Source organism: Sphingobium sp. WR1 (assembly GCF_059693745.1).
On sequence record NZ_JCATID010000003.1, the window covers coordinates 167,561 to 278,783 of the forward strand.

At 62.1% G+C, this 111,223-nt stretch carries 121 protein-coding genes, 1 tRNA gene and 1 pseudogene (2 of these 123 cut by a window edge); 59 read left to right on the forward strand and 64 right to left on the reverse strand.

The annotated features are described in order from the left end of the window. From AC58EF_RS05585 to AC58EF_RS05615, 7 genes are all read right to left on the reverse strand, one after another. Positions 1-403: the beginning of an FkbM family methyltransferase gene (locus AC58EF_RS05585; RefSeq protein WP_257554600.1), read on the reverse strand. 755 nt of this gene lie to the left of the window's left edge; only the first 403 of its 1,158 coding nucleotides appear in the window; the start codon lies at positions 401-403; the stop codon falls past the left edge of the window. Further along, complete coding sequence (locus tag AC58EF_RS05590; RefSeq protein WP_489008929.1) at positions 400-2,877, reverse strand: glycosyltransferase; 2,478 nt, start codon at positions 2,875-2,877, stop codon at positions 400-402. The genes AC58EF_RS05585 and AC58EF_RS05590 overlap by 4 nt, the downstream gene beginning before the upstream one ends. A gap of 12 nt (positions 2,878-2,889) precedes the next feature. Beyond that, complete coding sequence (locus AC58EF_RS05595) at positions 2,890-3,957, reverse strand: KpsE/RkpR family capsule polysaccharide export protein (RefSeq protein ID WP_497275190.1); 1,068 nt, start codon at positions 3,955-3,957, stop codon at positions 2,890-2,892. A 215-nt stretch (positions 3,958-4,172) separates the two neighbouring features. Continuing rightward, a complete protein-coding gene (locus AC58EF_RS05600; RefSeq protein ID WP_257554595.1) occupies positions 4,173-4,988 on the reverse strand; it encodes an ABC transporter permease in 816 nt (271 codons plus the stop codon). Further along, positions 4,982-6,253 (reverse strand): glycosyltransferase family 4 protein, encoded by a 1,272-nt coding sequence (locus tag AC58EF_RS05605; RefSeq protein ID WP_489008931.1) that lies wholly within the window; start codon positions 6,251-6,253, stop codon positions 4,982-4,984. Before AC58EF_RS05605 ends, AC58EF_RS05600 begins: the two co-directional genes overlap by 7 nt. After that, the gene (locus AC58EF_RS05610; protein ID WP_497275193.1) at positions 6,250-7,278 is read right to left on the reverse strand and encodes a capsule polysaccharide biogenesis protein; all 1,029 of its coding nucleotides are present in this window, start codon (positions 7,276-7,278) and stop codon (positions 6,250-6,252) included. Before AC58EF_RS05610 ends, AC58EF_RS05605 begins: the two co-directional genes overlap by 4 nt. Positions 7,279-7,484: 206 nt before the next feature. After that, complete coding sequence (locus AC58EF_RS05615; RefSeq protein ID WP_489008933.1) at positions 7,485-8,948, reverse strand: capsular polysaccharide export protein, LipB/KpsS family; 1,464 nt, start codon at positions 8,946-8,948, stop codon at positions 7,485-7,487. Positions 8,949-9,271: 323 nt separating this feature from the next. Between AC58EF_RS05615 and AC58EF_RS05620 the strand changes: the two genes are divergently transcribed. The 4 genes from AC58EF_RS05620 (at position 9,272) to AC58EF_RS05635 (ending at position 12,084) form a co-directional block, all read left to right on the forward strand. Continuing rightward, a complete protein-coding gene (locus AC58EF_RS05620) occupies positions 9,272-10,057 on the forward strand; it encodes a SapC family protein (RefSeq protein WP_257554586.1) in 786 nt (261 codons plus the stop codon). Positions 10,058-10,059: 2 nt separating this feature from the next. After that, entirely contained in the window at positions 10,060-10,641 is a 582-nt protein-coding gene (locus tag AC58EF_RS05625) for an OmpH/Skp family outer membrane protein (RefSeq protein WP_257554584.1), read from the forward strand. 65 nt (positions 10,642-10,706) lie between these two features. Next, the gene (locus AC58EF_RS05630) at positions 10,707-11,147 is read left to right on the forward strand and encodes a hypothetical protein (protein ID WP_489008934.1); all 441 of its coding nucleotides are present in this window, start codon (positions 10,707-10,709) and stop codon (positions 11,145-11,147) included. 79 nt (positions 11,148-11,226) lie between these two features. Further along, a complete protein-coding gene (locus AC58EF_RS05635) occupies positions 11,227-12,084 on the forward strand; it encodes an FkbM family methyltransferase (protein ID WP_489008935.1) in 858 nt (285 codons plus the stop codon). Positions 12,085-12,333: 249 nt separating this feature from the next. On the opposite strand, the gene AC58EF_RS05640 is transcribed toward AC58EF_RS05635, so the two are convergent. The 6 genes from AC58EF_RS05640 to AC58EF_RS05665 all read right to left on the reverse strand — a co-directional run bounded on the left by AC58EF_RS05640 (position 12,334) and on the right by AC58EF_RS05665 (position 17,279). Further along, positions 12,334-13,152: a class I mannose-6-phosphate isomerase gene (locus tag AC58EF_RS05640; protein WP_497275196.1), complete on the reverse strand. Its 819-nt coding sequence runs from the start codon at positions 13,150-13,152 to the stop codon at positions 12,334-12,336. A gap of 32 nt (positions 13,153-13,184) precedes the next feature. Then, positions 13,185-14,255: a mannose-1-phosphate guanylyltransferase/mannose-6-phosphate isomerase gene (locus AC58EF_RS05645; RefSeq protein ID WP_497275198.1), complete on the reverse strand. Its 1,071-nt coding sequence runs from the start codon at positions 14,253-14,255 to the stop codon at positions 13,185-13,187. Between the two features lie 76 nt (positions 14,256-14,331). Beyond that, the gene (kdsA, locus tag AC58EF_RS05650) at positions 14,332-15,186 is read right to left on the reverse strand and encodes a 3-deoxy-8-phosphooctulonate synthase (RefSeq protein WP_489008938.1); all 855 of its coding nucleotides are present in this window, start codon (positions 15,184-15,186) and stop codon (positions 14,332-14,334) included. A 22-nt stretch (positions 15,187-15,208) separates the two neighbouring features. Then, on the reverse strand, positions 15,209-15,997 hold the full coding sequence (kdsB, locus tag AC58EF_RS05655) for a 3-deoxy-manno-octulosonate cytidylyltransferase (protein WP_489008939.1): 789 nt from the start codon (positions 15,995-15,997) through the stop codon (positions 15,209-15,211). Position 15,998: 1 nt separating this feature from the next. Next, positions 15,999-16,976, reverse strand: coding sequence for a KpsF/GutQ family sugar-phosphate isomerase (locus AC58EF_RS05660; protein ID WP_497275201.1), 978 nt, complete (start codon positions 16,974-16,976; stop codon positions 15,999-16,001). Positions 16,977-17,117: 141 nt separating this feature from the next. Continuing rightward, entirely contained in the window at positions 17,118-17,279 is a 162-nt protein-coding gene (locus AC58EF_RS05665; protein WP_497275203.1) for a hypothetical protein, read from the reverse strand. Between the two features lie 319 nt (positions 17,280-17,598). On the opposite strand from AC58EF_RS05665, the gene AC58EF_RS05670 reads away from it, so the two are divergent. Then, complete coding sequence (locus AC58EF_RS05670; RefSeq protein WP_257554578.1) at positions 17,599-18,342, forward strand: LuxR family transcriptional regulator; 744 nt, start codon at positions 17,599-17,601, stop codon at positions 18,340-18,342. A gap of 213 nt (positions 18,343-18,555) precedes the next feature. On the opposite strand, the gene AC58EF_RS05675 is transcribed toward AC58EF_RS05670, so the two are convergent. The 5 genes from AC58EF_RS05675 to AC58EF_RS05695 all read right to left on the reverse strand — a co-directional run bounded on the left by AC58EF_RS05675 (position 18,556) and on the right by AC58EF_RS05695 (position 21,802). Further along, entirely contained in the window at positions 18,556-20,118 is a 1,563-nt protein-coding gene (locus tag AC58EF_RS05675) for a hypothetical protein (RefSeq protein ID WP_497275205.1), read from the reverse strand. Continuing rightward, the gene (locus AC58EF_RS05680; protein ID WP_489008941.1) at positions 20,087-20,383 is read right to left on the reverse strand and encodes a hypothetical protein; all 297 of its coding nucleotides are present in this window, start codon (positions 20,381-20,383) and stop codon (positions 20,087-20,089) included. The genes AC58EF_RS05675 and AC58EF_RS05680 overlap by 32 nt, the downstream gene beginning before the upstream one ends. 58 nt (positions 20,384-20,441) lie before the next feature. Continuing rightward, the gene (locus AC58EF_RS05685) at positions 20,442-20,906 is read right to left on the reverse strand and encodes a type II toxin-antitoxin system VapC family toxin (protein WP_489008942.1); all 465 of its coding nucleotides are present in this window, start codon (positions 20,904-20,906) and stop codon (positions 20,442-20,444) included. Continuing rightward, the gene (locus AC58EF_RS05690) at positions 20,903-21,166 is read right to left on the reverse strand and encodes a hypothetical protein (protein WP_489008943.1); all 264 of its coding nucleotides are present in this window, start codon (positions 21,164-21,166) and stop codon (positions 20,903-20,905) included. The genes AC58EF_RS05685 and AC58EF_RS05690 overlap by 4 nt, the downstream gene beginning before the upstream one ends. A gap of 330 nt (positions 21,167-21,496) precedes the next feature. Continuing rightward, on the reverse strand, positions 21,497-21,802 hold the full coding sequence (locus AC58EF_RS05695) for a hypothetical protein (RefSeq protein ID WP_497275208.1): 306 nt from the start codon (positions 21,800-21,802) through the stop codon (positions 21,497-21,499). A 548-nt stretch (positions 21,803-22,350) separates the two neighbouring features. Between AC58EF_RS05695 and AC58EF_RS05700 the strand changes: the two genes are divergently transcribed. The 3 genes from AC58EF_RS05700 (at position 22,351) to AC58EF_RS05710 (ending at position 23,877) form a co-directional block, all read left to right on the forward strand. After that, positions 22,351-22,830 carry an Xre family toxin-antitoxin system antitoxin gene (locus tag AC58EF_RS05700; protein WP_497275210.1) on the forward strand — a complete coding sequence of 160 codons (480 nt, stop codon included), beginning with the start codon at positions 22,351-22,353 and terminating at the stop codon, positions 22,828-22,830. Further along, positions 22,827-23,300 carry an RES family NAD+ phosphorylase gene (locus AC58EF_RS05705; RefSeq protein ID WP_489008945.1) on the forward strand — a complete coding sequence of 158 codons (474 nt, stop codon included), beginning with the start codon at positions 22,827-22,829 and terminating at the stop codon, positions 23,298-23,300. The genes AC58EF_RS05700 and AC58EF_RS05705 overlap by 4 nt, the downstream gene beginning before the upstream one ends. A gap of 112 nt (positions 23,301-23,412) precedes the next feature. Continuing rightward, complete coding sequence (locus AC58EF_RS05710; protein ID WP_489008946.1) at positions 23,413-23,877, forward strand: hypothetical protein; 465 nt, start codon at positions 23,413-23,415, stop codon at positions 23,875-23,877. Here the strand turns inward: AC58EF_RS05710 and AC58EF_RS05715 are convergent. The 22 genes from AC58EF_RS05715 to AC58EF_RS05820 all read right to left on the reverse strand — a co-directional run bounded on the left by AC58EF_RS05715 (position 23,864) and on the right by AC58EF_RS05820 (position 46,080). Beyond that, positions 23,864-27,652: a conjugal transfer protein TraG N-terminal domain-containing protein gene (locus tag AC58EF_RS05715; RefSeq protein ID WP_489008947.1), complete on the reverse strand. Its 3,789-nt coding sequence runs from the start codon at positions 27,650-27,652 to the stop codon at positions 23,864-23,866. The two genes, AC58EF_RS05710 and AC58EF_RS05715, sit on opposite strands and share 14 nt — an antisense overlap. 14 nt (positions 27,653-27,666) lie before the next feature. After that, entirely contained in the window at positions 27,667-29,091 is a 1,425-nt protein-coding gene (locus tag AC58EF_RS05720; protein ID WP_257554554.1) for a conjugal transfer protein TraH, read from the reverse strand. A gap of 45 nt (positions 29,092-29,136) precedes the next feature. After that, entirely contained in the window at positions 29,137-29,721 is a 585-nt protein-coding gene (locus AC58EF_RS05725; protein ID WP_257554553.1) for a hypothetical protein, read from the reverse strand. After that, positions 29,718-30,566 (reverse strand): conjugal transfer protein TraF, encoded by an 849-nt coding sequence (locus AC58EF_RS05730; protein WP_257557043.1) that lies wholly within the window; start codon positions 30,564-30,566, stop codon positions 29,718-29,720. The genes AC58EF_RS05725 and AC58EF_RS05730 overlap by 4 nt, the downstream gene beginning before the upstream one ends. Positions 30,567-30,589: 23 nt before the next feature. Beyond that, on the reverse strand, positions 30,590-31,186 hold the full coding sequence (locus tag AC58EF_RS05735) for a S26 family signal peptidase (protein WP_257554552.1): 597 nt from the start codon (positions 31,184-31,186) through the stop codon (positions 30,590-30,592). Continuing rightward, complete coding sequence (locus AC58EF_RS05740; protein ID WP_497275213.1) at positions 31,158-31,979, reverse strand: type-F conjugative transfer system pilin assembly protein TrbC; 822 nt, start codon at positions 31,977-31,979, stop codon at positions 31,158-31,160. The genes AC58EF_RS05735 and AC58EF_RS05740 overlap by 29 nt, the downstream gene beginning before the upstream one ends. A 31-nt stretch (positions 31,980-32,010) precedes the next feature. Further along, positions 32,011-33,111, reverse strand: coding sequence for a conjugal transfer protein TraN (gene traN / locus AC58EF_RS05745; RefSeq protein WP_257554550.1), 1,101 nt, complete (start codon positions 33,109-33,111; stop codon positions 32,011-32,013). After that, a complete protein-coding gene (locus AC58EF_RS05750; RefSeq protein WP_257554548.1) occupies positions 33,111-35,057 on the reverse strand; it encodes a hypothetical protein in 1,947 nt (648 codons plus the stop codon). Before AC58EF_RS05750 ends, traN begins: the two co-directional genes overlap by 1 nt. A gap of 322 nt (positions 35,058-35,379) precedes the next feature. Next, positions 35,380-36,396 (reverse strand): TraU family protein, encoded by a 1,017-nt coding sequence (locus tag AC58EF_RS05755; RefSeq protein WP_257554546.1) that lies wholly within the window; start codon positions 36,394-36,396, stop codon positions 35,380-35,382. Further along, positions 36,393-36,986, reverse strand: a complete 594-nt coding sequence (locus AC58EF_RS05760; protein WP_257557041.1) for a conjugal transfer protein TraW — start codon at positions 36,984-36,986, stop codon at positions 36,393-36,395. The genes AC58EF_RS05755 and AC58EF_RS05760 overlap by 4 nt, the downstream gene beginning before the upstream one ends. Positions 36,987-37,041: 55 nt before the next feature. Further along, complete coding sequence (locus tag AC58EF_RS05765) at positions 37,042-37,278, reverse strand: hypothetical protein (protein ID WP_257554545.1); 237 nt, start codon at positions 37,276-37,278, stop codon at positions 37,042-37,044. Beyond that, entirely contained in the window at positions 37,275-38,015 is a 741-nt protein-coding gene (locus AC58EF_RS05770) for a hypothetical protein (protein WP_489008949.1), read from the reverse strand. The genes AC58EF_RS05765 and AC58EF_RS05770 overlap by 4 nt, the downstream gene beginning before the upstream one ends. Next, positions 38,012-38,332 carry a hypothetical protein gene (locus AC58EF_RS05775; protein WP_489008950.1) on the reverse strand — a complete coding sequence of 107 codons (321 nt, stop codon included), beginning with the start codon at positions 38,330-38,332 and terminating at the stop codon, positions 38,012-38,014. Before AC58EF_RS05775 ends, AC58EF_RS05770 begins: the two co-directional genes overlap by 4 nt. Further along, positions 38,326-40,827, reverse strand: coding sequence for a TraC family protein (locus tag AC58EF_RS05780; RefSeq protein ID WP_257554542.1), 2,502 nt, complete (start codon positions 40,825-40,827; stop codon positions 38,326-38,328). The genes AC58EF_RS05775 and AC58EF_RS05780 overlap by 7 nt, the downstream gene beginning before the upstream one ends. After that, complete coding sequence (locus tag AC58EF_RS05785; protein ID WP_489008951.1) at positions 40,824-41,399, reverse strand: TraV family lipoprotein; 576 nt, start codon at positions 41,397-41,399, stop codon at positions 40,824-40,826. The genes AC58EF_RS05780 and AC58EF_RS05785 overlap by 4 nt, the downstream gene beginning before the upstream one ends. A 35-nt stretch (positions 41,400-41,434) precedes the next feature. Then, the gene (locus AC58EF_RS05790; protein ID WP_373886348.1) at positions 41,435-42,664 is read right to left on the reverse strand and encodes a TraB/VirB10 family protein; all 1,230 of its coding nucleotides are present in this window, start codon (positions 42,662-42,664) and stop codon (positions 41,435-41,437) included. A 65-nt stretch (positions 42,665-42,729) separates the two neighbouring features. Beyond that, on the reverse strand, positions 42,730-43,488 hold the full coding sequence (locus AC58EF_RS05795) for a type-F conjugative transfer system secretin TraK (protein WP_257554539.1): 759 nt from the start codon (positions 43,486-43,488) through the stop codon (positions 42,730-42,732). Continuing rightward, positions 43,472-44,110, reverse strand: a complete 639-nt coding sequence (locus AC58EF_RS05800) for a TraE/TraK family type IV conjugative transfer system protein (RefSeq protein WP_257554537.1) — start codon at positions 44,108-44,110, stop codon at positions 43,472-43,474. The genes AC58EF_RS05795 and AC58EF_RS05800 overlap by 17 nt, the downstream gene beginning before the upstream one ends. 9 nt (positions 44,111-44,119) lie before the next feature. Then, positions 44,120-44,386, reverse strand: coding sequence for a type IV conjugative transfer system protein TraL (locus AC58EF_RS05805; RefSeq protein WP_257554535.1), 267 nt, complete (start codon positions 44,384-44,386; stop codon positions 44,120-44,122). Between the two features lie 134 nt (positions 44,387-44,520). Continuing rightward, entirely contained in the window at positions 44,521-44,835 is a 315-nt protein-coding gene (locus AC58EF_RS05810; RefSeq protein WP_257557040.1) for a hypothetical protein, read from the reverse strand. A gap of 194 nt (positions 44,836-45,029) precedes the next feature. Continuing rightward, the gene (locus tag AC58EF_RS05815) at positions 45,030-45,800 is read right to left on the reverse strand and encodes a disulfide isomerase DsbC N-terminal domain-containing protein (protein WP_489008952.1); all 771 of its coding nucleotides are present in this window, start codon (positions 45,798-45,800) and stop codon (positions 45,030-45,032) included. After that, positions 45,787-46,080: a hypothetical protein gene (locus AC58EF_RS05820; protein WP_257554533.1), complete on the reverse strand. Its 294-nt coding sequence runs from the start codon at positions 46,078-46,080 to the stop codon at positions 45,787-45,789. The genes AC58EF_RS05815 and AC58EF_RS05820 overlap by 14 nt, the downstream gene beginning before the upstream one ends. 442 nt (positions 46,081-46,522) lie before the next feature. On the opposite strand from AC58EF_RS05820, the gene AC58EF_RS05825 reads away from it, so the two are divergent. From AC58EF_RS05825 to AC58EF_RS05850, 6 genes and pseudogenes are all read left to right on the forward strand, one after another. Further along, entirely contained in the window at positions 46,523-46,930 is a 408-nt protein-coding gene (locus tag AC58EF_RS05825; protein ID WP_257554532.1) for a helix-turn-helix domain-containing protein, read from the forward strand. A gap of 33 nt (positions 46,931-46,963) precedes the next feature. Then, positions 46,964-47,623, forward strand: coding sequence for a plasmid pRiA4b ORF-3 family protein (locus AC58EF_RS05830; RefSeq protein WP_497275219.1), 660 nt, complete (start codon positions 46,964-46,966; stop codon positions 47,621-47,623). Between the two features lie 372 nt (positions 47,624-47,995). Next, the gene (locus tag AC58EF_RS05835) at positions 47,996-48,262 is read left to right on the forward strand and encodes a hypothetical protein (protein ID WP_489008954.1); all 267 of its coding nucleotides are present in this window, start codon (positions 47,996-47,998) and stop codon (positions 48,260-48,262) included. Positions 48,263-48,307: 45 nt separating this feature from the next. Beyond that, a complete protein-coding gene (locus tag AC58EF_RS05840; protein WP_257554521.1) occupies positions 48,308-48,547 on the forward strand; it encodes a FitA-like ribbon-helix-helix domain-containing protein in 240 nt (79 codons plus the stop codon). Between the two features lie 8 nt (positions 48,548-48,555). Next, the gene (locus AC58EF_RS05845) at positions 48,556-48,990 is read left to right on the forward strand and encodes a type II toxin-antitoxin system VapC family toxin (RefSeq protein WP_497275430.1); all 435 of its coding nucleotides are present in this window, start codon (positions 48,556-48,558) and stop codon (positions 48,988-48,990) included. A gap of 22 nt (positions 48,991-49,012) precedes the next feature. Further along, positions 49,013-50,041 (forward strand): annotated as a pseudogene (locus AC58EF_RS05850) (recombinase family protein); the annotation flags it as partial. A 183-nt stretch (positions 50,042-50,224) separates the two neighbouring features. Here AC58EF_RS05850 and AC58EF_RS05855 read toward each other — a convergent pair. Both AC58EF_RS05855 and AC58EF_RS05860 read right to left on the reverse strand, forming a co-directional pair. Beyond that, a complete protein-coding gene (locus tag AC58EF_RS05855) occupies positions 50,225-50,383 on the reverse strand; it encodes a hypothetical protein (protein WP_489008955.1) in 159 nt (52 codons plus the stop codon). A gap of 189 nt (positions 50,384-50,572) precedes the next feature. Continuing rightward, positions 50,573-50,649 (reverse strand) — tRNA-Pro (locus tag AC58EF_RS05860). Between the two features lie 185 nt (positions 50,650-50,834). Here AC58EF_RS05860 and yajC point away from each other — a divergent pair. The 7 genes from yajC to AC58EF_RS05895 all read left to right on the forward strand — a co-directional run bounded on the left by yajC (position 50,835) and on the right by AC58EF_RS05895 (position 57,681). Further along, entirely contained in the window at positions 50,835-51,170 is a 336-nt protein-coding gene (gene yajC, locus AC58EF_RS05865; RefSeq protein ID WP_179044360.1) for a preprotein translocase subunit YajC, read from the forward strand. 8 nt (positions 51,171-51,178) lie between these two features. After that, positions 51,179-52,777, forward strand: coding sequence for a protein translocase subunit SecD (secD, locus tag AC58EF_RS05870; protein WP_497275221.1), 1,599 nt, complete (start codon positions 51,179-51,181; stop codon positions 52,775-52,777). 19 nt (positions 52,778-52,796) lie between these two features. Next, the gene (gene secF / locus AC58EF_RS05875; protein ID WP_497275222.1) at positions 52,797-53,783 is read left to right on the forward strand and encodes a protein translocase subunit SecF; all 987 of its coding nucleotides are present in this window, start codon (positions 52,797-52,799) and stop codon (positions 53,781-53,783) included. A gap of 47 nt (positions 53,784-53,830) precedes the next feature. Continuing rightward, positions 53,831-54,172, forward strand: a complete 342-nt coding sequence (locus AC58EF_RS05880; RefSeq protein WP_497275432.1) for an Mth938-like domain-containing protein — start codon at positions 53,831-53,833, stop codon at positions 54,170-54,172. Positions 54,173-54,354: 182 nt separating this feature from the next. Next, positions 54,355-55,473, forward strand: coding sequence for a Ppx/GppA phosphatase family protein (locus AC58EF_RS05885; protein WP_497275223.1), 1,119 nt, complete (start codon positions 54,355-54,357; stop codon positions 55,471-55,473). Beyond that, positions 55,470-56,147 carry an RlmE family RNA methyltransferase gene (locus tag AC58EF_RS05890; protein WP_497275225.1) on the forward strand — a complete coding sequence of 226 codons (678 nt, stop codon included), beginning with the start codon at positions 55,470-55,472 and terminating at the stop codon, positions 56,145-56,147. Before AC58EF_RS05885 ends, AC58EF_RS05890 begins: the two co-directional genes overlap by 4 nt. Positions 56,148-56,172: 25 nt before the next feature. Next, positions 56,173-57,681, forward strand: coding sequence for a YifB family Mg chelatase-like AAA ATPase (locus AC58EF_RS05895; RefSeq protein ID WP_497275227.1), 1,509 nt, complete (start codon positions 56,173-56,175; stop codon positions 57,679-57,681). A gap of 797 nt (positions 57,682-58,478) precedes the next feature. Here the strand turns inward: AC58EF_RS05895 and AC58EF_RS05900 are convergent. The 3 genes from AC58EF_RS05900 to AC58EF_RS05910 all read right to left on the reverse strand — a co-directional run bounded on the left by AC58EF_RS05900 (position 58,479) and on the right by AC58EF_RS05910 (position 62,479). Then, complete coding sequence (locus AC58EF_RS05900) at positions 58,479-58,862, reverse strand: bactofilin family protein (protein WP_497275229.1); 384 nt, start codon at positions 58,860-58,862, stop codon at positions 58,479-58,481. After that, complete coding sequence (locus tag AC58EF_RS05905) at positions 58,843-60,024, reverse strand: M23 family metallopeptidase (protein WP_497275230.1); 1,182 nt, start codon at positions 60,022-60,024, stop codon at positions 58,843-58,845. Before AC58EF_RS05905 ends, AC58EF_RS05900 begins: the two co-directional genes overlap by 20 nt. A gap of 151 nt (positions 60,025-60,175) precedes the next feature. After that, positions 60,176-62,479, reverse strand: a complete 2,304-nt coding sequence (locus tag AC58EF_RS05910) for a putative bifunctional diguanylate cyclase/phosphodiesterase (RefSeq protein ID WP_497275232.1) — start codon at positions 62,477-62,479, stop codon at positions 60,176-60,178. A gap of 353 nt (positions 62,480-62,832) precedes the next feature. Between AC58EF_RS05910 and rpsL the strand changes: the two genes are divergently transcribed. The 29 genes from rpsL to AC58EF_RS06055 all read left to right on the forward strand — a co-directional run bounded on the left by rpsL (position 62,833) and on the right by AC58EF_RS06055 (position 81,654). Beyond that, complete coding sequence (rpsL, locus tag AC58EF_RS05915) at positions 62,833-63,204, forward strand: 30S ribosomal protein S12 (RefSeq protein WP_004208728.1); 372 nt, start codon at positions 62,833-62,835, stop codon at positions 63,202-63,204. Positions 63,205-63,222: 18 nt separating this feature from the next. Continuing rightward, positions 63,223-63,693, forward strand: coding sequence for a 30S ribosomal protein S7 (gene rpsG, locus AC58EF_RS05920; protein ID WP_021227559.1), 471 nt, complete (start codon positions 63,223-63,225; stop codon positions 63,691-63,693). A 158-nt stretch (positions 63,694-63,851) separates the two neighbouring features. Beyond that, on the forward strand, positions 63,852-65,924 hold the full coding sequence (gene fusA, locus AC58EF_RS05925) for an elongation factor G (protein WP_497275235.1): 2,073 nt from the start codon (positions 63,852-63,854) through the stop codon (positions 65,922-65,924). Positions 65,925-66,060: 136 nt separating this feature from the next. Next, positions 66,061-67,251 carry an elongation factor Tu gene (gene tuf, locus AC58EF_RS05930; protein ID WP_497275237.1) on the forward strand — a complete coding sequence of 397 codons (1,191 nt, stop codon included), beginning with the start codon at positions 66,061-66,063 and terminating at the stop codon, positions 67,249-67,251. Positions 67,252-67,462: 211 nt separating this feature from the next. Next, the gene (rpsJ, locus tag AC58EF_RS05935) at positions 67,463-67,771 is read left to right on the forward strand and encodes a 30S ribosomal protein S10 (RefSeq protein WP_007686587.1); all 309 of its coding nucleotides are present in this window, start codon (positions 67,463-67,465) and stop codon (positions 67,769-67,771) included. Between the two features lie 286 nt (positions 67,772-68,057). Further along, the gene (gene rplC, locus AC58EF_RS05940; protein WP_497275434.1) at positions 68,058-68,813 is read left to right on the forward strand and encodes a 50S ribosomal protein L3; all 756 of its coding nucleotides are present in this window, start codon (positions 68,058-68,060) and stop codon (positions 68,811-68,813) included. A gap of 3 nt (positions 68,814-68,816) precedes the next feature. Then, positions 68,817-69,440: a 50S ribosomal protein L4 gene (rplD, locus tag AC58EF_RS05945; RefSeq protein WP_497275240.1), complete on the forward strand. Its 624-nt coding sequence runs from the start codon at positions 68,817-68,819 to the stop codon at positions 69,438-69,440. Continuing rightward, entirely contained in the window at positions 69,433-69,750 is a 318-nt protein-coding gene (locus AC58EF_RS05950; protein ID WP_497275242.1) for a 50S ribosomal protein L23, read from the forward strand. Before rplD ends, AC58EF_RS05950 begins: the two co-directional genes overlap by 8 nt. A 10-nt stretch (positions 69,751-69,760) precedes the next feature. Beyond that, on the forward strand, positions 69,761-70,597 hold the full coding sequence (rplB, locus tag AC58EF_RS05955) for a 50S ribosomal protein L2 (protein ID WP_066859655.1): 837 nt from the start codon (positions 69,761-69,763) through the stop codon (positions 70,595-70,597). Between the two features lie 5 nt (positions 70,598-70,602). Beyond that, on the forward strand, positions 70,603-70,881 hold the full coding sequence (rpsS, locus tag AC58EF_RS05960; RefSeq protein WP_497275244.1) for a 30S ribosomal protein S19: 279 nt from the start codon (positions 70,603-70,605) through the stop codon (positions 70,879-70,881). Beyond that, entirely contained in the window at positions 70,881-71,267 is a 387-nt protein-coding gene (gene rplV, locus AC58EF_RS05965) for a 50S ribosomal protein L22 (protein WP_013847761.1), read from the forward strand. The genes rpsS and rplV overlap by 1 nt, the downstream gene beginning before the upstream one ends. Positions 71,268-71,271: 4 nt before the next feature. Then, positions 71,272-71,967: a 30S ribosomal protein S3 gene (gene rpsC, locus AC58EF_RS05970; protein WP_021239758.1), complete on the forward strand. Its 696-nt coding sequence runs from the start codon at positions 71,272-71,274 to the stop codon at positions 71,965-71,967. A 21-nt stretch (positions 71,968-71,988) separates the two neighbouring features. Next, positions 71,989-72,420, forward strand: coding sequence for a 50S ribosomal protein L16 (rplP, locus tag AC58EF_RS05975; RefSeq protein WP_066700949.1), 432 nt, complete (start codon positions 71,989-71,991; stop codon positions 72,418-72,420). A 3-nt stretch (positions 72,421-72,423) separates the two neighbouring features. Next, positions 72,424-72,627 carry a 50S ribosomal protein L29 gene (gene rpmC, locus AC58EF_RS05980; protein WP_013847759.1) on the forward strand — a complete coding sequence of 68 codons (204 nt, stop codon included), beginning with the start codon at positions 72,424-72,426 and terminating at the stop codon, positions 72,625-72,627. A gap of 15 nt (positions 72,628-72,642) precedes the next feature. After that, entirely contained in the window at positions 72,643-72,906 is a 264-nt protein-coding gene (gene rpsQ, locus AC58EF_RS05985) for a 30S ribosomal protein S17 (protein ID WP_009820639.1), read from the forward strand. Positions 72,907-73,084: 178 nt separating this feature from the next. Continuing rightward, complete coding sequence (gene rplN, locus AC58EF_RS05990; RefSeq protein WP_007686569.1) at positions 73,085-73,453, forward strand: 50S ribosomal protein L14; 369 nt, start codon at positions 73,085-73,087, stop codon at positions 73,451-73,453. Beyond that, positions 73,453-73,764 carry a 50S ribosomal protein L24 gene (gene rplX / locus AC58EF_RS05995; protein ID WP_497275248.1) on the forward strand — a complete coding sequence of 104 codons (312 nt, stop codon included), beginning with the start codon at positions 73,453-73,455 and terminating at the stop codon, positions 73,762-73,764. Before rplN ends, rplX begins: the two co-directional genes overlap by 1 nt. Further along, a complete protein-coding gene (gene rplE, locus AC58EF_RS06000; protein WP_497275249.1) occupies positions 73,764-74,336 on the forward strand; it encodes a 50S ribosomal protein L5 in 573 nt (190 codons plus the stop codon). Before rplX ends, rplE begins: the two co-directional genes overlap by 1 nt. Positions 74,337-74,387: 51 nt before the next feature. Then, on the forward strand, positions 74,388-74,693 hold the full coding sequence (gene rpsN / locus AC58EF_RS06005) for a 30S ribosomal protein S14 (RefSeq protein WP_009820643.1): 306 nt from the start codon (positions 74,388-74,390) through the stop codon (positions 74,691-74,693). A gap of 12 nt (positions 74,694-74,705) precedes the next feature. Further along, positions 74,706-75,101 (forward strand): 30S ribosomal protein S8, encoded by a 396-nt coding sequence (gene rpsH / locus AC58EF_RS06010; RefSeq protein WP_007707877.1) that lies wholly within the window; start codon positions 74,706-74,708, stop codon positions 75,099-75,101. Then, positions 75,101-75,634, forward strand: coding sequence for a 50S ribosomal protein L6 (rplF, locus tag AC58EF_RS06015; RefSeq protein ID WP_497275251.1), 534 nt, complete (start codon positions 75,101-75,103; stop codon positions 75,632-75,634). Before rpsH ends, rplF begins: the two co-directional genes overlap by 1 nt. A 1-nt stretch (position 75,635) precedes the next feature. Then, positions 75,636-76,001 carry a 50S ribosomal protein L18 gene (rplR, locus tag AC58EF_RS06020; protein ID WP_497275252.1) on the forward strand — a complete coding sequence of 122 codons (366 nt, stop codon included), beginning with the start codon at positions 75,636-75,638 and terminating at the stop codon, positions 75,999-76,001. 2 nt (positions 76,002-76,003) lie between these two features. After that, entirely contained in the window at positions 76,004-76,717 is a 714-nt protein-coding gene (gene rpsE, locus AC58EF_RS06025) for a 30S ribosomal protein S5 (RefSeq protein ID WP_497275254.1), read from the forward strand. A gap of 5 nt (positions 76,718-76,722) precedes the next feature. Beyond that, a complete protein-coding gene (rpmD, locus tag AC58EF_RS06030) occupies positions 76,723-76,911 on the forward strand; it encodes a 50S ribosomal protein L30 (RefSeq protein ID WP_497275256.1) in 189 nt (62 codons plus the stop codon). A gap of 191 nt (positions 76,912-77,102) precedes the next feature. Then, the gene (gene rplO / locus AC58EF_RS06035) at positions 77,103-77,639 is read left to right on the forward strand and encodes a 50S ribosomal protein L15 (RefSeq protein WP_497275258.1); all 537 of its coding nucleotides are present in this window, start codon (positions 77,103-77,105) and stop codon (positions 77,637-77,639) included. A gap of 191 nt (positions 77,640-77,830) precedes the next feature. Further along, complete coding sequence (gene secY, locus AC58EF_RS06040; RefSeq protein ID WP_497275260.1) at positions 77,831-79,195, forward strand: preprotein translocase subunit SecY; 1,365 nt, start codon at positions 77,831-77,833, stop codon at positions 79,193-79,195. 48 nt (positions 79,196-79,243) lie between these two features. After that, positions 79,244-79,900: an adenylate kinase gene (locus tag AC58EF_RS06045; protein WP_497275261.1), complete on the forward strand. Its 657-nt coding sequence runs from the start codon at positions 79,244-79,246 to the stop codon at positions 79,898-79,900. 35 nt (positions 79,901-79,935) lie between these two features. Further along, positions 79,936-80,475, forward strand: a complete 540-nt coding sequence (locus tag AC58EF_RS06050) for an SRPBCC family protein (RefSeq protein ID WP_497275262.1) — start codon at positions 79,936-79,938, stop codon at positions 80,473-80,475. Between the two features lie 135 nt (positions 80,476-80,610). Then, positions 80,611-81,654 carry an acyltransferase family protein gene (locus AC58EF_RS06055; RefSeq protein ID WP_497275264.1) on the forward strand — a complete coding sequence of 348 codons (1,044 nt, stop codon included), beginning with the start codon at positions 80,611-80,613 and terminating at the stop codon, positions 81,652-81,654. A gap of 51 nt (positions 81,655-81,705) precedes the next feature. Here AC58EF_RS06055 and AC58EF_RS06060 read toward each other — a convergent pair whose 3' ends face one another. Continuing rightward, positions 81,706-82,476, reverse strand: coding sequence for a CsgG/HfaB family protein (locus AC58EF_RS06060; RefSeq protein WP_497275265.1), 771 nt, complete (start codon positions 82,474-82,476; stop codon positions 81,706-81,708). A 182-nt stretch (positions 82,477-82,658) separates the two neighbouring features. Here AC58EF_RS06060 and lepA point away from each other — a divergent pair, with 182 nt between their 5' ends. Next, positions 82,659-84,464, forward strand: coding sequence for a translation elongation factor 4 (lepA, locus tag AC58EF_RS06065; protein ID WP_497275267.1), 1,806 nt, complete (start codon positions 82,659-82,661; stop codon positions 84,462-84,464). Positions 84,465-84,514: 50 nt separating this feature from the next. Here lepA and AC58EF_RS06070 read toward each other — a convergent pair whose 3' ends face one another. Continuing rightward, positions 84,515-88,291, reverse strand: coding sequence for a beta strand repeat-containing protein (locus AC58EF_RS06070; protein WP_497275268.1), 3,777 nt, complete (start codon positions 88,289-88,291; stop codon positions 84,515-84,517). A 272-nt stretch (positions 88,292-88,563) separates the two neighbouring features. Here AC58EF_RS06070 and AC58EF_RS06075 point away from each other — a divergent pair, with 272 nt between their 5' ends. Further along, entirely contained in the window at positions 88,564-88,950 is a 387-nt protein-coding gene (locus AC58EF_RS06075; RefSeq protein WP_497275270.1) for a PH domain-containing protein, read from the forward strand. A gap of 152 nt (positions 88,951-89,102) precedes the next feature. Continuing rightward, a complete protein-coding gene (locus AC58EF_RS06080; protein ID WP_497275272.1) occupies positions 89,103-89,804 on the forward strand; it encodes a hypothetical protein in 702 nt (233 codons plus the stop codon). An 8-nt stretch (positions 89,805-89,812) separates the two neighbouring features. On the opposite strand, the gene AC58EF_RS06085 is transcribed toward AC58EF_RS06080, so the two are convergent. From AC58EF_RS06085 to rnd, 3 genes are read right to left on the reverse strand one after another with little or no spacing between them, the layout of a single operon-like run. Continuing rightward, a complete protein-coding gene (locus AC58EF_RS06085; protein WP_497275274.1) occupies positions 89,813-90,202 on the reverse strand; it encodes a nuclear transport factor 2 family protein in 390 nt (129 codons plus the stop codon). Between the two features lie 14 nt (positions 90,203-90,216). Continuing rightward, positions 90,217-90,528 (reverse strand): I78 family peptidase inhibitor, encoded by a 312-nt coding sequence (locus AC58EF_RS06090; protein WP_497275276.1) that lies wholly within the window; start codon positions 90,526-90,528, stop codon positions 90,217-90,219. Between the two features lie 13 nt (positions 90,529-90,541). Beyond that, positions 90,542-91,708: a ribonuclease D gene (gene rnd, locus AC58EF_RS06095; RefSeq protein WP_497275277.1), complete on the reverse strand. Its 1,167-nt coding sequence runs from the start codon at positions 91,706-91,708 to the stop codon at positions 90,542-90,544. Positions 91,709-91,837: 129 nt separating this feature from the next. On the opposite strand from rnd, the gene aspS reads away from it, so the two are divergent. From aspS to AC58EF_RS06115, 4 genes are all read left to right on the forward strand, one after another. Beyond that, the gene (aspS, locus tag AC58EF_RS06100; RefSeq protein ID WP_497275279.1) at positions 91,838-93,622 is read left to right on the forward strand and encodes an aspartate--tRNA ligase; all 1,785 of its coding nucleotides are present in this window, start codon (positions 91,838-91,840) and stop codon (positions 93,620-93,622) included. 82 nt (positions 93,623-93,704) lie between these two features. After that, positions 93,705-94,505 (forward strand): polyphosphate kinase 2 family protein, encoded by an 801-nt coding sequence (locus tag AC58EF_RS06105; RefSeq protein WP_497275281.1) that lies wholly within the window; start codon positions 93,705-93,707, stop codon positions 94,503-94,505. 73 nt (positions 94,506-94,578) lie between these two features. Continuing rightward, complete coding sequence (locus tag AC58EF_RS06110) at positions 94,579-95,907, forward strand: methyl-accepting chemotaxis protein (RefSeq protein WP_497275283.1); 1,329 nt, start codon at positions 94,579-94,581, stop codon at positions 95,905-95,907. Between the two features lie 71 nt (positions 95,908-95,978). After that, entirely contained in the window at positions 95,979-96,164 is a 186-nt protein-coding gene (locus AC58EF_RS06115) for a hypothetical protein (RefSeq protein ID WP_497275285.1), read from the forward strand. 18 nt (positions 96,165-96,182) lie between these two features. On the opposite strand, the gene AC58EF_RS06120 is transcribed toward AC58EF_RS06115, so the two are convergent. From AC58EF_RS06120 to AC58EF_RS06130, 3 genes are read right to left on the reverse strand one after another with little or no spacing between them, the layout of a single operon-like run. After that, positions 96,183-96,752: an LptA/OstA family protein gene (locus AC58EF_RS06120; protein ID WP_497275287.1), complete on the reverse strand. Its 570-nt coding sequence runs from the start codon at positions 96,750-96,752 to the stop codon at positions 96,183-96,185. Continuing rightward, on the reverse strand, positions 96,752-97,399 hold the full coding sequence (locus AC58EF_RS06125) for an LPS export ABC transporter periplasmic protein LptC (protein ID WP_497275288.1): 648 nt from the start codon (positions 97,397-97,399) through the stop codon (positions 96,752-96,754). The genes AC58EF_RS06120 and AC58EF_RS06125 overlap by 1 nt, the downstream gene beginning before the upstream one ends. 18 nt (positions 97,400-97,417) lie before the next feature. Then, positions 97,418-98,035 (reverse strand): ribonuclease D, encoded by a 618-nt coding sequence (locus AC58EF_RS06130; protein WP_497275290.1) that lies wholly within the window; start codon positions 98,033-98,035, stop codon positions 97,418-97,420. A gap of 280 nt (positions 98,036-98,315) precedes the next feature. On the opposite strand from AC58EF_RS06130, the gene AC58EF_RS06135 reads away from it, so the two are divergent. Further along, positions 98,316-99,140: a cold-shock protein gene (locus tag AC58EF_RS06135; RefSeq protein ID WP_497275292.1), complete on the forward strand. Its 825-nt coding sequence runs from the start codon at positions 98,316-98,318 to the stop codon at positions 99,138-99,140. A gap of 246 nt (positions 99,141-99,386) precedes the next feature. On the opposite strand, the gene AC58EF_RS06140 is transcribed toward AC58EF_RS06135, so the two are convergent. The 10 genes from AC58EF_RS06140 to ygfZ all read right to left on the reverse strand — a co-directional run bounded on the left by AC58EF_RS06140 (position 99,387) and on the right by ygfZ (position 109,642). Beyond that, entirely contained in the window at positions 99,387-100,748 is a 1,362-nt protein-coding gene (locus AC58EF_RS06140; protein ID WP_497275294.1) for a methyl-accepting chemotaxis protein, read from the reverse strand. A 100-nt stretch (positions 100,749-100,848) separates the two neighbouring features. Continuing rightward, entirely contained in the window at positions 100,849-101,766 is a 918-nt protein-coding gene (locus AC58EF_RS06145) for an EamA family transporter (protein ID WP_497275296.1), read from the reverse strand. 31 nt (positions 101,767-101,797) lie between these two features. Next, positions 101,798-102,868 carry a DUF3667 domain-containing protein gene (locus AC58EF_RS06150; protein WP_497275298.1) on the reverse strand — a complete coding sequence of 357 codons (1,071 nt, stop codon included), beginning with the start codon at positions 102,866-102,868 and terminating at the stop codon, positions 101,798-101,800. A 57-nt stretch (positions 102,869-102,925) separates the two neighbouring features. Continuing rightward, on the reverse strand, positions 102,926-105,100 hold the full coding sequence (locus AC58EF_RS06155) for a prolyl oligopeptidase family serine peptidase (protein ID WP_497275300.1): 2,175 nt from the start codon (positions 105,098-105,100) through the stop codon (positions 102,926-102,928). Between the two features lie 105 nt (positions 105,101-105,205). After that, a complete protein-coding gene (gene rplQ, locus AC58EF_RS06160) occupies positions 105,206-105,628 on the reverse strand; it encodes a 50S ribosomal protein L17 (protein WP_497275302.1) in 423 nt (140 codons plus the stop codon). A gap of 175 nt (positions 105,629-105,803) precedes the next feature. Beyond that, complete coding sequence (locus AC58EF_RS06165) at positions 105,804-106,868, reverse strand: DNA-directed RNA polymerase subunit alpha (RefSeq protein WP_497275304.1); 1,065 nt, start codon at positions 106,866-106,868, stop codon at positions 105,804-105,806. 121 nt (positions 106,869-106,989) lie between these two features. Continuing rightward, positions 106,990-107,379, reverse strand: coding sequence for a 30S ribosomal protein S11 (gene rpsK, locus AC58EF_RS06170; protein ID WP_004208752.1), 390 nt, complete (start codon positions 107,377-107,379; stop codon positions 106,990-106,992). A 90-nt stretch (positions 107,380-107,469) separates the two neighbouring features. Continuing rightward, positions 107,470-107,838, reverse strand: a complete 369-nt coding sequence (gene rpsM / locus AC58EF_RS06175) for a 30S ribosomal protein S13 (RefSeq protein ID WP_066864651.1) — start codon at positions 107,836-107,838, stop codon at positions 107,470-107,472. 230 nt (positions 107,839-108,068) lie between these two features. After that, complete coding sequence (locus AC58EF_RS06180) at positions 108,069-108,797, reverse strand: glutaminyl-peptide cyclotransferase (protein WP_497275306.1); 729 nt, start codon at positions 108,795-108,797, stop codon at positions 108,069-108,071. A 107-nt stretch (positions 108,798-108,904) separates the two neighbouring features. After that, a complete protein-coding gene (gene ygfZ / locus AC58EF_RS06185; protein WP_497275307.1) occupies positions 108,905-109,642 on the reverse strand; it encodes a CAF17-like 4Fe-4S cluster assembly/insertion protein YgfZ in 738 nt (245 codons plus the stop codon). A gap of 70 nt (positions 109,643-109,712) precedes the next feature. On the opposite strand from ygfZ, the gene AC58EF_RS06190 reads away from it, so the two are divergent. Continuing rightward, complete coding sequence (locus tag AC58EF_RS06190; protein ID WP_497275309.1) at positions 109,713-111,044, forward strand: dihydroorotase; 1,332 nt, start codon at positions 109,713-109,715, stop codon at positions 111,042-111,044. Positions 111,045-111,103: 59 nt separating this feature from the next. Here AC58EF_RS06190 and rarD read toward each other — a convergent pair whose 3' ends face one another. Continuing rightward, positions 111,104-111,223, reverse strand: the end of a protein-coding gene (gene rarD / locus AC58EF_RS06195; protein ID WP_497275311.1) for an EamA family transporter RarD. It continues 762 nt past the right edge of the window; 120 of the gene's 882 nt are visible here — the last part of the coding sequence; the start codon falls outside the window, past its right edge; it ends in the stop codon at positions 111,104-111,106.

Consider the following 111,223-nt stretch of genomic DNA (forward strand, 5'->3'; position numbering starts at 1 on the left):
GCAGTGGCCCTGGTGGGTCAGGTAGGCGATAAAGGGCCAGAAACTCATGGCCGAGCACGAAACGCTCGACAAGTTGATGGATCGAAATGCCATCCCGGATCGCATCGAGATGATGCGGTGTGCCGATTGGATCAGGGACCCTATTCAGGAGAAGCCGATAGCAGTTCCATATATCAGCGAGCGTCGCAGGCGTCGTCGGGTCAATCTCGCCGGCGCCGTCGGCAGCGGTTTCACGCCATATTTTAACCAGACGAAGCATACGGTCTTCGTCATCGGTCAGGCTTTTCAATCCGGCCTCATTCAGTGATTCGAGGCTGAGATCAGGCGCGGCTTGGTCCTGTGGAGCGTCGCTATGCTGCCGATCTGAACCCTCTCCACTGCCCATCGGCAGTTTGCGGGTCACGCCTCGCACGGCGCACCCGCTTCGACAAGCCGCTCACGATTGAAGGCAAGCTCGTCGAGATTACCGAGCGCGAGGGCTTCCAGAAATTGTGAACGGGCCTCTGCATCTTCCGCACGGCATAGAAAAAAGCCAGCCACGCCAACCGACACGATCCTTGGATCCAGCCCGCCAGTGACCGTTGTGAGATCCAACGTCCCCTCACCTTCAACCATGACATGGAGACAACGATCGAGCGGAGGAGCGTCGATCGTCAACGATACCCATTTGAACGAGCCTGGGTCGATGACGCCATGCTCCACTGTCCCGCCCGTCACCGAGGCTTGCCACGCGCAACTGCCAGTGGGTAAGCCGTGTAGTCTCAGATAGAGGCGGAGAGGGCCGTTGACGTTCTCCGGGACTCCTATGCTCAATGCGCCGCCCTGCGCTTTCGTCCAGCAACCCCAGTTGTCAGGTCCCCACCAACCGGAACCCGATCGGAATATCTCGGCAGAGCGCATGCCCGGCCAGATTCTCGTCTCGAAGTTGCGTACCATCGGATGATGAGCGCCGAGTGTTGCGATTGGTGCACAATATCCCCCGTTGTCCACTAGGGGCGAGGTAATAGCCCGTTCAGCGGTGGCGCCTGCGATGTCCGCGGCAATGTCCCCCCATTTCCGGGGCAAGAAGTCCTTGCGGATTGCCGCTTCTTTGTCAGCCCGAAAGCTGCCGTCGAAGATCAGCTGCTCCAGCGCTTTTGTAAGGCGAGGGGTCGACCCTGCCTCGAAATAGTGGGCGAAGGCCCCACCTGCCTCCGGAAGAGAGGAAGCATCGGAAAGGAGCGGTACCTTTCCGTGGCACAGGGATTCTGTGACCGGCAGGCCCCAGCCTTCGTAGTTGCTTGGATAAAGGGTGAAGAGGCAAGAACGGTATAGAAGGTCGAGCTCGGCATCCGACAAGCCCGATAACATGACGACTTTATCACGCAGCCCTTCGTGTGACGCGAGACGCGCATAGACGGTGTCGTTCAGCCAGCCCTTGTTACCGACACATACGAGCTTGGGAACTGACCGCGGTCTGTGATTGCGCAGAAGACTGATCCAGGCATCAAACGCACCGATATGATTTTTTCGGGATTCTATTGTCGATACAAACAGAACGAATTCCGACCGTCCCAATCCCCATTTCGACAGGTCGCGCTCAGGCAAGGGTATGGTGGCCGGCTTGCGGAAGTCGGCATCCAGGCGAACGACGATGATAGCTCGTTCATCAACGGCATGTTCGAGCAGCGCCGCCACGCGCAAAAGGTCGCGTTTCGTCGCTTCGGAGTTCACCAGAAAGAAATCGGCATGGTCGAATGCGCCAAGCGCCCAACTGATGAAATCCTGCGTCAACTCGCGTGTGCAATGCTCGCTTGCCATGACCGGGATAAGGTCGTGGACGAAGGGCACATATCGTATGCCATATGCAGCCTTTGCCTGGCGCACATAGAGGAAATAGTTCTGCAACCACCAGGATGTGCCGAGGTTAACCAGGAAGGCGCCACGGGGAAACGCCATTGCGTCTGAAATGGTCATCGCCAGGCGCAGCTTCGTAAGGAAGGCAACCCATTCTGGTGCCTTGAGATCGCCGCTCATGAGACTGAGGCGGCATCCCATTTGGAACATGGCAGGTGTGATTTCTACCCACTCGTCACGATGTTCGAGAAAGGCGCAAATCTTTACCGTCCGCCTCTCTTGACGGAGCGCGGCCGATATCACCTCGATTTGCACGCGCTGAATGCCGGTCGGCAATCGGGCGTTATCGAAATAGGAAATGAGATCAGAAACGTCAAAAACGATCGCCGCCGCCGTGTCATTCCCATGCCCGCCTTCGGTCACGACATCGACCTGTGACCGTAAGTTTTCAATCAATTCGCGGGTGTCCTCGAAACGGACAGCGTCCTCCTCGGCCCCGTTTTCGCGCAGCACCGTTGCCAGAGTGTCGATCGCCGAACGTGCCCGGGCGGCGGCGGGCGCGATTGGATCACCGGTTTCGAAGATTTCGTCCGTCGTGTTGTCGGTGATTGCCATGATGTCCTCTGGGGTGATTTCGATGCCGCAGGCCATGAGCCGGTGAAGTTCGGCAAGGGCATCGCCATTCGTTGGATCAGCACGAGCTGCGGCAAGGTAGCTCTGTGCCGCTTTGCTGAACTGACCCCGGACCTTGTAGAGGTGCCCGAGATGCAGATGGGGATCGCTGGTTGAACCCCGTTTGAGCGCTTCCTTGTAGGCGCTTTCAGCCGTGGCGAATTCGTCGGTTTCGCGCAGCATGTGCCCATATTGTACCCAGACATGCGCCAGGGACGGATCCCGATCGAGCGCTTCACGGAACAATATCGCGGCTCGGGAAAAATCGCGAGAATCTCTCGCGCTGTTGGCTGCAAGCAGCACTTTATGGACGCGCGGCGTTACCGCGACCCCGGCTGATTTTCGATATTTGAGGAGATGCGTCAGCATGAAGGATACTCGTTACTCAGCATGTTCGCGGAAACCGGAGAGGATCAGCCATCCAATCGCGTAGGCGAACAGAAGCCCAAAAAACGCGGTTGCAATGACCATGAGCCGTTCGGGATAGAGGGACTTGCCCGGCAGATTCGGCTCGACGACTGAAATGATGAAGAGCTGCTGCTTGACCAGCTGCTCCCGCGCCGATTGAAAGCTCGCTTGCGCCGCCTCAAATCGCTTTGCCGCGAGTTGTTGGCGGACTTGGAGTTGCTCATACTCACCTAGTCCCGCGGCGACTGAACCCTCCGAGCCGGCGAGGCGGCCTCTTACCGCTGCAACCTGCCGTTCCAGTGCTGCGACCTTTCGCACCGTTGCGGAATATTGCGGCGCGCTCGGTGGAAGCACCGCGGCCATCGCGTCGAGCTGCGCCCTGGCTTGGGCTGCACGCTCCTGAAGCGACGTGGCAAGTTGGATTTCGGCACTGCTGGTCCGCTCTGGGTCGGCATCCCTGCGGGCCTGGCGGAATTGCGTCATCTGACGGTCGGCATTGTCGATCGCCGCTTCGGCTTCTTGGACTTGACGACTTGCCGCCGCTAACCCGTCCTCGAACATTCGCTGATTGAGCAGATTGACGCGCTGCTCCCCGAGCTTGAGCAAATCATCCGCAAGCGCCTTTGCATCGCTCCGCTCGAAACCTCGCACGGAGAGCAGCGTGATACCTGTTTCGGATGATGTCGTGACGTGCACTTTGCTGCGATAGTATTTGAGCAGCGTCTCAGGCTGGGGATCAGCATACCAGAGCCGTGTGACCGGATCGGCGTTTTCTCGACGGAACATCGAGACCAGTCGTTCATGGCCGAGTGCGCTCACCGCCTCATGCGATAGAAGATAGGCATCGACGCTATGTACATCCGCTGGTGCGCTCCCCGCGCCGATACCCAGCATCTGTCCGAGACTGTTCACGGAATTATTCTGCTGAGGTGTGCGTACGATGAACTGCGCGCTGGATTCATATTGATCTGCTGCGATCAGATACTCGAAGCCCGCAATCAGAAGCGTGGGCAGGACGACGACCAGTATGAAGGGGTGCAAGAACCATCGCCAGCCAACCCGCGGTGACGGCTCATTACTCGCGAAGTCATCCTCATCGTCAGCCTCGACGAAACGTTCGCTTCGGTCGTCAACTCCCGGAAAGGGTGAGAGTAATAGAGGTCTCAAGCTTTGAACACGAGCCTCGGTCGCATCCTCTTGCTCCTGGTTGGGAGATGGCGCGATTGGTTCAGGGGATGATTGGTTTTTCATAAGCATCAGCTCAAGTGGAGGTGACGGCGAAGAACGCGCAGAAGAAGGAAGCCGAGCACGGTCAGGACCATGCACCAGCCAATGATGTAAAGCGGATCGAAATAGGGGCTGTCGTAGCTCTTGAAGACGCCGCTATGCACCATCTCGAAAATCTGATTGAGCGGTGACCAACTCAACCATGTCCGATACGGTTGAGGTATCCACTCCAGAAGAAAAAAAGCGCCTGAAAGAGGCATGGCGATATATGTCGCCGGATGGACGAACTTGCTGAACGCTTTGCTGAAATGAACGCCCGTCGCGATACCCATTGAGAGTGCGAAAGCGAACCAGGCAAGCAGCACAATGGCTGACATCAGTCTGAGCGGACGTCCCGGCGGTTCTGCTAATCCAGTCGCGACGGCGAGACTGAACAGCAATGCTAGCGCCCCTGCCGTTGCGATCAGTTCAAGCAAGGCACGGGAAAAAAGCAGGTCGAAAATTGTGACCATGTGATGGAAGAGCAAAGGCCTGTTGGCTTCGAGCGCGGATTCCGCCCGTGTTACGATCGAGCGGAAGATCATGAAAACCGTGTAACCGGTAAGTGCGAAGGGAATGATGCGGATGTCCGAGCCAGGATGCCCATTTCCGCCATTTGCATGTAGAAACGCGACTGCTACGGCGAGCAGAAGCGGTTCAAGAAACATCCACATTGAGCCAATGTTGTCACGTCCATAACGTGTGTGAAGCTCTCGAATGAGTAGCGCCCCGATCACGTGACGCTGCACGTCAAATCCATCCAGCGTGCTGGAGCGAAAGCGCCGCGTCGGTCTTGTGTTCAGCATGCGACCACCTCATCGGCGAGATTCAGGACAGCATCGATGTGGGAGTCCCATGGCGTCGGTGACCAGGCCGCCATCCGATCGATCTGCGCACGCCGGCGAGCGTGGCCGGGGTCAGCATAGGCCAACACCGCCTGCTTCCAAGCCGGACCATCGAGGGGATCGATATAGTCCGGAACGTCACCGCCAGTCTCGCGATGAACGGCAAGATCGCTTGCGATCACCGGAATGCCGGCAGCTAGCGCCTCTGCGATAGGAAGCCCGAAGCCCTCTGCAAAGGATGGCATCAGGAGTGCTTGAGCTCCGGCAAGAATTGCTCGCAGTTCCTGGTCGGGAAGACGGTCAAGCTCTCGCACCACACCATGCAGGACCGCACAGCGATCAAGCATATCGATCACATTCTCGTTTTCCCAGCCGCGACGCCCAATGATCAGAAGCTGCGGGACGCCCGCCGGCCCTAGGCGCTCGCATAAGTCGCGCCAGATCCAGAGCAGCAGCAGATGGTTCTTTCTTGGTTCGATCGTGCCAAGGATTACGAAATATGGACGCGCAGAGGGCATGGGAGCCGGCACGCGAGGCACAGGCTCCACGCCGAGCGGCGCGACGCGAACCGGCTTACCTGCAAACGCCATGCCGCTACGTTGCATGAACGCATGAAACGTCGCCTGCGAGTTGACCAGAACACCGTCTGCTTGGGCTACAATCGTGTTCAGTCGACGCTGATGACAATCGCCACCACCTGGCCTCGCATATTCGGGATGACTGACGGGTATCACATCATGGACGAGGCATATGAAGCGGGACTGCTCACGCCGGATTTTTGCTGCCATCCGGCGTGGGCGATCGAGGTGGTTGGGCGAGGGCTGAATCAGAACTCGATTTCCAGTTCTGCCTGGAACCGCCCCTGGCCTCAGGTGCCACAGCCACCGCAACGCTTGGTGATAGCACTCGACCGGATTCTCATAGGTGCCATAGCGTTCCCAACGCTGAACGGTGTGATCGATGAACGCGCGGACCTTTTCGCCGCAAAGCCGGCCATAGACGCCGCTCGGATGAACAGCCGCAAAAGCCGTTCGGTGGCCGGCCCGGTCGAGCAGTCCGCGCGCATAGGCCATTTCGACTCGATCCACGCCCGTTGGAGCGGGATGCAGAATACGGGATATCAGCCGTGATAGGTCGAGAACGAGTTCGGGGCGGATTTTCCGCAAACCGATATTTTGGACAAAGCGCCCGCCACCGCCATCCAAGGTTTCGTCGATCATCTTCATGCCGCCACCTTTTTGCAAGGTGTGACGGCCAGATGCGCCTCGTGCTCTCCGCCAAGGCGCGCAATCGCTTCGGGAAGCAGCAGTGAACGTGCTTTTGCGTTGCTGAAACCGCCATGAAGTAGGCAGCGCGCGACAATGACACGGCAAAAGGCATCGTAGACGTTCCTGGAGGGGGCTGTTGGTCCCGTCCAAAAGTCATCGAGCGACTGCTGGTGGGTAACACCGGGCAGATCATAGATGGCCTTGCCCAGCACAATGACCGGTATACCGGAGCTAAGGGCCAGTGTTCCAGTCGTGCTGTTCACGGTCACCACACCGGCGGCCTGATCGACAATCGTGTAAAGATCGCCCTCAGCAATAAACAATATCCGATCGGCGACTCCATGTTCCCGTGCCAAGTCCGCCACGATCCGACGCCAAGCCTGAAGGCCATTGTCGAGGGGATGCTCTTTCACGAGAAGAATAACGTCCCCAGGTGCGTGCGCTGCGAAGGACTGCAAGATGGACCCAAGTGCAGCCTTCATCCCAGAAAACGGGGAATGAATGCGGATCTGGTGGTCGGAGTCCAGTTGAAGAGGCACGAGGAAGTAGGGGCGCGATCCGAGGTTGGCTAAAGCCTTTCTCGACCGCCAACAGGCTACTGGCCGCGCCATCATGCGAGCGATCCAGCCGCGCAGTTCCGAGAGAACCGGGTAAGGCCGGTGCGACCGATAATTGGGGTAGCGTGGCGCCAACAGCAGGCTGGCGAGGAAATAGGCTACGGCTTCAGTCGCACGTTGCCGAAAATTGGGGGGAACCGGTTTATGACTGGGAACAGGCGGCAACTGCTTTGCCAGGCCGACATAGGCTTCCGGATCGCGTGGCAGATTTGAATTGCCATTCACACCGTCTCGCTCAAGTGTAACCCAGTCCGGGCGGATATATCCTTCCTCAAAGACATGAACGAGGATCCCTCGGCGGATTGCACACACCCGTGCGCTGAGATGATAGTGGCGACAGTCGCCAAACAGGACGATGTCGGTCACCTCATGGTGCGCAATCACCTCGTGAAGGTAACCCGGCCAACTATCGAGCGTGCCACTGAAATTGTCGGATGACCCTCGCCAATCATACCAGTCTCCACCGTTCAAATTGATGCGGTGGCAACGATGCCCACGTGCGCGCAGGCCAGTGGCAAGCTGCTTGAAGAAGGGACCAGGCGGACCCTGCAGGAAGAGAAAGGATCGTGGCATCATAGGGCTTTGGCCCGTTGCCGACGAACGAGGTTGAATTGCCCCTGCATCGAACGAAGCGTCTGAAGGAAGCCGGACTTGGGCATCATGCCCACCGAAAGGCGTTGCGTAAGAACTTCGGGCGGGCAGGGGAGCCGAGTCACCGGATCGACGTAGCGTGGGTAGAGTATCAGAGTCGCGGCAACGAGTTGTTCGAGCGTGAGCAGCCGATTACGACGAGCAATAGGCGCGGCAAGATCGCGTGTCAGGCCCCAGCCGGCGTAAAATGGCTGCCCGTGGGTGATCACTTCTCGGCCCCGAAGCAGAGCCTCGAACCCTGTCAATGATGTCAGGACATGAACTGCGTCCACATCGTTAAGCAGTGCATCGATGGGCGTATCCGGCAGAACCAGATCGACATAGCGCCCGGCCTCGATCATGGGAACGTCCCCAGGTCTCAACCCGGCGACCACATCTGGATGTGGCTTGAAGATGATGTAGGCATCCGGTTCGATCTCACGAACGCGGCGCAAAAGGTCGAGTGGGTTGGCGACATCCGCATGTCCGAGCCGGACACTCCGGTCATCGGCCACCTGTCCAGCAACGAGTACCTTGCGCCTGGCACCCATCAAGCCGAGCAAAGTGCCACGCTCACCGCCATATTTTGTAATGCCGTGCCGCGTGACGAAGCGGATCAGGTTTGCGGCCCGTCGGCATAGATCCGGGCCGAACTCGGCGTCTGCAAGAAGACGTTCAAGATCGCTTGGTTCGCGCGGATCATAGTAGATGCCCGACCAGTCGACCACGATGGAGCACGGTGGAACCAGTCGCGCTCCAAGTCCGGCCGACCGGATGAAACCGTCTTCGATCTGGACGAGCCGACCATCTTGCACACGGACCCGCTTGCGATCCGCTCGTGACACACGAGAAGGCCAGACGGCGACCGCCTTTCCGGATGGGGAGGGGCTTTCAGGAGGTCTTTTTGAGAATTTCGGAGCCTCACCGCACCAGAGATGCTTCGCGAGAGCAGAGCGCTTCCACGCTGCAATACCACAGACGACCGAGATTTCGCGATTTCGATCGATAGTACGCCGCCAGTCCGCGAGAATATCAATCCAGTCCGGTATGGATATGGGCTGCCCATTCCACGGATCGAAATAGTCGAACGCGGAAATGTGAGCGCTGAGCCTGCGCAAGAGATCGGCGCGTGAATATAAATGGTGGTCACCAGAGCGGAGAACCGAACGTCCGGCCGCAGCCGCAAGCAATGCGATCTCATCGTCACAGTGCGCTACAATCGACGGATTTGCTTCAATCGTTGGCCAAGGGTCAAACGCGACGGAAGCCTGCGCGGATACAACAAATGGACCCGATCTCATTTGCGGCGTTCGCGGGAGCTTCCAAAAATGCCCTCCTATGCGCGATCTCGTAATTTGCTCGGCGATTTCTTCGATATCAATCGCCTGCAAATTCGGCGGGATCAAGCCTACAGACTTCCGCAACAGGGGCTGTCCGATGGGCTTGGAAGCAGGGAAGGGGGGCATGCGCAGCACTGGCCGACAACCCAACCCAGGGCCGCGCCATCTTCGGTATCGTCCGAAACCCGCAATGCTCTCACTGCCCAGAATTGCTCCGCCCACCCTGTTTGATGCGCACGTCCATATGTGCAGGGCAGAGTGTCGCCAAAATGCGTCGCCGATAAAATTGCGGGAATCCGTAATCGTTAGCGATTGATCGAGGCAATAGAAACGGGACCAACGGGCAGTGAATTTTCGCTGCCTGCGCAGAGCGAATCGAGAGACCAGCCATGGCCGTATCCGAAACGAGTACCCCGCCAACCCTGCCGCTGTTCTACCGGTCTCTGCGGCCGCTTGACGCGGCTCTCCATTCGACGCTGCGACTCAAAGAATGCGACTATTCCTTCACCGCCGAAACATCGTCGATTCCCATCGTGGTGAGCGAATTTGCTCGAGCCTCGCGGCACTATCCCATAGTTTTCGCCAGCTCCGATTCTACCCCGCACGCAATCCTGGGCATCGAAGGACGCAATGTATTCCTCGAAGCAGGGGACTGGGCGAAAGGGATTTACATACCGGCCTACGCCCGGCGATATCCATTCGGGTTCCTTCGTATCGAAGACAGCGATCGCTACATTCTCTGCATCGACTCTGAATGTGACGGCCTCGGCGAAGAAGACGGTCAGCCTCTATTCGAGCATGGCCGTCCCACGATGGTCACGGAGCGCGCACTGGCCTTCTGCGAGGCTTTTCGCGGTGAAGCCGAAGCCACCATCGCTTTCATGCGAGCGCTCGAAGGTCGTGATCTGCTCGTCGAGCGGCGTATCGAATACGCTCTGCCCGATGGACGCAATATTGCGCGCGACGGCTTCAAAGTTGTCGACCCTGAGCGTTTTATGGCCCTCGACGGACCAACAGTGGCGGAGTGGCATCCCCGCGGGTGGCTGGGACTTATCACGCAGCACCTAAACTCGATCGACCTGTTTCCAGAGCTGTTGTCGCGCAGGTTTACAGAACCAAAAGAGGCGGTTCCGCCGACTGTTGGCGATGAACCTCCATTGCATGAGAAGGACTGATAATGTCACGCTTTTCCATTTTTCTCGCCATTCTTGCTGCTGGTGCGGCTCCCGTATCACTCGCAGCACAGACGGCTTCGCCGGCGCCAGGACTTGGCGGGCCGGTAATCCCAGGTGTTTGCCTGTTGTCGCGGGAAGCGATCTTTGCGAACGCAGCTGTCGCGAAGGCAGCCACCACACGCCTTGCCGAACTGGCGAGGACAGCGCAGTCGGAAATCGACCAGCAACGAACGCCTTTGGAAACAGAGGTCAAATCGCTGGAAGGCCAGCCAGACAACGCGCAGACCAAACAGAAGCGCGACGCACTTGCCACCCGTTGGACGGCGCTTCAGCGCAAGGCTGCTCACAACAGTCGTGAAATTGAAGCAACCCGTGCCAAGGCCATGGAGCGGATTTTGACTGAGGTGCAGCCCGTAATCTCCCAGGCGTATACGAACAAGAAATGCGGACTTCTCCTCGACCGGAGCGTGACGCTTGGCGGTAATTTCGCCAACGATTTGACTGCGGATGTCCTCAAAGGGCTCGACGCCAAGATTCAGACGATCACGTTCGAGCGCGAGCGACTGCCGGAGCAGCAACCATAAAATGTGCCCATCCTTGCGTCGGCACAGCTACTCGGCCGTGACAAAGGGCAGGGGAACGTAAGGCCATGACAAGCCGGAAACGCCATGCGCCCTATGTTGCGGTTGCACAAAAGCGTGCAGCATTGCGCGGTTGGTGGGGGATGATCTGCGGGCTTACAATGGGCGCGATAGGATTGGTTCTAGAATTTTACTATCTCGTCGCTTTGCTTAATTGGCATAATCAACTCTCCCACCCTGAGGAGGCGCGTATCGTCTTAAGAGGGCCGATCAAAGAATTCTGGGTGCTGCTGGTGTTCCCGAGCATCATTCCTTTCATGGCGATGGGCGGAATAATGCTGAACACTGTTATCTGGTTAATCCCCCCGTTGCGTCGAGTGTCGGAAAAACCGGGGAAAATAGATCCCAATCTCCGCTTTGGACCTATGCAGAAAGGTCTTTTCCAAGGGTTTATCTGGACCTGGTGGACGATCCCTCTAGGAGCTGCGGTCGCATGGCTTGCTCACTAGTGGGCCTTTGTAGCCAGTGGGGATTTTCATCCATTAGATCTGCGCTGGTAATTGCCAGCCCTGAGGGCTTCGCTTACCTATGAGCCAGTGGCTACGCACTTTCAGATCCGCAGTAGCTGGCATCCAGCGGAGCCGTCGCCGACATTCTGCCTGGTCACAATCAACGGCCTACCTGGGCGACTATATCGCGCTCACGCGTTTGCATACAGGCCATAAAATATACGTAGATACCCGCGATATAGGCATCGCTTCTCATTTGATGATGGACGGGCGCTGGGAGCCTTGGGTCGAGCGTGTCCTGGTAAAAGCGTTAAAGCCTGGAATGACATTCTGCGATATAGGCGCGAACTTCGGTTACTATACCTTGATAGGGGCCAGCGCAGTCGGAGCCAGAGGGAGGGTTTTCGCGTTCGAATGCAATCCACGCCTTTTTGACCTGCTGAACCGCTCGGTCCTCGTGAACGGACTGCATGAGATCGTGGAACTGTCACCATTGGCCGTATCAGGTGGGATGGAGCAGGCCACGCTCACATATGACAACAAATTCAGCGGTGGCGGAACGATTCTGGAAGCTGGGCCGGACTCTTCTGAAACCCATAATAAAATCACCGTTGGATGTGCTTCGCTGGACAGCCTGCTCTCTTTGCAGACTTCTCCAAATGTGCTGAAGGTTGATGTTGAAGGATCGGAACCCCTCGTATTCGAAGGCGCCCATCGCATCCTGTCCGACCGTCGTCTTCAAACGATAATTTTTGAATATTATGCGCCGTCTATCTCGCGCTCAATCTCACCAACCGCACTTCTCAATCAACTCTCTGGGCACGATTTCCATTTGCAGATGTTGCCCCCGACCGGCCTGTTGCCGCCATGCGGTCCCGAAGAGTTGGTGGAGGCAATCGGAGACAAAATGGTCTACGTGTTAGCCACGAGGCCTTAAGCGAAGCACGTCAGAACTACCGCTAGGTTGAGAGGTGAAGATGTTTTCCCAATTCTAGTTCCAAGAACTAACGCCCTGTTGAAACTGGATGCTGAAAACGCCGGCCCCGAAGCACTTGCTAAACAGCTAGGGCCACACGGGATAGTGTGCAACGCTCTTTTGCGCGTGTACGAACGCAACTATGGGTGGGAATAGAAGTGATCAGACATTCCCATTTAGGCGCTGAACGTAAGCGTCAATTGCATTAGCTCAACCCTTATTTTCGATTGTCACTCTAGATTCCACCACAACTAGGTGAGTCCGCTTCTTGGCGCAAAGCGTTATCGGACCATGCGTGCACCAGCATTGATTTGCAGCGAACGATTGGCCGTCAATCTCCCCTTCGCCGGACAGCACGACCAAACATGCCCGTTCAGGGGCCATAACGATACGGGCATCGCTTTCGATATCGATTTGTGAAACGGTGAACGAGCTATCGTCGGATGGCAGACACTCGACCGCCCCACCAGTTCTTGCCTCGAACAGACCCTGGTTGAGATGTAGTTCGCGATCACGTCCGTAATCGAACAGGCGATAGGTAACGTCGCTTGCTTCCTGCACTTCCAAGACGATCAGCCCCGGGCCAAGCGCGTGAATCGTGCCGGCCCGAATAAAGTATGTGTCGCCGGGTTTCGGGGCGATGCGATTGAGCAGCGACGGCAAGCTTCCGTCATGAGCCGCCTCGAAAAGCTTGGAGCGCGTCGCCGGTGCCTTCAGACCAATATCAATATAGGCCCCGGCCTGAGCCTCGACGACATACCACCACTCGTCCTTGCCATCCTTGCCTTGCGGATGCACCTGCACGGACAGTGGCTCGCTTGTTTGCAGCCATTTGATCGTGAGGCCGAGATCAGGCGCCTCGTGGACGATTTCTCCCAGAGGCCATGCGTCATCGGACATACCGTGTGAAGAGGTTCTACGTCCCCAGGGTTTGGGAACATAGCGTGGAGTCAGCAATTCGGCCGAGCCGAGCACCGTGATCGAGGCTGCTCTGATCTCACCGCTCTCGACACACATTTCCGTCAGCATCGATTTTCGCTCTCACTGATGATGCAACGGGTTTACCGGTCGGTCTCGACGGCTTTGGGCGTGGTTCCCACCTGCTCGGCAAGCCGACGTACATCCTGCGATTGTCCGCGAGGAGCGATCAACACCGCATCTGCGGTGACGATGACAATGAGGTCGGACACCCCAATTGTTGCGATACGGGTGCCGGTGGTCCTCAATAGACAATTGCGGCTGTCGATCGCGGTTACATCGCCATCGACCACATTCTCCGCGGCATCGCGTTCACCAACGGCATGAACCATGTCCCAGCTACCGAGATCCGACCAACCCATGCTGACTGGGACAACCGCTACCTTGGCGGCTTTTTCCATCACGGCATAGTCGATCGATTTCGCAGGGACGTCGGAAAAGGCGATTGGCTCAGGTTCTACTATAAAGCCATGGCGATGTCCCAGGGCGCGCGCCTTCACGGTCGCTTCCAGGATGTCGGACGCATGTGCGCGCATCGCTCCAAGCAGCGCATCAGCCCGAAACAGAAAAATGCCAGCATTCCAGAAATGCCCCCCTTCGGCGATCATTGTCGCGGCATGGATAGCATCCGGCTTTTCGACAAAAGCCTCGACCTCTTGCACGCCGGCGGAGATGTCCGCTCCAGCGCGGATGTAGCCATATCCAGTCTCCGGATACTCCGGTCGAACCCCGAATGTGACCAGCCACCCTTTCTCGGCATGCGGTACGGCTTGTCGTATCGCCTCGCCAAAGGCAGTTGCATCCTTGATGACATGGTCACTTGGCAGCACCAGCAGCAAAGTCTCCGGCGTCGGAGCCTCAAGCGCCGCCAATGCGATAGCTGGGGCCGTGTTGCGCCCTGTCGGCTCGCGTATCAGCCGGAAAGGCGCGCAACCAACTTCCTTCAGCTGATGATCAAGCTGATCGCCATGGATGACGTTCGTGACGAGGATCGGATCATTGACGATATCTGCGCGACGCATGCGAATTATGGTCTGCTGCAACAAGCTATGCGAACCCAGCAGGGGAAGGAACTGCTTCGGAGTCTGGCTTGTCGACAGCGGCCAGAGGCGTGTCCCGGCGCCGCCCGATAGAATGACAGGAACTATTTCCATTTATCTGTCCGCTGCCATGTCGGAGGGATACCGGTTTTCAATCAAATTCTGCCGCAGCATAGAGCATTCCACCCTTTCACTGCGCCGACGGATAGGCAGCCAGACTGGCTTTGATGGAGCGATCGAGCCCAACGAGCTGCTCTATCAACGGATCGAGAAGATCGAGCGGCCATGAGTTGGGACCGTCCGAAAGCGCTCTGGACGGATCGGGGTGTGTCTCGATGAACAGTCCTGCAATTCCCGCAGCAACTGCTCCACGACACAACAACGGGATATGACGACGATCGCCTCCCGAACAGTTTCCAAGGCTCCCGGGTTCTTGCACGCTGTGGCTTGCGTCGAAAACAACCGGAGCTCCTGTTTCAGCCATTACTGAAAGGCTACGAAGGTCGGTGACCAGATTATTGTAGCCAAAGCTCGTCCCCCGTTCGCAAAGGAAGAACGAATTTGGGTCATTGCCGGCCGCTACCGCCGCAGATCGCGCTTTTTCAAGCACCTGCGTCATATCCCACGGCGCCATGAACTGCCCCTTCTTGATATTGACGGTTCGGCCTGATCGGGCGGCTGCGACGATCAAGTCGCTCTGGCGTGCGAGAAGGGCGGGCGTTTGTAGGACATCGGCTACCTCGGCAACCGTCATGACCTGATCGGGCTCGTGAACATCCGTCAAAACAGGCAATCCGGTCTTCTCGGAAACTGCACGAAGAATTTCCAACCCGTCGTGAAGTCCGGGACCTCGATAGGATGTAAGTGACGTTCGATTGGCTTTGTCGAACGAACCCTTGAAAACAACCAGGATATGATGCCTGTGCGCGATTTGCGATAAGTAATCCGCGACGCGCAGTGACAGTTCCAGCGACTCCAACACGCAGGGGCCAGCGATCAGAAACAGGGGTTTGTCCTGACCAATCGCGGTATCGCGAACGATCATAGCCGACCTCCACCCAATCCCATCACGCGATACCCCGCAATTCGAGTGCTTGCTCAACAATGGGAATGTCGCCCGGGTTGTTTACCTCCCAGAGACCACCGGGAGGCTCGCTGATTTCCACCATACGCACCGGAATGCGTTCATCCAGAAAACGCAGTTGCTCCAGTCCCTCGGCGGCTTCGAGCGGGGCGGGGGGAAGGGCCGCATAGTGCAACAGGGCACGGCGTCGATAAGCGTAAAGGCCTAGATGGAGGAAAATCGGGCAATCCGCGCTGCCTCCGCCATAAGGCAGTATTCGTTTCGAGAAATATAGGGCATCGCCAGCCCCGTCCGCTACGACAGTGGTGCCCCCAATACGGCCAGCCGCCTCATCCACGCGCAGCCTCGCAACCGTGTCGGGACCACACCGTGTCATTGCAGTGGCGACCAGTACGGCGGGGTCAGTGCTGATCTCGGAGATCAACGCAGAGATAGCGCTTGATGGCGTGAGCGGGGCGTCTCCCTGCAAATTGATAATGACGTCCGCATCAACAGCGCCATCTTCAATCGCCGCAGCGCAACGCTCGGTTCCATTCAAGCACAAGCTCGACGTAATGGTTGAGCGCGCTCCGGCAGCACGCGCGGCGTCGGCAATCCGTGCATCGTCGGTTGCCACCACAACATCGATCGAAGGGCCCACAGCCATGGCCGCATCTACGGTACGAGCCAGCAGCGACCTCTCAGACCCGCCGGCTCCCCTGAGCCGAGCGAACGGCTTTCCAGGAAATCGGGTGGATTCGTATCGCGCCGGAATGACGATCGTAATGCGCATATCAACCGATCTCGAGACGGAGCAGATCGTGGATGTGAACGAGGCCAACGACCCGGCGATCGTATTCGCTATTCACCACGAGCAATGACGTGATGCGCGCTCGAGAGAGCATTTCCAGGGCATCGCGAGCGAGCATATCCCCACAAAGAACATGCGGTTTGCGCGTCATTATTTCACTCGCCAGCCCGTCGCGAAATGAATGCGCGTGCCGCCTGAGGTCGCCATCGGTGATCACGCCCTCAAGCGAGCCTTGGTCATCGACAACCGCGGCGATGCCAAAGCCACCTTCGCTCATTGTGGCGACGACAGTCTCCATTGAAGCGCCAAGTGGAACGAGTGGCAATTCCTCTCCCCTGTGCATGAAACTCTCGATCGTCACGAGATCCAGACCCAGGCGTCCGCCGGGGTGGAAGAAATGCAATGTCTCAGCCGTAATTCCTTTCACTCGCATCAAGGTGATCGCGAGAGCATCCCCCAAGGCGAGCATCATCGCTGTCGATGTTGACGGAGAACTGTTGTGGGGACATGCCTCGGGACGGTTAGGAAGAAACAGGCAGGTCTCGGCCGCATCAGCCAGCCGCGAACCTCGCGCCGAGGTGATCGCGACAATCGGAATATTCATATGATCTGCCCGAAGAAGGATCGTGCCCAGTTCGCGGGTGCTGCCCGAATTGGAAAGGATGAGAAGTGTATCGGATTCGTGCAATGTGCCGATATCGCCATGGACGGCCTCGCTTGCATGAAGAAACAGAGCCGGGGAGCCGGTGGCGGAAAGCGTCGAGGCGATCTTTCGCGCAATATGCCCGGATTTGCCCAGGCCGCAGACACAGATGCGCCCCTTTGTCTGCTGGAGCGTCGCGATGGCATGGCCAAAGGATAGATCGAGCTCGTTTCCCAATGCCCAGAGTGCTTCCGCTTCCGTTGCAATGACGCTTCGTCCCATCGCCACAAGCCTCTCTGGGCCTGCGGAATAGGCCAAGCTTGGGAAGGGGGGGCAATCGGACATGGATGCTGTTCCTTCGGCAACACTGCCTGAAACGCCTATCCCGCAGACTTGCAGCCAGTAATTACGGCTTTCCGCAGTTTTGCGCCGCTGATGATTCTTGAGTGGTGCAGCGCCTCAGGACGTTGCGGCACGATGCATCGACGCTGTCGCTGTCGGCCTGATGTTGGAACCTGGATCGGCCTCGAAGCCTAGGTAGTCGCCATCCTGATCGGTATCCGCATCAATGCCGATTTTGGGAACAAAAAGCCCGGCAAGAGCGATCGCTCTTCCGTTCAAGCACCGTGATTTTCCGTGAAAGCTGCTGTGACTATCGGGTTCGAGCCGAACGAATCCGCAAGAACGGATGAGATCGTCAGCAAAAAAATTGCCCGGTCATTGCCAGAATCACCGGCTCAAAGTGTCTAACGATATATGATGACATCGTTTGATTGCAAAAATGTGACTCCCATCCTGCCCGCAGGCACGCCCATGCCGCTGCGTGCTTCGCGTCCACTCCTAGAACGCACGATGGCGTTGACCGTGAGTGGGCCATGCCGTCGCCAGGTCGACGCTACCGACAGGATTGCGGAGTCTCGTTCCAGCAAGGAGGAATCCTGTGTTTCTTGGACCTCACCTGCGCGACGTTCTCTCTCAGCTTCTGAAAGCGACTTCCTTCGATACGCTATGCGAAGGCCTGGCCCACGCTGCTAGAGAAATGGGCTTCGACCACGTCGCCCTGGTCCAGCATGGCAGTTTACCCCGTTTGGCCGAGCACGCGCTGGTGGTGACGAACTACCCGACAGAATTCATAAAATCCTATATCGAGAATCATCACTATGTGCTCGACCCCGTTTATGAGGTCAGCGAATTGTTGGACCGTCCCTTTACGTGGGACGAAATACCTGGACTTGTTCCGCTTCGTGAACCCCAGCTGGCGTTGTTCGGCGCAGCGCGTTTACATGGCATTTCGCATGGTGTGACGATCCCCTTGCACATTCCGGGAGAACCACGCGCCTCCTGTACCTTTGCGGCTTCGCGGGTTGTCGAGGCGACACCCGACCTATTGGCCGCGTTGCATGTCATCGCTTCTTATGGGTTCAATATGGCTCTACGCCTTTATCAACCCAAGCGGCGGGTCGCCGGGCCTAAGCTCACGCGACGAGAGGCTGAATGCACGACACTGGTCGCACTCGGCAAAACTGATTGGGAAATCGGAAAGATCCTCGGCCTTGGTGGAGCAACGGTCAAATACTTCATATCGGTCGCTATGCAGCGTTACGGCGTTTACAAACGTTCGGCTCTCGTCGCCCGAGCCTTATTGGACGGGCAAATATTGAACGAAGTGAACGACGGAGAATGATCTCATCGCGATCTGAAACGAGATGAGAAACGCCACGACCCACGAGACAATAACCGGGTAAATTCAATCATCGAGTGACCGCAGCGCGGAGGGTCGGGGTTGAGCGGCGAGGGTAGTGCGAGGTAGGAGGGGGAGGGTTAAGCTCGATAGACCTGATAAATTTCCTTGCTCGAAGCCATCTTCCGTGGAGAAAGAGGGCGGGGCTAGGTCCTGTCAGGCCTCGATATCATATAGACCTGACAATCGCTCAATGGCTACCTGTTGCGCCCTCAAGCCAATTGTATCGGTCGGCAAGCCAAGAAAATTCAATGGTCCGGCCCGAACAAGCCAAGAGTGCGTTGCCCGACGCGATGTCAACGCGACAAGTGTATGCACATAGGTCCGTGTGTCGATTGATGGTGAAGGTTCCCCATCCCCAAAGCTGCGGATGTTGAGCGGCGGATCGAAGTTCGGTCCCTCGAACGTGTCGGTAAGAGCAACCATGCCTTCCGTGTCGTGCAGCAGGGTGTGAATCGGGCTCGCCACGACAGACGGATAGTGATCCCGAAGGATGCCAAGGTTCACTCCAGCTTTGGCCAGGAAAGCGCGAATGTGGTCTGAGGGTGCCTCCAGGGCATCTTGCGCGGTTTGGGGGATGGAGCAGAAAGCGCGATCTTTAGCACCATCGCTGATACCCGCACGTTCGACGAGCCGATAGCGTTCTTCCTCCCACCATTTCAGCGGAGGACGCCCATCGATCTTGCGAACATCAGGCGTGAACCCCTCCAGCGCAGCGACGAGTCGCTCGAAACGGCATACAGGATGGAAATCGTTCCATTCCGCGCCCAGAGGCGAGCCATCGTCCGGAATTCTCGGATTGAGGGCAATGTCGCATAGCAACAGCAGTAGTTCGAAAAAGCGATGGGGATCGGATAGGGACGCCTGCTTCGCGTAGAACATCAGTGCTTTGGTGTAGAGAGACTGTCGATCATCAAGGAAGCGCTCGAGTGACCACAGCGAGGTCTGCTCGGCATATTTGGCCTGCCGCTCATCGCTAAGCATTTCCGCCAGGCTCGCCTTTGTGATGAGTTGCAGCACGAGGGCCGCGGTTTCCTCGATATTGCGGACGGTCAATCCCGAAGTGGTCCTGAAGGCCGGGCTTGAATCACGCGGGCCAAAGGCTCGGGTCGTCTCCATGAACCCTTCATCCGGGGCATTGAAGACATCGATCGGTCTATTGCCGGCAACCGCATAACGAAGGCTCAAACCAACCATAAAGCGGGGATCGATAGGACCGAGCAGTTCGGCCCCAGAATCCACCAGATAATGCTCTAGGGCAACAGTCGACCACCAGTGATCAAACAAGGATTGTAACGTTGGGGAGTACCCCATCTCGTGGGAGAGCCTGCCGGTGCTATCACGCAAGGCAGGTGGGATCGAGCGCCGCCTTGCGTCGATGAGCATGTCCAGCTCTCGGGGAGTGGCGGTGGTCAATATTGCGTCCGCGAGATCCCCGGTCGTGACACGATTGGTCGCCAGAAACCGGCCGAACGTTGTGCCGATTGTTTGCAACCAATGCAGCTGCTCGTGCATCCTGGCCGCCATGGCGACCAGAATACCCAGATCGCAATCGTCCCAAAATGTCAGCTCGCGATGATCGTAGCTTTGCACCTCGTCGGGATAGGCTGACAGGTCGACGAACAGAGTATCCGGCCAAAAGCGAGCGCCTTGAACCTCCTCATGCCGGGAACCGGGTTCGAAGGGATCAGTCTTCAGAAGGCGGTCTGACAACGACACGATCCTTTCCGAACCGTTCCACGAGAGCGCTGGATGCCTTGCGCATGATGTCGTAGGCCATGCCGCTGGCGGCGGCTTGAGAAAGCCAGACAAGGATCGTCATGAATGAGATCGTTTCGCCGCGCTGATCGGCTTCGAACGGATCCTGCGGTTGTTCCTGTTCCTTGATGTCGAACATGGACAATTCTTCGGGAGCGAGTACGGATGCAAGCACCTCGCGCACATCTTTTTCGTTAGCATGCACAGTAATTTGATTGGTCGTCATCACTCTGCCTCACGTTGAATAGACGCATGCCCAAGCGTTGATAATAGCTGTGCTATCCTCAATGGTTCGTGTCGGCGCTGCTCCCGAATTCCTTGGGGGTCGCGACCGTCAGGTCCGGGAACAGATCGCGCATATGGCCGACGTTCCATGTCACAATGACCGGAATATCATGGACCACCGCAGCCTCACCGATCAGCAGGTCGTAAAGCCGCGCACCAACTCCGCCACTTTGTGCAAAGCCCCTGATAGCATCGAAGGATTGCGCGGGTGTCAGCCCGACCAGATCCGTGACGGCGCGAACGCTTTCGAGCGCCGCCCAGGCTTCCTCCGCGGCGAACCGGAACGGCGACCGCTCGCCCCGGCGCGTCAGCGTGCTGTAGGCTTCCGCATAGCTATGGGCCGCTACAGCAAATCTGCGGCGCGGTTCTCCCGCGACCAGCGCGAGCGACTGCTTGTGGTGTTCATGGGCTTCGGCCAGCATTGCGATGATCACATTGCTGTCGAGCAGCGCCTCGGCCTTCAATCGTCACGCTCCCGGGCGGCCTCAAGCGCGGCATTGGCCTCCTCGAGACTGACCCTGGCGCCGCCGGACGGGCGCACCAGGATCGGCCCGCGCTTGACGAGCTTTCCGACCTTCGCCGCCGTGCCTGGCGGAACATAACCGCGCAGGGCGTCCTCGACCACCTGCGTCGCGGTCATACCGGTCAGGCGCGCTAGTTCCTGCGCGCGGGCGCGCGCGAACGCGGAGCGGACATTGAGCTGGATATGTTCGGTACGGGACATGGCGATTCTCCTGCGGGCAATATAGCGCACCGGGGCGCTTGCGGCTAGCCGTATCAGCATTTGGCTAGACAGGCCTGTCCCGGTCTCAACGCTAGGCTCTACGCACGTCCGTCTTGTCTCAGGCCCGCGCGCCTAGCCGCCGCCAAAGTCCGGGAAATTTCCCGGACAGTCGCCCTTGTCGATGCCGAACCACCGCAGGATCGCACCGAGAGCGATGGCGCTCACGGTCCCCCAGACACAAATCCATCCCTCGGCCTGATACCAAGCGTGCGTTCGCGGCCGAACAGAAAGCAACGGACGGATCATAAAATTCCGCACCAGGATCGTCGTTCAGTTCGCCAATTCTGCCGATGTCGTTGTCATGGCGATCCCAAGTAGATGGCACACGAAGCGCAGCGCCTTTTCCTGGGCGTCCTGCAACCGATCATAGGAGCTCCAAAACCCGGCTTCGTAAGCAACATCGCCGCGATAGAGCGTGTCAGTGCCAAGTGTCTCCCAAGATCGAGTATGGAGGGTATCGCCGCACCCGATGCCGGTCTCATCGTCCAGCAATTCAACGACTGCAAAGCCGCTATCGTGCTGCACGACCACAAACCCGTCATGGGGTGTATAAACGACGATACCTAGCTCACTCATAGCCGTAATTTCCCACCCAGGAGGAATGTTTGCAAGGCACAATGCCCCGATACGCAAGGTGTGCAGTCGAGGCGGAACAGGAAGCAGCGAGCGCGCGACGATAAGACGGCAAGCAGAAAGTTGCCTCAGCCTAGTCGGGGCGGATTTTTCTAGGGAGAGGGGGGCGACCCCGGAGACGACAATAACGAAATGAACGACGGCGAATAACCTCATCGTGGCGACAAACGAGGTCAGGCAACGGCTAGAACGCGCCAGATTGAGCAGGTTGCATACCGCACTGAGTGTTCGCAGCGCGGGGGGGGGGGGGTGGGGTTGGGCAGTGAGTGTAGTGCGAGGAGGGAAGGGGAGGCTTGTGGTGGAGAGGCTCGGAAAATGCCCTTGCGCCAAGGCAGGCTCATAGGCGCAAAGAGGGCCGCCGCTTCAAGTGTCGCAGGAAAGCCAGGAGAGAACCGGACTTGCTGAACGTGTTTGCCGGCCAGCCCATCCATATCACTCATCCTTGATGTTGCTGCTAGTATGAGCTATTTATTTGCTCAAAGGAGCAAATGATGACACGCGCTGGAACCGCCATCACGACGAAGGTCGAAGCCCCCACTGGGAATCTTGTGCCAATTGACCTCTTCCGTGCCGGAGCGGCCGAAAAAATCGCCTTCATCAAGAAGGGGGTGCCCGCACGAACGGCCAAATATCTCATCAGGGGATTCAACCTCGACCAGAAGGTTATGCTCGATGCCCTGAGTCTGAAGACGGCGACGATCAATCGGAAGGCGACGAAAAATCAGGTACTCAGTGCCGATGAAAGTGAACGCGTCATCGGCTTGGCCGAGTTGCTTGGGCAGGTCGAAGCGATGGTCGAGGAGTCCGGCAATCCCGAAGGTTTCGACGCTCGTACCTGGCTCGCCAATTGGCTGCGACGGCCTGTTCCGGCCTTAGGCGGTGCGAAGCCCCTGGAATATCTCGACACCATGAAAGGGCAGATGCTCGTATCAAAGCTCCTTCAGCAGATGCAGACCGGAGCTTTTGCGTGAGCCAATCCCTTTGGCGGATTGGCACGGATACGCGAAGCTATTCTGCGAGCGATCTCTCAGGCACTGGGGCAAAACTCAGTGGAGGACGCTGGAACGATGAAGGTGTCGCGGTGGTGTATACCGCCAGCACCCGGTCGCTGGCTTGCCTTGAAACGGTCGTCCACCTCGCCGCTGACGAACTTCCGCTCAACCGGTATTTGGTGGAGGTGGTTGTCCCCGACGACATCTGGGGTGGGGCTGAGCGTCTTGATCATCGTACTGCTCCAGTTGGGTGGGACGCCCACCCCGCAGGCATCGAGAGTACGGCTTACGGCACGGAGTGGGTGATCAGTCAGAGAACAGCGCTTCTCTTTGTCCCGTCAACGATCGTCCCCGAGGAACCGAACGTTCTCATCAACCCAGCCCATCCGGATACCACGCGTATAACCGCCACGAAGATACGCAAATGGATCTACGACCATAGACTGTAGTTTGAGTGCGGTATGCACGTTGCACACGTGTGCGATATTTTTGCGGAAATATCGCATTTTCAACTTCTCTTGTTCAGATAGGCGTGATATCCTCCAACGGAGGATTTCTGTCGTGGATAATTACTCTAATCACACTTTCGCAACTCTCGATGCTTTACGAGCATCGCGCAAGCATGTGTCCGATTGGCTCTGGCGTCCGTGGTACGCCAAGCTCTGGTGGGCGGCAATCCCGGCATGGTGGGCGGGCATGGCTGTATCGACGAAGGTCACGCTACTGACCGCTTTCTACGACAGCGCATTGGCGGGTTTCCTGAATGTCCTGTTCTCCCCGCTGACCGCGCTGATGGTGTTGGGCGTGGGATATGTGCGGCATCTGCTAGCTAGACCTTCAGTCGCAGGGGTTAGGGGTTCCCTTTCTGACGATGCTTCATCGAATATCGCCGATTTTTGGGAGGAGCATGACCGGGCATTTGAGGATCTCAATGCATCGACTGACATTCACGACCCACGATCGGGTGCGCTTTACATCGGCAATCCGATAAGTCCCAACAACGGGGCTCGCATTAACGTTTTTTGAAGCTGCTATCGCCATCACCGAGGCTCCCATCGACATCAGTCGAAAATCTGCCATTCTTCAAAACGGAGTTTTGTTCGATTGAAGTGAAGGGGCCGGTGATGTCAAAGGTAGCACGGCCTGCATCCGCATCGTGCAAATAGCGATTGCGCATACCCGTCGGCCCCAGAATCCGTTCCGACAATTCGCGAGAGAAGGCTTCTTCTGGACGACTGGAGCGAGCAGCGGCGCGCTCAGCTGCGGCTATAGCGTTGCGAACATCGTGATTGACGATATCCAAAGACGATTGCGCATTCTCGGTCGAGATTCCGACGTCTCGGCTCGTGAATCCGACATTTGCACCGACACGACCGCTGGTGGTGTGCGCCTGCTGAACTGTCGGTCCCTGGGATCCTTTCTGCCCCTTTTGAGGCCCTTTGCCTCTACCGCCAGTCGTTTCCGCTTCGGTTTCCGAATTGGAAATGCCGCCACCCAGTTCAAGCCCGACATTCGTTCCCATCGTCACCTGATCCTGCGCGGATCGTGTCAGGCCCCGCTGCCAACCGGTTTGCCCAATGATCGACTGCACATCCCGCGTGAGCGTATCGGCCACCTGGGGTTTGAGGCGCCAGTTGCCGTGACGATCCATCTCGAACCCACCCTGCAGCCAGTTCTGCATCATCGCCCGGCCTTGCTCGCCGCCACCCAGGAAATGTTCGATCGTGTCGGGGCCGGCTTGCTTGCCAGCCTCGAAGCGCGTGCTGGTGTCGTTACGGGCCGACTGCTGAAACCCGACCGAACTCGACACCAGCACATCGTTGTCGGCAAAGCTGAACCGGGCGCGTCCACCATTGGCGACCGCGCCGAGCTGACTTTCGTTGATGAGGCCGCCACGCCACATCTGCGCCGCTGTCTCCGGCGTCAGGTTGAGGCTGAGGTCGCCATTCTGTGCCATGGCGATCTCGCGCTTCGACATATCTACGCCATGATCGCGCAGCAGGTTTTGCATACGCGTCAGTCGTTCATTGTCCACGATCCGGGTGAGCCGTTCGTTACGTGCGCGGTCGGCGATCCCCGCCGCGCCGCCCTCGGCCATGTCGGTCTGGTTGCCGACGCCCTGGCTCAAAGTGCGAATGAAGCTGTCGAGCCGCGCCGCCTGCCGCACCGACATGCCCGCAGCGGCCGCGCCCTCGGCATAGCCAGCATTGTCAGCTTGCCGCCGCTGCTCGCCGATCCGGGCGGCTGAACGCGTGCCGTCGTGGCCGACCTCTCGTTGTGCATCGAGCTTTCCTGATCGCTCGGCGAAGTCGTACCCCGCCGCTTCACGCGTGCGTCCATAGACACTCGTGCCCTCGCGCGCGGCCTCCGCCGTCGCGCCATCGGCGGTGCCCACCTGCACGGCCGCATTATATGTTTCCAGTGCGCGCAGTACTTGCGCTTCATTTCTGCCAGTTGCGCGGGAGAGTTGGGAAATGGCGGAGGAGCGGGCTTCGCCTGAGAGGGCGTTGATAAAGGCGATGCGGCGGGAGGTTTCCTGAACGGGGAGACCAAGCATCGATGCAGCGTTGCGCTGCCCCTCATTGCTTCCTGTCCGGTGAGCTTGCTCGGTGGCGACGTTCCGCCGCTCGATCGGTGCTACATTGTCGCCTGCGAAGTCCCGCCGCCCTTCCATCGCGCCAACCTGGATTTGTGCCCCTGTGAGGTCGTTGCGCAGCATCTGTTCCTGCTCATAGGTGTTGGCTATCAGCTTGGCGAAAGTGGGATCGGCTGAAGCCTGGCTGATGACGGTTGAGGCCTTCAGCGCTGCATCCTTCGCGTCATAACCACCACGCTCGAAATGACGCTGGGCGCCTGAGTGCATCATCTCATAGGCGCGCTGGTCGCCGAAAGCGCGCCACTGGACCATCCTTTGCGCGAAAGCGGCAAAGGTCCGCTCACCCGATTGTCCCTCACCGAAATAGCCCGTGCCGAGCGCGCGGAGGGCATCTTTTTCAGCGAAATTGTGGATGGCGGCGGTGGTGGCGTTGTCGCGCACGGCACGAACGGTTGCGGGATCGGAAAGGCTGCGTCCGGTGAGGGCAGGGGAGAGACCGCCCATCTCGCGTGCGGCATCGAGGCCCCCTAATCCGAATGCCGCCGTTCCGGCCGCACCACCGCCATGTTCACCTATCACCCGACTTGCCGCCCCAAAGGCCCGATTCGCACCGAAATTGGAGCGTTCCCCAAAATCCCCAAAGCTTGATGTTGCGCTGCGCCGTGCCATCGTACCGGCTGCATTGGCTTGCGCCTCGAGCGCCCCTGCATAACCTTCACTCGTCGTGAGTGGCGCGGCGGCCGCGGTGCCCTGGCCCTGGACGCCGAGCGCACCGCTGGTGAACGCGGTGAAGACGTTGCCCGAGAAGCGGAACACCGTGAACACGAATGCCCCGGCCAACCCTGCGGCGGCCGTACGAAACGATCCGAAGATCGCCAATGCCTTCATCGCCGAGGAGGGGGCCAGCATCCAGGCATTGGCCGCCACGTTGTTGGCGCGCATCTCGGCCAGCACATCGGTCGCGCGGCCGAGTGTGAGTTGATAGATCCCGGCGTCGATCACGCCCCAGAGCGCTACGAACACGAACAGGCCGAGCGCGAAACTGGCGACCCGCAGGTTGATCGGGGTCAGGATGAACAATAGCGCGATTGGCATCATGAACAGCATGATCCCGAACACCGTGGCGCGGATCGTCGGCATCCACTCGTTCGCGGTGGACATTGTAGCAAGACCGCTCGACACAACGGCGCGATTGGCCATGACGCGGGCGGCCGTGGCTGGACTGTCCTCGAACAGAACGTCGCCGATCGTGCCGCCAAGCATCACGTTGGTCAGGAATTGCTGGAGCGAAGCCGGATTGTCCATCATCATCCCACCGAGCTCGCCAATATTAGCCCGGCATCGCTGAAGCTGAGTAGTGTTGGTGATGTCGTAGCCCGTGCGCGTGCATACCTGCGCGACATAGTTGTCAAAGAGCGCTGGCTCCGACAGCCGCGTCGAAATATGGTCCCAGGCCTCATTGCAGCTCACCGTAGTTCCCCCCTTATCGGCGGAGGTGAATACGGTACTGAACGTCGCTGGACCCGCCATTGCCGCAAAGGCAGAGGGGAGGTCCGTTGTTGTCCTGAAAAGCTGATCGTCGTCGACACCATAGGCGGGCGATACGCGCGCCACCGGATAGCATTGCCGCACATAGTCCTTGATCGTTGAATCCAGGAATACATCGGTCATCGGACCACGCGGGCTTGCGGCGTTCAGGAACAGGTCGAAACTATGTCCGCCCGCACCAAATTCCAGCTTGGCATGGGGATCGGTCGTGTTGTCGTCGATGACCTCGGCCAGCGCGCGTTCCATCATGTTGGTCATGCCAGCGACGAGTACAATCAGGTTCGGGACGTCGCCGACAGGTTGGTAGGCATTGCGCACCCGGTCATAGACATGAACCGTGCCCGTGGTGGCGACGAGCCCGACGAAAAGCCCGACGCCGATCAGCATCTGGAACCCGAAGGCCACGATTCCCATGCCGGAACCTTTGACGCTCGCGAGCAGCGCGCCAAGCGCGATGCCGACCACCGCGACGATCAGCACCAGCATCTCATATCTGGGATCGCCGAAGATCATCGAGACAAGACGGAATGCGTCCACTGTCTCGGCAAAGCCATCATAGGTGTGAAAACTCGTGTCGATCGCCAGCGCGGGTGTCGCCGCGAAAGACATCGTGAACAGGGCGATCAGGACCGATAGGGCGCGGAGAATAGGGTTCATGGGACAGGTCCCGATCAGCGGTTGCGGTTGGCGGCGGCGCCGGCGGCATCGCGGGCATCGCGGTCGCGCTGGCGAACGACACCGGCATAACTGGCCGAGAGATTGGCCTGGTTGAGGGCGGCCATGTAGGACTGCCGCATCTGCGCACGTTGGCGCAGCACTTCGTCACGCAGATCGCGCAGTTGCTCGATCCCCTTGGTCAGGATGCGAGTCTGGCAAACCTTGGCGTTGCCTGCGTCGCTCGCGCCAGCCACACTGACACCGCGTTCGGCGTTCGACACGGCGAAATCGATACTGCGCGTCAAATCGTTGAGCATCTGATAGGCGAGCGTCAGCGCAACGAGTTCGTCGGTATCGCCGATCACGCTGTCGACGACACCCTGCCGCACGCCCCATTCGAGCAGGCGGTAGATCGGCAATGTTTTCACGTTGGCGACGAACTGCCGCTCATCGGCCGTAAGCGCGCTGCGGGTGCGGATTTTGGTGGAGATCGAGTCCATCCGTGAGCGGGCGAGGATCAGCGCGCCTTTGCCGGCCCCATCGACCGAGCAATCGGCGGCCGTGGGCGGGATCGCCAGTGTCCGAGACTGGACCTTACCGGTGAGAAAATCGTCGACGCTCTCGGTGTCCTGGCGCGGACAGGCGGGGATGGCTGAGAATATGGGCACCTTGTCGGTCGCATCCCAGCGCATATAGACGTCGCCCACACGGGCCCGCATAACTCCGGCCCAATCGGACGCACCGACGCGCGCCGAAGCATGGGCGAGCAGCGACCCGGTTTTGAAGATCTCGGTGACCTCCGCAGGACAGTTCTCCAGCGCGTCCTTCAAATCTTCGGTCGGGCTGTTGGCGTTGGCCTGAATCTTCTCGCGGCTGTGCTGATAGCTTTTGGAGAAGCCCTCCTTCACTGACTTGTAGCCGGTCATTTCCTCAATGATGCCTGACATATTGTCGTCGCCTTTGGCGATCTGCACCATGCGATTGGCGAGGCGGCAATCATTGACCTGAATGCTGTTCAGGAAATTCGTGGCCGCTTCCATCTTGGAGATGATGTTGCCCATCTTCTCGTCGAGGGTTTCGAGCAGGTACTGGAACGCCACCGCGGGCGCTGCCTGAAGGATGCTCTCCAGCTTCTGGACGAGGTAATCCGGATCCAGAAACGACATGCCCCCGAGGAACATGTCGATCCCGCCACAACCAGCCTTCACCTTGGGCAAGGTCACGCTCATCAGATAGTCGTTGTGGACATCGACCCTGCCCGACATGCCGCCCGCCGTCACATAGCCGCGGGTCTGGTCTTCGAAGCTGCCAGGGCTGGTATAGGTCACATTGTCGAACCAGCTTTCCGCCCAACCTTGGGCATGGGCTGGCGCGGCAAGGCTGCCAAGAGCAACAAATGGCAAGGTGATCAGGCTCAGACGACGATGCAGGGTGGCCATGGCGGGCACCTTTCGATGGTTGGAGAAAGGAAGCGGCGCCCCATGTCAGTTCCTCTCTCGATTTGAGGATGGGCGCATGGGCACGCCCACGATCCCGGTGAACTTGGACATGCCGCGCACGCCGACAGCGGGCTTCACGCCCGTCAGCATCTTGGCGGCCAGATAAAGATTGCGCGCCAGGTTGGGCGCATGGTCGGTGCCGATGGCGATCGGAATGATGCGATTGGGGTCTGCGATTGGCCGTACCCAGGCGACTGGATGGCCGACCCAGGGTAGGCCGAGCCGACCGGAGCGAACCATCGCCTCTTGCGTTCCAATCGTGCGAACCTGCCAGCGATAGCGATGTCCGAGTGCGCCAAGTCTTGCCCACAGATCCGCACAGGGAACACAGCCTGGTGCAGTGCTCATTTCTACGACGAAGGCAGGTGCCTGACCTTTGAGTGTTTCGGCAAAATCGGGCGGCCAGTCGCGCGTAACCGGAACGCGGGCCAGCCATTCGCGCATCTCGGACTCTGTGGTGACGGGATGGATAGCGGCCCGCATCGCCTGTTCGCGTGTGACCGGTTGCGCTGACGCCGCCGGGATCAGCACAACCGAGATCAGCAACGCGAAGGTCGCCCGGCCATTCATCGTTGGGGGTCCATGCTTGCGCCGACCAGATCACCGCCGAGGACGCGCGGATCGGTCGCGGACACTGGCCCATTGGCAAGCGCGTCGAAGAACCCGTCTTCCTCGCCAGCACCGGTCATGAACTGCTCTGGGCGGATGTCGCCCGCAAGCAGTCGGACCGCCTGATAGGCCATCTGAATGAGGTTGGGGTACGCCTCAACTCCGCTAGCGATCACCATACGCTGCTGGCTATTTCGCCGAATGATCATCGTGGTCGGCGTAACCTCGACACCGAAGCGCTGGGCGAGTTCCGGCTTGCGATCGATGTCCTGCATGGACACCTGCCAGCCCATTTCTTCCTGAAAGCGCTGAACGATGGGCCACTGGACCCGGCAATAGCCACAGGTCGAGCGTGAGAACATGACCAGCGCGAATTCGTTAGCGCGGGAGCGCAGATATTGACGGCGCACCTGATCCTTGTGTGCGGAAAGCTGGTCGCGCGCGTCGCCCACCATGGGATTGGCAGACTTGGCGTTGAGTTCCGGGTGCTGGAGCATCGCGATCTGGGTGACGCCGGCGAAGGCGCGGGCCTTTCGCCTCGCAAAGTCCTGCAAACGCCAGAAATCGGCGACGGCATCGACCGTCAGCACGGTCGCGGCATAGTCCCGCTGTTGTTCGATCAGCTTGCGAATTTTGGGTGGTGTCCATGTCGCGAGCTCCGCCATTGGCGGGATCGCTGGCTTTACCAGTGCATCGGGATCATCCTTATCTTCCTCAGGCTTGGCAGGCGCCTGATACCACCAATAGCCGGTGCGTTGATCGGCTGCTGATTGCGCGGTTGCGGGGGTGGTGGACACCAACGCCATGGCGAGCAAAAGGCCAGCACGCCTCACAGCAACTTCTCCATGCGACGAAGGCGTTCGATCGTGATGGGGCCATAGTAGCGGCTATCGAATCCGCTGGCATGAGAGGAACCGACATAGATGGTGCCGGGCAGGACCTCGCCATAGCGGGGCTGCCAATGCTCGAGCGCCTGTCCATTGTGCCCATAAGGCTTGCTCACGCCCAGCAGGCGTTCGTTGCAATAATACCAGCCATCCCATTTGCCGGGCGACATCGAGGGCTTCTCTATCATCGAGATGCGATCGCCGGGCAGGCACAGGGCATATTTGGTGACCGTGACCGGCTTTGGCCCCGCGAGTGGATGGGACAGGGTGAACGATACGAGGTCGCCCCGTGCTATCGGCCCGGGCGCCTTGCGGATCAGATACGCCGCGACCGAAGGGCTCATAACGATTGTCACTTGGGGCAAGGCCCAAAATGTGATGAGGCCGATCGGCAGGACGATGCCAAAGGCCTTCCAAAGCTGTTCCGGGCGTGGGGGTTGGCCAAGTCCCGAACTGCCAAGCGCCACCGCTGCCTTGAGCGGCAGTACCTTGAGTTCGGTCCAGCCGGATCTAGCGAGCCTGAAGGCGAGCCTGAGCATCGCTGACCTCCTGCTTGCCGCCAAGGCGGGCATATTCTTCGAGCAAGCCGGAAAGCGCAGCATCGCCATAGATGACGTGCGTGGCGCGTGGACTGTCATCCTCCCGCTCGCAATAGGGAAGCGCCGGATCGCCGGGCACCATCGCCATTGCCGGGACGCGGCTGACGCCATGCTGGCGGAAGATCAGTGGATCGACGATCAGTTGCACATCACGCATTGCGCAGGCGGGGCCTTCGCAACCTGGGTCGAGCCGAAGCACCTCGGCCGAGAGCTTCGCCATCGGCTCGACTTTGCGCATTCCGCCGGGCATTCCCCGAAAGGCAAGCACACCGCGAGCACGTTCGAGCTGCGCCGCATAGGTCCGCAGCGTTGTGACTGGCATCGAGGACGAGACAAACAGCACCGGCACCCAGCCTTTGGCAGTCGGTGGGGCGGCAACATCAGCGACTGCCAACATCTCAGGCGCTTCGAGACCCAGCGCTTGGCTGAGGCGCTGAGCCATGACCTCGCGCTCGGCTGCCATCGCTTCCTTGCCCTGATCGAGCGCAGCACGGGCGCGGCTATCCATGGCTGGCGAAGAAACCCGGCCACGAAGTCCGTCGAATGCGCGGCGGCGGGTTTCCGACGACGGCGTGGGGAGGGTGGTCGGCCCGCGCGTTTCGGCTTCTTGTCGACGCTCCGCAGTTGCTCGTTCCAGGCGATCGAGTGCAGCATCGCCTTCGGCCGCGACGCTGTCCCGCACATTTGCCTGTGGTCGGCTCTCCTGCTCCAGCGCGGCCGTCGACGTGACCATCAGCGTTGCTAACGCGAGCGAGACGCGCGCGTTACTTGCCGATAACCTGCATATAGGCATCGATCTTGTCCTTCATGTCTACTTGAATGTCGGCCTGGGCGCGGGCCTCGATTTCGGAATAATATTCCGAAAGGTCCATTTTGGAGAAATCCAGCGCCTGGAACTCTTCCGGGGTGAAGCCGCGGCAATAAGGCTGCTTGGGCGTGCCCCAGCCGAGCCCGTTGAAGCTCTTGAGCTGCGGGCGGCCCTGTTCCTGGATGATGCGGCCGAGCTTGGTGTTGAAGCAGCAATGGCCGCGGGCCTTCTGGACGCAAATGCCAAGGATCTTCGAGGAGCAATAGCTGCCGACCTCGTGGCACATGCCCGAGCCGCGCAGCATGCCCACTTCCATGTCCTGCTGGTCACAGCCGCTCAGGAGGAAATCCATCATGAAGTTGATGGCGAGGCTGATCGCGATCGAGGTCGGATCGATGCCGACGATAATCGCGTTGGCGCCCGCGCTCGCAGCCTGGCCGGCGGTCGCGCCCGCCCGGAATGCGCCGTAGGCGGCCTTCATTCCGGTGAACACGCCCTTGGCGACCGCGATCTTGGTGCCGATCGACGAGACCGAGCCGCCCATGCCGTCCTTGACGATCTTGCCCTTGTCCTTGCAGCAATTGGAGAAAGTGGTGCGCAGGCCCGCGGGACGGCAGCGCGCGGCGCGCCCCGAGAAGATCTCGATATTGCCGAGGCAGGCGCCGTCCGCATCGACCGCGCCGTCTGCCGGAACGCCGGGATCATCGGGGGGCGGTTCGTCCTCGATCGGCGTGACGGCAAGATCCGTGCAGACGTTGGGCGAGCAAGCCGGACCGCCATCCTGCGGCAGACAGGCGAACTGTGTGCCCAGCGGGCAGCTAAAGGCGCCGTCCTGTTCCTGGACGCAGGACACTTTCTGCAGCGGGCATTGATACTGGCCGAGCGAAGTGATCTCGCACGCTGCGGTTTCGCCGGGACCGTCGGCATCACCGTTTCCGTCGAGATCGGCTGCGCAAAGCTGCTGAGCTTGGGCTGGGACAGAGCTGATTGCGGCAAAGGCGAGCAGCGCCAATGCGGCGAACAGGAAGTGGGATAGCGAGGATATGAACGGGCGCATCAGCGGGACTCCGATGTGCAGATCATGTCCGCGCCCCCGAGCCGTACGGTCTGCATCATCACCACGGCTTCCGGAAAATCGTCGAGGCACCCACAGGCTGAAACAAGCTCTTCACCGTCGCCCAACGGGCAGACGTTACCTCCGGAGCTGTCGGTTGTGCAGGCGTGATAGAATGTGTCCCAGCCTGTCGGCGCATTTTGCTTTGCGCCAATTAACCCATCCACGGCGGCGGCAGTGTTCGCCTTGGGCGCGCGGGTCCTGCAGATTGGCTCACAGGTTGGAACCGTCCCCCGGGCGGGCAGATTGAAGGCGCGGGAAGATGTTGAGTAGCTGCCGTCGTCGGCCTTTACCCGGTCTGCCAACAGCGTCTCGGTCGAATGGTCGATAATATAGGCGCCGCGGCTCAGGTCCGGTTCCGGCAGCGATCCTGTATCGACGATACAGCGATAGCGACGATCTCGCTCGAACCACGGCCGCGCCAGGCTGATCTTGCAGGCGCCACTCTCGAACAGGCGGGTTTGCGGCAGCGGGGTTAGCCCGGTGCCGACACCATTGCGGAAGGTCTGGACGCCATCGACATTCTCGTCGTGAAGCTGACAATTGGCGTCGGCGGAATAGCCGGCGCACAGATCGACGAGCTTCTCGGTAGGATTGCAGCTCAGATCCAGCGTAGCGTCGATCCGCGCCGACACCTCGCCTTCGCCGCCGACCGCGACCCGCACCCATATCTCGTGCGAGCCTTTCGTCAGATAGGGCTTCAGGTCGAGATTGGGATAGCCATACCAGGTCCGTCCGCGTTCGCATTTGCCAGGCGGAAGTCCGGTTCCGGTCCAGCCTCCCGGATCGGACAATACCAGCGCGCCATCGATGCGGACTTGAATCCAGTCGTCGAACAGATATTGCGACAGCTGCGCCGAGATGAGGCGAGCGGGATCGCCGACATTCAGGGTCATCCTGAAATCGTAGATCCGGCAGCTTCCACCGCTCAGGCTGTCGTCGCGCGGCGAGCCCAGCAGGAATGAACGTGTGTCGGGCGTATAGGCGTAGGTCGCGTAGCCACCCGCGGTGCGCGTAATGATGTCGTCCGGCGTAACCGCCTCAAGCTTCACCTCACGTCGGATTGTGCAGGCGCGGATCTGCTCGGCCTTGCCAATCCCTGCGGGCGACCCCTGCAGTGCCTGAAAGATGCTGTTCGACGCAGCTACACTCGCGGCATCGCCCTGGATCGCCGCCGGACTGGAGCGGTAGCCGGTCTGCGGCAAGGACGGGCTGGCTGAACAAGCGGTGCTTTGCACACCTGTATAGCGAATGACCGGGCCGTCGATGACGGCTTGTGCCACCCCAATCCGAGGATCGGCGGTTGTGAGCGCACCGATGACGCCGCCGCCCAGGTCTTTGAGCGCCGAGGCCATATTGCCCCAAACAAGATTGCTTCCGCAGCTATTGTTGACACAGTAGCAGCCTGCGAGATCGGTCAGATCTACTTCCGTGAGCTTGAGATCGCCGCCGGCGGACACGTCCCACTTATAGGTGTGGCACTGATTCCACGTGCCGGGCTGGCAAGCGATCACGCCATTGGCGCAAATGCCGGAAACCGGCATCGGCAGCGTGAGCGTCTGATCGACCGTCCCATCAATGTCCTTGTCGCGCGATATACGCAGCGTGCCGATGTCGCCGGTCGGTGACGGTTGGGCCAGCAACTCGATCAACGTCGCCGATTTTTGACAGGCGATGTTCGGATTGAAAGTCTGGCTGTTGTCGACTGTGGAAATGGTTTGTCCGGCAAGACCGGGCGTCACATAATTCTGCTGGAGTGTGTCGCTGTCGGAGGTCTTAGCACGCGAAGCCTCGGCTGCGGCTCGCGCGCGCTCCTCAACGGTCTGCGCGAATGCAGGGAAGGGCAGCAAAAACGCCGCAGTCAGCAGGAGCAGGCCTCGCCCGGTCATGATGACCTCGCCTTCGTGCTGCGCGAGCCATAGGCGAAGCGGAACACGTCTCCCGCCCGGAACGCGGTGGATCCGGGCGAGAGTATCTGAAACACAGCCTGGCCCTCAAAAATGGTCAGCGCGGCCGCTACCGGAATCGCGACGGGAGGGGGTGCCGCCGGCCCCGATAGGGGGCTATCGGCCGCGCTGACCGAGGGTGGAGCGGCGACGGCAGGGGCAGCCGCCGCCACTCGAGCCGCGCGTCCACCAACGGTGGGGAGCAATCCGTGACGAGCGGACCGGCCGCCCGCGCGAGACGCGCGGTTTGGGGGGAGCGATCCGTTCATGGGGTTGATACCCCCGCGCAGCAGATCGCCTTTTCGAAGAGCATGAATTGTGCGTTGTCTTTGCCGGGCGCGTGCTTGCCGCTTGTCCAGAGCGCGCCGGGCCGCCCGATATTGACGCACTTGCCGCCCTTGACCGGCTCCATGATCTGGAGCTTGTAGCGGCTCTTGGTCCAGATCGGCTGCGGCTTGAACGAGCAGCCGTCTTCCGAATGGATGGTGAGCGCGCCAAGGCGCCCCATCATGAAAGTCGAACGCGCGGCAAGGCCCGCCCAGGCTTCAACCCGATCACCCATGTGAATGTCCCCGGCAATCGGATAGGTCGCGCCCCAACTTCCCATGCACCAGAACAACGGGTCGATGGTCTTGCCGGCTGCCGCTGCCGCGCTGTCCGCCATGCAGGCAAGACCCGCAGCGGGATTGCCGAACAAAATGCCCTCGGGCTGGATGATCGCGCCCAATGTCCCCGACTGCCAGGTCGGCAGCACCTCGGTGATCATCGCGACGTCGAACCCGTCATCTTCGATGCAGGGTAAGTCGGTGAACATGTCGAGCATTTTCCAGACCGGCGAGATATAGTAGTGGGCCTGAGCGAAAAGCTTGGTCGTGTTGGTGCCGTCCGAGATCGACGATTGGCTGCCCTGGAGCTTGCCGCCGGTCGGCAGGAGATCAACGCCAAGCGCCATCATGCAGCCCGGCTCGGTCACAACATCGATCATCCGGTTGGGCGACCAGAAGCTGACCTTGACGCCGAACCAGAAAGTCGCACCCTTGCGACAGGCACACAAAGGCTTCGATGCGGATTGTGCGTCGAGTTCCTTGTCGAGCTTATCGAAGCTGCCCACGCGAACGCCGCCGATGGTAATCGGGAAGATGCAGTTCCAGCGAACCTTCGTGATCGGGTTAAACACCGTGCCCGTCGGGCATTTCGATGCGTGTGCAGGCGCGGCGGGAACCAGGAAGCTCGCGAGGATCGCGGCGGCGCCTGCGCGCAATTTTGATGCGAGGCGGGTCATGGCTTGCGTCCTCCCTTCCGTTCGAGGCGAACCTCGGTCAGTTCGAACTTCTGGCCGGACTGGCGCACGATGACCGGGGCGACGGTGAGACCGAGCCGCTCCTTCACCCGCTCTTCGAGAATGAAGAGCGCGCGGCCGTGCTTCTCGCCGAGCGAGAGCGCATCGTCCTTGGCGTCGCCGTCGGCAGTCAGGATGATCCAGTCGGTGAGTGCCGCCGTCTTCAGCGCCCAGCCAAGATCGCGCGGATGGACAATGATCAGGCGCTGCGGAAGCGACACGTAGGTCAGCGGGTTGAAGGTGAAGCCCTTGGGGTAGAGCAGCTTGCCGTCCGGCAGGCGGATTTCCTGGTCGAGCGTGTAGAACGGGACGACGCTGCGGACGCGGTCCTTCTCGGCGACGCCCAGAGGGGCCGCTTTGAGCGCGCTCCACTGCGATCGCGGCCCGAAGCGCGGCGCGATGTCGGCGGGCTGCTTTGCGGCCGCGGCCTCGATCTCGGCCATTGCATCGGGTTCGGCGATCGGCCAGGTGCGCCCGATTGTCGAGGTCTCGGCGCGCGCCGAACCGGCCAGGATCATCGCGCCGACGATCATCGCGCCGATCAGCGCCGACTGGATCGCGACCACATGCCAGCCCTGCGGGTAACCTTCATCGTCCACGGCGGCGCTCCCTCCAGCTTGGCGGTGGATTGCGGCTCTCGCCCCGGACGGCGCAGCCGAGGCCCGCCGTGCCGACGAGAAGCGCGAGCCAGATGAGCGGGCGGGTGCCGTCGAGGTCCGCACCCGACCAGATCAGAAGGAATGCCTGGACGAGGAGGATCAGATGCGTTCCGACCAGCAGGCGGATCGACGACTGGCAGGGCGCGGCAGAGAAGATGCCGTTCATCGCCGCCTCCACCAGCGGCCAAGACGTCCAAGGTTCGTGCTGATCAGGTCGGCAGCAAGGACGAACAGGCCGCCGCCGACAAGGCAAAGCATGGCGACCGCCACACTATCTTCAATCAGGGTGAGCCATGGTGTGCCGCGCGCGATCTGCACGCAGACGAAGGCGATGACGATGATCGCGCTCTGAACGGCAAGCCATCGCGCACGCCAGAAGAAGGCTTCCAACTCCCGGTGATGAGCAATGATTTCCTCGACGGCGGCGTCGATGGTCTCCGGGCGGCTTGCGTCGACCCATGCGGGTAGCCGTAGGTGCGTGGGCTTATCCTCGACTGGCCATAGCCATTCTGCCGCGCGCCACGCCTGGCGCTGCGCCGCCTGAAGTGCTGACCTGGGGCTTTCTCGCACCGCGAGCAAGCCGATGGAGGCGATCGCGCCCAGCAACGCGCATAGGCCGAGCAACAGCGCGGCTGCGGCTGGGGAAAGTCCCGACCAGGCGAGCAGGAGATAGCCAACCACAACGAAGCCAGCTTCGGCGCTTACAATGAGGATCATGCGGCGGCGCCAGCGGGCGCGCTCATCGAAGAAGATCATCTCCTGGCCGTCGCGGACCGTCTCCAAGAGGTGGATGCGATCGCGCATTTCCCACTGGGTACGGACCAGATAGTCGTGGAGCGTTTCGCCCGGCCGCCGCGCACTGGGGGCGAAGCGCCCGTTAGAAGGGAATATACGCTGGCTCATGTCCGCCTCCGGGACCATGCCAACAGCCGGCTCGCAGCGCCGGTGAGACCGATCAGCATCAGGCCGGTGAGGAAGCAGCCAGCGCCGACAATGCCGGCACCGCGCAGCACGTCTTCCGCTGGCAGTTCGAGCATAAACCCGGCAGCCAGGATCAGCGATGCCATCATCACGGATTCGATGACGATCAGGCGGAAACGCCAGCGCATCGCATTGGCCTCCGCACGCTCGGCCACGCGCGCTTCGATGACTGCTTCCAGTTCATCGTCGGGCGCGAGTTCGAGGGCTAGTTGATCGGGATAGGGCTTGCGGGTCAGCATTGCGGCCTCCCAAGGTCTGGCGTGGGTGTGAGGATTTCGGCGGGATCGACGCCGGCGAGATCGCAGACCGCCTCGAGCGGCGAGCGACCCTTGCGTACCAGCGCTTCGAAGGCGGCGACCTCTTCGGGCGCGGAGGTGTTGATCCAGTAGCTGAAGGGATCGACGACAAGGCGAGCGATGCCCAGGCCCAGCGGGCTGTCGATGAACACTTCCGAATAGTTCGGCTTGTTGTTCCGGACCGACTTCAGAAGGTCGAGGACGAAGCCGGAATAATCGAGAATCTTGTTCTCGACCGCCTTGTCATAGGTCGAACCCTGCAACAGGAAACGTGTAGCGGCATTCTCAAGGATTACCTGGCCGGTGCCGCCAAACAGCAGCAGATCATTCATGCTCTGGAGAATGATGCCGAAGCTGCCGCGATATTTGCGCGCCCGGCGATAGCCTTGGCTGATCGCTTCGGCGAGGCGCGACAGGTCCTGACCCTCGTTCCGGGTCATGAATTGTGCGGCCTCATCGCACAGCACGAACCGGGGACGGTCGCGGGCTGACAGGTAGAGTTCCTGCGTGACCGCGTTGATCACGACCATGATCACGACGTTGAACAGGTCGGGCATCGCCTTAAGGCGTTCCAGCTCCAGCACGACAAATTCATCGCGAGAAATGTCGAAGGTGGAGGGGCCGTTGAAATAGTGCCCGTAAGCGCCGTCCGACCCGAAATCGCGCAGGTTGAACGCCAACTCGCGAGCTGTCGGCACCAGATGGTCCACCCGGTCAAGATCCGAGGCGGTGTTGGCTGGATAGACGCCGAGCCATTCGCGCACCGCGTCGATGCCCGCTTCGGCACGACCGCTGTCGATCGTCCATTGCACGGCCGACTTCAGCAGGTTCCACTCGGAGGTGGTGACTGGCTTGCGGGTCGCGGCGTTGGCCATCTCCGCGACGATTGACACCGCCATGGAGATAGCGGATTCCCGGTCATCGCCATCGAGCGCGAGGCCGAGATCGAACGGGTTGAGAACGAGATGCTCTTCGCCAAGGTCGATGTAGCGGCCAGAACAGAGCGTGCAGAGCTTCTTGTAGCTGCCTCCGATGTCGATGATGCGGATCAGCGCGTTCTGCGCGAAATATTGTTGGCACAGGTTGTTGAGCAGGAAGCTCTTGCCCGCACCAGATTCCGCCGAGACAATGAAATTGTAGTTGTTGATCCGCGGATCGAACAGGTCGAGCGTGATGAGTTGGCCCTTGCGTCCCGTGTAGAGCAGGGCAGGGCGTCCGCCGCCCCGGAAATCGGTCTGGATCGGGGACATCAGCACCGCGGCGCGCGCGGGCACGCGAAAATCACGCTGGAGCATGCCGATGGTGCGACGGTCGGGATAAAGTCCGAAGGGCAGACTTGCGGCCAGCAGGATAGGATTGAGGTAGGACTCTTCCTGCACCATCCAGGGCAGCGGCTCGCTTTCCCACAGCCGTTTGGCGCGGGCGGCCATCTCGCGCGCCTGATGCCGGTCGCGCCCGAACACCCAGAGCGTCGGGATCACCGAGACGAAACGGCTGTTGCCGACCTCGTCCAATACCCAGCTGATTTCCTCGATCTGTTTTCCGACCTCGACGGCGAAGCTGCCCGCGGCCTTCTGCGCCGAAAGAATCTGCGCACGCTTGTGAACTTCAAACGCGGAATGATCGAACAGGACATTGAGGGTATAGAGAAACGGCCCACCGATCTGGTCGCTATCTTCCGAACTGCCGCGCATACCGCCGGTGAGGCGATTGGCGCGCTCGGCCGTAATCCGGCGCGGCGGTGATTTGGGCGTCAGGCAACGGGCGACCTGGTTGCCGAGAAATACTTCCGGTCCCTCGAAGCTCAGCGCCGGTCCCGCGTCGATGATCTGGCGGCGCAGCGGCACATCGGCCGTCTGGGTGAACACGCCGGGCGCAGGTACGTGGACGCCATTGAAAATTCGCCGGTAGAGCGAGACGATCTCGCCGGGCGCCATCGGTCGGATGCCCAGCTTGGCCATCTGCTCCTCGATCTGGCGCTTGAGATCGCTATCCATGGGCTGACGCATCTTGACCGCGAGGAACGTGCGGAAATCGCGGACCGGGATGCCGTGCAGAGCCTTCAGGCCCAGGGTGCCGGCGCGCAGATAGTCAAAGGTACGCCGCGCCGAAGCCTGGATCAGCGGATCGGGGCGGCTTTTCAGATCGAGATAGGCGTCGAGCTGATTGTCGATCAGTGGATCAGCGAAGCTCTGGATTTGCAGAATTGTGCCTTCGGGAAATTGCACATTGAGCAATCCCAGCAGCGCTTCATGGACGTGTGCGAACATATAGGCTGATGGGACCAGCTCCCAGGCATAGCCCCAGCCGTCATCTATGGTCAGGAAGGCTTGTTCTTCCTCGACCCAGGCCGCGAGCGGCAGATAGTCGGAATAGCTGTCCCGCTCGACGCTGCGCCGCAGTCGTGCGAGCGTCATGCCGCCCTTATGCGCGCTCATGGCTGCGGCTCCGCATCGTTCTGGCGATCCTTGACCTGCTCAAGCACGCTGGCGCGCGCTGCGGCCGGAACTGGTTCCACCAGATAGTCGCCGACCACCCATTGCGGGCGCTCGAGCACCGAATAAACATAGCGCGGCATGTAGAGCCGGTCGGGCCGCTGACGGTCGGCATAGGGCAGAATCAGCGTGCGCACCGCGCGCGAGGGCTTCAGCATCGGCGTGACGGGCTGGTCGATCAGACCCTGAAGCTCGCGATAGACGCTGTCGCGGTAGCCGGTGAAAGCCCCAGGCGCTGCCTTGCCTGCACGGCCTGCGGTCTTGTCGCCGCGCAGCATCTTCTTGTCGCGCGTGACGGCGGGATCGGATTTTGACGCTACCCCGGCTACCGCGTCGGCATAAGCCTTGTCCGGGTGAATGCATTGACCATGATCGTCATTCTTGCACGAGAATTTCTCGGAGTATGGCGACATGACCGAGCCGAGTGTCGCGCAGCCACTCAGCATGAGTGCCGCCGCAACAGGTATGGCGAGTGACGCTACGCGCGCACCGCGCGAGCAAGTTGGTAGCCGCATGGGGCAAACTCCCTGTTTGATGGAGGGCCGGCGCATCAGAATTTGCTCCCGGCGGTAGGCTTGATCTCGAGCGTGACGCCTTCCTGGATCACGACAACGACGTCCTTGGCGGCACCTACCTCAACGATGGGGCCAGCTTGACGGGCGAGATCGAGATAGAAATCGGTGAGCTTGTCAGAGGACTTGGAGAGACCGCCGGCGATACCGGCCTTGGCGGCATCGCCTGCATCGAAGCTGCGCACCGAGCCCAGCGCCGAGGTCGAGACGTTGCCGACTGTGTTTTCGACCGTGTCGGCGATGCCCGTGATGGTGCCAGCGATAAACGCGCGAGCAAGAGCTGCCCCGGCGCGCGTCACGACTTTGCCGGATAGGCCTTTTTTCCCGTCAGCGTCGACGAAGAAGCCCTTGATTGGCTGGTCTACAACGGAGCGCTCGTCAAAATCGACGCAGGACAGCGAGACTAGCTGGATCTCAACCCGTTCCTTGGCGAGACTGCCGGTTGCGTTGCCAATAACGAAGCAGCCGGCGAGGTTTGCCTTCACGTCATTGGGAAGCACGGCGGGAGCCTGAACCCGAGCGATCAGCGGTTCTGGATTGCTGGTCGCGTCCCGACTGGCCAGCGCGTCGATCCCGGTCAGGAGCCGCGCCTTCATGAAACCAGGTGGTAAATAGATAGTCCGATTCTTTTTTTTCGAGCCCGAAGCCTGATCACCGGCCGCGACCGGACTGGTCGCGCCGCCGATCGCGCCAACGGTTTTTTCGACGGGTGGCGCGGGAGGGGCAGGCGGAGCGGATGGAGGCGCGGGAGGGGCAGACCCGATGTCGCCGGTCGAAGGCGGTTCGGGGAAATCGGGTACTTCACCCGGTATTGCTGGAGGCAGATCGGGATTGGCGGTATCCGGTGATGATCCGCGAGACCCGGCACCGGGCACGATTTTGCCCTCTTCTATCGCCGTGATGCGTTCACCGAGCAGCGACTGACCATCGAGGATCTTCTGAAGGTCGCCGCGCAGCTTGACCTCGAGACTATCGCCGCGAAGACCCGCGCCCATATCCAGTTTCGATGCCGGCGGCGCGCTCGCTTGCTCCGGCTTGTCGCCGCTTGCGATATACAGACCCAGGCCCAGTGCGCCGATCGCGCCAATGACACCGATCTGCTTGAGCCGGAGTTGATGACGGGCACTCAGTGCTGCCCAACGTGCCTTGACGTCAAGCAAGGCAGGACCTCGCTCGAAACCTGTAGCCCGGACGCGGTTTTCCGCCATGCTTTCAAGGTCGAGCTCGTCGCCTTCAACCTGGGAGCCGCGATCACGGGGAGAGCCGCCCGCGCTCATTGTCCGGCTCCCCGGCGAACGACGATGAGCCTCGCGGTCTCGCCTGCTGAGAGATTGCCGCGGTCCAGCGTAACGGCGAAAATATTGGCGCCAAGCGCACTATCAAGGAAGCTACGCTCGTCGAGCACGGCTTCACTGCTAACCGAAACCAGATATTCGGACGCTGATAGTCCCGAACCATCTATCTCGATACGCTGGCGTTCCTCGATCGCTGCGTCAGGCAGGCTGACAAGGCGGATCGTACCGGAACGTGGTGCGACAGTTGTGAAGCTTCCCGGTATGCGATCCTGGAGCATGGCGAGCGTGATGGAAATCGCACGCTCTTCCTCGACCAGGGGGCCGAGCAATTCTTCATTGGCTCTGGCGCGCTGAGGAGTCCCAGGTTGCAACATGACTGTCTGCGCAGGAATGTCGGAAGGCTCGGCATAGAGCGGGTAGACCGCACCGTTGCAGGTCACGAAAAACTCCGATGGGGTGGTGACGAAGCTTCGCGTCACCATGCCCGCATCGTCGATCTCTCGGACCAGAAACTTGATCCAGGCATCGGACCCGGCGCGCTCGACCGCGATAGCCTTCTCAGCGCTGAATTTGACGTCCTCGATCTCACCGCCCGCACAGATGACATGGTTGATGTCACGGTTGGACAGGCGGATCGTGCTGGTCTGGTCAGGCAGCGCGACGATGGTCTGCGCTTGTCCCGGCAGCGGCGTCAGCGCAAGGCCGAGCGCCAGCAGCCGCTTAACGGGGCTGGGCATCGAAATTTTCCTCCGTCAGGGCAGTCAGCCAGAAGCGGCCATTGTCGATCACGTAGCGAATCCGCAGATTGCCCCGGAATTTGCGGATCACACCGCCGATGACTCGAACCTTCTCGACCGGCACGAGTATCTCGCGGTCGGTCCAGGTCACGGGCTGGTCGGGGCGGATGTAGGTCGCGATCGAAAGCGTGGAATTGTCGGCGAGCTCGTCGAGCAAACGATTAAGGCTGTCTCTCAAGCCATTGTAGCTTGAAGGATGCACAATGCTCAGCAGCTCCTGAAACTGCCGGTCCGCCGAATAGGCGGAATATGTGCCCGAGAGCGAAACCACGTTGCGCGTGATCATTCGGAGATAAGCTTCAGACGGCTTGTTCCCCGTGACATAGAGATCGCCACCCGCGCCGAAGGGCACGACGACCGTGCGCGTGTTCTGGTCAGACGTGTAGATCGCCATGCCCAGCACGGCCGTGATGCCGAACAGCCCAACCACCGCGAGCTTCAGCAGCCGGTTCTCTTCGAACAGGTTGCTTGCGCCCTGGACATAGCGATGGATGCCGTAGCTGGCGGGCTTGCCGAGCAGCGGGTCGCGCGGGGGCATATCGGGGGATTTGCGTCCGAACATCGCTTGTCCTCACTCGAAAAAGCGGGTCTGCGTCGGCCCAGGATACTTGGACCAACGGACCAGCCCCCAACGCCAGGCAAGGTGCGGAATGAACCCACGTGACTTGGTCCGGAGCCAGGGAATGAAAAGGAGAAGGGCCGCGATGAGCGCCCAGCCGAGCATCCCGCCGACAATCACGGCGACGAAGATGGTCGACATCACCAGCACGAATTCGTCGGAGCCAAACCACAAGATTTGGACCGGCTTATGCAGATATTGGGGTAGCCGTTCGTCCACGAACCCTTCTCCTCCTGCTTCAAGACCGCCCTGCGAAGCTGCGGTTGAACAACACAGGCAGTCTCACCAGCACGCCGGAGCGCCCTGGTCTGTTGAGGTCCGTCGTCCGCGCGAACGGGCGGCGGACCGAACCGTCAGATCACCATTCCGAAGGTCTGGAGGATGGTGTCGGATTTGATCAGGCAGACCGCGGCGACGATGGTCGGGATGCCGACCATGACGTTGCTGAACAGGCGCGAGACGCCGAACAGGAAGGCGGCGACGCCGCCCACAAAGCCAAGTGGGCCTTTCACGCCTTTGTTGACCACGATATCGTAGATGTCATAGCCCAAGTCACCGGCCGTGGGCGCGGTGAACGCGTGGGCTCCGCCGCTGACCAGCGCAGCGAGAGCGAGGGGAATGCCGATATTGGCAAAGGATGCGGACTGTCTTCCGAGAGTCTTCAACATGTACGTGCTCCAGTGAAAATGGGCCGTTCCGCGATATGCTTGCCGGCATCGATGGGTATCGCTGTCGGCCGACGGCGAGGCTGAACGGCCCGTTTCGGGCTTCGCCATCGGCATTCCGGTGCGCGCGACGTCCCTGCAGTGCGGCAGGAGGACAACCGCGAACATCCGCGATGGGGGAGTAAAGAGGGGGGCGTTCATCGCGCAGCATCGGCGAGCGCCTTCCCGGTCTTCAGAAACTCTTCGAGCTCGGCCTGCTGAAAGCCGGAAATAACCTTTCCATCGACGATCAGCGTGGGTGTCCCAGTGATACCAACCTTGCTCACGACCTTGGCGTCAGCCTCGACCCTGGACCGGCCTTCCGCGCAGCTTTGAAGCGCAGTGGGTGCCGCACCCGCGTAGATCGCCTTGAACGCGACCTCCTTGTCGGGCGAACAGAGGATATGCTCTGCCTTCGCCGCCGCTTCGGCATGGATGCCGGAAACGAAAAAGATCAGACGCCGAACCGGCTTGCCTTCCGCCGCCTTCGCGGCCCAAAAGCGATCAAGGGCTCGACAATAAGGGCAGTCAGGATCGGTGAACTCGATTACCACCGGTGCCCCGATGGGACCGAGCGCCAGCGCTTTGCTCGTATCGATCCCTGCCAGCTTCCGCTGTGCAGTCGAATCCTGGGCAAGAGCGGTAATGTTTATACCGTTGCGGTCATAGACCGCCGCGAAGAGCAGATGCTCGCTTTCGGGAGCATAATATATGATACGGCCGCCAGCTGAGGCCTGATAGATCGGTCCCTTGACTGGCGCTGGTCCGAAATCCTCAAACTGCAAATTTCTAAAGGTCTGCCGCAATTCGCTTTCGGCCTCGCGAGCTGCTGCGATAAGCGGATCAGCCTGTTGCGCTGACGCGGCGCTTTGGGCGACGAGGATCAAAGGCAGAACGAGAGCGACCGCCCCCAGCTTAGCGACGCGCATGTGAATTCTCCTTGATTGAGCTGGCCGGGCGCAGGAGCAGTCGCGCATCGAGATGCACGCCGGTACCGATCCGGATGGTTTTGGGTGGAGCCGAGCGGTTGGAGGTGTCGTCGCCTTGTTCGGGGATGGAAGCGCGAATGACGAAACCACTCCCCGTCGGAACGATGTCACGCGGGCCTTCCACGCGCGGCGATGCGTTTCCGCCAGGTGCCGCCTTTGCGGCTGTCATGGTGACGACGGCGCAACAGGCAAGCGCAATCGCTTTGGCAATCGGCTTCATGCACGACTCCATTCGGCGCCTCGCGCCATGTTTGAGAATTACTTGTGATCTTGAAGTATCAGGTTCGATTCGACCTGAGTTTTCAGGAACGAAGTCTGATTGATTTGAAACGAAGAAGATTGCAACAGCGCTAGGCAGTTAAGTTCCGATTCCTTAAAATTAGCCGGTAACACGCCAATTTTGTTTGTTTTATCCTTGGATTGCAGAATCGAACTATGCGTTTGCTATTCGGTCTTGAAATGCTGAATAGGCGCATCTGTAAACATTTTTGCGCGCTGGCGATTTTTCGGCATGTATTAGAGAACGGTGATCGCTAACTACAAAACCGGCAATGAAGTTCCTCTAAAATCAACGCTAACTATTATTGCATAAATCCTTGAGATTAACTTAGCTGCTCTCTCTGCCTGTCATGTCAGGAGCGTCTGCCGAGGAGTGCGGAAGCATGTCATCGAACGAGAGATTTGCCGCTGTCGATCTGTCCCCTTTAAAGCTGATCAAGAAGATTGCCGGGGAACGGATCAGGCAAGAGCGAAAGCGGCGCCACATTACGCAACCGGAGCTTGCCCAGGAGATGGGCTTCAGTCCGCGATGGCTTCGCGAGATGGAGTCCGGGGCCCCGAGCACCCGACTGGACGATCATCTGAACGCCACTTTGCGGCTAGGACAATCGGTTGGCCATATCGTGCTGCCGCTGCTCTGTATGGGGCACGGCATCCGATTTCCCCAGCACCTGATCTATGATGATCTCGGTGACATCGAGCTCAAATGTATCGAGTTGATCGCGGGTTCAGCGGTCAATTCGCTGAAGCAGGATCTGTCTCCCGAGTGGTGGCCGTCAGGCGAGGCTTGATCGATGTTCGCTGCGATATCGCCGGTATAGACCTTGACGTTGTGGGTGGTTGCCGGTCTGCTCTGCGGTATGTTTGGACCTCCCGACGCCGTTCAACTCCGATTATCAATCGATGAGATCAAGCCAGTTGCTTGGCGGCGGCTCATTGTGCCGAGCGGATGGAACCTCGAGCAGCTTCATCTCGTTATCCAAGGAGCTTTCAATTGGTGGAATTATCATCTCCACGAGTTTGACATTGGGGGACTGCGCTACAGTAATGCCGCAGAATCCATAGACGGCTCGACCATCGGCGATCCGAAGGTCTTTGATGAACGCGAGGTCAGGCTGCGGGATTTTCGTAACGCGGGAACCTCATTCACCTATCTATACGATTTTGGCGACAACTGGTATCATACTATTGAAATTGAAGATTATCTTTTTCTTGAAAGCACGCCCCACCAAGCGACTTGCATTGATGGAGCGGGCGCCCGCCCGCCCGAGGATGTCGGAGGCGTCCCGGGCTACGAGCGATTTCTGGATGTGATCCGAAATCCCAAGGATCCTGAATACCGAGAAACTAAACGCTGGTGCGGTGGTCATTTCGATCCTGGGTGGTTCGACCTTGCTACTGTCGACAGGGATGTTCGAAACGCATTGAAGCCCGGCGTGCGGCGCAAGCTTCATCAGCCGAGGCCAAAGAAATCTCAGTCGTAAATTTTTTCCACCGGTTTGCTCATTTTGCTTTGCTTGCCGGATGCGATTGAAGAGCGAACAAAATGAAACAGGGCGACGAAGGCGCATCCGCGCAAATTTTCGGCAGTGATGTGCAGAAACTTCAAATTTGGTACTTCAATATTCTCCCGAAGAAATGCTAACGTGACTTCGCTTCATGACTGTCCTGCGCTGCCTTTTGGGGTAGCGTTCCATGTGTCTTGCCGAAAGAAGTAAATCTAGCCCTTCGTGGTGGATGGGCCACTTGCCATGTCCGATCCATGGCGGACTGTCTGTTGATGACGAGATCCTAGCGGAACAATCGGTATCCGTACCAATTGGGGAGTCCGGCCAGGCGGCCGGGCAAGCCGCTCAATGAAGGGGCGCGAGGATGGGCTAGGGGACGACGATCGTCCCGTGCGCCACAGCAGGCGGTTTTCCGACGAGATCGTCGAAAAGGCCCGGAAAGTCTTCCAGAAGCGCACCAGCAGAAAGCTTACAAACGAGGACGCGCGCCAGATTCTCGAGAATCTGACCGGCTATTTCCGTGTACTTCACGACTGGGAGAGGACCCAACGGAAGCGGGAGGCTGAAAGCGCGGGCCCCGACAAAGGTCGCCGCAACCATATTGACGAGGATTGAGGTCAATGGTATCAGTGATGTCATTCTTGTTCTAGGGGTTGGGCTATGGCCGGTGCTCTTCAGGTGCGTAATCTTGAGGACGATATTATCCAGCGCTTGCGTCGCAGGGCTGCACGCCATGGCCGTTCCGTCGAAGCTGAGCACAGGGAAATTTTGCGACAGGCTTTGTTTGCCGAGATCGACCCTTCTTTCGAGGCGCTGGCTGCCGAAATGCGCGCGCTGACTGCGAACCGGGAGCAGACGCCTTCTGAAGTCCTGATGCGTGAGGGGCGTCAAGAACGGTGATGCGCTTGGTGATAGACGCCAGCATCGCGGTGAAGTGGGTGGTGACGGAAGACGGAACCGACGAAGCCGTGTCATTGCTCTCCGGCCATCGCTTGGCAGCCCCCGATCTGCTGGTTGCCGAGTGCGCGAACATCCTTAGGAAGAAGGTTCGTCGCTCCGAACTTACGGTGGAGGAGGCGATGGTTGCCGTCCGAATCATCCAGCGTGCCGATGTCGAACTCCTACCCATGCGCGCACTGATGGAGTCGGCCACAAGGCTCGCCATTGACCTGGATCGCCCTGCCTATGAATGCGTGTACCTCGCGCTGGCAATGAACCAAGGTTGGCAATTTGTGACTGCCGATACGAAGTTCGTCGACAAAGCGCGGCAATTATCGCCGGCCGTGGCGCAAGCCATACTTTCCTTGGAGGAATTGGCGGGCGGCAGTGGAGATCGGCACTAGCCGTCATCAACGGAGGATCGACATGGCGCGAGCAGCCAAGACGAAGACGAGGCAGAAGGTGCAGGAGGTTCAAACTCCAAAGGCCGTGATATATGCGCGCGTCTCTTCTCGCGAGCAGGAGCGGGAGGGCTTCTCGATTCCGGCGCAACTCAAATTATTGCGTGAACATGCCGAAGCCAACGGGTTAGTTGTGGCTGCTGAATATATCGACATAGAGACGGCCAAGCAGAGTGGACGCACCAATTTTGATGAAATGACCCGCTATCTTCGCAAGCACAAGACAATTCAGGCCATTCTGGTTGAAAAGACAGATCGGCTGTATCGGAACCTCAAGGACTGGGTGACGATCGACGAGCTTGATGCTGAGGTTCATCTTGTAAAAGAAGGCGTCTCTCTTTCACGAGAATCACGATCGTCCGAGAAATTCATGCACGGCATCAAGGTATTGATGGCCAAAAATTATATCGACAATCTTTCGGAAGAAGTCCGCAAAGGCATGTTGGAGAAAGCCGAGCAGGGCTTATGGCCGAGCGCTGCGCCCTTCGGATACCGAAATGTGGTGGCACAGGATGGCAAGAAGGGCATCGTCGTCGATCCCGATCAAGGCCCGATCATTACCCGCCTGTTTGAATGGTATGCGACTGGGGGCTATTCCTTGAAGGAAATCGGCGCGCGGGCCCGTCAGGAAGGTCTTGCCTATCGCAAGAGCCAACGGCCGGTGCCGGTTAGCACCGTGCATAAAATTCTTCGCAGCCGCCTTTATACCGGAGAGTTCGAGTGGCTGGGCAAAGTCTATCAGGGAAGCCACCAACCGCTAATCTCGAAGGATTTGTGGCATTGTGTGCAGGATATTCTTGATGGGCGCAACATGAAGACGCGTAATCCCAAGACCGGTGGTGGCGTCCGTGAGTTCGCCTTCACTGGTCTGATCAGCTGCGGCCATTGCGGGTGCGCGCTCACGGCGGAGATCAAGAAGGGCAAATACATTTACTACCACTGCACCGGCTTCCGGGGGAAATGCCCTGAAAAATTCGTACGCGAGGAAGCCCTTGAGGAGCAGTTTGGGGCATTGCTAGCCAAACTCCGCTTCGACAAGGAGGTTTACGACCTGATTGTTGAAGCGCTGAGAGACAGCTTCGAGGTCGAAAGGCACGACCATGATGAAGCCGTGACACATTTGCGTGCTGAGAGCGACCGACTTCGAAAGCGCCTGGAAGCGGTTTATGTAGACAAGCTAGACGGCACCGTCACCGACGATTTCTATCGTCGCATGGCCGTCCAATGGCGCGATGAGCTCGATCGTTGCCAACGCGATCTGGCCCGGCATCAGGAAGCTAGCAACGACTATATGGATGAAGGGGTCGCGCTGCTCACGCTGGCACGCATAGCGCATAGATTGTTCGACGGTTCTAGTGGAATCGAGAAACGTAGGTTGCTCAATTTCGTACTATCGAACTGTGTCTGGAAGCACGGTGAGTTGAGTGCTGATTACCGGCAACCATTTGATATGCTTGTTAAAACTATAAATGAAACCGGCCCATCTCAGGGGGGCGGCAGCGCCGCCACCCCCATAAATGAGATTTGGTCGGGACGAGAGGATTCGAACCTCCGACCCCCACACCCCCAGTGTGATGCGCTACCAGGCTGCGCTACGTCCCGACCGGAGGGCGCCCTTTAGAAGCCTGCGCGGGAAGTTGCAAGCGCTCAATCACGGCTCTTTTCACGGCCCGCCCGAATCCCTATTCATATTGCCTCGCCGGGCGCATCTGTGTTAGCCGCCCGCCCTTGATGCGTGGGCGCCTTCGGGCGGCCCGCGCCCGACAGAAAATAAGGCAGTCCCACCCATGTTCATTACCCCAGCCTTTGCCCAGACCGCGGGCGGGCAAGCCTCCGGTGCCGGTGTCCTGGTGCAGATGGCGCCGCTGGTCCTGATCTTCGTGGTCTTCTACTTCCTGCTCATCCGTCCGCAGCAGAAGAAGATGAAGGAGCATAAGGCGAAGATCGACGCCGTGAAGAAGGGCGATCAGGTCGTCACCGGCGGCGGCCTTGTCGGCAAGGTCGTGCGCGTCGACGAGATTTACGCCGATGTCGAACTGGCGCCCGGCATGAAGGTCAAGGCGGTCAAGTCGACCCTGACCGACGTGATCGACCCGGCGACCGCCAAGCCCGCGAACGACTGAGCGGTCTCATGCTGAACTTCTCGCGCTGGGCGGTTGCCGCGATCCTCCTGCCCTTGGTGCTCGGCGTCCTGTGCGCCGTGCCCACCTTCCTGCCGGAGGCGACCGTGGCGAAGCTGCCCGGTTTCATGCAGACGCGCGTCAATCTGGGCCTCGACCTGGCCGGCGGCAGCCATTTGCTGCTGGAAGCGTCGACCCAGGATGTGGCCAAGCAGCGGCTCGCCAATATGGAGGAGCAGGTCCGCACGGAGCTGCGCCGGGGTGAGACCCGGATCGCGATCGGCGACATCTCCAGCCGCGACGGGAAGCTCAGCTTCATGGTCCGCGACCCGAGCCAGGTCGACGCCGCGGTCGAGCGCATCCGTCCGCTGACGCAGGGCGCGGGGCTGACCGGCCAGCGCGACTTCAATGTCGAGGTGGTGAACAGCTCGACCATCGTCATCACCCCGACCAGCGCCGGCATCAGCAATGCGGTCAAGAGCGCGATGGAAGTCGCGACCGAGGTGATCCGCAAGCGCATCGACGAGATGGGCACGCGCGAACCGACCATCCAGCAACAGGGCGACAATCGCATCGTCGTGCAGGTGCCGGGGCTTCAGGATCCCAAGGCGCTGAAGGATTTGCTCGGCCAGACCGCCAAGCTCGAATTCAAGCTGGTCGACATCAACGCCAACCCGGCCGAAGTGGCGCAGGGCCGTGCGCCGGTCGGCAGCGAAGTCCTGCCCTATCCGGACAATCCGACCGGCGTGCCGGTGATCGCCGTCAAGCGGCAGGTGATGGTGTCGGGCGAGGATCTGACCGACGCCACGCAGGGCTATGACCAGAACAACCAGGCGATCGTCAACATCCGCTTCAACGGCTCGGGCGGCCGTAAATTCGGTCAGGTGACGTCGCAGAATGTGGACCGCCCCTTCGCCATCATCCTGGACGGCAAGGTGCTGTCGGCGCCGAACATCAATGAACCGATTTTGGGCGGCAGCGCCCAGATCAGCGGCAGCTTCACCGTCGAAAGCGCTAACCAGCTCGCCATCGCGCTGCGCTCGGGCAAGCTGCCCGTCGCGCTCGCCGTGGTGGAGGAGCGCACGGTCGGGCCGGGCCTTGGCGCCGACTCGATCCGCGCGGGCCTGATCGCCTCGATCATCGCGGTGGTCGCGGTCGCCGCCTTCATGTTCCTCAGCTATGGCCGCTTCGGCGTCTATGCCAATATCGCCGTCGCCATCAACGTGCTGGTCATCCTGGGCGTGATGGGCATCCTCGGCGCGACGCTGACCCTGCCCGGCATCGCCGGCTTCGTGCTCACCATCGGCACGGCGGTCGACGCCAACGTCCTCATCTATGAGCGCATCCGCGAGGAGCGGCGGCGCGGGCGCGGCGTGGTGCAGGCGATCGAGTTCGGCTATAAGGAAGCCAGCCGCACCATATTCGAGGCGAACGTGACCCATGCGATTGCAGGGGGAATCATGCTCGCGCTGGGTTCCGGCCCGGTCAAGGGCTTCGCCATCGTGCTGCTGATCGGCATCGCGACCAGTGTGTTCACGGCCGTGACCTTTACCCGCCTGCTCGCCGCGCGCTGGGTCCGCACCAAGCGCCCGACCGAAATCATCATCTGACGGGGCGGGAGAGAAAAACATGAAACTGCTCAAGCTTGTCCCCGACAACACCAATATCGGCTTCGTCGCGATGCGGAAATGGGCGTTCGCGCTTACCGCATTGCTGACGGTGCTGGCGGTCGGCGCGACGCTCCACAAGGGACTCAATCTGGGCGTCGACTTCGTCGGCGGCCTGATGATCGAGGCGAAATTCCCGCAAAATGTCGAAACCGACAAGGTGCGCGCCACGATCGGCCGGCTGGGCGTGGGCGAAAGCTCGCTCCAGCAGTTCGGTGATCCCAAGACGGTGCAGATCCGCCTGCCGCTGCCGGAACAGGGTGGCGCGGGCGCGGCCAATGCGGTTGTGGAAAAGACCCGCAAGGCGATGACGGCGGAGTTCCCCGGCGTCACCTTCTCCCGCTATGACACGGTGTCGGGCAAGGTGTCGGGCGAACTGATCCAGACCGGCGTGCTCGCGGTGATGCTGGCGGTGGTCGGCATCGCGATCTTTTCCTGGTTCCGCTACGAATGGCAGTTCGGCGTGTCGACCTTCGTCGCGATCATGCACGACGTGTTGATGACGCTGGGCTTCTTTGCCGTCACGCAACTGGAATTCGACCTCAACATCGTGGCGGCCGTGCTGACGATCGTGGGCTATTCGATCAACGACAAGATGGTGATCGACGACCGTATCCGCGAGAATATGCGCAAATATCGCAAGATGGACATGAAGGCGCTGATCGACTTGTCCGTCAACGAAACGCTGCCGCGCACGGTGATGACGTCGCTGACGATCCTGCTGGCGCTGGGGTCGCTGCTGCTGTTCGGCGGCCATGTGCTGCGCGGCTTCACCGCGGCGATGATGCTGGGCGTCGTGGTCGGCACCTATTCGTCCATCTATGTGTCGTCTTCGCTGTTGATTTCGCTGGGCCTGACGCCCGCCGCTTCGGAGAAGAAGGCGGGCAGGAAGGGCTATGCCGGCAATGCCGAGCGCGTCGGTCCCCGTGACGACGGAGCGCGACCCTGACCGATTCCGGCATCAAGCTGCGCCGGGATGATGATGGCCAGGGGCCGATCGTCACCGGTTTCCAGGGCCGGGGCTTCCGGGTGCGCGACGATGTGTTCCCCGATGGCCTGTTGCTCAGCCCCGTGCGGGCGCTGGCCTGGGCCGACGCGCCGGCGCTGGATGCGCTGACATTGGCGTCGCTCGGCGATCTCTTCGACATCGATCCCCGCCCTGAATTCCTGCTGCTGGGCACAGGCGCAAGACTGCGCCAGCCACCCCGTCCCTTCGTGCGGGCGGTGGAAGCGCTCGGTATCGGGGTCGAGGCGATGGACAGCCGCGCCGCCGCCCGCGCCTGGGGCGTGCTGCGCGCCGAGGAACGGCAGATCGTGGCGGCGCTGCTGCCGCTTTGAGGTGACGGACCGGCGTTCCTCCGCCGGCTGGTCAAGGCCCTGCACCCAGTAAGCGGCAGGTGGGGAACCGCCCGCGATGGGCGGCGCCCCCCTCCTTGCGCATCTCCCCGTATCTGCTTAAGCATGATGGCAAGTTCCGGTCCCGTCTTTGGGACTGGCGATAAGCAGAAGTGAGTTACGGCATGGTGCAGCAGAGCCGCCCATCGCCGCAGAGTTCCGGCCCGGCCGGCCGTTATGCGGGCAAGCGCGCCCGCTCCGGTCCGGGCGATGGAAGCAAGGCTGCGGCCATACCTCCCCCGTCGAAGCAGCGGGGATTCGCGCTTCACGGCGCACGCGAGCGGCGATCCTATGCCGCGATCGACCTGGGCACCAATAATTGCCGGCTGCTCATCGCCAAGCCTTCGTCCGACGGCTTCATCGTCGTCGACGCCTTTTCGCGGATCGTGCGGCTGGGTGAGGGGCTGGCGTCGACCGGCCGGATCAGCGACGCCGCGATCGACCGGGCTATCGCCGCCCTGTCGGTGTGCGCCGACAAGCTGCGCCGCCGCCATGTGACGCTCGCCCGTTCGGTCGCGACCGAGGCCTGCCGCCGGGCCTCCAACGGCGCCGAGTTCATCCAGCGCGTCTATCGCGAAACCGGGATCGCGCTCGACATCATCAGCGCGCAGGAAGAAGCGCGGCTGGCGGTGCTGGGCTGCCATGCGCTGCTGGAGCCGGGTGACGGCCCTGCGCTGATCTTCGACATTGGCGGCGGGTCGACCGAACTTGTGCTGGTCGACGCCCATGGCGACGGCGCGCCGCGCATCGTCGATTGGGTGAGCGCGCCCTGGGGCGTGGTGTCGCTGACCGAGAGCGAGGCGTTCGACCATGAAGATCCGGGCGAGCGGCTGGCCGCCTACGGCCGGATGCGCGCGCGGGTGTCCGACGCCTTCTCGTCGCTTGCCCGTCGGCTGCCGCAAGGCGCGGAGGGCATCCGCCTGCTCGGCACTTCGGGCACGGTGACGACGCTGGCCAGCCTGCATCTCAACCTGCCGCGCTATGACCGGCAGGCGATCGACGGATTGATCGTGCCGTGCGAATCGATGCGCGCCATTTCGGACCGGCTGTCGGGCATGGCGCTGGCCGAGCGGCAGAAGCTGCCCTGCATCGGCACCGAGCGCGCCGACCTGGTGGTGGCGGGCTGCGCCATATTGGAATCGATCCTGGACATCTGGCCAGCCGAGCGGTTGGGGGTCGCCGATCGTGGCATCCGCGAAGGCATATTGCGCGGCCTGATGGACCGCGACGGGGGTGTGATGTGAGGGGTAGCGGCGCCGGCAAGGTGCGGGTCAAGTCGGCCAAGGGGCGCACGGCGCAATCGGTGCGCTGGCTGGAGCGGCACCTGAACGATCCCTATGTCCGCAAGGCGAAGGCGGAAGGGTGGCGCAGCCGCGCCGCCTTCAAGCTCATTGAGCTGGACGAGAAATTCCATTTCGTGAAGGGATCGCGCGCCGTGGTCGACCTGGGCGTCGCGCCGGGCGGCTGGGCGCAGGTGGTGCGCAAGATGGCGCCCAAGGCCGCCGTGGTCGGCATCGACCTGCTGCCGACCGATCCGATTCCGGGCGTCACCCTGTTCGAAATGGACTTCATGGACGACAAGGCGCCCGACCTGCTGCGCGCGGCGCTGGGGCAGGAGCCGGACCTGGTGATTTCCGACATGGCCGCCAATACGGTCGGCCATGCCCAGACCGATCATCTGCGCACCATGGGTCTGGTCGAGGCGGCCGCCTTGTTCGCGGTCGAAAATCTGCGCAAGGGCGGCACCTTCGTCGCCAAGGTCTTTGCCGGCGGCACCGACGCCGAATTGCTGGCGGTGCTCAAAAAGCATTTCACGACGATCAAACATGCCAAGCCGCCCGCCAGCCGCAAGGGCAGCGTCGAATGGTATGTCGTGGCGCAGGGGTTCAAGGGACGCGCTGACGAACCGACTGAATAAGTCAGGCAACGGGGACGGGGGGAAATTGGTCGCTACGGTTTCGACGGTCGCCTATCTGGGGCTGGAGGCGCGCGCCGTCGAGGTGCAATGCCAGCTGGTCCCCGGCCTTCCCAATTTCATCCTCGTCGGCCTGCCCGACAAGGCGGTGGCCGAAAGCCGCGAGCGGGTACGCAACGCCATCGCCGCCATCGGCCTGTCGCTGCCGCCCAAGCGAATCACGGTGAACCTGTCCCCGGCCGACCTGCCCAAGGAAGGCAGTCATTTCGATCTGCCGATCGCGCTCGCCCTGCTGGGCGCGATGGGGGTGATCGATGCCGAGACGCTGGCGGGCTATGTCGTGGTCGGTGAACTGGGGCTGGACGGGCGGACGGCACCCTCGCCCGGCGTTCTGCTGGCGGCGCTCCATGCGGGCGGGCAGGAGATGGGGTTGGTCTGCCCGGCCGCCCAGGGCGCGGAGGCTGCCTGGGCCGGACAGGTGGAGGTGGTCGCCGCGCCTGACCTGCTGAGCCTGCTCAACCATTTCAAGGGGACGTCGGCGCTGTCGCCGCCGCAGCCCGGCGCGGTCGATGCGCCGGTGCGGAGCGCGGACCTGAAACAGGTGAAGGGGCAGGAGGTCGCCAAGCGGGCGCTGGAGATCGCGGCGGCGGGCGGGCATAATCTGCTGATGGTCGGCCCTCCGGGCGCGGGCAAGTCGCTGATGGCGAGCTGCCTGCCGGGCATATTGCCCGACATGACCCCGTCCGAGGCGCTGGAAAGCTCGATGGTGGCGAGCGTCGCCGGGACGCTGGAAGGCGGGCGGATCAGTCGGGCGCGCCCGTTCCGCAATCCCCATCATAGCGCCTCTATGGCCGCTCTGGTCGGCGGTGGCCTCAAGGCGCGGCCGGGCGAGGTGAGCATGGCCCATCTGGGCGTGCTGTTCCTGGACGAGCTGCCCGAATTTCAGCGCACCGTGCTCGATTCGCTGCGCCAGCCGCTGGAGACCGGCGAGGTGACGGTGGCGCGGGCCAATGCGCATGTGACCTTCCCGGCGCGGGTGCAACTGATCGCGGCGATGAACCCGTGCCGCTGCGGCCATCTGGGCGATCCGGCGCTGGCCTGCTCCCGCGCGCCGCGCTGCGCATCGGACTATCAGGCCAAGGTGTCGGGGCCGTTGCTGGACCGCATCGACCTGCATGTCGAGGTGCAGGCGGTGACGGCGGCCGATCTGGTCCTGCCGCCGCCCGCCGAGGGATCGGCGGAGGTTGCGGCGCGGGTCGCGACCGCACGGGCGATCCAGACGGCCCGCTATGCCGGGAGCAGGGTGCGCACCAATGCCGAGGTGGATGGCGCGCGGCTGGAGGATGTCGCCGGACCGGACGAGGCGGGGCGGCAATTGCTGGCGCAGGCCGCCGCTGCGATGAAGCTGTCGGCGCGCGGTTATACGCGGGTGCTGCGCGTGGCGCGGACGATCGCGGACCTGGGCGGGGCGGCACAGGTGGGCCGGGTGCATGTCGCCGAAGCGCTCAGCTATCGTCGGCGCGCGCCTGTCAATTAGCGGCTGTTCGTGTCAGCCCATCTGCAAGCGTCTGGTTTCTAACGAAGTTCACACTGTGGCGGGTGCGCGTCCGCGTGCGTGATTTTTTCGGCATGTGAAAGACGAAAAGGCTAATCTGGCCGGCGGTAAATAGGACAGGCTGAAATGATGTCCTGATGGGGAAATAGGATGTTTTTTTGCCCCGCCTGTGGCCGTGTGGTCACGGGCTGAAGGAAGGGGTAGGGGGAAGCGACCAGGAGCGGCCAGAAAAGTAAGCCATATCCTTCTCCCTTGAGGGAGAAGGATATGGAGCCTTGCCGCAAAGCGGCTAGGCGGAGTTGGATGAGGGGGATTGGCGCTAAGTTAGCGCTATTGCGCAAGGCCGCATCCCCCCTCACCCAGCTACGACTAGGCAGCAAGCTGCCAAGTCTTCACATCCCTCTCCCTTAAGCGAGAGGGCAAGAATGCCCGCCATCCACCCACATCGGCACGCATTCCCCGATCCCGAGAAGGCTCAGGGAAGGGGCTGGACGCTGATAAGCGTATAGATGCCGATCACGATTCCGCCGCCGGCAAAACCCAGCAGGAAACGGCGAATATCCGGCCAGAAGTCGGGACGTTCCATGGCGCACCTCTTCCCATCGGGATGACGGCGCGGGCGATAGCGCCGGGGACGGGGTGCCGCCAGTGACAAATATCGTTAGGGACGCCCGCGAACCCTCATGCGCTCGCTTCGGTTTCTTGGACGTCCTGCCGGGTCGAAGTGGCGTGCGACCGTTTCTCGACTTCGCTCGAAACGAACGGAGGATGGTGCGGGATTAACCCGCGCTGTCGTTGGCGATCAGTTTGAGTTCCGCCGCCGGCGCGTCCTTGTCCCTGTGGGCGAAGCGGCCCTCGATCCGGCTACCCGCCTCGATCGTAATCGTGGCGTAGCTGACATCGCCAGTGATCCGGGCGCTGCTTTCCACCACCAGTTCCTGCGCATCGATCGACCCGTCGACCAGCCCGGCGAGGCGCGCGCTCTGCGCGGTGACATGGCCGGTGATGCGGCTGTCCGGTCCCTGCACCAGCGATGCACAGCTTATGTCGCCCTCGACCACGCCATCGACATGAAGGTCGACCGACGCGGTCAGGTTGCCGTTGATCGTCACGTCCCCGCCGATCAGCGAGAAGGGCGTATGCTTAGCTCCGGTCGCCGACATCGGCGAAACGGGCCGTGGCGACTTGCTGGATTTGGAGAACATCCTTGCGGGCCTCGAGGAAGGAGCGGGGATTGACGGCCTGGCCGTTCAGCCGGACCTCGAAATGAAGATGCGGGCCGGTGGAGCGTCCCGTGGAACCCATAAGGGCGATCTTCTCGCCGCGCGAGACCTTTTCACCGACATGCGCGGCAAAGCCGGACAGATGGGCATAGCGGGTCATGATGCCGTTGCCATGCTCGACCTCGACGACATTGCCATAGCCCTGGCGCTGGCCGACGAAGCTGACCTTGCCGTCGGCGGCGGCGTTGATCGGCTGTCCGCGGCGGCCAGGGAAATCAAGCCCGGCGTGGAAGGCGGCATGGCCGTTGAACGGATCGCGACGATAGCCGTAGGAACTGGAGAGCATGGGCGTGGCGGTCGGCTGGCCCGACGGGATGGTCAGCAGGCTGCGTTCCAGAAATTCCATCCGCGCCATGGCGTCGGCCAGATGTTCCAGTTCGCCGGTCATCGCGCCCTTGTCGCCCTTCCAGGGAACGAAGGGACCGCCCTGGGCGCGGGCGGCGCTGCGGGCGAGTTTGTCGGGGTTGAGGCCGAAGCTGCGGATGGCGGCCGCCGCCTTGTCGGCGCGGCGCTCGACCGCGCGGGTCAGCAGCAGCGCGAAACGGCGCTGGCGCTCCTCCAGCCTGACCAGCGGCGCGGCTTCGGGCGCCATGCTGATCTTGGTGGAGAGGCTGTCCTTCCTGTCGCCCTTCTCCGACCCGACCAGGTCGGCGCCGGCCTTGTCGCCATCCTCGGCGCCGAAATGGGTCTTGTAGAGATCGTCCATGAAGTCCTGGCGGGCTTCCAGATCCTGCGCCAGATCCTCGACCGACTTGCGATAGCCCTCCACCTTACTGGCGGCGGTGGCGACCGACTTGCCTTGGGCGCTGAGCGCCGCGCGTTGCTGCGCCATGGCGGTGCTGTCGATCAGCATCGACAAGGTGACGCCGCCCCAGCCGATCAGCGCGGCCGCCGCGAGGCAGGCGGCGCCCATCTGGGCGCGGCGCGAAATGCGGATGAATCTGACCTGACCGCCGGATCGCAGGAAAATTTCCCGCTCAGGGCACAGGGCGTTAAGCCGGTCCCGGAGGCCGGCCACCCCCTTTTTCTTCTGATGCGACAACGCGACCCCGCAATTTTATTCTGCGAGTCGGGCCGATAACAAAGCTTTACCCTTCGCGCGAATCCGGTGCCCCGGACTCGTGACGAATCGAATGGTCAGCGCGATGAAATGAATGGATCGAATTTTGGTTCCGTCATTCTGACAGAATTTTTCACTTTTTCATGGCCTGAGGGAGGGCGCATGGCAGGGCGCCGGTGCGCAGCCGATCCTCCACAGCCCTGGCCGGCATGGCGGCGCCGAAATGATAGCCCTGGCCATAATGGCATCCGCCGGCGCGTAGATAATCAAGTTGCCTTTGATTTTCAACGCCTTCTGCCACAGTTTGGATGCCGAGACTGTAGGCCAGGTTCAGCACGGTGCGGACGATGGCCGCGTCGTCGGGATCGGTCTCCAGGTCGCGCACGAAACGCTGGTCGATCTTGATGATGTCGATCGGAAACTGCTTGAGATGCGAGAGCGACGCATAGCCGGTGCCGAAATCATCCAGCGCGATGGCGACGCCGCCTTCGCTCAGCCGCTGCAAGGCGCGGCCTACCCGATCGGCATTGCGGCCGAGAAACACCGATTCGGTGACTTCCACTTCAATCGTAGCGGGCGGCAGGCCGGCTTGGGCCAGACGATCGAGCAGCCGGTCCGCGAAGCTGTCGTCATTGAGATCGGCGCCGGAGACATTGAAGGCGACATGGCCGAAGGCAAGGCCCGCGTCGCGCCAGCGACAGCAATCGGTGACGATGCCGTCGATCATTTGCGCCGTGATCGCCGGCCCCAGTTCGGGATGTTCGAAGGCGGCTGCGATGTCGCCGGGCATGATCATCGCGCCGGTGGCGGTAGGGCAGCGGAACAGCGCCTCGAACCCCTGCAACTCGCCGGTGTCGAGGACGATCTTGGGCTGGTACCAGGGGACGGGGCGTTCCTGCGCCAGGACATGGCGCGCCCGGTCCAGCATCGCCGCCTCGCGTTCCCAGCTTTCGAGCAGGCCGGGGCCGAACAGGGTGGCGCGGCCCCGGCCGCTGTTCTTGGCATGATAGAGCGCAATGTCGGCATGTTTGATCAGCGCGGCGACGTCATCGGCATGGTCGGGGAAGAGGGCGACGCCGATGCTGACCCGGCTTTCGATCGCCCGGCCGCGATAGCTGAGCGGGGCATGGAGATGTTCGCTGATGCGGGCGAGAATCGGCTGGAGCGCATCGGCATCGGGAAGACGGGTGAGAAGGACGGCGAACTCGTCACCGCCCATGCGCGCGACCAGATCGCCGGGACGCAGCGCGTGCCGCAGCCGCCCAGCGACGGCACAGAGCAGCGCGTCGCCCGCATCATGGCCGGCGGTGTCGTTGACGCGCTTGAATTCGTCGAGGTCGATCAGCAGCACGGCCGACAGGCTGGGGCGCGCGCCCATCGTCACCGTCGCCTGGGTCAGCGCGGCCATGAAATGCGCGCGGTTGGCGAGGCCGGTCAGCGCATCGGACATGGCCAGATGCTCCAGATGCTGTTCCGCTTCCTTGCGTTCGGTGATGTCGACCACGCTGGTGACGAAACAGGGTTCGCCGTCGATCACGATCGGGCGCGTGGATAGCAGCGCGCTGCGGATCGCGCCGTCACCGCGGCGGAGCCGGCATTCGAAATTGTCGATCACCTCGCCGCGCTGGAGTCGATGAAATAGTTCGTCGCGGGATGGCAGGTCGATATAGGTCCGGTCGACATTGTCGAGAGTTACCTCCTGCCCGGCCGCATAGCCTTCGGTGGCGGCGCGATTCATCCGCAGGACGCTGCCGTCGCGGCGCGTGACCAGCAGCGGCAGAGGCACGGCCATGAACATGCGCTCCAGCGTGTCGCGGCTGTCGGCGAGCGCCGCCTGCGCGGCACGGGCAAGCCGCCCCGCCGTCCATTCCTGCCGTTGCAGCCGGTTGTTGCGGGCGATCGCCAGCCACATGCCGCAATGGAGCATCAGCATCGCCAGGATCATGCCGAGCATGGTGCGGGAGGCGGGAGCCGGCGCGAGATAGCCGATCAGCAGCGCGGCGCCGCATCCGAGACCGCCGCCGACATTGCCGCGGAAACTGGTCGGCACGACCAGATAGAAGACCAGCGGCAGCATCACCAGCACGAACAGGGCGATGTCGCTGCGGGAACTGACGAGGAAGGCCACGCCGATTGCCGTCACCACTTGCCAGGCGAAGCAGATTCGTTCGACTGCGGGAAAACTTGTCATGCGGCGGCAGAGCCACAGGCAGGCAAGCGACCACAGGACGACCGAGACGCGCGCGGGCACGGCGATCCAGAAATGCGGCGTACCGGCGAAGCGCCAGTCGCTCAGCAGGAACAGGCCGTTGAGAAGGGCCGACAACAGGAACAAAAGACGCGCATGGCGACGATATTCGGGCAGCCGTTCGGCCTGAAAGGCCGATTCCCTAGCGGGGTCGCGAAACTCGCCGGTGAAGGGGGATAATAAGGTCACGTTTCGCCCATGCTGCGCCGGGGCGAGAGGGTAAAACAGTTACAGTTACCAATTCCCTAACCTTTTGAAATGACGTAGAGCATCGGTCGCTGGAGGCGGGTGCACGGTCGCCACCTTGACCCCTGGCCCGCGCATCGCTATAGCGCCGCTCGCCCAGCGGCCTGCCGTGCGAAGACTCGTCTCCATCGCGTCCTGTTGGCTGAGCAACATTAGAGCTGAACATTGCCGGGTGCTCTTGTGGCTCCAGGGGATATTCATCCCCGGGGCCTTTGCCGTTTTGGACATGCATATGTCCGGGCGGCATGGAACACGGGAATGATCCGGTAAAGTAACTGAAAAAGGTGAAGGGCTTCATGCCAACAATCAACCAGCTGGTCCGCAAGGGCCGCGAGCTGCAGAAGACCAAGTCGAAGGTCCCTGCAATGGATGCGAACCCGCAGAAGCGCGGCGTTTGCACCCGCGTCTACACGACGACCCCGAAGAAGCCGAACTCGGCTCTCCGCAAGGTGGCGAAGGTGCGTCTGGTCAACCAGCGCGAAGTCATCACCTATATTCCGGGTGAAGGTCACAATCTTCAGGAGCACAGCGTCGTGCTGATCCGTGGCGGCCGCGTGCGCGACCTTCCCGGTGTGCGCTACCATGTGCTGCGCGGCGTTCTGGATACCCAGGGCGTCAAGGACCGTAAGCAGAGCCGTTCGAAGTACGGCGCGAAGCGTCCGAAGTAAGAAGGGGAGACCAGAAATATGTCACGTCGTCGTCGCCCCGAAAAGCGCGTCATCCTGCCGGATCCCAAGTTCGGCGATATCGTGCTGTCGAAGTTCATGAACAGCATCATGCAGGACGGCAAGAAGGCCGTTGCTGAATCGATCGTCTATGGCGCTCTCGAAACCGTCGAGACCCGCGCCAAGAAGGATCCGATCGGCATGTTCCACGATGCGCTGAACAATGTGAAGCCGGGCATCGAGGTCCGCAGCCGCCGCGTCGGCGGTGCGACCTACCAGGTCCCCGTCGAAGTGCGCCCCGAGCGCGCCCAGGCGCTGGCCATCCGCTGGCTGATCACCGCCGCGCGGAACCGCAGCGAAACCACGATGGCCGCCCGCCTGTCGGGTGAGCTGCTGGATGCCGCCAACAACCGCGGCAATGCCGTGAAGAAGCGCGAAGACACGCACCGCATGGCGGAAGCGAACCGCGCCTTCTCGCACTATCGCTGGTAAAAAGGGCAAGCGGGCGCCGCGAGGTGCCCGCTTTGTTATCTGGCACTTGAATCGGTCCGTTCGCCGGGGGTCTACCCATGGCGGACGGATTGGTTTAGGGGCCACGCGCAGAATAAACGAATCCCCAACCGCCGGCGCACCGGCAACGGAGAAGCATCATGGCCCGCAGCCATCCGCTCGAACGCTATCGCAATTTTGGTATCATGGCGCATATCGACGCCGGCAAGACCACGACGACCGAGCGTATCCTTTACTATACCGGCAAGTCCTACAAGATCGGCGAAGTCCATGACGGCGCCGCCACCATGGACTGGATGGAGCAGGAGCAGGAGCGTGGTATCACCATCACGTCGGCTGCGACGACCTGTTTCTGGAACGACCACCGCCTGAACATCATCGACACTCCCGGCCACGTCGACTTCACCATCGAAGTCGAGCGTTCGCTGCGCGTGCTCGACGGCGCGGTCGCCGCATTCGACGGCGTGGCGGGCGTGGAACCGCAGTCGGAAACCGTATGGCGCCAGGCGGACAAGTATAAGGTGCCGCGGATGTGCTTCATCAACAAGCTCGACCGCACCGGCGCCAACTTCTATTATTGCGTGCAGACGATCATCGATCGCCTGGGCGCGACCCCGGCCGTCCTGTATCTGCCCATCGGCGCCGAATCGGATTTCAAGGGCCTGGTCGATCTGGTCGAGAACCGCGCCATCATCTGGAAGGATGAGAATCTGGGCGCCGAATTCTCCTATGAAGAGATTCCCGCCGACCTCGCCGACAAGGCCGCCGAATATCGCGAAAAGCTGATCGAGCTGGCCGTCGAGCAGGACGATGCCGCGATGGAAGCCTATCTGGAAGGCAATCTGCCCGACGTCGCGACCCTCAAGAAGTTGATCCGCAAGGGCACGCTGGGCCACGCCTTCGTGCCGGTGCTGTGCGGTTCGGCATTCAAGAACAAGGGTGTTCAGCCGCTGCTCGACGCCGTTGTCGATTATCTGCCGAGCCCGCTCGACATCGAAGACGTCCAGGGCGTCAAGATGGACGGCGAGACGCCGGACAGCCGTCCGACCAGTGACGATGCGCCGTTCGCAGGCCTGGCATTCAAGATCATGAACGACCCGTTCGTCGGCTCGCTCACCTTCCTGCGCGTCTATTCGGGCACGCTGACCAAGGGCACCTATCTGAACTCGGTCAAGGACAAGAAGGAAAAGATCGGCCGTATGCTGCTGATGCATGCGAACAGCCGTGAGGACATCGACACCGCCTATGCCGGCGACATCGTCGCGCTGGCCGGCATGAAGGAAACCACCACCGGTGATACGCTGTGCGCCGAGCGCCAGCCGATCATTCTGGAGCGGATGGAATTCCCCGAGCCGGTCATCGAACTGTCGGTGGAGCCCAAGACCAAGGCCGACCAGGAAAAGATGGGCGTCGCGCTCAACCGCCTGGCCGCGGAGGATCCGTCCTTCCGTGTGTCCACCGATCACGAATCGGGCCAGACCATCATCAAGGGCATGGGCGAACTTCACCTCGAAATCCTCGTCGACCGCATGAAGCGCGAGTTCAAGGTCGAGGCGAATGTCGGTGCGCCGCAGGTGGCCTATCGCGAATATCTCGCGAAGCCGGTCGACATCGACTACACCCATAAGAAGCAGTCGGGCGGCACCGGCCAGTTCGGTCGCATCAAGGTGAAGATCACGCCGGGCGAGCGCGGCGCGGGCATCATCTTCAAGGATGAGATCAAGGGCGGTAATATTCCCAAGGAATATATCCCGGCGATCGAAAAGGGTATGCGCGAAACCGCGGCCACCGGCTCGCTCATCGGCTTCCCGATCATCGACTTCGAAATCCTGCTGTACGACGGCGCCTATCACGACGTCGACTCGTCGGCGCTGGCGTTCGAAATCACCGGTCGCGCCGCAATGCGCGAAGCGGCGCAGAAGTCGGGCATCAAGCTGCTCGAACCGGTCATGAAGGTCGAAGTCGTGACCCCGGAAGAATATCTGGGCGACGTGATCGGCGACATGAACAGCCGTCGGGGCCAGATCCAGGGCACCGACAGCCGCGGCAACGCGCAGGTGGTCGAGGCGATGGTCCCGCTGGCCAACATGTTCGGCTATGTGAACTCGCTGCGCTCCTTTACCCAGGGCCGTGCGAACTACTCGATGATCTTCTCGCACTATGACGAAGTGCCGCAGAATGTGGCGGACGAAGTCAAGGCGAAGATGGCCTGACGGTTTTCCTTGGCCGACCTGTGGAAACGGGTCGGTTAGGGGCTGGTAATATCGAAATTTGCTGCTATGGACGCGCCTTCGCAAGGCGCGGCCGAGCGGTCAAACCACATCGGATTTGATTAGAAGGTAGGAAAAAATGGCTAAGGCTAAGTTTGAGCGGAACAAGCCGCACTGCAATATCGGCACGATCGGTCACGTCGACCATGGCAAGACCTCGCTGACCGCCGCCATCACCAAGGTCCTCGCCGAAACCGGCGGCGCGACCTTCGTCGACTATGCCAACATCGACAAGGCGCCCGAAGAGCGCGAGCGCGGCATCACCATTTCGACCGCCCACGTCGAATATGAGACCGAAGCCCGTCACTACGCGCACGTCGACTGCCCGGGTCACGCTGACTATGTCAAGAACATGATCACCGGCGCCGCCCAGATGGACGGCGCGATCCTGGTCGTGTCGGCCACCGACGGCCCGATGCCGCAGACCCGCGAGCACATCCTGCTCGCCCGCCAGGTCGGCGTGCCGCAGCTCGTCGTGTTCATGAACAAGGTTGACCTCGTCGACGATCCGGAAATCCTGGAACTGGTCGAGCTGGAAATCCGCGAACTGCTGAGCAGCTACGACTTCGACGGCGACAACATCCCCGTCATCCCCGGCTCGGCCGTGAAGGCGCTGGACGGTTCGAACGACGAAATCGGCAAGCAGGCTGTCCTGAAGCTGATGGCTGCCGTCGACGAATTCATCCCCCAGCCGGAGCGTCCGGTCGACAAGGCGTTCCTGATGCCGATCGAAGACGTGTTCTCGATCTCGGGTCGCGGCACCGTCGTCACCGGCCGTGTCGAAACCGGCATCATCAAGGTTGGTGAAGAAGTCGAGATCGTCGGTCTGAAGCCGACCGCCAAGACCACCGTCACCGGCGTCGAAATGTTCCGCAAGCTGCTCGACGAAGGTCGCGCGGGCGACAACATCGGTGCCCTGGTTCGTGGCACGAAGCGTGAAGAAGTCGAGCGTGGTCAGGTTCTGGCGAAGCCGGGCACCATCACCCCGCACACCGAGTTCGACGCTGAAGTCTACGTCCTGTCGAAGGAAGAAGGCGGCCGTCACACCCCGTTCTTCGCGAACTATCGTCCGCAGTTCTACTTCCGCACCACCGACGTGACCGGCGAAGTGATCCTCCCCGAGGGCACCGAGATGGTCATGCCTGGCGACAATGTGAAGCTCGGCGTCAAGCTGATCGCTCCGATCGCGATGGACTCGGGCCTGCGCTTCGCGATCCGCGAAGGCGGTCGTACCGTCGGCGCAGGGGTTGTCGGCACGATCTCGAAGTAATATAGGACCGCAGCGGCGCGGATCGCCTGATTCGCGCCGCTGAGGATTTTTTGCCGCCCCGGATCGCCTTTCTCCGGCTCGCATGAGCTAGAAGGGCAATTTGCGGGGCGGATATTTTTTTTGTTGGCGCATTTTCACAAGTCATCGGCTGCTCCGGTTGATTTTTGAAAATGTTCTAAGTTTTTGGCTCTTTCGCATCGGTACAGGAACAATGGACAGCAACATCCGTATTCGTCTCAAGGCGTTCGATCATCGCGTGCTCGATCAGGCGACTGGCGACATCGCCGACACCGCCCGCCGCACCGGCGCCCTTATCCGCGGTCCGATTCCTCTTCCGACGCGCATCGAAAAGTTCACGGTCAACCGTGGTCCGCACATCGACAAGAAGTCGCGCGAGCAGTTCGAAGTCCGCACCTACAAGCGTATGCTTGACATTGTGCAGCCGACGCCGCAGACGGTCGACGCGCTGATGAAGCTGGACCTGGCTGCCGGCGTGAACGTCGAAATCAAGCTGGCCTAAGCCGGCAAGTCCCCGCTTTCCGAATGGAGGGCAGGGTATCGGGCATTCCGCCGCTCTACTTTAGGGGGTCGGAAGCTCAAACGACACAAGGGATACCGCACGGCCCTCCGGTGAACCGGAAAGGCGCGTGGTCCTGGTCCCCCGTCGCTGGTCCCGGTGAGGGGTCGGCATCCAACCCGGACGGGGTGATCTATATTTTGGGTTGGGCCGCGAAGGAGAGATCCTGAGCGGTTTTTTCGTTGGATACGCCCGCTGCTAAGGTGGGCCTCTATGGGAGTAATCAGTGATGCGCACAGGCGTGATCGCTAAGAAAGTCGGGATGACCCGTCTGTTCCAGGAGGACGGACGTCATATTCCCGTTACGGTTCTGGCCCTTGAGGGCAATCAGGTCGTGGCTCGCAAGGAAGTTGAGCGTGACGGTTATGTCGCGGTTCAGCTTGGTGCGGGCGTCGCGAAGGTCAAGAATGTCGCCAAGCCGCAGCGCGGCCACTTCGCCAAGGCGGAAGTGGAGCCGAAAGCGCGCCTGGTCGAATTCCGTGTCGCCGAGGATGCGCTCCTCGATGTCGGCGCCGAGATCGCGGCCGATCATTTCATCGCCGGCCAGCTGGTTGACGTCGCCGGTCACACCCAGGGTAAGGGTTTCGCCGGCGCCATGAAGCGCTGGGGCTTCGGCGGTATGCGCGCCACCCACGGCGTGTCGATCAGCCACCGTGCCCATGGTTCGACCGGTAATCGCCAGGATCCGGGTCGCGTCTTCAAGAACAAGAAGATGGCCGGCCACATGGGCGACCGCGAGCGGACCCAGCAGAACCTCGAAATCGTCCGCACGGACGTCGAGCGTGGCCTGCTGTTCGTCAAGGGTTCGGTTCCGGGTGCCAAGGGCACCTGGCTGACCGTGTGTGACGCCGTCAAGGTGAAGCGCCCCGCCGACGTTCCCTATCCCGCCAGCCTGAAGGCTGCCGCGAACAGCAACAATGCTCCGGCCGAGACGCCCGCTGAAGACGCGGCCGCTCCCGAAGCGACCGAAGGCCAGGAGGGCTAAACCATGAAGGTCAATGTACAGACCCTCGACGCGCAGGCGGCTGGCGAGCTGGAGCTGAACGATGCCGTGTTCGGTGTCGAGCCCCGCACCGACATCCTGCATCGCGTCGTCACCTGGCAGCTGGAAAAGCGTCGTGCCCCGGCCCGCGCCACCCGCGAGCGTTCGGACGTTGCCCGCACCGGCAAGAAGTTCGGTCGCCAGAAGGGCGGCGGTACGGCTCGTCACGGCGATCGCAAGGCGCCCGTGTTCATCGGCGGTGGTAAGGCTCATGGTGCTCGCGCCCGTGACTTCGGCCACGACCTGAACAAGAAGGTTCGCGCGCTCGGCCTGAAGATGGCCCTGTCGGCCAAGGCCAAGGACGGTTCGCTGATCGTTCTGGACAGCTTCGACGTGGCCGAAGGCAAGACCAAGAATCTGGTCGCGCACCTTGCCAAGCTGAACCTGAACAAGGCGCTGTTCATCGACGGCGATGCCGTGAACGTCAGCTTCGCGAAGGCGTCGGCCAACATCATCGGCGTGAACCTGCTGCCGGCCGTTGGCGCCAACGTCTACGACATCCTGAAGGCCGACTCGCTGGTGCTCACCCGCGCCGCGGTCGAAAAGCTGGAGGCCCGTTTCAATGGCTAAGAAAGAAGCCGCGACCGTGGACAACCGTCATTTCGATGTCGTTGTCGCGCCGGTCATCACCGAGAAGTCGACCCTTCTCTCCGAGAACAACGCCGTTGTCTTCAAGGTTGCTGGCGATGCCACCAAGCCTGAGATCAAGGCGGCTGTCGAGGCGCTGTTCGGCGTGTCCGTGAAGGCGGTCAATACGCTGGTGCAGAAGGGCAAGGTCAAGCGCTGGAAGGGCAAGCCCTACAAGCGTTCGGACGTGAAGAAGGCGATCGTGACGCTTACTGCCGACAGTAAGCCCATCGACGTCACCACCGGTATTTGAGGCGGGATAGATGGCACTCAAGCACTATAACCCGACGAGCCCGGCCCAGCGTGGCCTGATCCTCGTCGACCGCAGCGGCCTGCACAAGGGCAAGCCCGTCAAGGCGCTGACCGAAGGCAAGCGCAAGACCGGTGGCCGCAACAACAAGGGCCATGTGACCTCGCGCGGCATCGCGGGCGGTCACAAGCAGCGTTACCGCATCATCGACTTCAAGCGTCGCCTGTGGGACGTCGAAGGCACGGTCGAGCGTCTGGAATATGACCCCAACCGCACCGCTTTCATCGCGCTGGTCAACTATCCCGACGGCACCCAGGCCTATATCCTGGCGCCGCAGCGTCTGGCGCCCGGCGACAAGGTCGTCGCGGGCAAGAAGACCGACGTGAAGCCGGGCAACGCGATGGAACTCGGCCAGATGCCGGTCGGCACCATCATCCACAATATCGAGATGAAGCCCGGCAAGGGCGGTCAGCTCTGCCGTTCGGCGGGCACCTATGCCCAGCTGGTCGGTCGCGATCGTGGCATGGTGATGGTCCGCTTGTCGTCGGGCGAGCAGCGCTACATCCGTTCGGACTGCATGGGCACCGTCGGTGCCGTGTCGAACCCGGACAACGCCAACACCAACCTTGCCAAGGCCGGCCGTAACCGCTGGCTCGGCAAGCGTCCGCTGACGCGCGGTGTGGCGAAGAACCCGGTCGACCACCCGCATGGTGGTGGTGAAGGCCGGACCTCGGGCGGCCGTCATCCGGTCACGCCCTGGGGCAAGCCGACCAAGGGTGCGCGCACCCGCCACAACAAGGCGACGGACAAGTTCATCATCCGTAGCCGCCACGCGAAGAAGAAGAGGTAAGCGAGATGGCTCGTTCCGTCTGGAAAGGTCCGTTCGTGGACCTCAGCCTTCTGAAGAAGGCGGAAACGGCGCAGGACGCCGGTGGCCGTGCTGGCCCGATCAAGACCTGGTCGCGTCGGTCCACCATCCTGCCGCAGTTCGTTGGCCTGACGTTCAACGTCTATAATGGCCGCAAGCATGTTCCGGTCCTCGTGAACGAGGAAATGGTGGGTCACAAGCTGGGCGAATTCGCCCCGACCCGCTACTTCCCCGGCCACGCTGCCGACAAGAAGGGCAAGCGCTAATGAGCAAGGAAAAGGCTCCCCGTCGCGTCGCCGACAATGAGGCGCTGGCCGTCGGCACGCAGATCCGTGGTTCGGCCCAGAAGCTGAACCTGGTCGCCACGCTCATCCGCGGCCGCAAGGTCGAGGACGCGCTGAACATCCTCGCCTTCTCGAAGAAGGCGATGGCGGTCGACGTGCGCAAGGTGCTGGCTTCGGCCATCGCCAATGCGGAAAACAATCACAATCTGGACGTCGACGCGCTGGTCGTCGCGGAAGCATCGGTGGGCAAGAGCTTCACCCTGAAGCGCTTCCACGCTCGCGGCCGCGGCAAGTCGACCCGGATCCTGAAGCCCTTCAGCCGCGTGCGCATCGTCGTGCGTGAAGCTGCTGAAGAAGCGGAGGCGTAAGACTATGGGTCACAAGAGCAATCCGATCGGTCTGCGTCTGCAGATCAACCGCACCTGGGACAGCCGCTGGTTCGCGGAAGGCGCCGACTATGGCCGCCTGCTGCTGGAGGATCTGAAGATCCGCCAGTATATCATGAAGAACCTGCCGCAGGCCGCGATCTCGAAGGTCGTGATCGAGCGTCCCGCCAAGCTGTGCCGCGTGTCGATCTACGCTGCCCGTCCCGGTGTCATCATCGGCAAGAAGGGCGCGGACATCGAGAAGCTGCGCAAGAAGCTGGGCAGCCTGACCTCTTCGGACGTCAGCCTGAACATCGTCGAGATCCGCAAGCCGGAAATCGACTCCAAGCTCGTTGCGCAGGGCATCGCCGACCAGCTGGAACGCCGCGTCGCCTTCCGCCGCGCCATGAAGCGCGCGGTGCAGTCGGCCCTGCGTCTGGGCGCCGAAGGCATCAAGATCACCTGCGGCGGCCGTCTGGGCGGCGCGGAGATCGCGCGCGTGGAATGGTATCGCGAAGGCCGCGTTCCGCTGCACACGCTGCGTGCGAACGTCGACTATGCCGAAGCCGAAGCCCACACCGCCTATGGCGTGTGCGGCATCAAGGTCTGGATCTTCAAGGGCGAAATCCTTGGTCATGATCCGATGGCCACCGACCGGCTGATGCTGGAGGCTCAGACCTCCGGCGTGCGCCCGGCGCGCTGAAGATAAGAAGGTAATAGCGTCATGCTGCAACCGAAGAAAATGAAGTTCCGCAAGGCCTTCAAGGGCCGGATCAAGGGCGACGCCAAGGGCGGTTCGGCTCTGAATTTCGGTTCCTACGGCCTCAAGGCTCTGGAACCCGAGCGCGTCACCGCACGTCAGATCGAAGCGGCCCGCCGCGCGATCACCCGCCACATTCGCCGTCAGGGCCGTCTGTGGATCCGCGTGTTCCCCGACGTGCCGGTTTCGAAGAAGCCTGCCGAAGTCCGTCAGGGCAAGGGCAAGGGTTCGGTCGAATATTGGGCTGCCCGCGTCAAGCCGGGCCGCATCCTGTTCGAACTGGACGGCGTACCCGGTCCGCTCGCAGCAGAGGCCTTCTCGCGCGCCGCGATGAAGCTGCCCATCAAGACGAAGGTCGTTGCCCGCCTCGGCGACACCTCGCACCTGGAGGGTTAAGCCGTGGCGAACGTCGCAGACCTCAAGACCAAGACGGACGACGAACTGTCGACCGAACTCAACAACCTGAAGCGCGAGCAGTTCAACCTGCGTTTCCAGGCGGCCACCAATCAGCTGGAAAAGCCCAGCCGGGTGCGTGAAGTCCGCCGGTCGATCGCGCAGATCAAGACCCTTCAGTCCGAGCGTTCGCGCTCGGCTGCGAAGTAAGAAGGAAATCACACGATGCCCAAGCGCGTGCTGACGGGAACGGTGGTTTCCGACAAGACCGACAAGACGGTTGTGGTTCGGGTGGAGCGCAAGGTGAAACATGCGCTCTACGGCAAGATCATCCGTCTGTCGAAGAAGTATCATGCCCATGACGAGGGCAATGTCTACAAGGAAGGCGAAACGGTCCGCATCGAAGAGACCGCTCCGATTTCCAAGCTCAAGACCTGGAAGGTCATCGAGCGCGTGGACACCCACAAGTCGCCGGAAACGGCGGCCTGAGGGAGGCTCGCTGAGCCTTTGACCTAAAAATGCGGCGCGGGGCTGGCCTTTTCCTTTCGGAAAGGGTACAGGCCCGCGCTTCGCGTAGAGTCAAAGGCTCGTTGGTGAGTCTCTATGCACTTGAATTCGGAACCGCCGGGAATTGTCCCGGTAGGCCAAATAAGAAGGAACCGGATCCATGATCCAGATGCAATCCAATCTTGACGTCGCTGACAACAGCGGCGCCAAGCGCGTCCAGTGCATCAAGGTGCTGGGCGGCTCGAAGCGTCGCTTCGCGAGCGTGGGCGACATCATCGTCGTCTCGATCAAGGAAGCTGCGCCTCGTGGCAAGGTGAAGAAGGGTGACGTGCATCGTGCCGTCATCGTGCGCACCGCCAAGGACGTGCGTCGCGCTGATGGCAGCGTGATTCGCTTCGACGGCAATGCCGCTGTGCTCATCAATAAGAACGAGGAGCCGATCGGCACCCGTATCTTTGGCCCGGTCGTTCGCGAACTGCGCGCCAAGAAGCACATGAAGATCATCTCGCTTGCGCCTGAGGTGCTGTAATGAGCGCTGCCAAGATCAAGAAGGGCGACAAGATCGTCGTCCTGGCCGGCAAGGACAAGGGCCGTACCGGCGCCGTCCTTCAGGTGCTGCCGAAGGAGGACAAGGTCCTCGTCGAAGGCATCAACGTCCATGCGCGTCACCGCAAGCCCGATCAGGCCAACCCGCAGGGTGGCATCGATCGCAAGCCTGCGCCGCTGCACATTTCGAACGTCGCTGTCGCCGACAAGGATGGCAAGCCGACCCGCGTCCGTTTCGAGGACCGCGACGGCAAGAAGGTCCGCGTCGCCGTCAAGTCCGGTGAGGTGCTGTAATGAGCGACAAATATATCCCGCGCTCGAAGGCGCTCTATGACGCCGAAATCGCCAAGGCGATGACCGAGAAGTTCGGTTACAAGAACGTCATGGAAGTCCCCAAGATCGAAAAGATCACGCTCAACATGGGCGTGGGCGAAGCGACCCAGGACAAGAAGAAGGTCACGCAGGCCGCCGAGGAAATGGAGCTGATCGCAGGGCAAAAGCCGGTCATCACCAAGGCTCGCAAGTCGATCGCGCAGTTCAAGCTGCGTGAAGGCATGCCGATCGGCGCCAAGGTCACGCTGCGCCGCGAGCGCATGTATGAATTTCTGGACCGCCTGATCAACATCGCTCTGCCGCGCGTTCGCGACTTTCGTGGTCTGAACCCCAAGAGCTTCGATGGTCGTGGCAACTACGCCTTTGGCATCAAGGAACAGCTGATCTTCCCGGAGATCAGCTACGACAAGATCGACAAGGTGCGTGGCATGGACATCATCGTGACCACCACGGCGAAGACGGACGATGAAGCGCGCGAACTGCTGCGCCTCTTCGGCTTCCCCTTCCCGCTCGAAGAGAAGCAGGCGGCCTAAGCGGCCCCGCTTCTCTCCCAAACGCTTAAGCTAAGGAAGAGAACTTAAGTCATGGCGAAACTGAGTTCGATCAACAAGAACGAGCGCCGCAAGAAGCTGGTGAAGAAATATGCCGGCCGCTATGCGAAGCTCAAGGCGATCGCGAATGATACCGCGGCCGACGACAGCGATCGTCTGATCGCGCGTCTGAAGATGGCGGAGATCCCGCGCAACGGCAATCCGACCCGTATTCGGAACCGTTGCGAGCTGACGGGCCGTCCCCGCGCTTACTACCGCAAATTCCGTCTCTGCCGCGTGCAGCTGCGTGATCTGGCCAACAAGGGCCTGATCCCCGGCGTCACCAAGTCGAGCTGGTAAGGATCATTTGAGATGGCATTGACCGATCCCCTGGGTGATATGCTCACCCGCATCCGCAACGGGCAGCAGGCGAAGAAGGACAGCGTTGTGTCCCCCGCCTCGAAGCTGCGCGCCCGCGTGCTCGACGTGCTGCAGCGCGAAGGTTATATCCGTGGCTATTCCGAGGAAGCCCTCGGCAAGCACCCCGGCCTGCGCATCGAGCTGAAATATTTCGAGGGCCAGCCGGCGATCAAGCATGTCGCCCGCGTGTCCAAGCCCGGCCGCCGCGTCTATTCGGGTTCCAAGGAACTTCCGGTGATCCGCAACGGCCTCGGCATCACCATTGTCTCGACGCCCAAGGGCGTTCTGTCCGACGCCGAAGCGCGTGAACAGAATGTCGGCGGCGAAGTGCTGGCGGAGGTGTTCTGATGAGCCGCACTGGTAAGAAGCCGGTTGCCGTCCCCGCGGGCGTCACCGCGTCGATCGCCGATGGCGAGCTGTCGGTGAAGGGGCCCAAGGGCACCCTGACCCTGCCGCTGGCCGACGAAGTCACCTACAGCATCGAAGACGGTGTGATCGCGGTGAAGCCTGCCAACGACAGCAAGCGCGCCCGCGCTTTCTGGGGTATGCAGCGCACCCTGGTCGCGAACCTGATCACCGGCGTGACCGAGGGTTACACCAAGAAGCTGCTCATCACCGGCGTCGGTTATCGTGCGGACGCCAAGGGCAAGGTGCTGAACCTGAAGCTCGGCTATTCGCATGACGTCGACTTCGCGGTGCCCGAAGGCATCGAGATCAAGACCCCGGATAACACCACGGTCGAGATCAGCGGCATCGACAAGCAGAAGGTGGGCCAGGTCGCCGCCGAGATCCGCCGCTGGCGCAAGCCCGAACCCTATAAGGGCAAGGGTATCAAATACGCCGGCGAGTTCATCTTCCGCAAGGAAGGGAAGAAGAAGTAAGATGGCAAAGCTTTCCCTCTTCGCGCGGCGTCGTCGCCGCGTTCGCACCGCGCTCAAGGCTGTTGCAGGCAACAAGCCCCGTCTGAGCGTCCATCGTTCGGGCCAGCATATCTACGCCCAGGTCATCGACGACGTTGCCGGCAAGACCGTCGCATCGGCTTCGACCCTGGACAAGGATGTGGGTTCGAAGGCTCTGGGCAAGACCGGCGCCTCCTCCGAAGCTGCCGCTGATGTTGGCAAGCGCGTCGCCGCCGCGGCGACCGCCGCCGGCGTCACCAAGGTCGTGTTCGACCGTGGTGGCTTCCTGTTCCATGGCCGCGTCAAGGCGCTGGCCGATGCCGCCCGTGAAGGCGGGCTGGAGTTCTGATCATGGCTGACGAAAACACCAACGAAGTCGTCGCGCCCGTCGAGGGCGTCGAGGCTCAGACCGAAGGTCGTGGTCCCGGCCGTGGCCGTGGCAACCGTGGCGGCGGCGATCGCAACCGTGGCGAGCGTGGCGGCCGTGGCCGTCGCGACGACCGTCGCGGCAACCGTGACGAGGAACAGGGCGAAGAGCTGATTGAGAAGCTGGTTCACATCAACCGCGTCTCGAAGACCGTCAAGGGCGGTAAGCGCTTCGGCTTCGCTGCCCTGGTCGTCGTCGGCGACGGCAAGGGCCGTGCGGGCTTCGGCCATGGCAAGGCGCGCGAAGTGCCCGAAGCCATCAGCAAGGCGACCGCTTCGGCCAAGAAGGCGATGGTTCGCGTTCCGCTGAAGGAAGGCCGCACCCTGCACCATGACGGCAAGGGTCATTTCGGCGCGGGCAAGGTGACGGTGCGTTCGGCTCCGGCCGGTACCGGCATCATCGCCGGCGGTCCGATGCGCGCCGTGTTCGAAAGCCTCGGCGTCGCTGACGTCGTGACCAAGTCGAACGGCACGTCGAACCCCTACAACATGATCCGTGCGACCTTCGAGGCGCTGGGCGAACAGACCAGCCCCAAGTCGGTGGCGCAGCGTCGTGGCAAGAAGGTCGCCGACCTTCTGCGTCGCGGTGGCGCCTCGGCCGAAGTCGCGCAGGCAGACGCCGAAGCGATTGCGGAGTAATCGATATGGCCCAAGAAAAAAAGACCATCAAGATCAAGCAGATCGGCTCGCCGATCCGCCGCCCCGAAGCCCAGAAGAAGATTCTGATCGGCCTGGGCCTCGGCAAGATGCATCGCGTGGTGGAGCTGGAAGACACTGCGGAAGTCCGCGGCGCCATCGCCAAGCTGCCCCATATGGTGGCCGTGGTCGACTGACCCCTTTGCCTCTCCCGCTTGCGGGAGAGGCAGTGAGACTTGGGTCCGCGCAGCGGGCCTTAGTCGCAACGGTGAGGGTCGAAGCCCTCTCCAACTTCGGCTAACCAGCACGCTGGTAAGCCTTCATATCCTCTCCCGCCTGCGGGAGAGGATAAGTTTTTTAGCGCGACAAAAGCGAAAGCGAGTGCAGTATGACGAAGCTTAACGAACTCAACGATAATGCCGGCGCCCGCAAGGGCCGGATGCGCGTCGGCCGTGGTATCGGCTCGGGCAAGGGCAAGACCGCCGGTCGCGGCCAGAAGGGTGCGAAGGCGCGTTCGGGCGTCAGCATCAACGGCTTCGAGGGCGGCCAGATGCCGCTCCACATGCGTCTGCCGAAGCGCGGCTTCAACAACATCTTCGCCAAGGATTACGCGATCGTGAACCTGGGTGAAGTGCAGAAGGCGATCGACAGCGGCAAGCTGGACGCCAACGCCACCGTCGACCATGCGGCGCTGAAGGCCGCCAGCCTGGCCCGCGGCGGCAAGGACGGCGTGCGCCTGCTCGCCAAGGGCGAACTGACCGCCAAGGTCAGCTTCCTGGTCGCCGGCGCGTCGAAGGGCGCGGTCGAGGCGGTCGAGAAGACCGGCGGCAAGGTCGAGGTGATCGAGGTCGTTCCGGCGGCCGAGAAGGCCAAGGCGAAGAAGGGCACCGCCCTTGCCGCCAAGAAGGCCGCAGCGAAGGCCTGATCCGGCTTTACAAGTCTTGCAAGCATGACCCCGCTGCCCGATATGGGTCGGCGGGGTCATGTGCATCGGGGGACGCTGTTTGTCGCACAGGCGGCAAATCCCGGTTCGACAGCGCCCCAAGCCCCCGCTAAGGGGGATGCGATTCCGGCTCGGACCTGCTCCGGGCAAGAGTGATTTGAAGGGCAGCCACCATGGCATCGAGAGCCGACCAGCTCGCATCCAATCTCAGCCTGGCGAAATTCAGCCAGGCGACCGACCTCAAGAAGCGCCTGTGGTTTACGCTGGGCGCGCTGATCGTCTTCCGTTTTCTGAGCTTCGTGCCGCTGCCGGGCGTCGATCCGACCGCGCTGTCCACGCTTTACGCGCAGACCAATGGCGGCATTCTTGACATTTTCAACACCTTCTCGGGTGGATCACTGTCGCGCATGAGCCTGATCGCGCTCGGCGTCATGCCCTATATTACCGCGTCGATCGTGGTGCAGCTTGGCGCCTCCCTCTCGCCCAAACTCGCGGCGATCAAGAAGGAAGGCGAAAGCGGCCGCAAGAAGCTGAACCAATATACGCGCTACGGCACGGTCGGCCTGACGGCCGTGCAGGGCTACTTCATCGCGGTCGGCCTCGAAAGCTTCGGCGCCCAGTCGGGCGTGCAGGCGGTGGTCGATCCGGGCCTGCTGTTCCGCCTGACCGCGGTCGTCTCGCTGATCGGCGGCACCATGTTCCTGATGTGGCTGGGCGAGCAGATCACCTCGCGCGGCATCGGCAACGGCGTGTCGCTCATCATCATGGCGGGCATCGTCGCTCAGCTGCCGGTGACATTGAGCAACCTGTTCAAGTCGGGCCGCGAAGGCTCGATCTCGGGCCTGCTGATCATGCTGATCATCGTGCTGGCATTCGGCTTGATCGCGCTGATCTGCTTCATGGAGCGCGCCCAGCGCCGGGTGCTGATCCAATATCCCAAGCGCCAGACGCGCCAGGGCCTGATGCAGGCCGACCGCAGCCATCTGCCGCTCAAGGTCAACACCGCCGGTGTCATCCCGCCGATCTTCGCATCGTCGCTGCTGCTGATGCCGCTCACCATTTCGCAGTTTGCGGGCCAGACGGTCGCGGGCGAGAGCAGGTGGGGCGATTTCGTCCTGTCGCTCAACCAATATCTGTCGCACGGCAGCCCGGTCTATATGGCGCTCTATGGCCTCGGCATCGTCTTCTTCTGCTTCTTCTATACCGCCGTGGTGTTCAACCCGGAGGAGACGGCCGACAATCTGAAGCGCAATGGCGGCTTCATCCCCGGCATCCGTCCGGGCAAGAACACCGAAAATTATCTCGATTATGTGCTGACGCGCATCACCGTTATCGGCGCGGCCTATCTGGCCTTCATCTGCCTGGTGCCGGAATTCGCCATCGCGCGTGCGGGCATTCCCTTCTACCTTGGTGGGACTAGCCTGCTGATCGTCGTCAATGTTACGGTCGACACGGTGACCCAGATTCAGAGTCATCTGCTCGCCCATCAATATGGCGACCTCATCAAGAAGGCGAAGCTGAAGGGTCGTCTGCGCTGAGGGGCGTTTGACGGACTATAGCGCAACGAACAGGGGAGTATGCGCGCAATGAATATCATATTGCTTGGTCCTCCGGGCGCCGGAAAGGGCACGCAGGCGACGCGCCTGGTCGACAGCCGTGGCATGGTGCAACTGTCCACGGGCGACATGCTGCGCGCCGCGGTGAAGGCCGGGACGCCGATCGGGCTCAAGGCAAAGACCGTCATGGAAGCGGGCGAACTGGTGTCCGACGAGATCGTGTCGGGGATCATCGGCGAAGCGCTCGATGGGCTGGCGCCCGAAACCGGCGTGATCTTCGACGGCTATCCGCGGACCGAGGCGCAGGCCCATTCGCTCGACACCATCCTGGGCGATCGCAATCGCACGCTGGATCATGTGATCGAACTGGATGTGGACGAGGATGCGCTGGTCGAGCGCATCACCGGTCGTTTCACCTGCGCAACCTGCGGCGAAGGCTATCATGACAGCTTCAAGCAGCCGAAAGTCGAGGGCGAGTGCGACAAATGCCATGGGCATGAGTTCAAGCGCCGGCCCGACGACAATGAGGAAACGGTGCGCACCCGCATGGGCGAATATCGCGCCAAGACCGCGCCGATCCTGCCGATCTATGATGCGCGCGGCATCGTGTCGCGGGTCGACGGCATGGCGGACATGGACGATGTGACCAGCGCCATCGCTGCCATATTGGACGGCGGCGCGGCCTGAGCTATTCTGTCTCCCGGAAAGAGGGGTAGGCGGATATGCGCATTTACGGATTACTGGCATGGGCTGGTGCGGCGATGGCCGCGCCGGCCCATGCTGCTGTCACGGGCAGCAGTGAGGCGGGATTCGCGACCGAGCGCAGTGTCGAGATCGCCGCGAGCGCCGAGGCGGTTTATAGCCTGCTGACGGCGCCCGGCCGTTGGTGGAACGACGGCCATACCTATAGCGGCGATTCGGCCAATATGACGATCGATGCGCGAGCCGGCGGCTGTTTCTGTGAGACGATCCCGGCCAAGGCGGGACCGGGCGGCTCGATCGAGCATGGGCGGGTGATCTATGCCATGCCCGGCAAGCAATTGCGTCTTGCCGGCGCGCTGGGACCACTCCAGACCGAAGCGGTGGTGGGGACGCTGGATTTCGCGATCACCCCGACCGGAAAGGGCGTGAAGGTTGTCATGACCTATGTGGTCGGCGGCTATCTGCGCGGCGGCGCGGCCAAACTGGCGCCGCTGGTGGACCAGGTTCTGGGCGAGCAATTGGCCGGGCTGAAACAGGCGGCCGAATCGGGCGCGCGCTGATCGCGGCGATCGGGCGACAGAACTCGTGTGCTTCTGTCTCAATTTGGCAAAGAAATAGCAAAAAACCTTGTTTCGACGGGCTTTGTTAACCATGATCTGAGCAGATTCATTGCTGCGCTGTTGCTATGGAGGAGCATGGCTGGAACGCCGCTTGCCCGTGGCCGCTTGACGGAATTGGACGCATTGCGGGGCATCGGCGCCCTGTGCGTGCTGATCTTCCACTATTCCACGCGCTTCCATGAATTGTTTCCGCAGGCGGCGCATGTGCCCTTCAGCTTTCCCGGCGGCAATTACCGCGTGCTGTTGTTCTTCACCATTTCGGGCTTCGCGATCTTCTTCACCCTGGATCGCATAGCGACAGTGGCCGATTTCGTGGTCAACCGTTTCGCCCGGCTCTATCCCGCCTATCTGGTCGCGATGTTGTTGACGCTCTCGATCGAATATCTTGCGCAGGCGACGCAATTGCTGATCGGGCCGGTGGCGATCCTCGCCAATTTCACCATGCTGCAGGGCTTCGCCTTCCTGCCGGAGGTGGACGGCGCCTATTGGACGCTGACGGTGGAGATCGCCTTCTATTTCTGCATGATCGCGATATGGAAATTTGCCGGCATCCGGCGGCTGGAGCCGGTTCTGGCTGTCTGGCTGCTGATCCGCTGGCTCTACTGGGCATGGCCGGACATGCCCGAGCGGATCATCATGCTGCTGGTGCTGCGCTATACGCCCTTCTTCGTCATCGGCATTCTCGCCTATCGCCTGTGGCGCGGGCAGCGCAGCTTATGGCAGCAGGCGCCCTATGCGGCGCTCGCCTTGCTGTCGATCGCTACGATGGAGACATGGGACGTCACCATTGTCGGCTGCGCTCTGCTGCTGGCCTTCGTGGCGTTGATCCACGGACATCTGCGTTTCCTTGCCTGGCATCCGCTAGTCTGGCTGGGCGGGATCAGCTATTCCTTCTACCTGATCCACCAGCATGTCGGTTTCGTTGTCATGCTGGAATGCGCCAAGGCCGGCTACAGCCCCTGGATCGGTTTTGCCGCGGCTTTTCTCGTCGCGTTGCTGTTGGGCACGGGCATCAACCGTCTGGTCGAACGGCCGGCGGGGGAGGCGATATTGGCCTGGTGGAAACGCCGGCGGGATGCACGGGCGTCCGCGCCGGAAGCGGCGCCCAGCCAGACATGAAAAAGGCGCGGCCGTTTCCGACCGCGCCTTCCCGATTTTTCGCCTGCCGCTTTACTGCGCGACCGGGGCCGCCGCCGCCGCATTGGCAGGAAGGCCGCCCATCTGCGTCACCATCTTCGTATAGGCGTCAAGATAAGCGAGCACGATGACCTGGCCGATGTCAGTATTCTGGTAGCCGCCGCCGCCAACTGCGGCGAGGCCGCCCATCCAGCCCAGGCCGCCGCCGCCGCCGAAGCTCAGGTCCGATTTGCGGAAATAACCTTCGGCCATCACCTCTTCCTCGGTGGTGCGGGCATTGACCACCGAAAGCATGACATTGGCCTCGCTCTTCTTGATCGAGATGCCGCCGGCCAGAGCGCCGAGCGTCCGGCCGCCCAGGAAGCCGCCGACCAGCCCGCCCAGCGCGTTGCCGCCGCTATTCTTGTTGGTGGTGACGATGTCGGGCTGAATGAAATAATCCGCAGCCTTGACCTGGCCCTTGCCCAGGTTCGATCCGGCCTGCAATTCGCCCGAATCCGCCATGGCGCGTTCCATGTTGCGGCTGGCCATCGATCGGCCGCGATTGACGATGCCGAAGCAGCCTGACTGCTGCACGAACAGCTTGATGATGGCCTCGGGACTGCCGAGGTTCAATTCGCGCCACCATTGATTGTCCGGCTCGACGATCGCGACGGTGCCGAGCCGCCTGGTGCAGCGGGGAATTTCCATTTGCTTCTTGGCCTGGGCCTGACGGCCCGAGGAACCCTTGTCGGCCGCGAGAGCAGGCGACGTGGCGAGAGCAAGGCAGACCGCGGAGGCGGCCAGCATCTTCAATACACGCATTTCAAGAACCCCGTTCTGTGCTTGATCTAGAGAATGTCGCGCGCCCCGAATATTTTGGCCGCAGTCTATCACAGCGTTATCCCGCTTCCAAGCAAAGGGGCAGATATGACGGGGCTTGTCATCGAGATCACAGAGCGCGCGATCCTGCTGACAGCGCGCGGAATCGCTGCTATCGGGCGCCGATGACCGACCTGTCCCATATCCGTAATTTCTCGATCATCGCGCATATCGACCATGGCAAATCGACCTTGGCCGACCGCCTGATCCAGCGCACCGGTGGCCTGACCGACCGTGAGATGAGCGCACAAGTCCTTGATAATATGGACATCGAAAAGGAGCGCGGGATCACGATCAAGGCGCAGACGGTGCGCCTCGACTATACCGCCAAAAATGGCGAAACCTATGAGCTGAACCTCATGGACACGCCGGGCCATGTCGACTTCGCCTATGAAGTCTCGCGCAGCCTGGCCGCCTGTGAGGGCGCGCTGCTGGTCGTGGACGCCGCGCAGGGCGTGGAAGCGCAGACGCTGGCCAATGTCTATCAATCGATCGAGCATGACCATGAGATCGTGCCGGTGCTGAACAAGATCGACCTGCCCGCCGCCGAGCCGGAGAAGGTGCGGGCGGAAATCGAGGAAGTGATCGGCCTCGACGCATCCGAAGCCGTGCTGGCCAGCGCCAAGTCGGGCATCGGCATCGACGAGATACTCGAAGCCATCGTCGCCAAGATTCCCGCGCCCAAGGGGGATCGCAACGCGCCGCTGGAAGCGATGCTGGTCGACAGCTGGTACGATCCCTATCTGGGCGTCGTCATCCTCGTGCGCGTGGTCAACGGCGTCATCAGGAAGGGGCAGGCGATCAAGTTCATGATCGGCGGCACCGAGCATCTGATCGATCGTGTCGGTTGTATGCGCCCCAAGATCGAGGCGCTGCCCGAACTGGCTGCGGGCGAGATCGGCTTCATCACCGCGCAGATCAAGGAAATCGCGCAGACCCGCGTGGGCGACACCATCACCACGGTCAAGAATGGCGCGGCGAAACCGCTGCCGGGCTTCAAGGAAGTGCAGCCGGTGGTGTTCTGCGGCCTCTTCCCGGTCGATGCCAATGATTTCGAGAAGCTGCGCGAGTCGATCAGCAAGCTGCGCCTCAACGATGCCAGCTTCTCCTTCGAGATGGAGACGTCGGCGGCTTTGGGCTTCGGCTTCCGCTGCGGCTTCCTGGGCCTGCTCCATCTGGAGATCATCCAGGAGCGGCTCAGCCGCGAATATGATCTGGACCTCATCACCACCGCGCCGTCGGTGGTCTATGAGATGCATATGAAGGACGGGACCGTGCGCCATCTGCACAACCCCGCCGACATGCCCGATCCCAACCATATCGAGATGATCGAGGAGCCATGGATCGAGGCGGTGATCTATTGCCCCGATGAATATCTCGGCTCGATCCTGAAGCTCTGTCAGGACCGGCGCGGCATTCAGAAGAATCTGACCTATGTCGGCGGTCGCGCGCAGGTGACATATGAACTGCCGCTCAACGAAGTGGTGTTCGACTTCTACGATCGGCTGAAGTCGATCAGCCGCGGCTATGCCAGCTTCGACTATCACCAGATCGGCACGCGCGAGGGCGATCTCGTCAAGATGAGCATCCTCGTCAACAATGAGCCGGTCGATGCGTTGTCGATGATCGTCCACCGCAGCGCGGCGGAAGCGCGCGGGCGGCATATGTGCGAGCGGTTGAAGGATCTCATCCCCCGCCATCTGTTCAAGATCCCGATCCAGGCGGCGATCGGCGGTAAGGTGATCGCCCGCGAGACGATCGCGGCCATGCGCAAGGACGTGACCGCCAAATGCTATGGCGGCGACATCACCCGCAAGAAGAAGCTGCTGGAGAAGCAGAAGGAAGGCAAGAAGCGGATGCGCGAATATGGCAGCGTGCAGATCCCGCAGGAAGCCTTCATCGCCGCGCTGCGCATGGGCGACGAAAGCTGACACGGCGCCCGCCGGCGGCGGGGCGCCATGTCATCGCATTCAGGTCGACCTCAGATGATGTCGGTTATGGCGAAGGCATCGACGGTCCGAAGTCCGGTCAGGATGACGGCCTGATCGATCGTGCCGTCGCCATTGCCGTCCCAGAACAGCCAGCCGTCGACCGAGCCGGCGACGAACACCGCCTGCGCACCGGATGACCCGCCGAGCGCCTGCGCCGCGGCCAGCCCGTCGGCATAGGCCGAGGAAGCGATCGCCGTTTCGGCATAGCGGCTGGGGTTGCCGACAAAGGCGTCGATGTCCACACGGTCGAACCCGGTCGCGAAATCCGTGATCGTGTCGTTGGAGCCGGCATTGGCCGAGGTGTCGCCGAATACGAACTGGAAGATATCGCCATCTGCGCCGCCGGTGAGGACATCCTTGCCCTTGCCGCCGATCAGCGTGTCCGCACCGGCCTGCCCGCGCAGCGTATCGTTCGAATCGCCACCGTCCAGCCAGTCATTGCCGTTGCCGCCGTCGAGCAGGTCCAACATACCCCCACCAAGCAGCCGGTCGTTGCCTGTGTTGCCGGTCAGCGTGTCGTTATCGTCGCCGCCTTCCAGAATGTCGTCGCCGCCGCCGCCGTCGATCGTGTCGGCGCCGGCAAGGCCCAGGATGCGGTTGGCGGCGCCGTTGCCGGCGATGATATTGGCAAGGACGTTGCCGGTGCCGTCGATCGCCGCGCTGCCCGTCAAGGTCAGCTTCTCGACTTCGTTCGCCAGGACATAGCTGATCGACGCATTGACCAGATCGGTGCCGCCGCCGGATAGTTCGAGCACGACATCGTCGTTGTCGCTGTTTCCGTCATCGGACCAGGCATCGACATAATAGGTGTCGTTGCTGTCGCCGCCTTCCATCCGGTCCGCGCCGGCGCCGCCGTCGATCGAATCGCTGCCGACCCCGCCCTGAAGCCAGTCATTGCCCGCATTGCCGGTCAGGATGTCGGTCCCCGCCCCGCCGATGACGGTGTCGTCGCCGTCGCCGCCCGACAGCGTGTCATTGCCGTTGCCGCCGTCGATCAGGTTCGCGGTCCCGTTGCCATCGATGACATTGTTGAGATCATTGCCCCAGCCCGAAAGGGCGGCGGTGCCGGCGAGGGTCAGATTTTCCACATTGAGCGCCAGACGGTAGCTGACCGATGCGACGACGCGATCCGTGCCTGAACCGGCCGCCTCGATCACCTGATCGTCGTCGGCATCCCAGCCATTGTCCGACCAAGTGTCGACATAATAAACGTCGTTGCCGATGCTGCCGTCCATATAATCGGCGCCGGCGCCGCCATCGATGCTGTCATTGCCGCCCTTGGCATAGATGGTGTCGTTGAGCGCGGTCGTCTGGTAGACGCCCGATGCGGTAGGCGAGAAAGTTTCGTTGGCGCCATTGCCGTTCAGCGTTCGGCCGATTTCGTTGACGTCGGTGATCGTCACGGCAATCGCCTGCTGGTCGGAATAGGTGCCGTCGCTCGCTGCAACGACCACGTCATAGACATTGTTCGTGCCGGCATCGAGCGGATGCTCATAGTCCGGCGCCGCCGCGAAGCGCAGCGCGCCGGTCGCAGCGTCGATCAGGAACAGGGCCGCGTCGGCGCCGCCCACGATGCTGTAGCTGAGCGTCGATCCGTCGGCATCCGTCGCGGCGACGGTCGTGACCGCCGTGCCATTTTCCGCCATGTTGAGGGCCGCGCTCGCGCCGCCGCCATTGGAGGCGATGACGGGCGCATTGTCGTTGCCGTTCGTCACGCTCACCGAAAGCGTCTGGCTCGCCACCGCAACGCCGTCGCTGGCCGCGACCGTGACCAGATAGACATTGTCATGGTTGGCGTCCCCGGCCGCCTCATAATCGGGCGCCGCGCGGAACCGCAGAACGCCGCTATTCGCATCGATCTGGAAGAGCGCCGCATCGGTGCCGCCGGTGATTTGATAGGTGAGCGGGCTGCCATCCGCGTCGGTGGCGCGCACCGTCGTCACGGCCAGAGCATTTTCGATGATGGAGATCGCCGCCGTCGATCCGCCGCCATTGGATGTCAGCACCGGCGCCGTGTCGTTCAGATTGGCGACGGACACCGCCAGCGTCTGCCAGGATGCATTGGTGCCGTCGCTGGCGGCGACCGTGACCTGATAGATATTATTCTGGTCCGCGTCGGCGGGCGCCTCATAATCGGGCGCCGTCCTGAAGCTGAGCGCGCCGGTCAGCGCATTGATCGTGAAGCGGGCGCCGTCCGCGCCGCCGACGATCGCATAGCTGATCGAACCGCCTTCGGGGTCGTTCGCTACGATTGTGGTCGCCGCGACCAGATTTTCATTGACCGTAATCGACGCGTTGCGTCCACCCGTGATCACTGGCGCATTGCCGTCGGCCAGATCGAGGATCGTGATGGCGAGCTGCTGCTGCCCGATCCCGCCGGCCAGATCGTCCGCTCCGACGATCACGTCATAGATATTGTTGCCGTCGGCATCGATTGCATTTTCGAAATCGGGCGGCGTGCGGAAGGTGAGCGCCCCGGTCGTGCCGTCAATGGCGAACAGCGCGGCGTCGGCCCCGCCGAGGATGCGGTAGACGAGCGACTGGCCGACATCGGGATCGGTCGCCAATATGGTCGTGACCGGATCGGTCCCATTTTCGGCCATGCTGATCGCCGCGCTGGCTCCTCCGCCGTTCGATATGATCGTGGGCGGCGTGCTGAGCCGGGTGGCATCGAGCGTTATGTCGACAAAGCGGAAAAACTCGACATTTCGGAGCGTGTCGCCGCCGTCATTGGTTCCCACACGCTGATCGGTCAGCGTGACCGATCCGTCCGCATTGGTGCGCAGGAGATAATCGGCGCGATTACCGGTGAAGACGACCGTATCGACATCGGCGCCGCCATCGATCGTGTCGGTGCCTACGCTGGCCAATATGCTGTCGTCGCCCGCGTCGCCGCTGAGATAGTCGTTGCCGTCGCCGCCATCCAGCATGTCGTTGTTGCCGCCGCCGAACAGTTCGTCATTGCCGCCGCCGCCGAATAGCTGGTCGTCGCCCGCGCCGCCCTGAAGCTTGTCCTTGTTCACATTGCCGGCATCGTCGCCATAGAGGATGTCGTTGCCGCTACCGCCGAGCAGCGAATCGGCGCCGTCGCCGCCGAACAGCTGGTCATTGTCGTCGCCGCCATCGAGCGTGTCGTCGCGCCCGCCGCCATAGATGACGTCGTCGCCGCGTTGACCGTAGAGCGTGTCGTAGCTGCGGCTGCCATCGGCGCCGAAATCGTCGCCATAGATCAGGTCGCTGCCATCGCCGCCATAGACGACGTCGGCGCCGGCAAAGCCCATGATGAAATCGTCGCCCGCTTCCCCGTAGAAGACGTCGGCGCCGGCGCCGCCGACGATCTTGTCATTGCCGTCGCCGGCATAGATTTTCATGTCCTTGGCATAAGCAAGGCCGCCCGGCCCATGTGCCGTCAGATCGACCAGATCGTCGCCACCGCCTAGATATAGGAGCTGGATATTCTGAAAGCCCCCCAGGCCATCGTTGAACGTGCCATTATTATAGGCGACGAAATCATTGCCGCTGGAGCCGTAGATGGCGTCATATTTGTCGCCGATCACCAGATCGGTCGAGCCATACACGTTCGACCCGGTAAGCTGGAAGATCGTGCCGTTCAACAGGTGCAGCGAGGTGCTCCAGGCGAACGTCGCAAAGGTGACGTCGACCCTGACATTGTTCGGGCTGGTATCCTTGTTGAACAGATAGAAACTGTCCGCCGTGGATGTGCCGGTCAGCGTCTGGCTGCCGAGAATATTATAATAATTTGCCATGAGGTCCTCGCGCCGGTCGGGGAGCGCGGCATAGTCTGCCTCACAAGCAGGGGGGCGTCAGCTTGCCATCAGGATGGTCGGCGCGTCAGAGGAGGTACGGTCCGGTCGCGATAATGTCCTTTGGGACAGCGAGGACGACGGGTGCACTCGGCTCGTCGCAGGCGGACGTCGGGGGGCGGCGGCGCACCGATCGTTCGGGGTCGGCTGGTGATGCCTTGACGGCCGGGCGGCGCCATGTTCAAGTCGCGACGCCCAAGAGCATCGGAGGCGGCGTGAGCGAAACCTGGCTGTATGACGAGCATCCTGCGATGTTTCGCGCGCATCCTTTTCTCTTCATCCTGCTGCTGGTCTCGGTCGTCGGCATTCTGGCGATCGGTATCTGGTGGGTGATGCGCAAAAGCGAGCGACTGGCATTGAGCGAGCGGGAGGTGCTGATGGAACGGGGGCTGCTGTCCAAGCAGCGGACCGAGATCGCGCTGTCGAGCATCCGGTCGGTGCGGATTACACAGAGCCTGGGTCAGCGCATTTTCGGCGTCGGCCATGTGGAGCTGTTCAGCGCCGGGGACTTTGCCGAAATCGCGATCAAGAATATGCCGCGTCCCGACCGCATCCGCGCGATTGCGGCGGCGCGTAACGTGGACCTGTTGCCGCAACGATAGAAGATTTCGTTCAGCCCTTGACTTGGGCGGATTTATTTCAACGATAGCGTAACAATCAGGGGGGTCGTCAGAACACCCGCACCGCAAGAGGACGCCATGTCAGGAACGTCGATCCGCAAAGGGGCGGACGGCGCTGCTAAAGGGGTGTCGCCATGGTGGGCTTGCGAGTGATGCCGTCCTTGCCGGATCTGACGGCCGAGCAGCGTGCGGAGATCCGCCATGCCTGTGGCTTTGCCTGCGTGCGTTGCGGCGTCACCATCTATCGTTATCTGGGACTGCCCGATGGACCGGGCGCGACCCTGCTCTGTCCGACCTGTCACGGGTTGGTCGAGGAAGGACGGCTGACCCCGACTCAGGTGCATAGTTTCCATGCCAATCCGGTGGTGCGCCAACGGCATTTCGCGCGCGATCGACTGCCCTTCTCGGCGGAATTGCCGCAGTTGATCGTCGGCGGATCTCGCATGTTGCGCGACACGCCGATCCCGATCACGCTCGACGGCGAACCCATCCTGCTGTTCGCCCCGCCGCGCCGGACCAATGGCGCCACGCGGATCAGCGTGCGGTTGGGCGGCTCCGATGGCGAGGCGATGCAGATCATCGACGGCAATGAATGGAAGCCGTCCAATGGCAGCTGGCATTTCCTGCTGCGTGGCGACCGCTATTCGATGATGGCGGCGCGGGGGGATGGCCTGTGCGTGCTGCGCATCGTCACGCGCAACCGGATCGCGGTGGAGCATCTGCGCACCACCATCAATGGCCGCCGGCTGGAGATCACGCCAGACTGGCTGGAGATTGACGGCAAGCGCCATGTCGACCGGATCAGCAGCGGGACGCTGATCGGACTGGAGCTTTAGGCGCCTCGTCAGGCAAGGGTGACGAAGATTTCCGCTTCCAGCAGCCAGGCGCCGCCGACCGCGCGCCATTTGGCGGCATAGCTGCCCGCAGCGAGCATCCGACCCGTGTCGGCCGCAACTCCCTCCCATCGGCCTTGCTCCATTGCGATCGGTTCGACCGGGGAGACGGTGACGCTTTCGGTCGTGCGGCTGTAGACCAGCCGGTCGGCGGAGGCGAATTCCCGCTTCCACGCCAGGAGCTGCGCCTTGCGCCCGACAATCACCGCGCTGTCGGAGCCAGTGACGAGGAGCGCGTCGCGCGCCAATAGCGGTTCGATGGCCTTGACGTCGGCCTCGGCCAGCGCGCGATTGAAGGTCGCGCGGGCCAAGCGGATGGCAAGATCGGCAGTGGCGGTCACGGTGTCTGGCTAATCTATCCGCAACGGGCCGATGTGATCAGCATCTGGGCGTCATAGCTGATGGTCAGGCGATCGGGCCGGAAGTCCATGGTCATCGCCATGCCGGGACCACCCCAGCGGAGTGTCTTCGCACCCGACGCCCGGAGCAGTTCCGCGCCGACGTCCGCGCTGGCCTTTTGCCCCGTAAAACGGTCCAGCCCGTCATTCTTGCACGGCCCGTCGGGCGCAGGCGACGCGGTGTCCGGCCCTTGCCCGTTCGCACCCGCGCAGGCGGCGAGGGGCAGGGCGAGCATCGCCGCCATCAGGCCAAAAGCTGCCGTCCGCATCCGCCTTCTCCCTTCATTCGGTCCGTGTCATCTTGAGCCGGCCATTCCTGACCGCGAAGGCAAGCCGGCCTTCGACCAGATCGACCGCGTCGCGGCCGAACTGCTCATAGCGCCAACCTTCCAGAATGGAGAGCCCGTCGCGCACGCCCGCCGCCAGCGCATCGATATCGTCGCTGCGCGCGATCAGCCGCGCCGCCACGTCGATATCGCGCGAGCGGATCTTGAGCAGCAGCTTGAGCAGGTCGGCGACCAGCGCGCCGTCCTTGCCCAGGCCCGGCCGCTTGGGATCGCGCTCGGGCATCTCCTCCTTGCCGAGCGGCTTGTGCGCGGCGAGCGCGCTCATCAGCCGCGCGCCGATATCGTTGGTCCGCCAGGTGGCGGACAGGCCGCGCACCTTGCCCAGATCGTCCTGAGCACGGGGCGGATGGCTGGCGATATCGGCCAGCGTCTCGTCCTTGACGATGCGGCCGCGCGGCAGATTCTTGTCCCGCGCCTCCATTTCGCGCCAGGCGGCCAGCGCCTTCAGTCGGCCGAGCACATCGGCCTTGCGGCTGGCGATGCGGACGCGCTTCCAGGCGTCCTGCGGGTCATTCTCGTAATTGGCGGGATCGCTGATCCGTTCCATTTCCTGATCGAGCCAGTCGCCGCGCCCGGTCTTGCGCAATTCGTCCAGCATCTTGGGGAAGATCTGGATCAGATAGGTGACGTCGCCGATCGCATAGTCGATCTGGCGTTTGTCGAGCGGCCGGCGTGCCCAGTCGGTGAAGCGCGCGCCCTTGTCGAGCTGGACGCCCATCCAGGCGTCGACCAGATTGCCGTAGCCGATCTGTTCGCCCAGCCCCAGCGCCATCGCCGCGATCTGGGTGTCGAACATCGGGTGCGGAGTCTTGCCGGTCAGGTTGTGGACGATCTCGATATCCTGTCCGCCGGCATGGAAGACCTTCAGCACATCCTCATTGTCGACCAGCAGGTCGAGCAGGGGCTTCATGTCCAGGCCCGGCGCCTTGGGATCGATCGCGGCGGCCTCGTTCGGGTCGGCGACCTGCACCAGGCAGAGTTCGGGCCAATAGCTGTTTTCCCGCATGAATTCGGTATCGACGGCGATGTAGGGGGATTTCGCGATGCGGGCGCAGAAATCGGCGAGGGTCTTGCTGTCGGTAATCAGCGGATGAATTTGCATATGGTCTTCGATCTTATTATGGGCTGGCCCGCGTCCGGCGGACTGGTCAATGCTTTGACAGGACCGGCCATAGCGGGGCCGCAACAGTTTGTCATTTCCGTAAAACGAATCTGAAAGATGTAAAACGCCATGCATGTCTATCGCACTCATACCTGTGGCGCCCTGACCTTGGCCGATGTCGGCAATGCGGTGCGGGTGTCCGGCTGGGTGCATCGCAAGCGCGATCATGGCGGCGTGCTGTTCGTCGATCTTCGCGACCATTATGGCATCACGCAGATCGTGGCGAAGGCCGACAGCGACCCGCTTCGTGCGCTGGAAAGCCTGCGCCTTGAGTCGGTGGTGACGATCGAGGGCAAGGTGGTTGCGCGCGCGGCCGAAGCCATCAACCCGAAGATGGCGACCGGCGAGATCGAGATTGTCGCCGACGACGTGACGATCCTGTCCACCGCCGCGGAATTGCCGCTGCCGGTCGCGGGCGAGCAGGACTATCCCGAGGATATCCGCCTGCGCTACCGCTTCCTCGACCTGCGCCGCGAGACGCTGCACGCGAACATCGTCAAGCGGACGAAGATCATCTCCGACATGCGCCGCCGCATGGAAGGGGTGGGCTTCACCGAATATTCGACCCCGATCCTGACCGCCTCCTCGCCTGAAGGCGCGCGCGACTTTCTGGTGCCCAGCCGCATCCATGCCGGGAAATTCTACGCCCTGCCGCAGGCGCCGCAGCAATATAAGCAGTTGCTGATGGTCGCGGGCTTCGACCGCTATTTCCAGATCGCGCCCTGTTTCCGTGACGAAGACCCGCGGGCCGATCGCCTGCCGGGCGAATTCTACCAGCTCGACCTGGAGATGAGCTTCGTCACGCAGGAAGACGTCTGGAACACGATGGAGCCGGTCATCGCCCAGGTGTTCGAGGCATTTGCCGACGGCAAGCATGTCACCCCGGCGGGCGGCTTCCCGCGTATCCCCCATGCCGAAGCGATGCTGAAATATGGCAGCGACAAGCCCGATCTGCGCAACCCGATCCTGATTCAGGACGTGACTGATCATTTCGTCGGCTCGGGCTTCGGCATTTTCGCCTCGCTGGTGGAAAGCGGCAATGTGATCCGCGCCATCCCGGCACCGGGCGCGGGCGCCGGCAGCCGCAAATTCTTCGACGATATGAACAACTGGGCGCGCGGCGAAGGCTATTCGGGCCTTGGTTATATCAACATCAAGGACGGCGTCCCCGGCGGTCCGATCGCCAAGAACCATGGCGAGGAAGCCACCGCGACGCTGGTCGCGGCGCTGGGCCTCGGTCCCAATGACGGCGTCTTCTTCGCTGCCGGCCGGGAATTGCAGGCGGCCAAGCTCGCCGGCCTCGCCCGCATTCGCGTGGGCGAGCAGCTCGACCTCATCGACAAGGACCGGTTCGAACTGTGCTGGATCGTCGACTTCCCCTTCTACGAATATGACGAGGACGAGAAGAAGATCGACTTCGCCCACAATCCCTTCTCGATGCCGCAGGGCGGGCTGGAGGCGCTCAACACGCAAGACCCGCTGACGCTCAAGGCCTATCAATATGACATGGTCTGCAACGGCTATGAGATCGCCTCCGGCTCCATCCGCAACCAGTCGCCCGAAGCGATGGTCAAGGCGTTCGAACTGGTGGGCCTGAGCCAGGCCGATGTCGAGGAGCGTTTCGGCGGCCTCTATCGCGCTTTCCAATATGGCGCGCCGCCGCATGGCGGCATGGCCGCTGGCGTTGACCGCATCGTGATGCTGCTGTGTGGCGCGCAGAATCTGCGTGAGATCACGCTGTTCCCGATGAACCAGCGCGCCGAGGATCTGCTCATGGGCGCACCCAGCGCCGCCGAGTTCAAGCAGCTGCGGGAACTGCATGTGCGTGTCGTGGAGCCGCAGCCCAAGGCCTGACCACTTTCTTCCCCGACCGCTTGTGAAAGCCCCGCCCTTGTTCTTTAACAGGGGCTGGGCTTTGCTTTTTCAGGAGAAAAATATGGCGATCGACCTTGCGGACTATGAAGAGGGCGCGAAATACAAGGGCGATTATGCCGCCGATCTGGCCGCCCTTCAGCATCGGCTGGCGAAGATCCAGGTCGCCCATATCCTCCACAACCGGCGCAGCGTGATCCTGTTCGAAGGCTGGGACGCGGCGGGCAAGGGCGGCATCATCAAGCGGATGACCGCCGACTGGGACCCGCGCTATTATCAGGTCCATCCCATCGCCGCCCCCACCGATGTCGAGCGCGACCATCATTTCCTCTGGCGCTTCTGGACCCGCCTGCCGGCCGGGCGCAACATCGCGATCTTCGATCGCAGCTGGTATGGCCGGGTGCTGGTGGAGCGGGTCGAGGGCTATTGCAGCAAGGCCGAATGGAAACGCGGCTATGAGGAAATCAACGCCTTCGAACGGCAATTGTCCGACGCGGGCACGAACTTCGTCAAGCTGTTCGTCCATATCACGCAGGCGGTGCAGGACGAGCAGCTTGCCCAGCGGCTCGACACGCCGTGGAAGCGGTGGAAGACCGGCGCGGACGATTATCGCAACCGGTCACGGCGCGCGGACTATCTCGATGCCATGCACGCCATGTTCAAAAAGACCGACAGCCAGCAGGCGCCCTGGCATGTGATCGACAATAATAACCGCAAGGCAGGGCGGATCGCGGCGCTGACATATGTCGCCGACCGGCTGGAGCAACTGGTCCCGATGGATTTCCCGGAGATGGACCCCGCCATCGTGAAACTGGCGCAGGATGCCTTTGGCTATCGCCCGCTTCCGTTCGGGGAATCCCTTTGAAACAAGTGCTTGTCATATAAGTGTCATTTTCGTCTAACTCCTCGTTTACCATTATGAGGCTATTTCCGATGACATGATCGCCGCCGTGCTTCCCTTTCCCCAGACAAATGCGCCCGCAGCGCAGATGCCCGTCGACCTGCATCTGGCGGAGGCGGGGCCGGTGATCCGGTTGGGCCGGCCGTTGAGCGAGGCGGTAGACTGTTTCCAGAATGATTCGGGGCTTCGGCTCCTGCCCGTCGTCGATGCCGCCGGATGTCCAGCCGGCGCCATTTATGAGCGCGACATGCGCCGCATCCTGTTCAATCCCTTCGGTCATGCCCTGCTGCGCAACCCCAGCTTCGGCGGGCGGCTGGACGAGCATGTCCGTCCCTGCGTCTGTGTCGAGCGGACCACCGATGTGGAGGCGTTGGTCGACCTCTTTGCCGCGCAGGGCGAAGGGTGCGAAGGATTGATCGTCACCGACCGGGGGCGCTTTGCCGGGGTGTTGGGTGGGCCGTTGTTGCTGCGCCTGACCGCTGCGCGCGATGCGCGGGTGGCGCTGGCGCGCGCCGAACGGGTGGAGCGGATCACCCAGGAAAGCGAAGGCTTCCGCCGCGACGTCGAAAGACTGATCATGGACCTGGTGGTGATGGCCGAACAACTGGCCGCGCTGGCGGGCGAAGCGACCGAGCGGGCGGCCGTCGACGGCGCGGATGCGGCGGCGATGGCGGTGGCGACGACCCAGACTGCGGATCGGCTGGCGGGGATTGCGGCTGGCGGCGTGGCACTGGGTCAATTGTTTGCGACGATGGAAGCGGAGGTGCGCGACGCGGGCGAAGCGATTCGCGAGGCGGCGGCGCGCAGTCGATCCGGAGCGGCGCGCAGCGAAGCCCTATGTGTGGAGGCGGAAAATATCGGCGAGGTCGTCGCCGTGATTGACAAGATCGCGCGGGCCACCGGCATGTTGGCGCTCAATGCCAGCATAGAAGCGGCACGCGCCGGCGCGGCGGGGGAGGGATTCGCCGTGGTCGCGCGCGAGGTTCAGGCGCTCGCGACGCAGACGCGCGGCGCGGCGGCGGAGATTTCCGGGCGGATCGATCATATTCGTGTCACCATCGGCGATGTCGCGGCCGGCCATGCGCATATGGACGCCACGATGATGCGGGCGGACCGGCTGTCGGCAGCGGTATTCGACGCGGTCGCGCGCCAGAGCGCCTTCAGCCGCGCCATCGCCGAAAGCGTGGCCGAGGCCGGAACCTCCAGCGACCATATACGCGCCGGCGCGAGACAGATCAGCGACAATGCGTTGGCACGGACGGGAAGCGCGCGGACGATGCGCGACGTCGCCGGACGGCTGGCGGAGGAAGCCCATCGGCTGGAGGCGCGCGCGGGCGGCTTCATCGCGGCGATGCACGCGGCCTGAGCGTCGAAATCAACGCTGGCGCGCACCGGGAAACGCGCTAGGCTGGCTCTCCATAAAAAGGAGAGGACGCCATGCTCGTGATGTTCGTCGGCACCGATCGCACCCAGACCGCCGTCAACCCCGCCCAGGTCACTTTCATCTCCCAGGTCACTGATGGAACCCGCATCCGCTTCGGCGAAGGGCGCAGCGTCACCGTGACCGAGCCGATCGGCGCCGTGCTGGACAGCCTCAACAACGCATTGCGGCCGCACGAATAGCACGCCGTCCGACTGGGATCAGTTCTTCCGCTGGGGCACGGTGAAGGTGCCGGACACGCGCCCGCTCGGGCTGGTCGAGGTGCCCGCGCTGCCGCCGGTTGAACGGCCGTCCACGGTCGAGCGCCCGCTATTGAGGTCCATCACCAGCCGTCCGCCGGTCAGCCGGTTCGATCCCTGCGTCAGCGCGACATTGCCCAGCATGGTGATCAGCTTGGCATTGAGGTCGTAGATCGCGACATTGCCGCGTGCGGTCTGGTCGGCCTTGCGCACGACGACATCACCCGATGCGTCGATCCGGTTGATTTCGATGCCGTCGGTGCCGGTGCCGCCGCCCGGCTGATTCTTGTAGGCGACGGTCATGCGCGCGGCGTTCAGCGTCATACCGGCCTGCGTCACCTCGACATTGCCGGACACGACCACGCGGTCGGCGCGGTCCTGCACCTCGATGCGGTCGGCGGTGAAGTTGACCGGGGCGTTGCTGTCGTGATTCTTGAACACCTGCCCGAACAGGGGCGCGTCCGCGCCGGCGATCATCACGCCCGCGGTGCCCAGGAAGGCGGTCGACAACAGGATCAGGGTGCGTTTCATCAGTTCCGCCCTTTGAGGCCATTTTGTTCGATGCGCAAGTTCGCCCGGCCGTTCAGCGTCACGGTGCGTGCGCCCATGTCCGCCTCCAGATGATCGGCGCTGAAGGTGCCGATCGGGATTCGCCCGTCGACCCGGCCGGCGCTCTTCATCCGCCGCGTGGTCAGGTCGACGCCCACGTCGCGGGTCGTGAGGCGATAGCCGCCCGCCGCCTGGAACTGGACCGGCCCGTCGATCGCCACGCGCTCGCTTTCCATGTCGTAGCGGCCCTTCTGCGCGGTCAGCACCGCCGGTCCGTCCGACAACAATATGCGCGCCGACATGTCGTTCAGGTCGACGATCGGTTCGCGCGAGCTTTTCTGCACCGCGGAGCCTGCGCGCAAAGAGAAGGGCTGGCCCTTGCTGTCCTCACCCCGATAGAGCGCTTCGGTCACGCGCATCCGTTCCCTCGCGACATCGACCTTGTTCTTGTCGAGCACGAAGCTGACCTTGTCGCCGCCGGTGAAAGGCGCCGTCGCCAGCAACGCCGCCAGCACGCCGACCGCGATCGGCAGCCAGCCTTTGAGCAGCCTGACCAGCCGGTCGTGGCTACCGCCCGGCCGCGCCCATTGGCGGCGCACGTCGCGTTGCTGATCGGCCTGGACGGACATGGCGGTGCGAATGCTCCCTTACATATGCGCGAAGATGTCGATCTCCGGCCAGCCGGCCAGGTCGAGTTCGGCGCGATGCGGCAGGAAGTCGAAACAGGCCTGGGCCAGTTCCATCCGGCCTTCGCGTATCAGGCGCTTGTCCAGTTCGGCCTTGAGCGCATGGAGATAGCGCACGTCCGACGCGGCATAATCCTTCTGCGCGTCCGACAGGATCGGGCCGCCCCAGTCGCTCGACTGCTGCTGCTTGCTGATGTCCTGGCCCAGCAGTTCGCGCACCAGTTCCTTAAGGCCATGGCGGTCGGTATAGGTGCGGATCAAGCGCGAGGCGATCTTGGTGCAATAGACGGGCGCGGCCACGACACCCAGATAATGTTTGATCGCGGCGATATCGAACCGGCCGAAATGATAGAGTTTCAGCCGATCTGCATCTGCCAGCACGGCGCGCAGGTTGGGCGCGGCATAATCGCTGCCGGGATTGAAGCGCACCAGATGCTCGTCGCCCTTGCCGTCGCTGATCTGGACCACGCACAGGCGGTCGCGCGGGGTGATGAGGCCCATGGTTTCGGTATCGACGGCGATCGCGCCGGGGGCGAGCACGCCGGCGGGCAGATCTTCTTCATGGAAATGCACGGTCATGCCATCCCCTCTATGGCGAAACCGGCTGCATCGCAATCGAGGCTTTGCATCGCGGAACAGATGCGGCCAATCGTCGTATTTCTGCGCCGGAACGCGGGAAGACGCCCCGGGTGGCGCTAATTGGAACGGAACAGGACCATGGCGGTGAAAATCGTTCGCGCTGCCCTGAAAAGTTGATATAGTGATTCCCAAACCCGCCTTTGCGGTGGATTCTGCATGTCATTCGCCCGACATGTTTGTCCGATTGGTCTTGGGGCGAAGCGAAAGTGACTAACAGGGCATGAGTTTTGATAGAGGTCGCCGCGGCGGGCGCGGCAAGGATAAGCGCGACGGTTTCGGCGACGACAATTTCTACGATCAGGGTAGCCGCGGTGGTTTCGGTGGTGGCTTTGGCGGGGATCGCGGTGGCTTCAGCGGCGGCGGTTTCGGTGGCGATCGTGGAGGTTTTGGCGGCGGTGACCGCGGCGGCTTCGGCGGCGGAGGTGGCCGCAGTGGCGGTGGCTTCGGTGGCGGCGGATTCAGCGGCGGCGGCGGAGGAGGTGGTCGCGGTATGCCTGCCCAGGTCGTCGGTGAAGGCAAGGGAGTCGTCAAGTTCTTCAACGGACAGAAGGGCTTCGGTTTTATCGTTCGTGACGATGGCGGCGAGGACGTGTTCGTTCACATCAGCGCCGTCGAGCAGGCTGGCCTGACAGGTCTGGCCGAAGGTCAGCCGCTCGGCTTTACGCTGGTCGATCGCGGCGGCAAAGTGTCGGCCACCGATCTGGTGATCGAAGGCGAACCGCTTCCCGTCACCGACCGCGCGCCGCGTGAGCCGCGCGCCGGTGGTTTCGGTGGCGATCGTGGTGGCTTCGGCGGCGGCGATCGTGGCCCGCAGCGCCAGCTGACCGGCGAGCGCGCCAGCGGGACGGTGAAGTTCTTCAACGCGATGAAGGGCTTCGGTTTCATTCAGCGCGACGATGGCCAGCCCGATGCATTCGTCCATATCAGCGCCGTCGAGCGTGCGGGCATGTCCGCGCTTAACGAAGGCGATCGCCTTGACTTCGAACTGGAAGTCGATCGTCGCGGCAAATATGCGGCGGTGAATCTCCAGTCGAAGGCCGATTGAGGCGATACAGGAATCGTCCCTGTTACAGGGAGAGGATAGGAAGGGGTCGTCCGGTTGGGCGGCCCTTTTTTTGCGCGACCGTTGGCTACTCAGTTTCGGGCGCAAATCGGGGCGCATGAATCTTCGAAAGCGCCGCCCCGGCGATGCGGGAAGCCCGCTCCGCGCCGGCCATGACGCTGATGGCTAAATTCATTCTTGTGGATCGATGGCCGGACGTCGCTGCACCTGCCGGGACGGTGCGGACCGTCAGCTCTGGTCCCTATAAGCCATCTGCAATATGCCCCAGTGGCGGCCGCGCACCTGGATGGATGCGATCACCTGCTTCAGCAGGATGATATTGCCATCGGCGGTCGGCCGGCGATAGGCCTTGATGCAGAAGGGTTGGGTGATCTTGGACTGTTCGCGCGTGTCGGCGAAGTCGAAGATCAGGCCCTGCCGCGAATGTTCCGCATTCCAGACATCGTCGCCGGGGCGCTGCGGATGCGACCGTTCCGGCATGGCGATGGCGCCATAGGCGTTGCGATCGGTGAAGGTCATGCCGAACAGACCGGGATAAGCCCGTGCCATCTCCTGCCGCGCGCGCGCCGTAGCGAGCATCACCGGTTGGACCGGATGCGTATATTGGACGGGACGGGTGCCGGGGATCGGCACATAATGCTCGCTGAACACTTCCGCTTCGCTGATCCGGCCTTCGGCAATGGCTTGTTCGATCGAGCGTGCGACCGCCTCGGCCGACTCGAGGCTGAAGCGGATATAGGGCGAATCGGGAATGTCGACGCCGCTTTCCGCCAGATATTGCAGCAGTAAATTGGTGTCTTCGCTGGCGCTGGTGATGCGGCCCGACAGACGCTGAAGGCCGCCGGCATTGTCGCTCGACGTGCTGGCGAGCGCGGCCAAGCCGGTGCGGATCTCGCTCGCCGATCCCACCATCGACCCGATCCGCAGCGCAACCGTTTCGCTGTTGCTCGACAGGTCGAGCATCAGCGCCGCCAGCCTTTCGACCAGCGTTTCGATATTGCGCGTGTCGGACTGGGCTGTGCGGGCTGTCTGGGCGCCGCGGGTGATGCTGTCGAGCATACCGCCGGCCTCGCTGGTTAGCGCCGCGATCGATTGCTCGATCGTCTGGGTGGCTGCGCCGGTTTCCTGGGCCAGCTTCTTCACTTCCGCCGCGACCACGGCAAAGCCGCGTCCGGCATCGCCTGCGCGCGCTGCCTCGATCGTGGCGTTGAGCGCGAGAAGATTGGTCTGGCTGGCAATGCCGCTGATCACACTGGTGACATGGGCGACGGTCCTGAGTGCTTCACCGAAGCCGTCGAGCCGGGCATGGATGCGACTTACCTGTTCAATGAGGTCGACGAAATTGCTGTTGGCGGTCGACAGCTGCCGGCCCGAATCATCGATGATGGCGCGGGCGGCGACTGCCTTCTCACGGGCATCCTGCCCGGCCAACGAGACGCGCTCGCCATCCTGGGACAGCTGCGCGGCGGCCGCGTTGATCGCTTCGATGGTGTGTGCCTGCTGCGTCACCCGCTCGGCAAGCTCGCTGATATCCGCCTGAAGGTCGAGCGTGCGTATCCCCAGGTCGCCGGACAATTTGGCGACCTTCATGACTGCGCGCGCGACGCTATCGGATTGCGTGTCCCTCATCACGACGGACAGGGCTATCCGACCGTGGTAAATTAAGCGTTATCGCTTCACTCCGTCCGTCTCAGAGCGCGCCGGCCAGCGCGAGTATCACACCCATGACCACCAGCATCAGCCCGACACCCTCGCTGCGCCGTATCGGTTCCTTGAGGTAGAAGTGGCCGAACGCCATGGTGAAGGCGACCTCGATCTGGCCGACTATCCGCACCAGCGCGACCGGCGCGGTGGCAAAGCCGGTGAACCAGCAGGCGGACCCGATCGCGGAGAGCAGGCCGACCTGCCCCGACACGCGCCAGCTGGTGAAGACGCGGCGCATCTCGCCCCGTTCGCGCAGCAATATCCATCCACCCAAGATCACTGTCTGGAACAATATGGTGACGCACAGCACGATGAGCGCGGCGAGGATGCGATCGCCGCCGCCCACGCCCTGCGTCGCACGGCGGATGCCGATCGCGGTCAGTGCGAAGAAGAAACCCGACGCGATGCCGGTGATAGCGGCAGGCTGGGCGAGGGCGCGCAGAAAAACCATCAGGCCCATCCGTTTGCCGCCGGTCGACAGCAGCATCACGCCCATGACGCCGCAGCCGATCCCGGCCCAGGCCAGTGGCGAAAGCGTCTCGCCCATCAGCAGGAAAGACAGGATCGCGCCCTGCACGGCCTCGGTTTTGGAATAGGCCGTGCCAACCACGAAGTTGCGGTGGCTGAAGGCCAGGATCAGCAGATTGGTCGCGATGATCTGCGCAAGGCCGCCGGCGAGGCAGAAGACCAGGAAGCTGCGCTGTAGTTCCGGCCAGGGCATGGGAAAGACAAGGCGGTAGAGGCCGAGCAGCAGCAAGGTGAAAGGAATGCCGTAGAGATAGCGGACCAGGCCCGCGCCATTTAGGGACAGGCTGTGGCTCACCCGGCGTTGGACGGCGGTGCGCCAGGCCTGGGTCGCGCCGGCCAGCAAAGTTGCCGGCAGCCAGAGAGGGGAGGTGATCATGCCCGCCCCTATACAGGGCGGACCTGCCCCGTCACCCCATCATGACCAGCAGTGTGAAGAAAAGCGACAGCGACGCGCAGGCAAAGCCGTAAAGCAGGGGCAGCCGCAGCAGCGTGCCGGTGCGCGACAGGGCATAGGCGTCCTTGAACTGGCGATACATATGCCAGGCGGCGAACAATATCAGGCCCAGGGTGACGAGGCCGCTGGTGACATGAACCGCGGTCAGCACCATCGACAGGCAGAAAAGCAGCGACATGAAGGCGATCGAATAGGTCACGTAGATCGCATGGTCGTACATCTTGTAGCGGCGGCTGAAGGGGAAGAGCAGCCACAGAAAGGGCAGCGAGATGAGGATCAGCGCCCAGGAAAATTTATAGGCATTGGCCTTGAGCTTGTAATAGGCGAACTCTGGATTTTCCGCGGCGGCGCTCATAGCCTCGCCCACGGTCCTGGCGATGCCGCCATTCACCCCTTCGCCCATCAATGAATCGGTCAGGTCGCCGGCGAGGGTCAGGCCCTTCCTCTCTTCACGGGCGTCGGCCAGCTTCTCGGTCAGCGCTTCGCGCCGCCCGGCGGAAATGCCGGGGACGGTCAGATCCCCCTCGATCTTCCTGATGCGGGCGTCGGCCTTTTCCTGTTCCTTGCGCAGTTCGGCCTGGGCTTCGCTGTTCATCTTGACGCCCTTGACCGCATCGTCGGAGCCATGATGGCTGGTGAGCGAGAAGATGGCGTACATCAGGAAGGCGGTGAACAGGAACAGGGCGAAGGGCGACACGAACTTGGCCCGCTCGCCCTGGATATAGCGCCGCGTCATCTTGCCCGGCCGCAACGCCAGTTCGGGCAGGGTGGTCCAGATCTTGCCCTCGAAATGCAGGACGCCATGGGCCAGGTCATGGCCAATCGCGGCGAAGCTGCGGTGCAGATGCGCCGCCTGGCCGCATTCGGCGCAATAAGGACCGTTCAGCGCCGCGCCGCAATTGAGGCAGGCGCCATGGCCTGCTTCATGCGCCCCATGCCCTGCTTCGCCATGGCCCGGCTCCACAGCGCGTGCCAGCATCGCTCCGGTGACTGCGTCACCTGCCGCTTCGATTCCCCCAGTCATGGGATCAGAGAATATCAGCGGTGTATGACGGACACCAGACGCTTCGCGCGGGGTTGCTCAGTCGGGTTTCGCCGCGATGCGGAGGCCGGTGAAGGCCGCAAGAAAGGCGTAGCTGTCGGCATATTCGTCGATCAGCTTGTCGACCGGCTTGCCCGCGCCATGGCCGGCCCTGCTTTCGACACGGATCAGGTGGGGGCGGTCGCCGATATTCGCCGCCTGGAGCGCGGCGGCATATTTGAAGCTATGCGCCGGCACCACGCGGTCGTCCGTGTCGGCCGTGGTGACGAGGATGGCTGGATAGTCCTTGCCCGGCAGGATGTTATGATAGGGCGAATAGCCGTAGAGCAGCGGGAAATCCTCCGCCTTGTCGGGCGATCCATAATCGTCGACCCAATAGCGGCCGGCAGTGAACCGATCGAAGCGCAGCATGTCCATGACACCCACGGCCGGCAGTGCGGCGGCGAACAGGTCGGGGCGCTGGTTCACCACCGCGCCGACCAGCAGGCCGCCATTGGAGCGGCCTTCGATCGCGAGGCCATCCGGCGGCGTGAAGCCGTTGCCCTTGAGATATTCGGCCGCGGCGATGAAATCGTCGAACACATTCTGCTTGTTCGCGCCGCGCCCGGCATCGTGCCAGGCCCTGCCGAACTCGCCCCCGCCGCGCAGATTGGCGATGGCATAGGCGCCCCCCTGTTCCAGCCAGGCCATGCGCGTCGCCGAATAGCCCGGCGTCAGGGAAATGTTGAAGCCGCCATAGCCGTAGAGGATGGTCGGCGCGGCGATGGCGCGGTCGGCCAGCGCCTTCTTGCGCAATATGGTGATGGGGATCATCGTCCCGTCCTTCGACGGGTAGAGCCGCTGCTCGATGCCGAAATCATCGGGGTTGAAGGGCAGGTCGGGCTGGGCGAAGAGTTGATATTTCTGCGTCGCTGTGTCGAAGCGGTAGATGCTGGCTGGCGTCACGAAGCCGGAAAAGCTGAAGAAGGTTTCGGGATCGCCTTCGCGACCGCCAAAGCCCGCCGCCGTGCCGAAGCCGGGCAGGGGGACGTCGCCGACCTTGCGCCCGTCCAGCTCGACCAGTTCGGCGACGGTCTGCGCGTCGCTCATATAGGCCAGGATCATGCGGTTGCCGACCAGCGATCCGCCGGCGAGCGTTTCCTTCCGTTCGGCCATCAGTTCCTTCGGCCCCTTGCGCGGCCGGGCGGCGTTCAGCGTCACCACCCGCATATGGGCGGCGCGTTGATCGGTGATGAAATAGAGGGTCGATCCCCGGCTGCCGATCAGCCGCCAGTCGTTGGTCGGCCCCTTGACGAGCAGGCGCGGCTTGACCTGGCCGCCGGTCAGTTCGGCGACATGGATCTCGCGACGCGGGTCGATGCCCTGGAAGGAACTGATGACCAGCCAACGGCCGTCGCCCGTCACCTGCGCCTGATGGCTGAGCGTCGGGCGGCCGGGGGTCGCATAGATCAGCTGGTCCTGCGTCTGGTCCGTTCCGACGCGGTGATAATATATCTGCTGGTCTTCATTGGCCGACCGGAAAGCTTCGCCCTCCTGCGGCGCGGCGAAGCGGGAATAGAAAAAGCCCTCGCCCCGGCCGTCCCAGGCGATCTGGGAGAATTTGACCCACAAGACCGCATCGTCCAGCGCCTTGCCGCTGTCGACGTCCAGCAGCTTGAGGGTGCGCCAGTCGCTCCCTGCCTCCTGCATCGCATAGGCCAGATATTTACCGTCGGGGGAGGGCGCCCATTCGGCGAGCGCGCTGGCGCCATCCTTCGCCCAGTCATTGGGGTCGAGCAGCAGGCGTTGCTCGCCGCTCAGCCCCTCGCGGACATAGAGCGGGGTCTGGTTTTGCAGCCCCTTGTTATAGCCGTAGAAATAGCGCCCGCCCGCCTTGCGCGGCACGGTGAACCGGCCATGGGAGAAAAGCGCCTGCATTCGCTCCTTCAGCACTTCGCGTCCCGGCAGGCCGTCGATATAGCGGCGGGTGAGGGCGTTCTCCCGGCTCACCCAGTCGCGCACCGCAGGATCGGCGCGCAGGTCGTTTTCCAGCCAGCGATAGGGATCGGCGACCTTCACGCCGAAATGATCCTCGATGAGGTCCAGCCGTCTCGTCACCGGATAGCGCGGCGCCTTGTCGCCCGCGTCGATCGCTGCGCCTTCGGGGCCGGCAAGCGCGACGGCCGGTGCGGCCGCCAGCAGCAGCGGCAGCAGGATCAGGGCAGCGGCGCGCATCCTCTCTCTTCGTCGCTTTTTCCTAAAAAGAACAGGCCGTGATTCCCTAGGGAACCACGGCCTGTCCGTAAAGCATCCAGTCCCGCCGGGCGGGACCGGCGGCGATCAGGCTTCTTCCAGTTCGTCGTCGGCGCCCAGGACCGGACCCGAATCCTGGCCCTTGGCGTCGACGTCGCGGTCGACCAGCTCGATGATCGCGATCGGTGAGGCGTCCGACGCGCGATAGCCGGCCTTGATCACGCGGGTATAGCCGCCATTGCGGTCCTTGTAGCGTTCGGCGAGCACGTCGAACAGCTTGGCCAGCTGCGCATCGTCCTGCAGGCGGGCCGAAGCCAGACGACGGTTGGACAGGCCACCCTTCTTGGCGAGGGTGATCAGCTTTTCGATGTAGGGACGCAGTTCCTTGGCCTTGGCGGTGCCGGTCAGGATCTGCTCATGCTTGATGAGCGAGGCTGCGAGGTTGCGCAGCAGCGAGTTGCGATGGCCGGCGCTGCGCTGCAGCTTGCGATGACCGATTTTGTGACGCATGTCTTCTTCCTTCGTTCGTTAAGGGGCCGTGTCAGGTACCCCAGACCCGGCGGTGTTAAGGGCCACCGCCACATGCCCCAGCCTGGAAACAGGCAAAGTTCACACCGTCACAGGGCACCGAAATGCCTGGGCCGGTGATCGTCCCTCCCCGAGCGGACCCGGGGAGGGAAGGGGATCAGCCCAGCAGCTCCTGCTCGAGCTTCTTGGCCATTTCCTCGATATTCTCCGGCGGCCAGCCGGGGATGTCCATGCCCAGGCGCAGGCCCATGGACGACAGCACTTCCTTGATTTCGTTCAGCGACTTGCGGCCGAAATTGGGGGTGCGCAGCATCTCGGCCTCGGTCTTCTGGACCAGATCGCCGATATAGATGATGTTGTCGTTCTTGAGGCAGTTGGCCGAGCGGACCGACAGTTCCAGTTCGTCCACCTTCTTGAGCAGATAGCGGTTGATCTGGTTGGCGTCGCTCTCGCCTTCCGAAGCGGCGGCACCGGCGGCGTGGCCGGCGGCCGGCGCGGCGGCGGGCAGGGCGTCCTCGAAGTGGACGAACAGCTGGAGCTGGTCCTGCAGGATGCGGGCGGCATAGGCCACCGCGTCTTCCGGCGTGACGGTGCCGTCGGTGTCGACGGTCAGCGACAGCTTGTCATAGTCCAGTTCCTGGCCGACGCGGGTATTGTCGACCTTGTAGGCGACCTGACGCACCGGCGAGTAGAGCGCGTCGATCGGGATCAGGCCGATCGGCGCATCGGCCGGACGGTTGGCGACGGCCGGGACATAGCCCTTGCCGACGTCGGCGGTCAGTTCCATGTTCAGGGTCGCGCCCTGGTCCAGATGGCAGATCACCAGATCGGGATTCATCACCTCGATATCGCCGACGACGCTGATGTCGCCCGCCTTCACCACGGCCGGACCGGTGGCGGACAGCTGCAAGCGACGGGGGCCTTCACCTTCCATCTTCAGCGCGACCTGCTTGATGTTGAGGACGATGTCGGTCACGTCCTCGCGCACGCCGGCGAGCGAGGAGAATTCATGCAGCACATTCTCGATCTTGATCGAGGTGACCGCCGCGCCCTGAAGCGAGGACAGAAGAACACGGCGCAGCGCGTTGCCGAGCGTCAGGCCGAAACCGCGCTCCAGCGGTTCGGCAACGAAGGTCGCCTTGCGCTTGCCGTCACCCGACGCCTTGATCTCAAGGCTGTTGGGCTTCTTCAATTCCTGCCAGTTCTTCATGTTGACAGTCATGTATTTCCCCTGGGGATGGGCCGGAACGCTTCATAATCCTGAACCCGGCAGGACGTTCCGGCGATGCAAACGGGTAAACGGGCGACGCGTCCGCCGCCCGCATGTCATGCAGCGCTGCGTGTCAGACGCGGCGGCGCTTGGACGGACGCACGCCGTTGTGCGGGATCGGCGTCACGTCGCGGATCGAGGTGATGTGGAAGCCGACGGCCTGCAGCGCGCGCAGAGCCGATTCGCGGCCCGAACCCGGACCCTTCACTTCGACTTCCAGGGTGCGCACGCCATGTTCGGCGGCCTTGCGGCCGGCGTCTTCGGCGCAGACCTGCGCGGCATAGGGCGTCGACTTGCGGCTGCCCTTGAAGCCCATCATGCCAGCCGAGGACCACGAGATCGCGTTGCCCTGGGCGTCGGTGATGGTCACCATGGTGTTGTTGAAGCTGGCGTTGACATGGGCCACGCCGGCCGAGATGTTCTTGCGTTCGCGGCGCTTGATGCGCTGGGGTTCGCGTGCCATTTTGCTCTATCCTACTGAAATCTGGTTGCGCAGAAGGCGTCTCGCTTGGGGAGAGCTGCCTCCGGCGGAGTAATTCGCCCCCCGGACGAATTACTTCTTCTTGCCGGCGATCGGCTTCGCCTTGCCCTTGCGGGTGCGCGCATTGGTGTGCGTGCGCTGGCCGCGGACCGGCAGGCCCTTGCGGTGACGCAGGCCGCGATAGCAGGCCAGGTCCATCAGGCGCTTGATGTTCATCGCGGTTTCGCGGCGCAGGTCGCCTTCGACGGTGTGGCCGGCGTCGATGGTCTCGCGGATCTGAAGGACTTCGGCGTCCGACAGGTCCTGAACGCGGCGGCTATGGTCGATGCCCAGCTTGTCGGCGATGTCGACGGCGGTTTTGCGGCCGATGCCGTGGATGTAGGTGAGCGCGATGATCACGCGCTTGTTGGTCGGGATGTTGACACCCGCAATACGTGCCATGGTAAACTAATCTCCTGCTCCACAGGGAGGCTTGCGCCGCCCTATCTCAAAGCGTCCGGGCCGCCCTTCCCTGGCGAGGAAAAACGGCCGATTTCCTGTTTCCCCAGACGCAAAAAAGACGGTCAGTGCAAGAAGCACTGCCGCTCACCAGCGTGTTGGGGAGGAGCGCCTTTAGCGATTCGGCTCCAAATAGTCAACTGCGTGCGGGGCAAAATGGCGCTTCCTTGCGGTCAGCGCGCCACCTTGATTTCGAACAGCCTGGGCCAGTTCTTGCCGGTGACGAACAGCCGGTCGGATGCGGCGTCATAGGCGATGCCGTTGGCCACCGCTTCGCTGTCCCTGACGCCGGCTTGCTTCAGCAACGGCGCGATGTCGATCCAGTCGATCACCGCTCCGCTCGCCGGATCGATCCGCGCGATCTTCGTATCATACCAGATATTCGCCCAAATCTCACCGCGTACATATTCCAGTTCGTTGAGCCGGTCGACCGCGCGGCCGTTCCAGGTCACGGTGATGCGGCGTTCCTCGGCCAGGCTGTCGGGGTCCAGGAAGCGCAACTGCGCGCTGCCGTCGCTCATGATGATGTGCCGGCCATCCTGGGTCAGGCCCCAGCCTTCGCCTTCATAGCGGAAGTCGGACAGCGGCGTCAGGTCGGCCAGCTTCCAGACGAAGCCCCGGCGATGGCGCCAGGTCAGGCTGACGAGGCGATCCTTCCAGTTGACGATGCCCTCGCCGAAATAGGACGGGTCGATGGCGCGTCGTTGCAGGATTTGGCCGGTCTTGAGCGCGACCTTGCGGATGTCCGATTGTCCCTCCAGCCCGGTGCTCTCATAGAGCGCGCCATCGAGATAGAAGAGGCCCTCGGTGAAGGCGGTCGGGTCATGGGGATAGGATTTGACCAGTTTCCACGGCGTTTCGGCCTGGGCCGGGGTGGCGAGGAACAGGGCGGATAGGGCCAAAAGGCCGACCCACCACCTCCGTTGGCTTCGAGCGAAGTCGAGAAGCAGGCGGGCAACGGTTCTCGACACGCTCGAACCGAACGGAGGATTGCGCACCGGATCGGCGGTCATTCGGCGGCTTGGCCTTCAACAGCGGCGGCCAGCCAGGCGGGAAGCGTGGCGGGATCGAGCGTCTCGACCCGGCGCAGTTCGATCGACAGGCCCAGGTCGGACAGGGCGGCGCGCTGGCGCTTTTCGTCGGCCTCGGCCAGCGGCACGGCCACCAGCCGGCGGTTCACCTTGTTGCGATAATGCATCCGTGCGGTATTTTCCTGCCCGACATAGCAGCCCTTGTCATAATCGACGCCGCCCAGTTCCTCTGCATTGGTTTCGAGCCAGAGATTCTGGTCCTGCCCCAATTCCTCCACACCTTCGAAAATGCCCAACGAGAGGCGATGGGCGCGGAAGGCTGCCGAGGCGTCGCCCTCATCCGCCGGGGCGAGCCAGCGATGGCCGAGCGCGGGCAGGCGCGGATCATGCGGCTTGTCGGCGGCGTCGGGCGCCCAGTGGACGGCCAGCGACTCGTTGCGAGCGATCACGACCTTGCGGCGCAGGCGATAGAGGGTGAGGCGCTTCGCCAGCGCATCGGCCTGGGCGGCTTCGCAGTCGATCAGCACATCGCCGCCATCGCCCCACAGGATGAAATCGAACAGCGCCTTGCCCTGCGGCGTCAGCATTCCGCTCCAGCGCGGCTGGCCGTCCGCCAGCGTCACCACGTCGCGGGTCAGCAGGCCCTGAAGGAAGGGACGGGCGTCTTCGCCCGAAATTCTGAGGATGGCGCGATCGCGCAGGGTGGTGCCGGTCATTGGCTTTAGGTAGGACGGCGACACGACTTAGCCAAGCCGTTCGCGTCGCCGCAGCAGACAGGAATTCGCCATGACCCAGACCTTCGACCTCATCCTCAGGAACGGAACCGTCCACAGTCCGGGCGGCGCGGAGAGCGTGGACGTGGGCGTGCGCGGCGGAAAGATCGCGGCCATCGGCGCGGCGCTGGGGGACGCGGGCGAGGTGATCGACTGCACGGGCCTCGACGTGCTGCCCGGCTGCATCGACAGCCAGGTCCATTTCCGCGAACCCGGCCTTGAACATAAGGAAGATCTGGAATCGGGCAGCCGCGCCGCGGTGCTGGGCGGCATCGCCGCCGTTTTCGAAATGCCCAACACCAATCCCAACACCGACACGGCCGAGCGCGTGCATGACAAGCTGAAGCGCGCGCATCACCGCATGTGGTGCGACCATGCCTTCTATGTCGGCGCCACTGCCGACAATGCCGAGCAGTTGAAGGAATTGGAGCGCATCCCCGGCACGTCCGGCGTGAAAATCTTCATGGGCGCGTCGACCGGCAGCCTGCTGGTCGACGATGACGATGCGCTGTCCCGCGTGCTGGCGTCGGGCACCCGCCGCGTCGCCATCCATGCCGAGGATGAGGCGCGGATGAACGCGCGCAAGGATTTCAGGCAAGAGGGCGACCCCTCCTCGCACCCGGTCTGGCGCGACGATGAAAGCGCGATGATCGCGACGAAGCGCATCATCGCGCTTGCGCGCAAGGCGCGCCGCCGCATCCACATCCTGCATGTCACCACCCCGGCCGAGCTGGAATATATCGGGCAGAACAAGGATATCGCGACCTGCGAGGTGACGCCCCAGCATCTCACCATGGCCGCCGAGGACGCCTATCCGCGCCTTGGCACCTATGCGCAGATGAACCCGCCGATCCGCAGCGCGGCGCATCGGGACGGCCTGTGGTTCTGGCTCAACCAGGGCGTGCCCGACGTGCTGGGCAGCGATCACGCGCCCCACACGATCGAGGAGAAGGCCAAGGCCTATCCCGCCTCGCCCAGCGGGATGCCGGGCGTGCAGACGCTGATTCCGCTGCTGCTCAACCATGTGGCGGAAGGGCGGCTGACGCTGCGCCGCTTCATCGAACTGACGTCGTCGGGACCGCAGCGCGTGTTCGGCCTGACCGGCAAGGGGCGGATCGCGCTTGGCTATGACGCCGACTTCACCGTGGTCGACCTCAAGAAGCGCTGGACGGTGGGCAAGGACTGGCTCGCCTCGCGCTGCGACTGGTCGCCGTTCGAGGGGGAGCAGCTCACCGGCAAGGCCGTCGGCACGATCATCCGCGGTCACCGCGTGATGTGGGAGGATGCGCTGGCCAATGACGCGATCGGCGAGCCGGTGCGGTTCGAGGCGACCGAGTTCGCGTAAAAGCGCCGCACGTTTCGGGTGAAGTCGGGAAACGCTTTTCGACTTCGCCCGAACAAATTTCAGGCGGCCGCCATCCGACTCCGCCTCGCCGTCGCGATACCGTCGCTGGCGAAGAGGAGGAGGCCCAGCCAGATCAGGCCGAAGCTCGCCATCTGGCCCGCGCTCAGCCTCTCTCCGAA

Coding starts and splice junctions, on each gene's coding strand:
- rplV (WP_013847761.1), top strand. CDS start 70,881: ATGAGCAAGGAAAAGGCTCCCCGTCGCGTCGCCGACAATGAGGCGCTG.
- AC58EF_RS06090 (WP_497275276.1), bottom strand. CDS start 90,528: ATGCGGACGGCAGCTTTTGGCCTGATGGCGGCGATGCTCGCCCTGCCC.
- AC58EF_RS06045 (WP_497275261.1), top strand. CDS start 79,244: ATGAATATCATATTGCTTGGTCCTCCGGGCGCCGGAAAGGGCACGCAG.
- rnd (WP_497275277.1), bottom strand. CDS start 91,708: ATGCAAATTCATCCGCTGATTACCGACAGCAAGACCCTCGCCGATTTC.
- AC58EF_RS05700 (WP_497275210.1), top strand. CDS start 22,351: ATGACACGCGCTGGAACCGCCATCACGACGAAGGTCGAAGCCCCCACT.
- AC58EF_RS06140 (WP_497275294.1), bottom strand. CDS start 100,748: ATGAAGGTCGCCAAATTGTCCGGCGACCTGGGGATACGCACGCTCGAC.
- fusA (WP_497275235.1), top strand. CDS start 63,852: ATGGCCCGCAGCCATCCGCTCGAACGCTATCGCAATTTTGGTATCATG.
- AC58EF_RS06135 (WP_497275292.1), top strand. CDS start 98,316: ATGAGTTTTGATAGAGGTCGCCGCGGCGGGCGCGGCAAGGATAAGCGC.
- AC58EF_RS05900 (WP_497275229.1), bottom strand. CDS start 58,862: ATGTCGGCGACCGGAGCTAAGCATACGCCCTTCTCGCTGATCGGCGGG.
- traN (WP_257554550.1), bottom strand. CDS start 33,111: ATGCGCCCGTTCATATCCTCGCTATCCCACTTCCTGTTCGCCGCATTG.
- rpmD (WP_497275256.1), top strand. CDS start 76,723: ATGGCCCAAGAAAAAAAGACCATCAAGATCAAGCAGATCGGCTCGCCG.
- rpsL (WP_004208728.1), top strand. CDS start 62,833: ATGCCAACAATCAACCAGCTGGTCCGCAAGGGCCGCGAGCTGCAGAAG.
- AC58EF_RS06080 (WP_497275272.1), top strand. CDS start 89,103: ATGGTGGGCTTGCGAGTGATGCCGTCCTTGCCGGATCTGACGGCCGAG.
- AC58EF_RS06060 (WP_497275265.1), bottom strand. CDS start 82,476: ATGCGTGTATTGAAGATGCTGGCCGCCTCCGCGGTCTGCCTTGCTCTC.
- rpsJ (WP_007686587.1), top strand. CDS start 67,463: ATGGACAGCAACATCCGTATTCGTCTCAAGGCGTTCGATCATCGCGTG.
- AC58EF_RS05800 (WP_257554537.1), bottom strand. CDS start 44,110: ATGTTCGGACGCAAATCCCCCGATATGCCCCCGCGCGACCCGCTGCTC.
- AC58EF_RS06055 (WP_497275264.1), top strand. CDS start 80,611: ATGGCTGGAACGCCGCTTGCCCGTGGCCGCTTGACGGAATTGGACGCA.
- AC58EF_RS06155 (WP_497275300.1), bottom strand. CDS start 105,100: ATGCGCGCCGCTGCCCTGATCCTGCTGCCGCTGCTGCTGGCGGCCGCA.
- aspS (WP_497275279.1), top strand. CDS start 91,838: ATGCATGTCTATCGCACTCATACCTGTGGCGCCCTGACCTTGGCCGAT.
- kdsB (WP_489008939.1), bottom strand. CDS start 15,997: ATGCGCATTACGATCGTCATTCCGGCGCGATACGAATCCACCCGATTT.
- rplQ (WP_497275302.1), bottom strand. CDS start 105,628: ATGCGTCACAAAATCGGTCATCGCAAGCTGCAGCGCAGCGCCGGCCAT.
- AC58EF_RS06190 (WP_497275309.1), top strand. CDS start 109,713: ATGACCCAGACCTTCGACCTCATCCTCAGGAACGGAACCGTCCACAGT.
- AC58EF_RS05770 (WP_489008949.1), bottom strand. CDS start 38,015: ATGAGCCAGCGTATATTCCCTTCTAACGGGCGCTTCGCCCCCAGTGCG.
- rplO (WP_497275258.1), top strand. CDS start 77,103: ATGACGAAGCTTAACGAACTCAACGATAATGCCGGCGCCCGCAAGGGC.
- tuf (WP_497275237.1), top strand. CDS start 66,061: ATGGCTAAGGCTAAGTTTGAGCGGAACAAGCCGCACTGCAATATCGGC.
- AC58EF_RS06115 (WP_497275285.1), top strand. CDS start 95,979: ATGCTCGTGATGTTCGTCGGCACCGATCGCACCCAGACCGCCGTCAAC.
- AC58EF_RS06110 (WP_497275283.1), top strand. CDS start 94,579: ATGATCGCCGCCGTGCTTCCCTTTCCCCAGACAAATGCGCCCGCAGCG.
- yajC (WP_179044360.1), top strand. CDS start 50,835: ATGTTCATTACCCCAGCCTTTGCCCAGACCGCGGGCGGGCAAGCCTCC.
- rpsS (WP_497275244.1), top strand. CDS start 70,603: ATGGCTCGTTCCGTCTGGAAAGGTCCGTTCGTGGACCTCAGCCTTCTG.
- secY (WP_497275260.1), top strand. CDS start 77,831: ATGGCATCGAGAGCCGACCAGCTCGCATCCAATCTCAGCCTGGCGAAA.
- rpsE (WP_497275254.1), top strand. CDS start 76,004: ATGGCTGACGAAAACACCAACGAAGTCGTCGCGCCCGTCGAGGGCGTC.
- AC58EF_RS05725 (WP_257554553.1), bottom strand. CDS start 29,721: ATGAATGGCCGGGCGACCTTCGCGTTGCTGATCTCGGTTGTGCTGATC.
- AC58EF_RS05795 (WP_257554539.1), bottom strand. CDS start 43,488: ATGCCCAGCCCCGTTAAGCGGCTGCTGGCGCTCGGCCTTGCGCTGACG.
- AC58EF_RS05620 (WP_257554586.1), top strand. CDS start 9,272: ATGGCCGTATCCGAAACGAGTACCCCGCCAACCCTGCCGCTGTTCTAC.
- AC58EF_RS05820 (WP_257554533.1), bottom strand. CDS start 46,080: ATGAAGCCGATTGCCAAAGCGATTGCGCTTGCCTGTTGCGCCGTCGTC.
- AC58EF_RS06105 (WP_497275281.1), top strand. CDS start 93,705: ATGGCGATCGACCTTGCGGACTATGAAGAGGGCGCGAAATACAAGGGC.
- AC58EF_RS05840 (WP_257554521.1), top strand. CDS start 48,308: ATGGCCGGTGCTCTTCAGGTGCGTAATCTTGAGGACGATATTATCCAG.
- rplF (WP_497275251.1), top strand. CDS start 75,101: ATGAGCCGCACTGGTAAGAAGCCGGTTGCCGTCCCCGCGGGCGTCACC.
- AC58EF_RS05740 (WP_497275213.1), bottom strand. CDS start 31,979: ATGGTCACGTCGACGGCCGCGCTGGAGCAGGAGAGCCGACCACAGGCA.
- AC58EF_RS05755 (WP_257554546.1), bottom strand. CDS start 36,396: ATGACCCGCCTCGCATCAAAATTGCGCGCAGGCGCCGCCGCGATCCTC.
- AC58EF_RS05720 (WP_257554554.1), bottom strand. CDS start 29,091: ATGGCCACCCTGCATCGTCGTCTGAGCCTGATCACCTTGCCATTTGTT.
- AC58EF_RS05590 (WP_489008929.1), bottom strand. CDS start 2,877: ATGCTGACGCATCTCCTCAAATATCGAAAATCAGCCGGGGTCGCGGTA.
- AC58EF_RS05640 (WP_497275196.1), bottom strand. CDS start 13,152: ATGCTGACGGAAATGTGTGTCGAGAGCGGTGAGATCAGAGCAGCCTCG.
- AC58EF_RS05780 (WP_257554542.1), bottom strand. CDS start 40,827: ATGAGCGCGCATAAGGGCGGCATGACGCTCGCACGACTGCGGCGCAGC.
- AC58EF_RS06130 (WP_497275290.1), bottom strand. CDS start 98,035: ATGACCGTGCATTTCCATGAAGAAGATCTGCCCGCCGGCGTGCTCGCC.
- AC58EF_RS06150 (WP_497275298.1), bottom strand. CDS start 102,868: ATGACTGGGGGAATCGAAGCGGCAGGTGACGCAGTCACCGGAGCGATG.
- AC58EF_RS05735 (WP_257554552.1), bottom strand. CDS start 31,186: ATGCTCAGGCTCGCCTTCAGGCTCGCTAGATCCGGCTGGACCGAACTC.
- AC58EF_RS05855 (WP_489008955.1), bottom strand. CDS start 50,383: ATGCGCTATGCGTGCCAGCGTGAGCAGCGCGACCCCTTCATCCATATA.
- AC58EF_RS06145 (WP_497275296.1), bottom strand. CDS start 101,766: ATGATCACCTCCCCTCTCTGGCTGCCGGCAACTTTGCTGGCCGGCGCG.
- AC58EF_RS05765 (WP_257554545.1), bottom strand. CDS start 37,278: ATGAACGGCATCTTCTCTGCCGCGCCCTGCCAGTCGTCGATCCGCCTG.
- AC58EF_RS05605 (WP_489008931.1), bottom strand. CDS start 6,253: ATGAAGATGATCGACGAAACCTTGGATGGCGGTGGCGGGCGCTTTGTC.
- rpsM (WP_066864651.1), bottom strand. CDS start 107,838: ATGGCACGTATTGCGGGTGTCAACATCCCGACCAACAAGCGCGTGATC.
- AC58EF_RS06165 (WP_497275304.1), bottom strand. CDS start 106,868: ATGACTGTCAACATGAAGAACTGGCAGGAATTGAAGAAGCCCAACAGC.
- rplD (WP_497275240.1), top strand. CDS start 68,817: ATGAAGGTCAATGTACAGACCCTCGACGCGCAGGCGGCTGGCGAGCTG.
- lepA (WP_497275267.1), top strand. CDS start 82,659: ATGACCGACCTGTCCCATATCCGTAATTTCTCGATCATCGCGCATATC.
- rpsH (WP_007707877.1), top strand. CDS start 74,706: ATGGCATTGACCGATCCCCTGGGTGATATGCTCACCCGCATCCGCAAC.
- AC58EF_RS06070 (WP_497275268.1), bottom strand. CDS start 88,291: ATGGCAAATTATTATAATATTCTCGGCAGCCAGACGCTGACCGGCACA.
- AC58EF_RS05635 (WP_489008935.1), top strand. CDS start 11,227: ATGAGCCAGTGGCTACGCACTTTCAGATCCGCAGTAGCTGGCATCCAG.
- AC58EF_RS05695 (WP_497275208.1), bottom strand. CDS start 21,802: ATGAGTGAGCTAGGTATCGTCGTTTATACACCCCATGACGGGTTTGTG.
- rpsC (WP_021239758.1), top strand. CDS start 71,272: ATGGGTCACAAGAGCAATCCGATCGGTCTGCGTCTGCAGATCAACCGC.
- AC58EF_RS05690 (WP_489008943.1), bottom strand. CDS start 21,166: ATGTCCCGTACCGAACATATCCAGCTCAATGTCCGCTCCGCGTTCGCG.
- AC58EF_RS05825 (WP_257554532.1), top strand. CDS start 46,523: ATGTCATCGAACGAGAGATTTGCCGCTGTCGATCTGTCCCCTTTAAAG.
- AC58EF_RS05625 (WP_257554584.1), top strand. CDS start 10,060: ATGTCACGCTTTTCCATTTTTCTCGCCATTCTTGCTGCTGGTGCGGCT.
- AC58EF_RS05885 (WP_497275223.1), top strand. CDS start 54,355: ATGGTGCAGCAGAGCCGCCCATCGCCGCAGAGTTCCGGCCCGGCCGGC.
- AC58EF_RS05715 (WP_489008947.1), bottom strand. CDS start 27,652: ATGAACCCTATTCTCCGCGCCCTATCGGTCCTGATCGCCCTGTTCACG.
- rpsN (WP_009820643.1), top strand. CDS start 74,388: ATGGCGAAACTGAGTTCGATCAACAAGAACGAGCGCCGCAAGAAGCTG.
- AC58EF_RS06120 (WP_497275287.1), bottom strand. CDS start 96,752: ATGAAACGCACCCTGATCCTGTTGTCGACCGCCTTCCTGGGCACCGCG.
- AC58EF_RS05645 (WP_497275198.1), bottom strand. CDS start 14,255: ATGGAAATAGTTCCTGTCATTCTATCGGGCGGCGCCGGGACACGCCTC.
- secD (WP_497275221.1), top strand. CDS start 51,179: ATGCTGAACTTCTCGCGCTGGGCGGTTGCCGCGATCCTCCTGCCCTTG.
- AC58EF_RS05750 (WP_257554548.1), bottom strand. CDS start 35,057: ATGACCGGGCGAGGCCTGCTCCTGCTGACTGCGGCGTTTTTGCTGCCC.
- AC58EF_RS05680 (WP_489008941.1), bottom strand. CDS start 20,383: ATGACGACCAATCAAATTACTGTGCATGCTAACGAAAAAGATGTGCGC.
- rplP (WP_066700949.1), top strand. CDS start 71,989: ATGCTGCAACCGAAGAAAATGAAGTTCCGCAAGGCCTTCAAGGGCCGG.
- rpsQ (WP_009820639.1), top strand. CDS start 72,643: ATGCCCAAGCGCGTGCTGACGGGAACGGTGGTTTCCGACAAGACCGAC.
- rplE (WP_497275249.1), top strand. CDS start 73,764: ATGAGCGACAAATATATCCCGCGCTCGAAGGCGCTCTATGACGCCGAA.
- AC58EF_RS05600 (WP_257554595.1), bottom strand. CDS start 4,988: ATGCTGAACACAAGACCGACGCGGCGCTTTCGCTCCAGCACGCTGGAT.
- rplB (WP_066859655.1), top strand. CDS start 69,761: ATGGCACTCAAGCACTATAACCCGACGAGCCCGGCCCAGCGTGGCCTG.
- AC58EF_RS05775 (WP_489008950.1), bottom strand. CDS start 38,332: ATGCTGACCCGCAAGCCCTATCCCGATCAACTAGCCCTCGAACTCGCG.
- secF (WP_497275222.1), top strand. CDS start 52,797: ATGAAACTGCTCAAGCTTGTCCCCGACAACACCAATATCGGCTTCGTC.
- rplN (WP_007686569.1), top strand. CDS start 73,085: ATGATCCAGATGCAATCCAATCTTGACGTCGCTGACAACAGCGGCGCC.
- AC58EF_RS06125 (WP_497275288.1), bottom strand. CDS start 97,399: ATGTCCGTCCAGGCCGATCAGCAACGCGACGTGCGCCGCCAATGGGCG.
- rplR (WP_497275252.1), top strand. CDS start 75,636: ATGGCAAAGCTTTCCCTCTTCGCGCGGCGTCGTCGCCGCGTTCGCACC.
- rplC (WP_497275434.1), top strand. CDS start 68,058: ATGCGCACAGGCGTGATCGCTAAGAAAGTCGGGATGACCCGTCTGTTC.
- kdsA (WP_489008938.1), bottom strand. CDS start 15,186: ATGATCGTTCGCGATACCGCGATTGGTCAGGACAAACCCCTGTTTCTG.
- AC58EF_RS05785 (WP_489008951.1), bottom strand. CDS start 41,399: ATGCGGCTACCAACTTGCTCGCGCGGTGCGCGCGTAGCGTCACTCGCC.
- rpsK (WP_004208752.1), bottom strand. CDS start 107,379: ATGGCACGCGAACCCCAGCGCATCAAGCGCCGCGAACGCAAGAACATC.
- AC58EF_RS05815 (WP_489008952.1), bottom strand. CDS start 45,800: ATGCGCGTCGCTAAGCTGGGGGCGGTCGCTCTCGTTCTGCCTTTGATC.
- AC58EF_RS06050 (WP_497275262.1), top strand. CDS start 79,936: ATGCGCATTTACGGATTACTGGCATGGGCTGGTGCGGCGATGGCCGCG.
- AC58EF_RS05810 (WP_257557040.1), bottom strand. CDS start 44,835: ATGTTGAAGACTCTCGGAAGACAGTCCGCATCCTTTGCCAATATCGGC.
- AC58EF_RS05760 (WP_257557041.1), bottom strand. CDS start 36,986: ATGATCGTCGGCGCGATGATCCTGGCCGGTTCGGCGCGCGCCGAGACC.
- rplX (WP_497275248.1), top strand. CDS start 73,453: ATGAGCGCTGCCAAGATCAAGAAGGGCGACAAGATCGTCGTCCTGGCC.
- AC58EF_RS05950 (WP_497275242.1), top strand. CDS start 69,433: ATGGCTAAGAAAGAAGCCGCGACCGTGGACAACCGTCATTTCGATGTC.
- rpsG (WP_021227559.1), top strand. CDS start 63,223: ATGTCACGTCGTCGTCGCCCCGAAAAGCGCGTCATCCTGCCGGATCCC.
- AC58EF_RS05790 (WP_373886348.1), bottom strand. CDS start 42,664: ATGGCGGAAAACCGCGTCCGGGCTACAGGTTTCGAGCGAGGTCCTGCC.
- AC58EF_RS05630 (WP_489008934.1), top strand. CDS start 10,707: ATGACAAGCCGGAAACGCCATGCGCCCTATGTTGCGGTTGCACAAAAG.
- AC58EF_RS05730 (WP_257557043.1), bottom strand. CDS start 30,566: ATGGCGTTGGTGTCCACCACCCCCGCAACCGCGCAATCAGCAGCCGAT.
- AC58EF_RS05835 (WP_489008954.1), top strand. CDS start 47,996: ATGAAGGGGCGCGAGGATGGGCTAGGGGACGACGATCGTCCCGTGCGC.
- ygfZ (WP_497275307.1), bottom strand. CDS start 109,642: ATGACCGGCACCACCCTGCGCGATCGCGCCATCCTCAGAATTTCGGGC.